113 protein-coding genes (2 of these 113 only partly in view) are annotated in these 111,982 nt (G+C 57.2%); 65 read left to right on the top strand and 48 right to left on the bottom strand.

What is annotated here, in order from left to right; translation table 11 throughout:
- Together lptE and leuS are read right to left on the bottom strand one after the other, a co-directional pair.
- Window positions 1–470, bottom strand: partial view of an LPS assembly lipoprotein LptE gene (lptE, locus tag F0155_RS04530; RefSeq protein ID WP_150523284.1) — the 5' portion only. Its footprint begins 91 nt before the window's first position; only the first 470 of its 561 coding nucleotides appear in the window; it begins with the start codon at window positions 468–470; its stop codon lies off the left edge, out of view.
- The gene (gene leuS, locus F0155_RS04525; protein ID WP_150523283.1) at window positions 457–3,063 is read right to left on the bottom strand and encodes a leucine--tRNA ligase; all 2,607 of its coding nucleotides are present in this window, start codon (window positions 3,061–3,063) and stop codon (window positions 457–459) included. Before leuS ends, lptE begins: the two co-directional genes overlap by 14 nt.
- A 221-nt stretch (window positions 3,064–3,284) precedes the next feature.
- Between leuS and F0155_RS04520 the strand changes: the two genes are divergently transcribed.
- Window positions 3,285–3,959 (top strand): YggS family pyridoxal phosphate-dependent enzyme, encoded by a 675-nt coding sequence (locus F0155_RS04520; protein WP_150523282.1) that lies wholly within the window; start codon window positions 3,285–3,287, stop codon window positions 3,957–3,959.
- 237 nt (window positions 3,960–4,196) lie between these two features.
- Window positions 4,197–4,427 carry an EF-hand domain-containing protein gene (locus F0155_RS04515; protein WP_150523281.1) on the top strand — a complete coding sequence of 77 codons (231 nt, stop codon included), beginning with the start codon at window positions 4,197–4,199 and terminating at the stop codon, window positions 4,425–4,427.
- A gap of 93 nt (window positions 4,428–4,520) precedes the next feature.
- Here F0155_RS04515 and F0155_RS04510 read toward each other — a convergent pair whose 3' ends face one another.
- A complete protein-coding gene (locus F0155_RS04510; RefSeq protein WP_208999125.1) occupies window positions 4,521–5,963 on the bottom strand; it encodes a TrkH family potassium uptake protein in 1,443 nt (480 codons plus the stop codon).
- A 377-nt stretch (window positions 5,964–6,340) separates the two neighbouring features.
- On the opposite strand from F0155_RS04510, the gene ffh reads away from it, so the two are divergent.
- The 4 genes from ffh to rimM are packed head-to-tail and all read left to right on the top strand — an operon-like array spanning window position 6,341 to window position 9,196.
- Entirely contained in the window at window positions 6,341–7,888 is a 1,548-nt protein-coding gene (gene ffh, locus F0155_RS04500) for a signal recognition particle protein (RefSeq protein ID WP_150523279.1), read from the top strand.
- Window positions 7,885–8,208 (top strand): chorismate mutase, encoded by a 324-nt coding sequence (locus F0155_RS04495; RefSeq protein ID WP_192913749.1) that lies wholly within the window; start codon window positions 7,885–7,887, stop codon window positions 8,206–8,208. The genes ffh and F0155_RS04495 overlap by 4 nt, the downstream gene beginning before the upstream one ends.
- A 17-nt stretch (window positions 8,209–8,225) precedes the next feature.
- Window positions 8,226–8,612 (top strand): 30S ribosomal protein S16, encoded by a 387-nt coding sequence (gene rpsP, locus F0155_RS04490; protein WP_150523278.1) that lies wholly within the window; start codon window positions 8,226–8,228, stop codon window positions 8,610–8,612.
- A 44-nt stretch (window positions 8,613–8,656) separates the two neighbouring features.
- Window positions 8,657–9,196, top strand: a complete 540-nt coding sequence (gene rimM / locus F0155_RS04485) for a ribosome maturation factor RimM (RefSeq protein ID WP_150523277.1) — start codon at window positions 8,657–8,659, stop codon at window positions 9,194–9,196.
- Here rimM and F0155_RS04480 read toward each other — a convergent pair.
- Window positions 9,160–9,642 (bottom strand): VanZ family protein, encoded by a 483-nt coding sequence (locus tag F0155_RS04480; protein WP_208999124.1) that lies wholly within the window; start codon window positions 9,640–9,642, stop codon window positions 9,160–9,162. The genes rimM and F0155_RS04480 overlap by 37 nt on opposite strands.
- Before the next feature lie 187 nt (window positions 9,643–9,829).
- Here F0155_RS04480 and trmD point away from each other — a divergent pair, with 187 nt between their 5' ends.
- From trmD to F0155_RS23580, 6 genes are all read left to right on the top strand, one after another.
- Window positions 9,830–10,522, top strand: a complete 693-nt coding sequence (gene trmD / locus F0155_RS04475) for a tRNA (guanosine(37)-N1)-methyltransferase TrmD (protein ID WP_150523275.1) — start codon at window positions 9,830–9,832, stop codon at window positions 10,520–10,522.
- A 709-nt stretch (window positions 10,523–11,231) separates the two neighbouring features.
- On the top strand, window positions 11,232–11,687 hold the full coding sequence (gene rplS / locus F0155_RS04470; RefSeq protein ID WP_150523274.1) for a 50S ribosomal protein L19: 456 nt from the start codon (window positions 11,232–11,234) through the stop codon (window positions 11,685–11,687).
- A 254-nt stretch (window positions 11,688–11,941) separates the two neighbouring features.
- Window positions 11,942–13,354, top strand: coding sequence for a 3-isopropylmalate dehydratase large subunit (gene leuC / locus F0155_RS04465; protein ID WP_150523273.1), 1,413 nt, complete (start codon window positions 11,942–11,944; stop codon window positions 13,352–13,354).
- 286 nt (window positions 13,355–13,640) lie between these two features.
- On the top strand, window positions 13,641–14,198 hold the full coding sequence (locus F0155_RS04460) for an HNH endonuclease (protein WP_150523272.1): 558 nt from the start codon (window positions 13,641–13,643) through the stop codon (window positions 14,196–14,198).
- A 266-nt stretch (window positions 14,199–14,464) separates the two neighbouring features.
- Entirely contained in the window at window positions 14,465–15,826 is a 1,362-nt protein-coding gene (locus tag F0155_RS04455; RefSeq protein WP_150523271.1) for a pilus assembly protein, read from the top strand.
- 200 nt (window positions 15,827–16,026) lie between these two features.
- Complete coding sequence (locus tag F0155_RS23580) at window positions 16,027–17,502, top strand: vWA domain-containing protein (protein ID WP_192913748.1); 1,476 nt, start codon at window positions 16,027–16,029, stop codon at window positions 17,500–17,502.
- 85 nt (window positions 17,503–17,587) lie between these two features.
- On the opposite strand, the gene acs is transcribed toward F0155_RS23580, so the two are convergent.
- The 6 genes from acs to F0155_RS04420 all read right to left on the bottom strand — a co-directional run bounded on the left by acs (window position 17,588) and on the right by F0155_RS04420 (window position 22,259).
- A complete protein-coding gene (acs, locus tag F0155_RS04445; protein WP_150523269.1) occupies window positions 17,588–19,525 on the bottom strand; it encodes an acetate--CoA ligase in 1,938 nt (645 codons plus the stop codon).
- A 184-nt stretch (window positions 19,526–19,709) separates the two neighbouring features.
- Window positions 19,710–20,123 (bottom strand): DUF1761 domain-containing protein, encoded by a 414-nt coding sequence (locus F0155_RS04440; protein ID WP_150523268.1) that lies wholly within the window; start codon window positions 20,121–20,123, stop codon window positions 19,710–19,712.
- 176 nt (window positions 20,124–20,299) lie between these two features.
- Window positions 20,300–20,620: a hypothetical protein gene (locus F0155_RS04435; RefSeq protein ID WP_150523267.1), complete on the bottom strand. Its 321-nt coding sequence runs from the start codon at window positions 20,618–20,620 to the stop codon at window positions 20,300–20,302.
- Between the two features lie 256 nt (window positions 20,621–20,876).
- Window positions 20,877–21,206: a hypothetical protein gene (locus F0155_RS04430; RefSeq protein ID WP_150523266.1), complete on the bottom strand. Its 330-nt coding sequence runs from the start codon at window positions 21,204–21,206 to the stop codon at window positions 20,877–20,879.
- A 177-nt stretch (window positions 21,207–21,383) separates the two neighbouring features.
- Window positions 21,384–21,983 (bottom strand): glutathione S-transferase family protein, encoded by a 600-nt coding sequence (locus F0155_RS04425; RefSeq protein ID WP_150523265.1) that lies wholly within the window; start codon window positions 21,981–21,983, stop codon window positions 21,384–21,386.
- A gap of 72 nt (window positions 21,984–22,055) precedes the next feature.
- Window positions 22,056–22,259, bottom strand: coding sequence for a hypothetical protein (locus F0155_RS04420; RefSeq protein ID WP_150523264.1), 204 nt, complete (start codon window positions 22,257–22,259; stop codon window positions 22,056–22,058).
- A 178-nt stretch (window positions 22,260–22,437) separates the two neighbouring features.
- On the opposite strand from F0155_RS04420, the gene F0155_RS04415 reads away from it, so the two are divergent.
- The 3 genes from F0155_RS04415 (at window position 22,438) to F0155_RS04405 (ending at window position 25,603) form a co-directional block, all read left to right on the top strand.
- Window positions 22,438–23,832 (top strand): D-alanyl-D-alanine carboxypeptidase family protein, encoded by a 1,395-nt coding sequence (locus F0155_RS04415; RefSeq protein ID WP_208999123.1) that lies wholly within the window; start codon window positions 22,438–22,440, stop codon window positions 23,830–23,832.
- A 212-nt stretch (window positions 23,833–24,044) separates the two neighbouring features.
- Complete coding sequence (locus F0155_RS04410) at window positions 24,045–24,326, top strand: hypothetical protein (RefSeq protein ID WP_150523262.1); 282 nt, start codon at window positions 24,045–24,047, stop codon at window positions 24,324–24,326.
- Window positions 24,327–24,406: 80 nt separating this feature from the next.
- The gene (locus tag F0155_RS04405; RefSeq protein ID WP_150523261.1) at window positions 24,407–25,603 is read left to right on the top strand and encodes a CobW family GTP-binding protein; all 1,197 of its coding nucleotides are present in this window, start codon (window positions 24,407–24,409) and stop codon (window positions 25,601–25,603) included.
- Window positions 25,604–25,631: 28 nt separating this feature from the next.
- Here the strand turns inward: F0155_RS04405 and tesB are convergent, their stop codons facing one another.
- Window positions 25,632–26,498 (bottom strand): acyl-CoA thioesterase II, encoded by an 867-nt coding sequence (tesB, locus tag F0155_RS04400; RefSeq protein ID WP_150523260.1) that lies wholly within the window; start codon window positions 26,496–26,498, stop codon window positions 25,632–25,634.
- A gap of 130 nt (window positions 26,499–26,628) precedes the next feature.
- Here tesB and F0155_RS04395 point away from each other — a divergent pair, with 130 nt between their 5' ends.
- The 10 genes from F0155_RS04395 to F0155_RS04350 all read left to right on the top strand — a co-directional run bounded on the left by F0155_RS04395 (window position 26,629) and on the right by F0155_RS04350 (window position 35,092).
- Window positions 26,629–27,867 carry a ubiquinone biosynthesis hydroxylase gene (locus tag F0155_RS04395; protein WP_150523259.1) on the top strand — a complete coding sequence of 413 codons (1,239 nt, stop codon included), beginning with the start codon at window positions 26,629–26,631 and terminating at the stop codon, window positions 27,865–27,867.
- A 43-nt stretch (window positions 27,868–27,910) separates the two neighbouring features.
- Window positions 27,911–28,783, top strand: coding sequence for an SDR family NAD(P)-dependent oxidoreductase (locus F0155_RS04390; protein ID WP_150523258.1), 873 nt, complete (start codon window positions 27,911–27,913; stop codon window positions 28,781–28,783).
- 64 nt (window positions 28,784–28,847) lie between these two features.
- A complete protein-coding gene (locus F0155_RS04385) occupies window positions 28,848–29,042 on the top strand; it encodes a twin transmembrane helix small protein (RefSeq protein ID WP_150523257.1) in 195 nt (64 codons plus the stop codon).
- 34 nt (window positions 29,043–29,076) lie between these two features.
- Window positions 29,077–29,652 carry a cob(I)yrinic acid a,c-diamide adenosyltransferase gene (locus tag F0155_RS04380; protein WP_150523256.1) on the top strand — a complete coding sequence of 192 codons (576 nt, stop codon included), beginning with the start codon at window positions 29,077–29,079 and terminating at the stop codon, window positions 29,650–29,652.
- 38 nt (window positions 29,653–29,690) lie between these two features.
- Complete coding sequence (locus F0155_RS04375) at window positions 29,691–30,371, top strand: rhomboid family intramembrane serine protease (RefSeq protein ID WP_150523255.1); 681 nt, start codon at window positions 29,691–29,693, stop codon at window positions 30,369–30,371.
- A gap of 230 nt (window positions 30,372–30,601) precedes the next feature.
- The gene (locus F0155_RS04370) at window positions 30,602–31,351 is read left to right on the top strand and encodes an electron transfer flavoprotein subunit beta/FixA family protein (RefSeq protein WP_150523254.1); all 750 of its coding nucleotides are present in this window, start codon (window positions 30,602–30,604) and stop codon (window positions 31,349–31,351) included.
- A gap of 24 nt (window positions 31,352–31,375) precedes the next feature.
- Complete coding sequence (locus F0155_RS04365) at window positions 31,376–32,308, top strand: electron transfer flavoprotein subunit alpha/FixB family protein (protein ID WP_150523253.1); 933 nt, start codon at window positions 31,376–31,378, stop codon at window positions 32,306–32,308.
- A 140-nt stretch (window positions 32,309–32,448) separates the two neighbouring features.
- A complete protein-coding gene (locus tag F0155_RS04360; protein ID WP_150523252.1) occupies window positions 32,449–33,330 on the top strand; it encodes a 3-hydroxybutyryl-CoA dehydrogenase in 882 nt (293 codons plus the stop codon).
- 11 nt (window positions 33,331–33,341) lie between these two features.
- Window positions 33,342–34,826, top strand: coding sequence for an acetate--CoA ligase (locus tag F0155_RS04355; RefSeq protein ID WP_150523251.1), 1,485 nt, complete (start codon window positions 33,342–33,344; stop codon window positions 34,824–34,826).
- 62 nt (window positions 34,827–34,888) lie between these two features.
- Complete coding sequence (locus F0155_RS04350) at window positions 34,889–35,092, top strand: hypothetical protein (RefSeq protein ID WP_150523250.1); 204 nt, start codon at window positions 34,889–34,891, stop codon at window positions 35,090–35,092.
- Window positions 35,093–35,095: 3 nt separating this feature from the next.
- Here the strand turns inward: F0155_RS04350 and F0155_RS04345 are convergent, their stop codons facing one another.
- Both F0155_RS04345 and F0155_RS04340 read right to left on the bottom strand, forming a co-directional pair.
- Window positions 35,096–35,695 carry a DUF3592 domain-containing protein gene (locus tag F0155_RS04345; RefSeq protein WP_150523249.1) on the bottom strand — a complete coding sequence of 200 codons (600 nt, stop codon included), beginning with the start codon at window positions 35,693–35,695 and terminating at the stop codon, window positions 35,096–35,098.
- Between the two features lie 15 nt (window positions 35,696–35,710).
- Window positions 35,711–36,166 (bottom strand): DUF3592 domain-containing protein, encoded by a 456-nt coding sequence (locus F0155_RS04340; protein WP_161599754.1) that lies wholly within the window; start codon window positions 36,164–36,166, stop codon window positions 35,711–35,713.
- 348 nt (window positions 36,167–36,514) lie between these two features.
- On the opposite strand from F0155_RS04340, the gene F0155_RS04335 reads away from it, so the two are divergent.
- Together F0155_RS04335 and F0155_RS04330 are read left to right on the top strand one after the other, a co-directional pair.
- The gene (locus F0155_RS04335) at window positions 36,515–36,775 is read left to right on the top strand and encodes a hypothetical protein (protein WP_150523247.1); all 261 of its coding nucleotides are present in this window, start codon (window positions 36,515–36,517) and stop codon (window positions 36,773–36,775) included.
- Between the two features lie 37 nt (window positions 36,776–36,812).
- On the top strand, window positions 36,813–37,019 hold the full coding sequence (locus tag F0155_RS04330; RefSeq protein ID WP_150523246.1) for a hypothetical protein: 207 nt from the start codon (window positions 36,813–36,815) through the stop codon (window positions 37,017–37,019).
- Window positions 37,020–37,119: 100 nt separating this feature from the next.
- Here F0155_RS04330 and tlpA read toward each other — a convergent pair whose 3' ends face one another.
- A complete protein-coding gene (gene tlpA, locus F0155_RS04325; protein WP_150523245.1) occupies window positions 37,120–37,785 on the bottom strand; it encodes a thiol:disulfide interchange protein TlpA in 666 nt (221 codons plus the stop codon).
- A gap of 42 nt (window positions 37,786–37,827) precedes the next feature.
- On the opposite strand from tlpA, the gene argH reads away from it, so the two are divergent.
- From argH to F0155_RS04305, 4 genes are all read left to right on the top strand, one after another.
- Window positions 37,828–39,222 (top strand): argininosuccinate lyase, encoded by a 1,395-nt coding sequence (gene argH, locus F0155_RS04320; protein ID WP_150523244.1) that lies wholly within the window; start codon window positions 37,828–37,830, stop codon window positions 39,220–39,222.
- An 88-nt stretch (window positions 39,223–39,310) separates the two neighbouring features.
- Window positions 39,311–39,532, top strand: coding sequence for an LPS translocon maturation chaperone LptM (lptM, locus tag F0155_RS04315; RefSeq protein WP_150523243.1), 222 nt, complete (start codon window positions 39,311–39,313; stop codon window positions 39,530–39,532).
- A gap of 54 nt (window positions 39,533–39,586) precedes the next feature.
- Window positions 39,587–40,861 carry a diaminopimelate decarboxylase gene (lysA, locus tag F0155_RS04310; protein ID WP_150523242.1) on the top strand — a complete coding sequence of 425 codons (1,275 nt, stop codon included), beginning with the start codon at window positions 39,587–39,589 and terminating at the stop codon, window positions 40,859–40,861.
- 137 nt (window positions 40,862–40,998) lie between these two features.
- Window positions 40,999–43,566, top strand: a complete 2,568-nt coding sequence (locus tag F0155_RS04305) for a TIGR02302 family protein (RefSeq protein WP_150523241.1) — start codon at window positions 40,999–41,001, stop codon at window positions 43,564–43,566.
- 73 nt (window positions 43,567–43,639) lie between these two features.
- Here F0155_RS04305 and F0155_RS04300 read toward each other — a convergent pair whose 3' ends face one another.
- The 3 genes from F0155_RS04300 to F0155_RS04290 are packed head-to-tail and all read right to left on the bottom strand — an operon-like array spanning window position 43,640 to window position 45,496.
- Complete coding sequence (locus tag F0155_RS04300) at window positions 43,640–44,035, bottom strand: response regulator (protein WP_150523240.1); 396 nt, start codon at window positions 44,033–44,035, stop codon at window positions 43,640–43,642.
- Between the two features lie 11 nt (window positions 44,036–44,046).
- Window positions 44,047–44,583: a hypoxanthine phosphoribosyltransferase gene (hpt, locus tag F0155_RS04295; RefSeq protein WP_150523239.1), complete on the bottom strand. Its 537-nt coding sequence runs from the start codon at window positions 44,581–44,583 to the stop codon at window positions 44,047–44,049.
- A gap of 1 nt (window position 44,584) precedes the next feature.
- Window positions 44,585–45,496: an MJ0042-type zinc finger domain-containing protein gene (locus F0155_RS04290; protein WP_150523238.1), complete on the bottom strand. Its 912-nt coding sequence runs from the start codon at window positions 45,494–45,496 to the stop codon at window positions 44,585–44,587.
- A gap of 189 nt (window positions 45,497–45,685) precedes the next feature.
- Here F0155_RS04290 and ftsE point away from each other — a divergent pair, with 189 nt between their 5' ends.
- The 4 genes from ftsE (at window position 45,686) to F0155_RS04270 (ending at window position 49,016) form a co-directional block, all read left to right on the top strand.
- Window positions 45,686–46,345 carry a cell division ATP-binding protein FtsE gene (ftsE, locus tag F0155_RS04285; protein WP_150523237.1) on the top strand — a complete coding sequence of 220 codons (660 nt, stop codon included), beginning with the start codon at window positions 45,686–45,688 and terminating at the stop codon, window positions 46,343–46,345.
- A 93-nt stretch (window positions 46,346–46,438) separates the two neighbouring features.
- Window positions 46,439–47,386, top strand: coding sequence for a cell division protein FtsX (locus F0155_RS04280; RefSeq protein ID WP_244303456.1), 948 nt, complete (start codon window positions 46,439–46,441; stop codon window positions 47,384–47,386).
- A 179-nt stretch (window positions 47,387–47,565) separates the two neighbouring features.
- Window positions 47,566–48,186, top strand: a complete 621-nt coding sequence (locus tag F0155_RS04275; protein ID WP_208999122.1) for a YdcF family protein — start codon at window positions 47,566–47,568, stop codon at window positions 48,184–48,186.
- Window positions 48,187–48,248: 62 nt separating this feature from the next.
- On the top strand, window positions 48,249–49,016 hold the full coding sequence (locus tag F0155_RS04270; protein ID WP_150523234.1) for a lysophospholipid acyltransferase family protein: 768 nt from the start codon (window positions 48,249–48,251) through the stop codon (window positions 49,014–49,016).
- On the opposite strand, the gene F0155_RS04265 is transcribed toward F0155_RS04270, so the two are convergent.
- Complete coding sequence (locus F0155_RS04265) at window positions 49,007–49,531, bottom strand: gamma-glutamylcyclotransferase (protein ID WP_150523233.1); 525 nt, start codon at window positions 49,529–49,531, stop codon at window positions 49,007–49,009. The two genes, F0155_RS04270 and F0155_RS04265, sit on opposite strands and share 10 nt — an antisense overlap.
- Before the next feature lie 85 nt (window positions 49,532–49,616).
- On the opposite strand from F0155_RS04265, the gene F0155_RS04260 reads away from it, so the two are divergent.
- Window positions 49,617–50,696 carry a DUF2125 domain-containing protein gene (locus tag F0155_RS04260; RefSeq protein ID WP_161599753.1) on the top strand — a complete coding sequence of 360 codons (1,080 nt, stop codon included), beginning with the start codon at window positions 49,617–49,619 and terminating at the stop codon, window positions 50,694–50,696.
- A 1-nt stretch (window position 50,697) separates the two neighbouring features.
- On the opposite strand, the gene F0155_RS04255 is transcribed toward F0155_RS04260, so the two are convergent.
- Entirely contained in the window at window positions 50,698–51,162 is a 465-nt protein-coding gene (locus F0155_RS04255; RefSeq protein WP_150523231.1) for a GNAT family N-acetyltransferase, read from the bottom strand.
- A 144-nt stretch (window positions 51,163–51,306) separates the two neighbouring features.
- Between F0155_RS04255 and yddG the strand changes: the two genes are divergently transcribed.
- The 3 genes from yddG to F0155_RS04240 all read left to right on the top strand — a co-directional run bounded on the left by yddG (window position 51,307) and on the right by F0155_RS04240 (window position 53,484).
- Window positions 51,307–52,197: an aromatic amino acid exporter YddG gene (gene yddG / locus F0155_RS04250; RefSeq protein WP_150523230.1), complete on the top strand. Its 891-nt coding sequence runs from the start codon at window positions 51,307–51,309 to the stop codon at window positions 52,195–52,197.
- 174 nt (window positions 52,198–52,371) lie between these two features.
- Window positions 52,372–53,262 (top strand): HpcH/HpaI aldolase/citrate lyase family protein, encoded by an 891-nt coding sequence (locus F0155_RS04245; protein ID WP_150523229.1) that lies wholly within the window; start codon window positions 52,372–52,374, stop codon window positions 53,260–53,262.
- A gap of 18 nt (window positions 53,263–53,280) precedes the next feature.
- Window positions 53,281–53,484, top strand: a complete 204-nt coding sequence (locus tag F0155_RS04240) for a DUF1737 domain-containing protein (protein ID WP_150523228.1) — start codon at window positions 53,281–53,283, stop codon at window positions 53,482–53,484.
- Here the strand turns inward: F0155_RS04240 and F0155_RS04235 are convergent.
- The 5 genes from F0155_RS04235 to F0155_RS04215 all read right to left on the bottom strand — a co-directional run bounded on the left by F0155_RS04235 (window position 53,478) and on the right by F0155_RS04215 (window position 59,599).
- Window positions 53,478–54,437 carry an ATP-grasp domain-containing protein gene (locus tag F0155_RS04235; protein WP_150523227.1) on the bottom strand — a complete coding sequence of 320 codons (960 nt, stop codon included), beginning with the start codon at window positions 54,435–54,437 and terminating at the stop codon, window positions 53,478–53,480. The two genes, F0155_RS04240 and F0155_RS04235, sit on opposite strands and share 7 nt — an antisense overlap.
- A gap of 11 nt (window positions 54,438–54,448) precedes the next feature.
- Window positions 54,449–55,090: an outer-membrane lipoprotein carrier protein LolA gene (locus tag F0155_RS04230; RefSeq protein ID WP_150523226.1), complete on the bottom strand. Its 642-nt coding sequence runs from the start codon at window positions 55,088–55,090 to the stop codon at window positions 54,449–54,451.
- A gap of 88 nt (window positions 55,091–55,178) precedes the next feature.
- A complete protein-coding gene (locus tag F0155_RS04225) occupies window positions 55,179–57,983 on the bottom strand; it encodes a DNA translocase FtsK (protein ID WP_150523225.1) in 2,805 nt (934 codons plus the stop codon).
- Window positions 57,980–59,203 carry an aminotransferase class I/II-fold pyridoxal phosphate-dependent enzyme gene (locus F0155_RS04220; RefSeq protein ID WP_150523224.1) on the bottom strand — a complete coding sequence of 408 codons (1,224 nt, stop codon included), beginning with the start codon at window positions 59,201–59,203 and terminating at the stop codon, window positions 57,980–57,982. Before F0155_RS04220 ends, F0155_RS04225 begins: the two co-directional genes overlap by 4 nt.
- 135 nt (window positions 59,204–59,338) lie before the next feature.
- Window positions 59,339–59,599, bottom strand: a complete 261-nt coding sequence (locus tag F0155_RS04215; RefSeq protein WP_150523223.1) for a DUF1674 domain-containing protein — start codon at window positions 59,597–59,599, stop codon at window positions 59,339–59,341.
- Window positions 59,600–59,726: 127 nt separating this feature from the next.
- Between F0155_RS04215 and htpX the strand changes: the two genes are divergently transcribed.
- The 4 genes from htpX (at window position 59,727) to purH (ending at window position 65,790) form a co-directional block, all read left to right on the top strand.
- Entirely contained in the window at window positions 59,727–60,689 is a 963-nt protein-coding gene (gene htpX, locus F0155_RS04210) for a zinc metalloprotease HtpX (protein WP_150523222.1), read from the top strand.
- Between the two features lie 117 nt (window positions 60,690–60,806).
- Window positions 60,807–62,189, top strand: coding sequence for a 16S rRNA (cytosine(967)-C(5))-methyltransferase RsmB (rsmB, locus tag F0155_RS04205; protein WP_150523372.1), 1,383 nt, complete (start codon window positions 60,807–60,809; stop codon window positions 62,187–62,189).
- Between the two features lie 132 nt (window positions 62,190–62,321).
- Entirely contained in the window at window positions 62,322–64,085 is a 1,764-nt protein-coding gene (locus F0155_RS04200) for a heparinase II/III family protein (protein WP_150523221.1), read from the top strand.
- An 88-nt stretch (window positions 64,086–64,173) separates the two neighbouring features.
- Window positions 64,174–65,790 (top strand): bifunctional phosphoribosylaminoimidazolecarboxamide formyltransferase/IMP cyclohydrolase, encoded by a 1,617-nt coding sequence (gene purH / locus F0155_RS04195; protein WP_150523220.1) that lies wholly within the window; start codon window positions 64,174–64,176, stop codon window positions 65,788–65,790.
- Window positions 65,791–65,868: 78 nt separating this feature from the next.
- Here purH and F0155_RS04190 read toward each other — a convergent pair whose 3' ends face one another.
- Window positions 65,869–70,674: an NAD-glutamate dehydrogenase gene (locus tag F0155_RS04190; protein WP_150523219.1), complete on the bottom strand. Its 4,806-nt coding sequence runs from the start codon at window positions 70,672–70,674 to the stop codon at window positions 65,869–65,871.
- A gap of 137 nt (window positions 70,675–70,811) precedes the next feature.
- Here F0155_RS04190 and F0155_RS04185 point away from each other — a divergent pair, with 137 nt between their 5' ends.
- The 3 genes from F0155_RS04185 to leuD all read left to right on the top strand — a co-directional run bounded on the left by F0155_RS04185 (window position 70,812) and on the right by leuD (window position 73,058).
- Complete coding sequence (locus F0155_RS04185) at window positions 70,812–71,378, top strand: peroxidase-related enzyme (RefSeq protein ID WP_150523371.1); 567 nt, start codon at window positions 70,812–70,814, stop codon at window positions 71,376–71,378.
- A gap of 96 nt (window positions 71,379–71,474) precedes the next feature.
- Window positions 71,475–72,425 (top strand): N-acetyl-gamma-glutamyl-phosphate reductase, encoded by a 951-nt coding sequence (argC, locus tag F0155_RS04180; protein ID WP_150523218.1) that lies wholly within the window; start codon window positions 71,475–71,477, stop codon window positions 72,423–72,425.
- A 27-nt stretch (window positions 72,426–72,452) separates the two neighbouring features.
- The gene (gene leuD, locus F0155_RS04175; RefSeq protein ID WP_150523217.1) at window positions 72,453–73,058 is read left to right on the top strand and encodes a 3-isopropylmalate dehydratase small subunit; all 606 of its coding nucleotides are present in this window, start codon (window positions 72,453–72,455) and stop codon (window positions 73,056–73,058) included.
- Window positions 73,059–73,109: 51 nt separating this feature from the next.
- On the opposite strand, the gene F0155_RS04170 is transcribed toward leuD, so the two are convergent.
- Both F0155_RS04170 and F0155_RS04165 read right to left on the bottom strand, forming a co-directional pair.
- On the bottom strand, window positions 73,110–73,616 hold the full coding sequence (locus F0155_RS04170; RefSeq protein ID WP_150523216.1) for a cyclic nucleotide-binding domain-containing protein: 507 nt from the start codon (window positions 73,614–73,616) through the stop codon (window positions 73,110–73,112).
- Between the two features lie 25 nt (window positions 73,617–73,641).
- Window positions 73,642–74,325 (bottom strand): response regulator transcription factor, encoded by a 684-nt coding sequence (locus F0155_RS04165; protein WP_150523215.1) that lies wholly within the window; start codon window positions 74,323–74,325, stop codon window positions 73,642–73,644.
- 190 nt (window positions 74,326–74,515) lie between these two features.
- Here F0155_RS04165 and F0155_RS04160 point away from each other — a divergent pair, with 190 nt between their 5' ends.
- From F0155_RS04160 to ftsY, 4 genes are all read left to right on the top strand, one after another.
- The gene (locus tag F0155_RS04160) at window positions 74,516–75,040 is read left to right on the top strand and encodes a L,D-transpeptidase family protein (protein WP_150523214.1); all 525 of its coding nucleotides are present in this window, start codon (window positions 74,516–74,518) and stop codon (window positions 75,038–75,040) included.
- A 141-nt stretch (window positions 75,041–75,181) separates the two neighbouring features.
- The gene (gene dapF, locus F0155_RS04155; protein ID WP_150523213.1) at window positions 75,182–76,102 is read left to right on the top strand and encodes a diaminopimelate epimerase; all 921 of its coding nucleotides are present in this window, start codon (window positions 75,182–75,184) and stop codon (window positions 76,100–76,102) included.
- A complete protein-coding gene (mtaB, locus tag F0155_RS04150) occupies window positions 76,099–77,367 on the top strand; it encodes a tRNA (N(6)-L-threonylcarbamoyladenosine(37)-C(2))-methylthiotransferase MtaB (RefSeq protein ID WP_150523212.1) in 1,269 nt (422 codons plus the stop codon). The genes dapF and mtaB overlap by 4 nt, the downstream gene beginning before the upstream one ends.
- A 33-nt stretch (window positions 77,368–77,400) precedes the next feature.
- Window positions 77,401–78,678 (top strand): signal recognition particle-docking protein FtsY, encoded by a 1,278-nt coding sequence (gene ftsY / locus F0155_RS04145; RefSeq protein WP_150523211.1) that lies wholly within the window; start codon window positions 77,401–77,403, stop codon window positions 78,676–78,678.
- A gap of 120 nt (window positions 78,679–78,798) precedes the next feature.
- Here ftsY and F0155_RS04140 read toward each other — a convergent pair whose 3' ends face one another.
- From F0155_RS04140 to gloB, 4 genes are all read right to left on the bottom strand, one after another.
- Window positions 78,799–79,332, bottom strand: a complete 534-nt coding sequence (locus F0155_RS04140) for a hypothetical protein (protein WP_150523210.1) — start codon at window positions 79,330–79,332, stop codon at window positions 78,799–78,801.
- Window positions 79,325–79,771, bottom strand: coding sequence for a cupin domain-containing protein (locus F0155_RS04135; protein ID WP_150523209.1), 447 nt, complete (start codon window positions 79,769–79,771; stop codon window positions 79,325–79,327). Before F0155_RS04135 ends, F0155_RS04140 begins: the two co-directional genes overlap by 8 nt.
- Before the next feature lie 67 nt (window positions 79,772–79,838).
- Window positions 79,839–80,051: a hypothetical protein gene (locus F0155_RS04130; RefSeq protein ID WP_208999121.1), complete on the bottom strand. Its 213-nt coding sequence runs from the start codon at window positions 80,049–80,051 to the stop codon at window positions 79,839–79,841.
- A gap of 104 nt (window positions 80,052–80,155) precedes the next feature.
- On the bottom strand, window positions 80,156–80,938 hold the full coding sequence (gene gloB, locus F0155_RS04125) for a hydroxyacylglutathione hydrolase (RefSeq protein ID WP_150523207.1): 783 nt from the start codon (window positions 80,936–80,938) through the stop codon (window positions 80,156–80,158).
- A gap of 133 nt (window positions 80,939–81,071) precedes the next feature.
- On the opposite strand from gloB, the gene F0155_RS04120 reads away from it, so the two are divergent.
- The 4 genes from F0155_RS04120 (at window position 81,072) to F0155_RS04105 (ending at window position 84,926) form a co-directional block, all read left to right on the top strand.
- A complete protein-coding gene (locus F0155_RS04120; protein ID WP_150523206.1) occupies window positions 81,072–81,860 on the top strand; it encodes a class I SAM-dependent methyltransferase in 789 nt (262 codons plus the stop codon).
- Between the two features lie 105 nt (window positions 81,861–81,965).
- A complete protein-coding gene (locus F0155_RS04115) occupies window positions 81,966–82,844 on the top strand; it encodes a chorismate mutase (RefSeq protein ID WP_192913746.1) in 879 nt (292 codons plus the stop codon).
- A complete protein-coding gene (hisC, locus tag F0155_RS04110; protein ID WP_204934387.1) occupies window positions 82,841–83,971 on the top strand; it encodes a histidinol-phosphate transaminase in 1,131 nt (376 codons plus the stop codon). The genes F0155_RS04115 and hisC overlap by 4 nt, the downstream gene beginning before the upstream one ends.
- Before the next feature lie 25 nt (window positions 83,972–83,996).
- Window positions 83,997–84,926 (top strand): prephenate/arogenate dehydrogenase family protein, encoded by a 930-nt coding sequence (locus F0155_RS04105; protein ID WP_150523205.1) that lies wholly within the window; start codon window positions 83,997–83,999, stop codon window positions 84,924–84,926.
- 2 nt (window positions 84,927–84,928) lie between these two features.
- On the opposite strand, the gene F0155_RS04100 is transcribed toward F0155_RS04105, so the two are convergent.
- Together F0155_RS04100 and F0155_RS04095 are read right to left on the bottom strand one after the other, a co-directional pair.
- Window positions 84,929–85,516 (bottom strand): hypothetical protein, encoded by a 588-nt coding sequence (locus F0155_RS04100; protein ID WP_150523204.1) that lies wholly within the window; start codon window positions 85,514–85,516, stop codon window positions 84,929–84,931.
- Window positions 85,517–85,665: 149 nt separating this feature from the next.
- The gene (locus F0155_RS04095) at window positions 85,666–86,871 is read right to left on the bottom strand and encodes a hypothetical protein (protein WP_150523203.1); all 1,206 of its coding nucleotides are present in this window, start codon (window positions 86,869–86,871) and stop codon (window positions 85,666–85,668) included.
- A 183-nt stretch (window positions 86,872–87,054) separates the two neighbouring features.
- Here F0155_RS04095 and F0155_RS04090 point away from each other — a divergent pair, with 183 nt between their 5' ends.
- Complete coding sequence (locus tag F0155_RS04090) at window positions 87,055–87,384, top strand: hypothetical protein (protein WP_150523202.1); 330 nt, start codon at window positions 87,055–87,057, stop codon at window positions 87,382–87,384.
- A gap of 974 nt (window positions 87,385–88,358) precedes the next feature.
- Here F0155_RS04090 and F0155_RS04085 read toward each other — a convergent pair.
- Complete coding sequence (locus F0155_RS04085) at window positions 88,359–89,264, bottom strand: polyprenyl synthetase family protein (protein WP_150523201.1); 906 nt, start codon at window positions 89,262–89,264, stop codon at window positions 88,359–88,361.
- 153 nt (window positions 89,265–89,417) lie between these two features.
- Here F0155_RS04085 and F0155_RS04080 point away from each other — a divergent pair, with 153 nt between their 5' ends.
- The 5 genes from F0155_RS04080 (at window position 89,418) to F0155_RS04060 (ending at window position 93,698) form a co-directional block, all read left to right on the top strand.
- Window positions 89,418–90,650 carry an SAM-dependent methyltransferase gene (locus F0155_RS04080; RefSeq protein WP_150523200.1) on the top strand — a complete coding sequence of 411 codons (1,233 nt, stop codon included), beginning with the start codon at window positions 89,418–89,420 and terminating at the stop codon, window positions 90,648–90,650.
- A complete protein-coding gene (gene mtgA, locus F0155_RS04075; protein ID WP_150523199.1) occupies window positions 90,637–91,377 on the top strand; it encodes a monofunctional biosynthetic peptidoglycan transglycosylase in 741 nt (246 codons plus the stop codon). The genes F0155_RS04080 and mtgA overlap by 14 nt, the downstream gene beginning before the upstream one ends.
- A gap of 4 nt (window positions 91,378–91,381) precedes the next feature.
- On the top strand, window positions 91,382–92,689 hold the full coding sequence (locus F0155_RS04070) for an FAD-dependent oxidoreductase (RefSeq protein WP_150523198.1): 1,308 nt from the start codon (window positions 91,382–91,384) through the stop codon (window positions 92,687–92,689).
- Window positions 92,690–92,896: 207 nt separating this feature from the next.
- A complete protein-coding gene (rpmF, locus tag F0155_RS04065; protein WP_150523197.1) occupies window positions 92,897–93,082 on the top strand; it encodes a 50S ribosomal protein L32 in 186 nt (61 codons plus the stop codon).
- 193 nt (window positions 93,083–93,275) lie between these two features.
- Window positions 93,276–93,698 (top strand): hypothetical protein, encoded by a 423-nt coding sequence (locus F0155_RS04060; RefSeq protein ID WP_150523196.1) that lies wholly within the window; start codon window positions 93,276–93,278, stop codon window positions 93,696–93,698.
- 99 nt (window positions 93,699–93,797) lie between these two features.
- On the opposite strand, the gene F0155_RS04055 is transcribed toward F0155_RS04060, so the two are convergent.
- The 3 genes from F0155_RS04055 to F0155_RS04045 form a co-directional block, all read right to left on the bottom strand.
- Window positions 93,798–94,442, bottom strand: coding sequence for a septation protein A (locus tag F0155_RS04055; protein ID WP_150523195.1), 645 nt, complete (start codon window positions 94,440–94,442; stop codon window positions 93,798–93,800).
- Between the two features lie 141 nt (window positions 94,443–94,583).
- Complete coding sequence (gene phbB, locus F0155_RS04050) at window positions 94,584–95,312, bottom strand: acetoacetyl-CoA reductase (RefSeq protein ID WP_150523194.1); 729 nt, start codon at window positions 95,310–95,312, stop codon at window positions 94,584–94,586.
- Between the two features lie 163 nt (window positions 95,313–95,475).
- Window positions 95,476–96,657: an acetyl-CoA C-acetyltransferase gene (locus tag F0155_RS04045; protein ID WP_150523193.1), complete on the bottom strand. Its 1,182-nt coding sequence runs from the start codon at window positions 96,655–96,657 to the stop codon at window positions 95,476–95,478.
- A 302-nt stretch (window positions 96,658–96,959) separates the two neighbouring features.
- On the opposite strand from F0155_RS04045, the gene phaR reads away from it, so the two are divergent.
- Both phaR and F0155_RS04035 read left to right on the top strand, forming a co-directional pair.
- Window positions 96,960–97,541, top strand: a complete 582-nt coding sequence (gene phaR, locus F0155_RS04040) for a polyhydroxyalkanoate synthesis repressor PhaR (RefSeq protein WP_150523192.1) — start codon at window positions 96,960–96,962, stop codon at window positions 97,539–97,541.
- A gap of 15 nt (window positions 97,542–97,556) precedes the next feature.
- Window positions 97,557–98,069: a GNAT family N-acetyltransferase gene (locus tag F0155_RS04035; protein WP_150523191.1), complete on the top strand. Its 513-nt coding sequence runs from the start codon at window positions 97,557–97,559 to the stop codon at window positions 98,067–98,069.
- A 12-nt stretch (window positions 98,070–98,081) separates the two neighbouring features.
- Here F0155_RS04035 and F0155_RS04030 read toward each other — a convergent pair whose 3' ends face one another.
- The gene (locus tag F0155_RS04030) at window positions 98,082–98,513 is read right to left on the bottom strand and encodes a GlcG/HbpS family heme-binding protein (RefSeq protein WP_150523190.1); all 432 of its coding nucleotides are present in this window, start codon (window positions 98,511–98,513) and stop codon (window positions 98,082–98,084) included.
- Window positions 98,514–98,668: 155 nt separating this feature from the next.
- Here F0155_RS04030 and ggt point away from each other — a divergent pair, with 155 nt between their 5' ends.
- Together ggt and F0155_RS04020 are read left to right on the top strand one after the other, a co-directional pair.
- The gene (gene ggt, locus F0155_RS04025; RefSeq protein WP_150523189.1) at window positions 98,669–100,264 is read left to right on the top strand and encodes a gamma-glutamyltransferase; all 1,596 of its coding nucleotides are present in this window, start codon (window positions 98,669–98,671) and stop codon (window positions 100,262–100,264) included.
- 116 nt (window positions 100,265–100,380) lie between these two features.
- A complete protein-coding gene (locus F0155_RS04020) occupies window positions 100,381–101,766 on the top strand; it encodes a multicopper oxidase family protein (RefSeq protein WP_150523188.1) in 1,386 nt (461 codons plus the stop codon).
- Between the two features lie 178 nt (window positions 101,767–101,944).
- On the opposite strand, the gene F0155_RS04015 is transcribed toward F0155_RS04020, so the two are convergent.
- The 9 genes from F0155_RS04015 to F0155_RS03975 form a co-directional block, all read right to left on the bottom strand.
- Window positions 101,945–102,289 carry a hypothetical protein gene (locus F0155_RS04015; protein ID WP_208999119.1) on the bottom strand — a complete coding sequence of 115 codons (345 nt, stop codon included), beginning with the start codon at window positions 102,287–102,289 and terminating at the stop codon, window positions 101,945–101,947.
- Between the two features lie 266 nt (window positions 102,290–102,555).
- Window positions 102,556–104,205, bottom strand: a complete 1,650-nt coding sequence (locus tag F0155_RS04010; RefSeq protein ID WP_150523187.1) for a bifunctional diguanylate cyclase/phosphodiesterase — start codon at window positions 104,203–104,205, stop codon at window positions 102,556–102,558.
- A 374-nt stretch (window positions 104,206–104,579) separates the two neighbouring features.
- The gene (gene rplT, locus F0155_RS04005) at window positions 104,580–104,936 is read right to left on the bottom strand and encodes a 50S ribosomal protein L20 (protein WP_150523186.1); all 357 of its coding nucleotides are present in this window, start codon (window positions 104,934–104,936) and stop codon (window positions 104,580–104,582) included.
- A 25-nt stretch (window positions 104,937–104,961) separates the two neighbouring features.
- Window positions 104,962–105,159: a 50S ribosomal protein L35 gene (rpmI, locus tag F0155_RS04000; RefSeq protein WP_150523185.1), complete on the bottom strand. Its 198-nt coding sequence runs from the start codon at window positions 105,157–105,159 to the stop codon at window positions 104,962–104,964.
- Between the two features lie 241 nt (window positions 105,160–105,400).
- Window positions 105,401–106,393: an MDR family oxidoreductase gene (locus F0155_RS03995; RefSeq protein WP_150523184.1), complete on the bottom strand. Its 993-nt coding sequence runs from the start codon at window positions 106,391–106,393 to the stop codon at window positions 105,401–105,403.
- Window positions 106,394–106,415: 22 nt separating this feature from the next.
- Window positions 106,416–108,047 (bottom strand): acyl-CoA synthetase, encoded by a 1,632-nt coding sequence (locus tag F0155_RS03990; protein ID WP_150523183.1) that lies wholly within the window; start codon window positions 108,045–108,047, stop codon window positions 106,416–106,418.
- Between the two features lies 1 nt (window position 108,048).
- Complete coding sequence (locus F0155_RS03985) at window positions 108,049–109,170, bottom strand: dimethylsulfoniopropionate demethylase (protein ID WP_150523182.1); 1,122 nt, start codon at window positions 109,168–109,170, stop codon at window positions 108,049–108,051.
- A 15-nt stretch (window positions 109,171–109,185) separates the two neighbouring features.
- Entirely contained in the window at window positions 109,186–109,806 is a 621-nt protein-coding gene (locus F0155_RS03980; RefSeq protein WP_150523181.1) for a DUF1326 domain-containing protein, read from the bottom strand.
- Between the two features lie 12 nt (window positions 109,807–109,818).
- Complete coding sequence (locus F0155_RS03975; RefSeq protein WP_150523180.1) at window positions 109,819–110,544, bottom strand: DUF2182 domain-containing protein; 726 nt, start codon at window positions 110,542–110,544, stop codon at window positions 109,819–109,821.
- Between the two features lie 234 nt (window positions 110,545–110,778).
- Here F0155_RS03975 and F0155_RS03970 point away from each other — a divergent pair, with 234 nt between their 5' ends.
- Window positions 110,779–111,531, top strand: a complete 753-nt coding sequence (locus tag F0155_RS03970) for a FadR/GntR family transcriptional regulator (protein WP_150523179.1) — start codon at window positions 110,779–110,781, stop codon at window positions 111,529–111,531.
- A gap of 85 nt (window positions 111,532–111,616) precedes the next feature.
- Here F0155_RS03970 and F0155_RS03965 read toward each other — a convergent pair whose 3' ends face one another.
- A protein-coding gene (locus tag F0155_RS03965; protein WP_150523178.1) for an AsmA family protein crosses the window boundary here: on the bottom strand, window positions 111,617–111,982 show its end. Its footprint extends 2,496 nt past the window's final position; 366 of the gene's 2,862 nt are visible here — the last part of the coding sequence; its start codon lies off the right edge, out of view — the gene reads right to left on this strand; the stop codon is at window positions 111,617–111,619.

Here is a 111,982-nt window from a genome sequence, read left to right as displayed (position 1 = left end):
CGTTCATTGGCAAAACGCTGATTTGAGAAGTCAAAGGCTGCCGTGGAGAAGGACTTGCCTGTCAGCAAGGCCTTGTCTGTTGCAATGTCGGTCAGGATGAAGTGGGCGTTCATGGTCATCGTGTAGGAGGCGGGAACGTCCGAGAACTGCTGGACGCTGACCGCAGCCGTCGAGATGTTTGCCTGCACCCTCAGACGGTATTTTTCACCTGCAGGAGACGTTCCGCGCTGTAACTTGAACGTCAGCTCGTTGTAAAGTTCGCGAGCGGCCGGTCGGCGGGAGATGCCGCCGATCGAATCCAGCGAAATGGCAGCAAGCTCGTTCGCCACGTCCGATCCAGGATCGGCCGAGGACCCGAGCGAGCCATACAGCGGCCGTATCTGACATCCGCCCAAAAGGACGGCCATTCCCAGTGCGGAAAGGGCTAGTCCGGTAAAGTGTCGGCGGGATGGGCTTTTAGACGACGACATTGACGATCCTTTGCGGCACGACGATCAGCTTCTTCGGCGCATTGCCTTCAAGTGATTTTTGAACGAAATCAAGTGCCAAGGTAGCCGCTTCGACCTCCTCTTTGGAAGCCTCTTTTGCAATTGTCAGTTCGCCGCGACGTTTTCCGTTGATCTGGATCGGATAGATGATCGTGTCATCCACCAGAAGGCTGTCATCAGCAACTGGCCATGCTGTTTCGCAGAGTAGGCCTTCGCCTCCTAGTTCCTTCCAGCACTCTTCGGCAAGATGTGGCATCACCGGTCCGATGATCTGAACCAGGATGCGTCCTGCTTCATGAAGCGCAAAGGCGCGTCCCGGAACATCCGTTGCGCCATTCAGCACCTTGCTGATCTGATTGACGAGGTCATAGGCGCGGGCAATGACGCGGTTGAAGCCAAGGTTGTCCAAATCGTTCGAGGTGACTGCAAGAGCCTTGTGAGCGGCCTTGCGAAGGTCCTGAGCTGCTCCCGAGGCTTGCGCTGCCGATCCACTGTTTGCGATCTCTGAAATCTCGCCAACAAGGCGCCAGACACGCTGTACGAAGCGCCAGGCTCCCTGAACACCTTCCTCGGTCCAGATCACGTCACGCTCTGGCGGAGAATCCGACAGCATGAACCAGCGAGCCGTGTCTGCACCGTAGGTGTCGATGATGTCCGTCGGATCTATGGTGTTCTTTTTCGACTTGGACATTTTCTCGATCGAACCGATCTCGACCGCCGATCCGTTTTGAGTATGAACAGCTGTGCGCTTGCCGTCCGAATCGGAAATGGTGATCTCCGCCGGGCTCAGCCATTTGCCGTCTGCGCCCTTGTAGGTCTCGTGAACCACCATGCCCTGCGTGAAGAGGCCCTTGAACGGCTCTTTCAGGTCCACAGCGCCAACCTTCTGCATGGCGCGGGTGAAGAAGCGCGAATAGAGGAGGTGCAGGATCGCGTGTTCGATGCCGCCGATATACTGGTCAACCGGCAGCCAATCTGTTGCTGTTTGCGGTTCGGTTGGTTCCTCGCAGCGCGGCGCGGTGAAGCGGGCGAAATACCAGGAGGAATCGACGAAGGTGTCCATGGTGTCGGTTTCGCGCCTTGCCGGCTTTCCGCAAGACGGGCAGGCGACATTGCGCCAGGTCGGATGACGATCCAGCGGGTTACCCGGCTTGTCAAAATCGATATCGGAAGGCAACTCGACCGGAAGGTTCTCGCTTTTCTCCGGAACAACCCCGCAATCGTCGCAGTGGACGACCGGTATGGGACATCCCCAATACCGCTGGCGCGAAATACCCCAGTCACGAAGACGGTAATTGATCTGGCGCTGCGCCTGGGCGGAATTTCCGATGGTGACGGATTCCAGCTTGGCGGCAACTGCTTCCTTGGCATCGGTAATGCTCATGCCGTCCAGAAAGCCGGAATTGAAGATCGTACCGTCATCTGTGTAGGCCTCTTCGGCAACATCGAATGTCGCTGGATCGGCATCCTTTGGCAAAACGACAGGGCGTACGGGCAGGCCATATTTGCGGGCAAAATCCAAGTCACGCTGATCGTGTGCCGGACAGGCAAAGATAGCGCCAGTTCCGTAATCCATCAGGATGAAGTTCGCGACATAGACCGGCAGTTCAATGGAGCTGTCCAGCGGATGTTTGACGCGAAGACCTGTATCGACACCAGTTTTCTCTGCCTTTTCAATAGCTTCTTCTGAGGTTCCGACGCGTCGGCATTCGTCGATGAAGGCCTTCAGAGTCGGATTCTCCTCGGCAAGCTTTGCAGATATCGGATGGTCCGGGGAAAGACCCATGAAGGATGCACCGAAAAGCGTGTCCGGGCGGGTCGTAAAAATTTCCAGATCATTGTCGCCAGTCGGAGCCGGGGCTGTGAATTCGAAGCGGACGCGCAGGCCTTCCGACTTGCCGATCCAGTTCTTTTGCATGAGACGTACTTTTTCCGGCCAGCGGTCGAGGGTCTCGATCGCTTCCAGCAGGTCTTCCGAATAATCGGAAATGCGGAAGAACCATTGGGTCAGTTCGCGCTGTTCGACAAGCGCACCTGAGCGCCAGCCGCGCCCGTCGATCACCTGCTCGTTGGCAAGAACGGTCATGTCGACCGGGTCCCAGTTGACCTTGGACTTCTTGCGATAGACCAGCCCGGCTTCCAGAAACTTCAGGAACAGGCGCTGCTGCTGCATGTAATATTCCACATCGCAGGTTGCGAACTCGCGGCTCCAGTCCAGCGACAAACCCATGGACTTGAGCTGGTCGCGCATGGTTGCGATGTTCTCATAGGTCCAGTCGCGCGGATGTACCTTGTTCTGCATGGCAGCGTTTTCTGCCGGCATACCGAACGCGTCCCAGCCCATCGGGTGAAGGACGTTGAATCCTCTTGCGCGCTTGTAACGGGCCACGACATCGCCCATGGCATAGTTTCGAACATGGCCCATGTGAATGCGGCCGGACGGGTAGGGGAACATCTCAAGGACGTAATACTTGTCCCGAGGATCGTCATTCTGCGTGACGAATACATTCTTCTCGTTCCAGACCTTCCGCCAGCGCGCTTCGACTTCGCGCGCGTTGTACCGTTCGGTTGCCATAAAAGTTGCCGTTTTTCTGTGCACCGGAATGGGAGGCGGTGCGTTTTGCCAGTTGAGTGGTTGCCGGACTGTCACCAGAAAATTGCGCTCCGGTCAACCAAGTTGAAGCGCCTTGGCCCAACAAATGCCGAGAAAAGCGGGATATTCCCTGGTGACTTGCTTTTTTTGCCGGTTCCATCCAATCAGGGGAGACACTCCATCTTGAGTAACCGGGGCAAGACATGACCGAGACTGCGATCGACCGTCTGAAAAGCGTGAATGCAGACCTTCAAAAGGCTGAAGCCGACGCTGGACGGGAAAATGGCTCCGTCAACTTGATTGCGGTCTCGAAAACCTTTGGCGCCAACGACATTCGCCCGGTTCTTGAGGCCGGACAGCGAGTTTTTGGTGAGAACCGGGTTCAGGAGGCCATGGGCAAGTGGCCCGCCTTGCGGGAGGAGTTTGACGGCATCGAACTCCACCTTATTGGCCCGCTGCAATCGAACAAGGCCAAAGAAGCTGTTCAGACTTTTGATGTGGTTCACACGGTCGATCGCGAGAAAATTGCCCGGGCACTGAAGACGGAGATGGAGAAGCAGGGCCGCAATCTGCCATGTTTCGTTCAGGTGAACACCGGTGAGGAACCCCAGAAGGCAGGCATCGCGCCGAAGGAAACAGACGCGTTCATTCGCCTCTGCCGGGATGAAATCGGCTTGAACATCATTGGACTGATGTGCATTCCCCCGGTGGAAGATGCCCCTGGTCCACACTTTGCCCTGCTTGAAAAGATTGCTCGACGAAACGGATTGTCGCAACTCTCCATGGGCATGTCATCCGACTATGAAACAGCTGTCGACTTTGGAGCCACGTATGTCCGGGTCGGCTCCGCGATTTTCGGCTCTCGAGACTATGGATAAGTCTTTGCCTCAAGCGGTTCGCCACAATTCCACCACACAGATCACAAAAAGGCAGAATTTGGACATATTTCAGATCACGTAAATTTTACCTGCCACAACAACACCTTAAGTGCTCCAAAAATCGGCCTTGGGCCCGCCTTCATGGCACATCAAATTCCGCGTCGTTCCGGACCGCCCGGCTAATGTGGCTGCGGCGGATGAGATGCGGAACTTCAGTCTCAAATTGGAGCTCATGAAATGTCCAAACGTCTATTTGCTGCGCTTGTTGCCGGTGCCGTATCGGTTTCCACCGCCGCGCTTGCACAGGGCGTCGCCTTCGAAGATGTCGACAGCAATGCTGATGGCGTTGTGTCCTTCGAAGAAATCTCCGCAGTGATCACCACTGTTACCGAAGATGCTTTCAAGGCAGCTGACGCTAATCAGGACGGTTCGCTCGACGCCGATGAGTTCGAATCCATCCAGCAGTAATGCTGAAAGGCATATGGGTCTGTCTTGCCTTTTTGATGCCTGACAGACCTGCCTGATCGAAACCACCGCTCGCTCGATGCCAGCGGTGGTTTTTTATTTGTCGAGCCAGAAGTCCGGGGTGAAAATCAACAGCCCGACCAGAATTTCCAAACGGCCAAGGATCATTTGAAAGGCCAGCATCCACTTCACCGGATCAGGCAATGTTTGAAATGTTCCCGACGGGCCGATTGTATTGCCGACCCCCGGACCGACATTTGCAAGAGCGGTAATAGACGCGCTGAGCGCCGTTTCCAGATCCAGTCCCGCTGCCGCGTAAATGCCGGCAAATAGCGAGAATGTAGCGGTGTATAGGACGGCAAAAACTAGGACGCCTTCAAGGATCGGACTTGAAACTGGTTCGCCGCGATATCGGGTGCTGATGATACGGTGGGGGCGAACGATCCGTCTCGACAGCCCGAGAATGTAATTGGACAGAATGGTAAGGCGGAACATCTTGAACCCGCCCGACGTGGATCCGCTGCACCCGCCAAAGAAGGTCAGGATGAAGAATATGCAGACCACTAGCGGTCCGAACTTCAGATAGTCATTTGCCGCGTATCCTGTTGTCGAGATAACCGAGACAACGTTGAAGGTCGCGAGCGTGAACATGTGAAACGGCGTGTCATGAACGATGAAACGTTCTGCGAGAAACACGGCAAAGGATCCAACGAAACAGACGATCAGCAGCGCCAGGATTTGCGGGTCGAATGCAAGATTGCGCTGCTCCATAGTGCGGATCAGGTAGAGAAACGGCACGCTTGAGGCCAGCATGAAGATAATAGCGACCCAGTAGGCACCGATCCCGCTGAATTGTCCGAAGGACATGTCTGACGTTGAAAAGCCACCGGTCGAGACGGTGGTGAAAGCGTGGTTGATGGCGTTGAAGGGCGACATGCCGACCGCCATGTAGCTGAAGGTGCAGGCGAGCGTCAGCCCGGCATACAGCGACAGGAGGCGGATGACGAACGGACTGACGCGGCCATATGGCTTTGTCGTGTTTTCCGATGACTCGATCGCAAAGAGCTGACTGCCCGCGACACGCAGACCGGGTAGGAGCCATATTCCGAGAGCGACGACCCCAATTCCTCCGATCCATTGCAACAGTGATCGCCACAGCAAAATCCCTGGCGGGAGATTATCAAGGCCGGTGAGGACCGTTGACCCGGTTGTCGTCAATCCGGACGCGGCCTCGAAAAATGCGTCCGTGAAACTGATGTTGAGCGAGCTCTCGTAAAGGGGCATGGCTCCGGCGAGGGAAAAGACCAGCCAGGCAGCGTTCACGAAAATGACTGCATCGCGGAAGCGATAAAGCGGGGCTTCTCCATAGAACGCAGTCGTCGTGAGCGCACCGATCCCGCCGACAATCACAAATGATTTCAGGAAAACGATCCAGTCCGGGTTGCCGAAGAACCCATCAACTCCTGCCGGAATCAGCATTAGAAATGCGATCAACAGGAGGAGGTGACCGATCGGGTGCGCGATTGCGCGATAATTCATGGCTTCGTACCGGATCTTGACCGATCCACTCCGTACATGACGCAGCGATGAAAGATCTTATCCTCCTGTGCACTGCAAAAAACAAGTCGGTTCTTGCATGTACGATTTTGCGAGTACGTGTTGTTTCCTTGGAAAACCTTGACTCCAAGTTCATCTTGCGGCATATCCCGGCCACTCCATATGAGCGAGTGTACAAGTCAGACCGCCGACCAGGACCCGAAAAGGTGTAAAGAGTTCCTGGAGGTTACCACCCGACAGCGCGATGCGCCCTCGGGTGCAAAACTGCTTTGCGCGGTGGTCTGCCAGTTTGCTCTCTCATGGATCGGGACTGCGCCTTCCTTTAGGCAAGTCCAGCCAGAACCGTTAGGGATCAATTGATGTTTGAAAGTCTGTCCGATCGACTAAGCGGAATTTTCGACAAGCTCACCGGCCGTGGTGCTTTGTCCGAAAATGACGTCAATGAAGCGCTGCGCGAAATCCGCCGCGCGCTGATCGAAGCGGACGTGGCACTTCCGGTTGTTCGCTCTTTCACGGACAAGGTTCGCCATCGCGCCGTTGGTGCTGAAGTCGTCAAGTCAATCACCCCGGGTCAGATGGTCGTCAAGATCGTCCATGATCAGCTGGTGGAGATGCTTGGCGCCGAAGGCCAGTTCATCGATCTGAACGCTCCCGCGCCGGTTGCCATCATGATGGTCGGTTTGCAGGGCTCCGGTAAGACCACAACAACTTCCAAGATCGCCCGTCGCCTGACCCAACGCGACAAGCGCAAGGTCCTGATGGCGTCTTTGGACACGCGCCGTCCGGCTGCGCAGGAACAGCTGAAGGTTCTCGGCGAGCAGAACCAGATCGATACGCTTCCGATCATCGAAGGTCAGGGGCCGGTCGAGATTGCAAAGCGCGCAATGTCTGCCGCAAAGCTCGGTGGCTATGATGTTGTCATGCTGGATACGGCGGGCCGTATCCACATCGATGAGCCTTTGATGATCGAGATGGCCGAGGTGAAAGCCGCGGCCAATCCGCATGAAATCCTTCTCGTTGCTGATGCGCTAACCGGTCAGGATGCGGTCAACCTTGCCCAGAGTTTCGACGAGCGCGTCGGGATCACAGGTATCGCGCTGACCCGTATGGACGGTGACGGACGCGGCGGTGCGGCCCTGTCCATGCAGGCGGTTACGGGCAAGCCGGTCAAGCTGATCGGTACGGGCGAAAAGTCCGACGCTTTGGAAGATTTTCATCCCAAGCGGATTGCAGATCGTATTCTCGGCATGGGCGATATCGTGTCGCTGGTCGAGAAGGCAGCTGAAGCCATTGACGCGGAAAAGGCCGCGCAGATGGCCAGAAAGATGCAGAAGGGTCATTTTGATCTGGAAGATCTGGCTGAGCAGCTTCGCCAAATGGAAAAACTCGGCGGTATGTCCGGCATGATGGGCATGTTGCCGGGCGTCGGAAAAATGAAGAAGCAGATCGATGCTGCCGGTCTCGATGACAAGATGTTCAAACGTCAGATTGCAATCATCCAGTCAATGACAGCGATCGAGCGCCGCAAGCCCGATCTTCTGAAGGCGAGCCGCAAGAAGCGTATTGCGACGGGTTCCGGCGTGGACGTTGCCGAAGTCAACAAGCTTCTCAAGATGCACCGCCAGATGGCGGACATGATGAAGAAGATGGGCAAGGGCAAAGGCATGCTCGGCAAGCTGATGGGTGGCCTTGGCGGCGGCATGCCGAACATGGATCCGAAAGCTCTCGAGGAAATGGCGAAGTCCGGTCAGCTCCCCGGGGGAGGGGAGCTGCCAAAGGGACTTCCCGGTGGTCTTGGCGGCGCCGGTCTTCCTCCGGGCATGTCCGGTTTTCCGGGTCTTGGCGGCCTGAAGATGCCAGGAGGGCTCGGCGGATTGCCGGGCATGGGTAAGGGCAAGAAAAAATGAGTGATGCTGAACAGCAGCTCGGAACCAGCAAGGCACTGGAAGAGCTGAAATGTCTGCGCGGATCCATCGACAATATTGATGCTGCGCTGGTGCACATGCTGGCAGAACGGTTCAAGTGCACTCAAAAGGTTGGCCACCTCAAGGCTGAACACAATTTGCCGCCGGCTGATCCGGCGCGCGAGAGGATCCAGATCGAACGGCTTCGCCAATTGGCAAGCGATGCCAATCTCGATCCTGATTTTGCCGAAAAATTCCTGAACTTCATCGTTCGGGAAGTCATCCGGCACCATGAAGCCATTGCCGCGGAAAGCGGCAACTAGACAACTGGAGAAGACTAATGGCTACGAAAATTCGCCTTGCACGTGGCGGTTCCAAGAAGCGTCCGTACTACCGCATCGTTGTTGCTGACATCCGCGCACCGCGCGATGGCCGCTTCATCGAAAAGGTTGGTTCCTACAACCCGATGCTGCCGAAGGATTCCGAGGATCGCGTCAAGCTGGACGTCGAGCGCATCCAGTATTGGCTCGGTACCGGCGCAAAGCCGACCGACCGCGTTCACCGCTTCCTTGATGCGGCTGGCGTTCTGAAGCGTGACGCACGCAACAACCCGAAGAAGGCACAGCTCGGCCGCAAGGCTCAGGAGCGTCTCGACGAGAAGAACGCTGCTGAAGCTGAAGCCGCAGCAGCCGCTGCTGCTGCCGCTGAAGAAGCTGCTGCAGAATAAGTCCGGGCAACGGCTGTGCCGAACGTAATCCTCAAGGAAGCGCCATGAGTGAAGCAGATGACAATCTGGTGCTCATGGCGCGTATTGGCGCAGCCCACGGCATTCGTGGGGAGGTGCGGGTCAAAGCCTTTGGTGATGACCCCCTCTCCTTCACGGACTATGGCACGTTGGTGACACGAAAAGCGGACAAGACGTTCGAGATCGAACGGGCCCGCGTCCAGAAAACGGTCGTTGTCACGAAATTTGTCGGAATTGACGACCGCAATGCGGCTGAAGAACTGAACGGCCTGGAGCTGTTCATCACCCGCGATCAGCTGCCCGATCTGGAAGACGACGAGTTTTATCACGAGGACCTCGTCGGCATGACCGTCACGGACATGTCCGGTGAGCCGCTCGGTAAGATCGTGACCGTTCAGGATTTCGGTGCAGGTGATCTTCTTGAAGTCCGCCCTCGCCGCGGTGCGACTTATTATCTGCCCTTTACCAAGGCCTTTGTTCCCGAGATCGATCTGGAGGCAGGTATCGTGAAGGCGGATTTGCCGGACGATTACTTATCGGAATCGCCTTCGGAATCGGACGACTGAACTCTTGACTTGACCGGCTGGAGGTCAAATTGGTCGAATTCCAGTTCGACTGGTTCGGAGACCATGGCTTGCCGCAGTTCAGAACGTTTCAGCGCAATGGCAGCAACAACGAGCGCTATGCCGATCGCATTTGCCAGGGCATCGTCCAGCGATGAATGATGGTGGGGTAGAAACCCTTGTATTGCCTCACCGCCCAGGCCTAGCGCGAAGGATACAAGAGCCGAAATGCGCAGGCGGCAGCAGAACAACGTATGAATGGATAGCGTCAGGAGCGCAAAGAATCCAACATGGACAAGCTTGTCATAGGGATGGTCCAATCCCGTGTTGAAGACCAGTCCGACAAGAACACCGAATGTCAGCAGCGAAACGAGCGGCAGGATACGCGTCAGGGAGATGTCGAGATAATGCTGATCGACACGCTTCTGGATAAAGCTTGGCAATTTCACACTGATTGCCTTATTTCGGAAAACGATCACCGGACTCTCCATGCTGGGATACGGTGTTCTTAGCCGATGAGTGATTAACAACCTGCTTGATCTCCACGCTTTTCCAACCCGATTGGGTGTGTTCCGAGTGCTTGGTTAATCAATTGCAGGCAGCGGATTTCAGAATGACCACGAGGCGCCGGTCCATATGACGTTCAAGAGCACCATATTGACCCTTTACCCTGATATGTTTCCTGGCCCTTTGGGGCACAGCCTGGCCGGTCGTGGCCTTGAAAGGGAGCTTTGGTCCATAGAGGCGTGCCAAATCCGGGACCACGCCACGGACAAGCATCGCTCGGTTGATGATACACCTGCCGGAGGTGGGGCTGGAATGGTGCTGCGGGCGGATGTCCTTGCAAGCGCGATAGATGCAGCCGCACCACCGGATGATCCGCGGCCTCGCCTTCTCATGAGCCCGCGTGGCACACCATTCACTCAGGCCCGGGCCCATGAGCTGGCAAAAGGGCCGGGTGCGATCATTGTATGCGGTCGTTTTGAAGGGATTGATCAGCGCGTGATCGACAGACGGAACCTCGAGGAGATTTCCGTCGGCGACTACATTCTTTCCGGGGGGGAAATGGCAGCGCTCACAATGCTTGATGCGATTGTGCGCCTGATACCTGGGGTGATGGGTAATCTCGAAAGCGCGGATACGGAGAGTTTCGAGAACGGACTGCTGGAGCACCCGCACTATACCCGTCCGGCGGAATTTGAAGGAATGACCATTCCCGACGTGCTGACTTCCGGCAACCACAAGAAGATTGCCGAATGGAGATTGCAGAAATCAGAAGAGCTCACGCGTGATCGACGACCGGACCTTTGGGGAAACTACGTAGAGTAAGGTTTTCAGAGTGAAAGGTAATTCAGCTACCAAATTGCCAGCTTGCTAGGGGTCTTAAAGCAAAAGTGGCAGCTGCCAAAGGCAGCTGCCACGAACCCCCTGAAAAGTGCTAAAACATGGCTTTAAATATCCAGACTCCCAAGCCATCGTGTCAACGAAAATCTTTCCCAAGACCTTTATTCGTGACCACTGTTATTATTATGCAGATTGTTTTCGGATTGTCGCGTGCAAAAAGCGTGAAAAATGTAGAGTGGTTTTCACGATCTCCGGTCTATTGTAATGAAATGTCGAATTTTGCATGCCAATGCATATAAAACTGCGCGGAATTACTATTTTTGGTCGCAAAAATATTTCCACTCTATTTATGAGTTAGTGGGTGTCGTTGACTGATCGGTGGCAATTTGAGGCCGAGGGGTCGCGATTTCTATCGCCGTCAATCGGCAAAAGGGGGTGGCGAGGTGACCAGACCCCCTCTGCGGCCAGCCGGAGACCTCATCTAGAGAGGGAAATTTGGCTGAAAGGCTGCAAGAAACAGCATGACAACCGCCTATTTTTCGCGTATTAGACGCCGCTGAATGGCTGGAAATGGACCTTACGTACGGTTCGTCCATGCTTTCGCGACATCTGTTCAACATGGCCCAAAGCCATCCGGACGTTTCGTCTAGCGATCCGGACGAGGTGGTTTTGTAATTCAAAAGGGAAAAATGCCATGAACATTATTGAAGAGCTGAATGCAGCCGAAATGGCCCGCATCGAAGAGCAGCGCAAGCTTCCGGAATTTTCTCCGGGCGACACGGTTCGTGTCAACGTGCGCGTCTCTGAAGGCAACCGTACACGTACACAGGCCTACGAAGGTGTCTGCATTGCCCGTTCCGGCGGCGGCATCAACGAGAGCTTCACCGTTCGCAAGATCTCCTATGGCGAAGGCGTAGAGCGCGTATTCCCGGTCTACTCTCCGATGCTGGAAGGTGTTGAAGTTGTTCGTCGTGGTAAGGTTCGCCGCGCGAAGCTCTACTACCTGCGTGACCGTCGCGGCAAGTCCGCACGTATCGTTGAAGCAACCAACGTTCGTGCAAAGCGCCTTAACGAGGAAACTCGTGCCGAGGCAGCTGCTGCAAAGGTTGCTAAGGCCGAAGCAAAGGCCGCAGAAGCAGCTGCTGAATAAGCAGGCGCTCCATTGGAATTCGAAAAGGCGGCCTCCGGGTCGCCTTTTTTTGCGCCTCCCCGGACTTCGTCAAACGACGTTGACAAAAGCTCAACTTGAAATGCTTGACCAAATGGCCGGGCTTGGGCATGTCATAACCTGACAAAAATTCATGCCGGAATTCGGCTTTCAGGGGTCATCCGCTAAGGGGCCGGACGCGCGGGGGAGCAGCGTTCGTTACCCGGGGATGTTGAGTACGGTTTCAGGAGAGAACCATGGCAACCGCAAGAACGCTTTACGACAAGATCTGGGACGATCACCTGGTAGACATGCAGGAAGACGGAACCGGTCTTCTCTATATCGACCGCCATCTCGTACATGAAGTGACAAGCCCTCAGGCGTTTGAAGGTCTGCGCATGAATGGCCGCAAGGTCCGCCAACCCTTCAAGACGCTTGCGGTGGTTGACCACAACGTGCCGACCACGGACCGTTCGAACGGTATTGATGACCCGGAATCCGCTCTTCAGGTCGATACGCTCGCCAGGAACGCTGCAGAATTCGGCATCGAATATTATTCCGAGCTCGACAATCGTCAGGGCGTGGTTCACATCGTCGGTCCGGAGCAAGGCTTTACCCTGCCTGGCATGACCATTGTGTGCGGTGATAGTCACACCTCCACCCATGGTGCTTTTGGCTCGCTCGCGCATGGTATCGGCACGTCGGAAGTCGAGCATGTTCTTGCCACTCAGACGCTGATCCAGAAGAAGGCCAAGAACATGCTTGTTCAGGTCGACGGCAAGCTTCCGGAAGGTGTCAGCGCAAAAGATATCGTACTGGCGATCATTGGTGAAATCGGTACCGCTGGTGGTACCGGTTATGTGATCGAATATGCCGGTGAAGCCATTCGTGCGCTTTCCATGGAAGGCCGGATGACGGTCTGCAACATGTCGATCGAAGGCGGGGCCCGCGCCGGCCTGATTGCCCCGGATGAAAAGACATTCGCCTATGTAAAGGGTCGCCCGAAAGCCCCGACCGGTGAAGCCTGGGACCGTGCTGTCGAATACTGGAAAACGCTTCACACGGATGAAGGGGCTCATTTCGACAAGGTTGTGCGTCTTGATGCAGCAAACCTGCCGCCAATCGTCAGCTGGGGTTCTTCGCCGGAAGACGTGATTTCGGTTCAGGGAGTTGTTCCGAACCCCTCCGAGATCGACGATGAAAACCGCCGCAGCTCCAAGATCCGTGCCCTTGAGTATATGGGTCTGGAGCCGGGTACGAAGATCACGGACATCTCTATTGATCGCGTGTTCATCGGGTCTTGCACCAATGGCCGGATCGAGGACCTGCGGGCCGCAGCGGCTGTTATCGGCAATGGCAAGGTCAAGGACGGCGTCAACGCCATGGTGGTGCCGGGCTCCGGTCTCGTGAAAGAACAGGCTGAGTCTGAAGGGCTCGACGTGATCTTCAAGAATGCCGGTTTTGAATGGCGCGAGCCGGGTTGCTCCATGTGCCTTGCCATGAACGCTGACAAGCTGCAGCCGGGCGAACGCTGTGCGTCGACCTCAAACCGCAACTTCGAGGGCCGCCAGGGCTACAAGGGGCGGACCCATCTGGTGTCTCCAGCGATGGCCGCAGCTGCCGCAATTGCCGGTCACTTCGTCGATATTCGCGAGTGGTCTTCAAACTGATTCGCCTTCTTGGGGCAATCAATCCAGCGGGCGCCTTAACCGGCGCCCGTTTTGACTTTCGGGGACCTTCCAGTGGCTGCGGCCATTGTCGGGTTTCAAATGCCTGCTCAGCTACTTAGTGTTATTGCCTAGCCTCCCCTTGCGGGAGTGCATCTGTTGTTACCTAACAAAATTCAAGGCTTCACAAGAGTGTCACGTCGGCACTACAATACTCCCGTCACAAGAGGGCAAACGGTGTCCCTGTGAAGACCGTTTGCCTCTCCGGAACTGACGTGAGGAGTGGACGGTGACGGTTGCAGTTACGTCGGGAGCTCATCCCGCTTTGGTCCTGAATGCAGACTATCGACCCCTGAGTTACTATCCCTTGTCACTCTGGTCCTGGCAGGACACGGTCAAGGCGGTGTTTCTGGACAGGGTCAACATAGTCTCTGAATATGACACCGCTGTTCGAAGTCCGAGCTTCGAATTTCGATTGCCGAGTGTTGTTTCTTTAAAAACTTACGTAAAACCAAGCCGTTATCCCGCATTTACCCGTTTCAACGTTTTCCTGCGTGACAAATTTCAGTGCCAGTACTGTGGTTCCAGAGACGAATTGACCTTTGATCATCTCGTGCCACGTTCAAAGGGCGGCCAAACAACTTGGCAGAACGTCATTACCGCCTGCTCCCCATGCAATTTGCGCAAGGCCAACAAATCCTGCTCTCAGATAAACATGTGGCCTATGCATATGCCTTTCCAGCCGACCATTCAGGACCTCCACAACAATGGACGGGCATTCCCACCGAACTACCTGCATGACAGTTGGCTCGACTTTCTCTACTGGGATACGGAACTGGAGCCGTAAACAGAGCTTTGCGAGAACGAGCATTTCGACTGCAAGTGGCAGCTGTGTTCGTGCCCCGGCAAACCTGCGATTTTAGTGAACAGTTTATGAAGATGCACTTGGTCTAACTGACGTTGCGGATTCAGCTTCTTGATTATCATGGCCGATTTGACCTGCGGGTCCTTGCATTTCTTCCGCAGCGGCAAATAAAAAGTGTAAGTGTTCAAATTAACAACTAGGAGAGGAATTGCGTGCTAGCTAGCCAGTGACTTCAGATGGAGCCTGGTATGTTCTGCGGTAATCCCTTTTCGGCGCACTTTCAAAAGCTTAAGGCGTGCGAGCGCGGCTCTATCCTGCCTTTGTTTGCCGGGGTCCTGCTGATCCTTATAGTCGTGGCAGGGGCCGGGGCCGACTACACAAAGGCACTTGGTTATCGGCAAAAGGTCGCCAATGCGGTGGATGCGGCTGCGTTGACAGTTGCAACGAAGCTGTCGAAATCTGTCATGACAGATGCCCAGATTGAGCAGGCGCTCCAGGAGACTTTTCTGGCAAATTTGAGTGCGCTTGGTCTTGAAGAACGATCCATTGCGAGTTTGGACCATACAATCGACCCTACAGCAGGTTTGCTCGACGTTTGGTCGAGCATTGACGTTCCAATGAATTTTTTGGGTCTTGGAGGCATCGGCCCTAAGGTTCTGAAGGTTCAGGCCGCCACTCAGGTCAGTTATTCGAGCTTCGATGTGGAACTTTCCCTTATCGTCGATGTGACGGGATCTATGCGATACGACATGGATACGTTGAAGACCGCATCCAGAGGTCTGGTCCGCATCCTGTTGCCTGAGGAGGCTGAAGGCGAAGAGGCAAAAGTCCGCATATCGCTTGTTCCCTACAGCGAAGGCGTCAATGCCGGCCAATTCGCGAATGCTGTCACCGATGGTGGCGCAGGCTCCCGCAATTGTGTGACAGAGCGTGACGGTGCCCAGAAATTTACAGACGTTCGGTATGACTACGACCCCGATCGTAACCACCACACTTTCTTTGGTGCCGGGTCTAACCAATGCTCTTCAGACTCCAAACTCATTCCCCTCACCTCTGACAGGGCCAAGCTGGAATCCGCCATTTCGCGCCTGTCGGCAACGGGCTACACCGCTGGCCAGACCGGCATCGCATGGGGCTGGTACACACTTTCGCCAAACTGGAGCAATTTGTGGCCGGCAGAGAGCGATCCTGAACCCTATTCGAACAAGAAAAACCTGAAATTTGCGATCATCATGACGGATGGTGATTTCAACCGCCACTACGACCGCGTCTGGCTGGATGAAGATGATTGTGAAGATCGCGCCGATGATGGTTATGTCACCGAACCTTGCCAGCGTGGAACGGCGCAATACTGGTATCCAAGAGGCAGCAGTGGCTATTGGGGAGCATCCTCATCCCGTGCACGAAGCACGTGCGATGCGATGAAGGCGAAAAATATTATAGTTTACACGGTCTATTTCGGAAACAGACCTTCTTCTGCCGGGGCAAGGGTTATGCAGGATTGTGCAACCACTGAAGCAACCTATTTCACTGCAAGTTCGGCTCAGGACCTCATTTCTACCTTTGAAAGAATTGCCAGATCAGTTCAGTCCATTTACCTTGCGAGATAGTGTTTCTTCTCATTGTTCTTAATATTATGAATTTACTTTCTCGAAATAATGTACTAATATTGGCAAAGTAGTAGATTTTTACTTACATTTTGATTTCATTGTTTGGATTATAGCTGAAACCCTAATGGGTGACAGCTATGATGAATTCAAAAATACTCCAAGCCAGCAGGATATTTCTGTCGGATGTCTCTGCTTCGGTTTTGCCGATTTTTTCTTTCGCCGTCCTCCTTGTTGTCGTTGTAGCAGGGTCCGGAGCTGATCTAGCCACTGCCCTCGGGCAAAAGGCGAAGGCGGGCAACGCGCTTGACGGCGCTGCTTTGAAGCTGGCCAACCGGCTTTCAGTTGCCAGAATGAGCGAAAAGGAAATCTCTACCGAACTGACCAAGGCCTTCTCTGCAAATCTAGAGAAACGCCAGATCGAATTCGAAGCAATCCGAAATCTCGATTATGTTGTCGATTGGGACCATGGCGTTCTCGATGTGACTACTGTTCTTGCCGTTCCAACGCAGTTCATCGGGATGGGAGGGATTGGGCCGAAGGAACTTGCGATCGGCGTTCAGACGCAGGTTTCCTTTTCGTCCTCCAATCTTGAACTGGCCTTGGTATTGGATGTCACGGGATCAATGGAGGCAGATATTGATGGCCTGCGTGAAGCAAGCAGTAAGCTCGTAGAAACGCTCTTGCCAGAAGGAGAACGGCGGTCACAGAACAGGACCCGGGTCTCGCTGGTTCCCTACTCACAAGGGGTCAATCTGGGGCCTTATGCGAAGCGGGTGACAAACGGGCATGCGGATGAAAACAACTGTGTTGCTACGCGCTTCGCCCGCACTGCTGCGGCGAAGGCAATTGGCAATATGGGGGGCGAGAGATCCAGCGTATTCGTGGCACCCGGTGCCATGGATTACTTTGTTGTCACCACCGGATCGGACACTTCCTGGTATCCCCATCGCAGCAATTGTCCGCAAACAGAACTGGTTCCCCTGACAAGCGACAGCGAACGCCTTCAGGCAGCGATTTCTTCGCTGGAACCGCAGGGTGGCACGGCAGGGCAAGCTGGTATCGCATGGGGCTGGAGCACCTTGTCCTGGAGCTGGCATTCATTGTGGCCGCGTGAAAGCGATCCTGACCGGGAGAGATCATCACGCACACGAAAGGCGGCGGTTATCATGACCGACGGCGATTTCAATGTTCACTACACAGAAAGGTTTCAGGCTGGATGCCCACCTGAACATGATACGGATGGAGAGGATTCCGATCATGGCAGCGCGTCTCTCAGGCCAGATGACGATGATGATGATCTGGACGAGGGCGACGACGACCGAGATGATGATGACTGGGATGACGACGATGATGGTCGCGGTGATCTGAAAGCAAAAAATGGTCGAGCTCGCACATGTCGAGGATCTTCATTCCAGATTGAGGAATATCTTCCGAACGCGAACCTGAACAGCGCGCCGGCACAGGAGGCGCTCGAACTTTGCACCGCCATGAAGAACAGCGGCGTGGTGGTCTATACGGTCTATTTCAGAACAACCGGTTCGGAGTTTGGTAAGGACCTCATGAAGTCCTGTGCCAGTGACTCCGCCAAATTCTATCTTGCCAAGGACAGCAATGATCTCAAGGCGGCGTTCGGCTCGATTGCGCGGAACAACCTCTCTGTTTATCTGGCAAGGTAGGCGGTGGGGATCTGCTGAAAATTGCTGAGAAACGAAAAAGGCGCGGCCAATGCCGCGCCTTTTCCAATTCATTTGACTGACTGTATCACGACCGGTTCTGACGGTTGTCGATCAGATCGTCAACAACGGCCGGATCAGCCAGGGTGGACGTGTCACCGAGATTGTCGAAGCTGTCTTCGGCGATCTTGCGCAGGATACGGCGCATGATCTTGCCGGAGCGCGTCTTTGGAAGACCAGGTGCAAACTGGATCAGGTCCGGAGAGGCGATCGGGCCAATTTCAGAGCGAACATGGGTCACCAGTTCCTTCTTCAGGGCATCTGTCGGCTCTTCGCCTTCCATCAGGGTGACATAGGCGTAAATGCCCTGCCCCTTGATGTCGTGCGGGTAGCCAACGACAGCGGCTTCGGAAACCTTGTTGTGGGCAACCAGAGCGCTTTCGATTTCCGCGGTGCCCATGCGGTGACCGGAGACGTTGATCACGTCGTCGACCCGGCCCGTGATCCAGTAGTAGCCGTCTGCATCGCGGCGACATCCGTCACCGGTGAAGTAGTAGCCTTTGTAGGTCGAGAAGTAGGTCTGGACGAAACGCTCATGGTCGCCATAAACCGTGCGCATCTGTCCCGGCCAGCTGTCCGTGATCACCAGATTGCCTTCGGTCGCTCCGTCAAGGATTTGGCCTTCGGCATCCACGATCGCAGGCTGAACACCGAAGAACGGCCGTGTGGCCGAACCCGGCTTGAGGGCAGTTGCGCCCGGCAGCGGCGTAATCAGGATGCCGCCGGTTTCTGTCTGCCACCAGGTGTCGACGATCGGGCAGCGGCCCTTGCCGACGATAGTGTGGTACCAGTTCCAGGCTTCCGGGTTGATCGGTTCGCCCACGGACCCAAGCAGGCGCAGGGAGTCCAGCGAGTTCTTGGTGACGTGATCATCGCCAGCACCCATCAGGGCGCGGATCGCGGTCGGAGCCGTGTAGAAGATGTTGACCTTGTGCTTGTCGCACACTTCCCAGAAACGAGCCGGGCTCGGATAGGTCGGCACACCCTCGAACATAAGCGTGGTCGCGCCATTCGCCAGCGGGCCATAGACGATGTAGCTGTGACCGGTCACCCAGCCCACATCAGCTGTACACCAGTAGACGTCGCCATCCTTGTAGTCGAAGACATACTGATGGGTCATGGAGGCGTAGACGAGGTAGCCGCCGGTTGTATGCAGCACGCCTTTCGGCTGGCCGGTGGAGCCGGACGTGTAGAGGATGAACAGCGGGTCTTCCGCGTTCATCTCAACCGGTGCGCAGTGGTCGGAAACCCGGTCTGCTTCTTCGTGGTACCAAACGTCACGGCCTTCGGTCATGGCGATATCGCCGCCGGTGCGCTTGACGACGATGACGGTATCGACCGGAGACTTTTGAACGGCCTTGTCGACATTTGCCTTCAGCGGAACCTTGCGCCCGCCACGCAAACCTTCATCGGCGGTGATCACGCACTTGCTGGTGCAGCCTTCGATGCGCTGGGCAAGGCTGTCCGGAGAAAAGCCCCCAAAAACGATGGAGTGAACCGCGCCGATGCGGGCGCAGGCGAGCATGGCATAGGCCGCTTCCGGGATCATCGGCAGGTAGATGGTGACGCGGTCACCCTTCTTCACACCCTGCGAATGCAGCACGTTGGCGAAGACGTTCACCTCGTGATGAAGCTGCTTGTAGGTGATGACCTTGTGCTCGGAAGGATCGTCACCTTCCCAGATGATTGCCGGCTGGTCGCCTCTTGTTTCCAGATGGCGGTCAACGCAGTTGGCGGAAACGTTGAGCGTGCCGTCCTCGAACCACTTGATGTCCACGTTGTGGTAGTCGTAGGAGGTATTCTTCACCTTTGTGAACGGCTTGATCCAGTCCACGCGCTTGCCGTGTTCGCCCCAGAAGGCTTCCGGGTTCTCGACGGACTGCTTGTACATTTCAAGATACTTGGCGTTGTCCACGTGCGCGCTGGCAGCGATGTCCGCCGGGACCGGGAAAATATTGTCTGACATTTATGAAAACCTCCCAGACTGAAAGAGACTTGGGCGAGATATCCCGCGTTCGCAAAGACAACCGAAAGCCCCCCAGATTGTCGGCGCCATTATGCTCAGGAGGTGTCTCACCGTCCACAAGGCGTTAATCGTACTTTCGTAGTCGTAGCCGTTGGTCGTAGAAAACCCGCTCCAAGTGTTTGATTTACGGTGTTGTTGGCCAGCTGCCGACCGCACCGATCACCAGGCCCTGAATGATCAGGACGCCAAGCCAGTGACCGCTGTCGATCAGGGTCAGGCTCCACGGTTTCCCCTGAAACCTGTGATTGACGATTTGTGTTGTCAGGACGATGCCTACCCAGATGAGGGCTGCGGATATGAGACCGGAGCGGATGGATGTGCCGCCGGTGTGATAGATGACGCCTGCAAAGACGAACGCCATGATGAATTGGCAGAAGAAGGTGAGAATCATGACCAGTGGCGACGGTTTCGGGTCACTCGTCAGGCCAGCAGCCCGTTTCCAAGCCTTGCCTAACACGGAGTACCAAAGGGCGCCGAATATGAATGCGACGATTGCTCCGGCTAGTGCTCCAAGAAGGTTTATTCCGTCGAACATCATGGCAGGTGGTCCTGATTTGCAATCAAGCTGGTCTCAAGGACTGCAACCTAGCAGGTGCCATGACCGATTGCATTGCCGAACCGGGTCTTCGAAATATTGTTCATGAAAAAAACAAACCCGCCAATTCTGGCGGGTTTGATTTGGCTATGGAAGCCGTGTTCAAAGTGTCAGAAGGCTTAGTTGGACTTCTGACGCACAACGCCACCGCGGTCGGTGCCCTTGTTTTCATAGTTGGAGTCACCAGCGGCTGTGGAGCCTGCCGGACGAACGCTGACTTCGCAGCCCGGCTTGATCGTGATGCGGCCACCGCGGTCGGTGCCTGCGTTCACGATGCAATCGTTGTCCATGATGATCTTCGGATTGGAAGCTACGTCGCCATGCTGGATGATAACGCCACCACGGTCTGTGCCGATGTTGGTGGAGGTCTGAGCTGCAGCGGAAGCAGCGAATGCAACAGTTGCCAAGCCTGCAACTACGATTTTTTTGATAGAAGACATTAGGATACCCTGTTCACTTACTTTATGTTCCGTACCTGGAACTTGCATTTCGAGCGATATACAGCCATCGTCCTAGGCACAAATGATAATTTATTGATTACTCATATCTATGAATTGATAAATGATATTCTTGCTTATGGTTTCTATAGGCATCGTTTATTGAAAATATTCTATTTGTACTTAAAAATAACGTAGGGTAGGAAATGAAAAGGGGCCCGAAGGCCCCTGTCATAACGATAATCCATTTCAGGCCCGCTTATCGAAGTCGAATGACACCACCGCGATCGGTGCCTGAGTTCCGATAGCTGTCCTGTGCCGTGTTGATGTGCACTTTGGACGGTGCCTTCTGCGTCAATCCGATCAGCGTATGCCACTGGCTGCCCTGATCTGCATAGATGCTTGAGCTGCGGGCATGCGGATCAAATTTGGCGGCTTTGGGCGCGGGAATACCCGTTCCGGTGAGATCGGCAACGACCCCGCCCCGGTCCGTACCGATGTTCTTGAGGCCTGCCGCCTGAGCCGTTGCTCCGAGAGTCGCAAGGGCAAAGCCAACACCAACAACCTTCAACACGCTCTTGATAGTCATGTTCCATTCCTTTCTCTGTTGCTCCAGGGAGGATGCCCCTCTGGTAAAACTGATCTGGGAATTGGCGCGAACACGATCAAATCAACTGACCGCGAGAGCAACAGCTCCCCTCTTCACCGCTGTGTGATCGATGCGTGAAAGAGGAAATCTAGACCCGCGAAAATTTTCGGCTGCCGTTTATCCGGCAACCTTTTCCATCATGGCCTTGTAGGCGGGTCTTTGACGAAGCCGTTTGAAATAGTCGTAGATCGGGCCTGAACGTGGAAGATCGAATTTGGCCGTCACCGCCCAGCCGCCGCAATGGCCGATGATGATGTCAGCCAGAGTGAAGGTCTCGCCCATCACGTAAGGTCCTTCACCCAGCCGTTGTTCCAGTATTGTCAGACCCTTTTGAAATTCATATCGGCAGACATCCTTGATCGCCGGAACACGGATATCTTCAGGATGGATGAAGGTGTTCTTGGCTGCTGTCCACAACGCCCCTTCGAGCACGTCTGCTGCAAAAAAGGTGAAGCTGTCCTGAATAGCCCGCTGGGGCGTCCCGGCCGGGAACGTAAGCTTTCCGTGCTTGTCCGCGAGGTAAGTGCACATGGCAATTGATTCACTGACGACGAGATCCCCGTCCACCAGCAGCGGCACCGTACCAGCCGGGTTCAAAGCCTTGACCGTATCGGAGTGTGGAAGGGCCGGATCAAGCTCATAGGCTTCCCCCAGTTCCTCCAGCATCCAGATCACCCGCATGGCCCGTGTCCTTGGAAAACCGACAATCTTGTACATTCCTGACCCCGTATCCTTGATGTAAACAGGTGCGCCTCGGCATTGGGGCCACTGCCCTGTCATGCCATTGCCTTATTCCTCTGTTTCCTTGCGCCTGCGCAGCAGGGCGACCAGGCCGCCGATACACAGCCCCAGCAGGAAGATCAAAAGCGTTTCGATCGTGAAGTAACTGGCAGCATCGGTGTGTGGGTGCGGATGATCACGCAAGGCTGGATGTGCCAGCGCAACACCAGAGAGCGTGCAGGCTGAAATCGTGAGCAGGGGCAAGCGGATCATCATTTTCGCCGATGTGAAATGCCGGTGGTTTTGGCGATCTTAGCGAACGGATCGGGTTTGACCAGACGGAATTCGCAAAAGTGATGTGGTAGGTTTTGCATAAAATCCGACAGGTCTGATAAACAGGAACTCAGAAAGTCTGATGTGTAATTGCATTTGTTCCGATGAGGAAAAAAGCGTGACCAGTTTTCGAGTATTTTCTCAGGCTCGTTTTGGCCTGCCCCTGATTATTGCCCTGTTTCTGTTTTTGCTGCCAATTTCCGCACGGGCCGATATTGGCGCATATATCCTGATTGACGCCGATTCCGGGGCTGTTCTGGATCAAAGTGATGCGACCCGCCAGTGGTATCCCGCGTCGCTGACCAAAATCATGACAGCCTATGTGACCTTCAAGGCCATTCGGCAGGAGCGAATTTCGCTCAGTTCCGCTGTTGTGCAATCCAAGAACTCCCTGTCCGAACCACCCAGTAAAATGGGCTTTAAGGTCGGAACGCAGCTGACCGTCGAAAACGCCCTCAAAATCATACTGGTCAAGTCTGCCAATGATATTGCGGTGGCCCTCGGCGAAGCGGTCGGCGGGTCCGAGGAGGCGTTCATCCAGATGATGAATGCGGAAGCACAACGACTGGGGATGACAGGGACGCGTTTTTCTAATCCTCATGGTCTGCCGGATAACAGCCAGGTGACGAGTGCCCGGGATCTCGCGATCCTAGCACAGGCATTCTGGCGGGATTTTCCCGAAGCCCGTTCTTTCTATCGCCATCCGGGTATCCAGTTCGGCAAGAAATCCATGCGCTCTGCCAACAGGGAATATCTCCTGCGTGTTCCCGGCGCCAACGGCATGAAAACGGGATATATCTGCAATTCCGGATACAATGTCGCGGCAACGGCGACCCGCGGCGGGCGCACGCTAATCGCCGTCATTCTGGGCGCGGGATCGGGGCTTGAGCGCATCGCCTTTACCCGCGAGCTTATGGACAAGGGGTTCAAGAAGGGCCGCAGCGGCACAAAGGTACAGTCATTGGCCGGTCGTGGCGGGCCTCCGCCGGCGGACGGATATTGCAAACGAAACAAGAAGCCTGATGTCGATACGATCATGGCCCGCTTTGACATGAAGTCGGAGAAGAAAAGCTTCTTCATGGCATTTGCTCCCACTAAGGATCCGGGAGGCGTTCTGCGACCGGGTGCCGGGACTTCCGGGGAGTCGGCAGCTGACGAAGATTCCATCACCCTGCCGAATGGCAAGACGGATTGGGAGGCCGTCCTGGACCGAACGATTGGTACACAGAAGCTGGCCTATCAGCCCGTTCAGGTCGTGACCGGTGTCTCTGCTGCCGCGGCTGCTGTTGCTGCTGCATCTTCATCCGTGGTTCCTGAGAGCGTTCCGGTTGCCAATGTTCCGCTTCCGACTGCCAAGCCGAGATTGGCGGGGGCAGCGCCGGTGCAAAATGTAGTTGCGACACCTTCGGAAACATCAGGAAATCAGCCAGAAACGGTTTCTCCCGCCTATGGATCGCTGTTCCGAAAGGACAAGGGATTCGCTATACCGATTCCCGCTCCAAGTCCAAAATGATGCATGTCAATACGTGCAATGGCGAATAGTACCCGTTTTGGGTGAATCTCAGGTTGTTTTGCACCGTTAAATCAATTTTAACTGTTAAAATTAAGAATGCATTTACGGAAAAACATTGTGTTCGGTTCGACAATCAGGGTGATATTCAAAGAATGTTGAATACCGCTCCTTACCGGAACCAATTCAATACCTGCTGCCAGAAGAGCTGCGATATGCGTGAACCGAAATCTACCGCTACAATTGTAGCCTTGGCTGACCTTGCAGAATTTTCTGCCGACCAGCTCGAAAGAGGCCATTCTGTCGAGAACGTAATTGCATTGCTCAGACGGGCTGCAATCGCGGTTCGCGAGACGGTCGATTTCGAACCGGAAGAAGCAGAAACGTCAAGCGGGTTTGAACCGATCGTCATCAGCAACAACGATGAAATCGTTGATGCGGACGAGGATGTTTCGGAAGAAGAAGAGGCCATCGAGGTCGCTCCCGTTTCGGCGTGAGGCCTTCCGGCGCTGGATTTTATATCCGACAGGTCTTAGGTGAATGCTGAAATGAACGGTTTCAGCATTGGAAGCACCAGATGACCTCCCCCAGCCCAGCGGTCGACAAGCCGAGCGGCCCAAAGCCGCCAATTCCGCTCTCCGTCATCACCGGGTTCCTGGGCTCGGGCAAGACCACATTGTTGAACCGGATCCTCAAGGACCCCCAGGTGGCCGATACTGCGGTCATCATCAACGAGTTCGGCGATGTCGGCCTTGATCATCTGCTCGTTGATCAGGCGAGCGATGGTGTTCTGGAACTCTCGTCCGGCTGCCTTTGCTGCACCATTCGCGGCGATCTTGTCACCACGCTCGAAGATCTCCTGCGTCGTCTGGACAATGGTCGTCTGGACAAGCTTGCCCGAGTTGTCATCGAGACAACGGGCCTTGCGGACCCCGCCCCGATCCTGCACACGGTCATGCTCCATCCTTATCTCATGCTGAGGTATCGGCTTGAGAGTGTTGTGACTCTGGTCGATGGGGTCAATGGTCTTGATACGCTCGACACGCACGAGGAAGCACGCCGTCAGGCAGCCGTTGCCGATCGCCTTGTGATGACAAAGACCGATCTTCTGGAAAACGAAGACGCCGATCTCGTCCCGCTTCTTGCCCGACTCGAAAAATTGAATCCAGCTGCCACGCGGCTCTTTTCGCAACGGGGCGATGCGACGGTGGATCGATTGTTCGATGCCGGTTTGTATGATCCGGCAACAAAGATCCCGGATGTTGCCAAGTGGCTGAATGCTGATGCTTATGATAGCCATGCCGGGCACCATCACAATCATGATAACGGTTCACACAACCATGGGCCCGGCCATAGCCACCATCACGATCATCATCATGACGTCAATCGCCATGATGACAAGATCAGGGCCTTCACCCTTTCAACGGACAGAGCGATCCCGGCCTCGGGCCTGGAGATGTTTCTCGACCTCCTGCGCTCGGCCCACGGACCCCGCCTGTTGCGCATGAAAGCGATTGTGCAGATTGCAGAAGATCCGTCTCGGCCAGTGGTCATTCACGGCGTGCAGCATGTCTTTCATCCGCCGGTGACCCTGGAGGGTTGGCCGGATGGGGATCGGCGGACACGGATGGTGTTCATCACCCACGATCTGCCCGAAGGCTTTGTGCGCCGGCTTTTCGACTCGTTTACAAACACCCTTCAGACCGACCTTCCTGACGCGCAGGCGATGACCGACAACCCCCTTGCCATTTCCGGGTTCACCGGACCGAAGTAAAGATCGTCCTGACGATAGCTGGTCAGTCTTACGGCTTTTTGCGAAGGCGGATGAGGCCTTCCTGGGCGGTTGAGGCGACGAGTTTGCCATCCTCGGTGAAGAGCATGCCCCGATTCAGGCCGCGCGATCCGCCGGAGAGCGTGCTGTCCGTGGCATAAAGCAGCCATTCGTCGGCGCGAAAGGGTCTGTGAAACCACATGGAATGATCGAGGCTGGCTGCCTGGATTTTCGGGCTGAAAACGGACGTTCCATGCGGGAACAGGGATGTATCGAGCAACGTCATGTCGGAGGCGTAGGCAAGCACGCACTGGTGGATGCGTTCGTCTTCCGGCAAGGCTCCTGTCGCCTTTACCCAGACATATTGCTGCGGCGGCAGCTTCTTGTTACTGAAATAGTGGGTGAGGTCGACGGGCCGCAATTCGATAGGCCGCTCGCGCTCCCAGTATTTGCGAACGTTTTCCGGGGCTATGGATATCAGCTTTTCCTTCAGATCGGCTTCTGAAGGCAGGTCATCAGGTTTGGGGACATCCGGCATCTCGATCTGGTGTTCGAGCCCTTCTTCGCGGACCTGAAAGGATGCGGACATGGAGAAGATCGCCTGTCCGTGCTGGATGGCAATGACCCGGCGCGTGGTGAAACTGCCGCCATCGCGAATGCGATCCACTTCATAGATGATGGGAACCGATGGATCGCCCGGACGCAGGAAATATCCGTGAAGCGAGTGAACATGGCGATCTTCGACCACCGTGCGCGAGGCTGCAACGAGCGCCTGCCCGATTACCTGCCCGCCAAACACCCTCTGCCAGCCGACTTGCGGGCTGCGGCCTCGAAACAGGTTTTCTTCCAGCCTTTCCAGATCCAGTATGTCCAGAAGTGTATCGATGGCTGTGGTCATCCGTGCAATCCCTGCTAAATAGGCACTGAGGCAGTCTGCATGACTGATTTGGTTTGTGCTGCAGTCTTGGACGGGAGTTGACGTTAAAGTCAAGTGTCGATCAAAAGGGCTTGGGCTCAGGAGTTGAGAGATGACAAAACCGATACAGACGAACGCTGCGTTCGATGTTGCCATAGCTGGCGGCGGCTATGTGGGGCTGTCGCTTGCTCTTGCGTTGAAGTCGGCAGATCCGGGAATGGAGGTCGCGGTTATTGACCCCAAACCCATGGCTGCCCTCGACAAGGACCCGCGTGCGTCGGCTATAGCTGCCGCTGCCAGCCGCATGTTGGATCAGCTCGGGATCTGGGAAGAAATCCTGCCGAGTGCCCAGCCGATCAACGAAATGATCGTGACGGACAGCAGTCTGCGGGATACCGTCCGACCCGTTTTCCTGACCTTTGACGGCCAGGTCACGGATGGGGAACCCTTCGCACATATGGTGCCCAACGGGGTCATGCTTCCCGCGCTTTACCGCAAGGCGTCGGCGCTGGGCGTTGAATTTCTCGCCCCTGACACGGCTGCGTCTTTCAGCAATTCTGCGGAAGAGGTGTCAATCACGCTGGCAAGCGGCAGGGATGTAACTGCCAGACTGCTGGTCGCGGCTGATGGCGTGCGTTCCCGTTTGCGCGATCTTTCCGGGATCAAGACCCTTCACTGGGATTACGGGCAGGCCGGAATCGTGACGACTGTTCGCCACGAGCGTCCCCATAATGGCAGGGCCGAAGAGCATTTTCTGCCCGCTGGTCCCTTCGCCATCCTGCCCTTGACCGGAAACCGCTCTTCGCTTGTATGGACGGAACGGACCGCCGATGCCCGCCGACTGGCAGAAGGCGACGAATTCACTTTTGAAATCGAGCTGGAGCGCAGGTTCGGTCATCACCTTGGCAAGGTGGAGCTGGATGGTGCGCGCAATGCCTATCCTCTGGGGCTCCGCCTTGCCCGGGATTTCGTGCGAAACCGGTTTGCACTGGTGGGTGATGCCGCTCACGGCATTCACCCTATCGCCGGACAGGGACTCAATCTTGGTTTCAAGGATGTCGCTGCTCTGGCGGAGGTTTTGGTGGAGGCTCGCCGCTTGGGTCAGGATATCGGAACACTTGATGTGCTGGAGCGGTACGAGAGATGGCGCCGGTTCGACACGTTCCAGATGGGTGTCGTGACCGATGTTCTGAATCGCTTGTTCTCCAACGACCTTTCGGTGGTCCGTGCGATCCGGGATTTCGGCCTCGGGCTTGTGGACCGGATGCCGTCCCTCAAGTCGCGGTTCATTTCTGAGGCTGCCGGCCTTGCGGGTCCAACTCCGAAGTTGCTTTTGGGTGAGGCCATCTGAATGCAAGTTCGTGCATCAACTGGGGTCAAGGATGGGGTGAGCGATGCCAGATGCTGAGCTTGCGGCCAATCGGCACCGCACGATCCTGATCACGGGTTGCTCCTCAGGAATAGGTCTGGAGGCGGCCCGGCTTTTGCGGGGACGCAACTGGAGGGTCTTTCCGACAGCTCGCCGTGAGGAAGATGTCGACATGCTTCGGGCTCTCGGTTTTGAGGCTTTTCGGCTGGATTATGAAGAGCCGGACAGCATTGCCAGTGCGTTCGATGCCGTGATGGACCTGTGTGAAGGGCGACTCGATGCGCTTTTCAACAATGGGGCCTATGCGGTGCCCGGAGCGCTCGAAGATCTGCCGGTGGCTGCCATGCGACAGCTGTTTGAGGCCAATTTTATTGGTTGGCACGATCTGACGGCCCGTGTCATTCCGGGTATGCGTGCAAATGGCGGCGGACGCATCGTCCAATGCTCGTCGGTTCTCGGATTTGTGGCCCTGAAATATCGAGGCGCTTACTCGGCTTCCAAATTTGCTCTGGAAGCCTATTCCGACACTCTGCGCCAGGAGCTCAAAGGGTCTGGCATCCATGTCAGCCTCATTGAACCCGGCCCCATCGAGACCCGCTTTACTGCAAATGCCCTTGCCCAATTCAACAAATGGATCGGACCGGAAGGTCTGATGCGCTCGGTGCATCGTATGACGTATGAGAAACGGCGCATAAGAATGGAAGGCGGAGAGCCGGGCCGTTTCAAGCTGCCTGCATCATCGGTGGTCAAGCAGTTGATCCATGCGGTAGAAGCCCGCAGACCGAGGGCGCGATATTTTGTCACTGTTCCGACCTGGATCATGGCCGTGGCAGTAACGGTGCTGCCGACTCCTTTGCTGGATCGGTTCTGCATCCGGGTGACGAATTCGGAAGAGTAGATTTGTTCAGGTGAGTGCCATCTGACGTCGACGGTTCGCCGTCTTGAAGAAATCAGGAAGTGTTATGGCTGAAATCATTGATGTCCTTATTCCCGTTGGCATGGCCGCAGTGGTTCTGGTGCTGTTGATGGGCATCTGGAACATGATGCGGGGAGGCTCGGCCAACCGGTCCCAGACCCTGATGCGCTGGCGCGTCGGTTTGCAGTTTCTGGTGGTTGTCCTGGTGATGACCGGGCTCTACTTCTTTGGCGGACGGTAAGAACCGATAGTTTCGAGACCAGGACGGGGGCAACATGGTCGTTTTGAATAAGATCTATACGAAGACCGGCGACGACGGGACAACAGCGCTCGGTTCGGGTGAGCGCAGACCCAAGCATGATCTGCGTATCGAGGCCTATGGCACCGTCGACGAGACAAACTCGGTTGTCGGGCTTGTGCGGCTTCATACGGCTGAAGAGTTTTTGGATGTCGATGCCGTCCTCAACCGTGTCCAGAATGACCTCTTCGATCTTGGCGCCGATCTGGCGACGCCGGAGACGGATGAAGATCTTGGTTACGAGCCGCTGCGGATCACCGACCAACAGGTAACCGCGCTTGAAGAGGCAATCGACACGTTCAACGCCGACATCAAGCCCTTGCGGTCTTTTGTTCTGCCGGGCGGCAGCGCGGCCTCGGCCCATCTGCATCTTGCCAGAACCGTGTCCCGCCGTGCCGAACGGTTGATGGTGGATCTGTCTTCGCGCGAAAGGATCAACCCGGCCGCGGTGCGTTACATGAACCGCCTCTCCGATCTGTTTTTCGTTCTTTCCCGATTTCTGAATGCGAAGGGCGAGAAGGACGTGCTATGGGTTCCTGGTAAGAACCGCTAGGGAAGGCGGTTTTCCCAACCGCAATTGTCCCGTAGTTCATGTTTGTCCCGATACACGATCACAATGGCCTGGAACATGTCAAAAGACCGTATGTAAACTACGGTCTCATCCTGACGAATGTCATCGTCTTTGTGTTGTTGCAGCATCTTGGATTTGGTGACGCGGCAACCGCGTCTGCCTATTCGCATGGACTGGTGCCAAGTGTCTTTCTGGAAATGAAGGAACTGCCTGCGGAGCTGCAGGTATTGCCGGACTACGCCTCGATCTTTACCTATGCTTTTCTGCATGGTGATATCTGGCATCTGGGCGGCAACATGCTGTTTCTGTGGGTGTTCGGCGACAATATCGAGGATGCTCTCGGGCATGTTCGCTATTTTCTCTTCTATATTCTGTGCGCCACCGCAGGCGGACTTGCCTACACTTTTTCGAACTTCGGCTCCGATGTGCCGCTGGTTGGCGCTTCCGGCGCTGTTGCCGGGGTGATCGCCGGATATCTCATGCTGCATCCCAAGGTGATGGTGTGGGTGCTGGCGCTGGGCAAATTCCCGGTTCCCCTGCCCGCAGTTGTGGTTCTTGGCTTCTGGGTCGGTTATCAGGTTTTCAGTGCCGCTTTCGGGCCAGAAAGCCAGATCGCCTGGTCGGCACATATTGGGGGAATTCTGGCCGGCTGTTTGCTGGTTGTCTTCATGCGCCGCCGGGGCGTTCCTCTGTTTGACTGATGCCGGACTACCGGGCTGATCCCTTGGACCAATGGCCCCCTTCGCGGCATCAAGAAAATGAAGACCTTCCCTTAGGCGATCATTGACACATGCGGAAAGGGTGATTACCGTCCTGCGGCAAGCGCCATATTTGGCTGAAAACCGCCATTTATAACAGGTTGTTCCTGTTGGGTTTTGGTCAAATGATGCGGTGCGGTAGGCCCGCCCGACCAGCGAAAGGTTGAGACGTAATGAAGATCCTCGTGCCCGTGAAGCGGGTAATTGACTATAACGTAAAGGTTCGTGTGAAGGCGGACGGGTCCGGCGTTGACCTCGCCAACGTGAAGATGTCCATGAACCCGTTCGACGAGATTTCCGTTGAAGAGGCCCTGCGACTGAAGGAAGCAGGCAAGGCCACCGAAGTGGTTGTTGTCTCGATCGGGCCGAAGAAGGCGACCGAGACCCTGCGGACGGGTCTGGCCATGGGCGCCGACCGTGGCATTCTGGTGGAAACCGACGAAACCGTTGAGCCGCTGGCCGTTGCCAAGATCCTGAAGAGCATTGTCGAAGCCGAAGAACCGGGCCTTGTCATTGTCGGCAAGCAGGCAATCGACGACGACTGCAATCAGACCGGCCAGATGCTGGCTGCGCTGCTGGGATGGGCACAGGGCACATTCGCTTCCAAGGTTGACCTCGGGGATGGCACTGTTGATGTGACCCGCGAAGTTGATGGCGGCCTGCAGACGATCAAGCTGAAGCTTCCGGCCATCGTGACGACGGACCTGCGCCTCAATGAGCCGCGCTTTGCGTCCCTGCCGAACATCATGAAGGCGAAGAAGAAGCCGATCGACGAAAAGACACCGGCAGACTTTGGTGTCGACATCGCTCCGCGCCTCACCGTTCTGAAGACCGAGGAGCCGCCGGCACGTCAGGCTGGCGTGAAGGTTGGTTCGGTTGCCGAGCTCGTCGACAAACTCAAGAACGAGGCCGGCGTCCTTTAAGGACCCGTCACAGGAGGACAGACCATGACAACACTTCTTGTGGCTGAACACGCTAACGGCGCTCTTAACGACGCCACGGCAAAGGCCCTTTCTGCTGCTTCCGCTCTTGGAGCCGAAGTCCATGTGCTCGTCGCCGGCAAAGGCGTGAAGGGTGTCGCCGAACAGGCTGCCAAGCTTCAGGGCGTTTCCAAGGTGCTTGTTGCTGAAAGCGATGCGCTTGAGCATCAACTTGCCGAACCGACGGCAGCTCTGATCGTCGAACTGGCTGCCAACTACGGCGCGGTTGTTGCCGCGGCAACTGCCAATGGCAAGAACACGCTGCCGCGCGTTGCCGCCCTGCTCGATGTGATGCAGGTTTCCGACGTGACCGCAGTCATTGACGGTGAAACTTTTGAGCGCCCGATCTATGCGGGCAATGCCATCCAGACCGTGAAGTCTTTGGATGCAAAAAAGGTGATCACCGTACGGACTGCAAGCTTTGCATCCGCTGGTGACGGCGGTGCTGCCGCTATTGAAGACATTTCTGCAGGCAGTGGCTCGGATCTCTCGTCGTTTGTCGGCGAGGAACTGTCCAAGTCGGATCGTCCGGAACTGGCGTCTGCCAAGATCATCGTGTCTGGTGGCCGTGCGCTTGGTTCGGAAGAGAAGTTCCAGGAAGTCATCATGCCGGTTGCCGATGCCCTCGGCGCAGCCGTTGGCGCGTCGCGCGCTGCCGTCGATGCGGGGTATGCCCCGAACGACTGGCAGGTCGGCCAGACCGGCAAGGTCGTGGCTCCGGATCTTTACATTGCCTGCGGCATTTCCGGTGCGATCCAGCACCTTGCAGGCATGAAGGACTCCAAGATCATCGTTGCGATCAACAAGGACGAGGAAGCGCCGATTTTCCAGGTGGCGGACTACGGTCTTGTGGCTGATCTGTTCGACGTTCTGCCGGAATTGAAGGCAGCTGTCGAATAAGAAGCTTGAAGTTATTCCAAAAATTCCTGTCGGCGGAGCATGTTTTCGCCGGCAGGTTCTTGTCGTGATGGCAAAGACTTGCCAAAAATAGCACGACGATGGTGGTCGTAGGGGCCGCCACTCCAGGATCGGATGAGAAAATGGTTGTCGAGATCAAGAAGGTCGGCGTTATCGGGTCAGGGCAGATGGGCAGCGGGATTGCTCATGTCTGCTCGCTGGCTGGCTATGAGGTGGGGCTGAGCGACTTGTCCCTTGACCGGATTGAATCCGGTTTGGCGTCGATCAATGGCAACATGGCGCGGCAGGTACAAAAGGGCCTGATCACGGAAGACGAGCGCACCGCTGCTCTTGATCGCATCAAGCCTGCCCAGGATCTTGATCTTCTGGTTGATATGGATCTGGTGATCGAATCTGCCGTTGAAAACGAGCAGGTGAAGCGCAAGATCTTTTCGCAGCTCTGCCCTATCCTGAAACCGGAAGCCATTCTGGCAACCAACACCTCCTCAATCTCCATCACGCGCCTTGCCGCGACGACGGATCGCCCGGAGCGGTTCATCGGCATTCACTTCATGAATCCGGTGCCGATCATGGAGCTTGTCGAGCTGGTCCGCGGCATTGCAACGGAAGACGAGACATTCGAGGCATCCCGCACCTTCGTGGATCGTTTGGGCAAGCAGATTGCTGTTGCCGAAGATTTCCCGGCCTTCATGGTCAACCGCATCCTTTTGCCGATGATCAACGAGGCGATCTACACCCTCTATGAGGGCGTCGGCTCGGTGGAATCCATCGACAAGGCCATGAAGCTGGGTGCAAATCACCCGATGGGACCGCTACAGCTGGCGGATTTCATTGGCCTCGATACCTGCCTGTCGATCATGCAGGTGCTCTATGAAGGGCTGGCCGACACCAAGTATCGTCCATGCCCACTTCTGGTGAAGTATGTCGAGGCTGGCTGGCTTGGCCGCAAGACACATCGCGGGTTCTATGATTACCGGGGTGAAATTCCCGTTCCGACCCGCTGATCGGCGCGCCTATGAATCTGGCCCGGTATTGCCTTGAGAACGCATCGCCCGCGCCCGAGCGGACGGCTCTTGAGGTCATCGGGCCCGATGGCATATTACTGGAGCGCTGGTCCTACGGGGATCTGCGCCGCACCATTCTCAGCATAGCTGCCGGGTTGACGGCCCAAGGTCTTGCGCGCGGCGACCGCGTGCTGTTGCGGCTTGGTCATTCCAGCGACTTTCCCCTGATGTTCTTCGGGGCCATTGCAGGCGGGTTCGTGCCGGTCCCCACATCCGACATGCTGACCTCCCCGGAGGCAGATCAGGTGCTGGCAGATTCAGGCGCAGTTCTTGTGCTGCATGATGGCAAGACGGCTCTGCCACAGGCGCAAGCAAGGCTTTTGGGGCCGGACGATCTTGCAGCGCTCAAGGCGACTGTTCCGGGTGATTTTGCCGAGACTGCGGCGGATGACCCTGCTTTCCTGATCTACACGTCTGGAACCAGCGGAACTCCAAAGGGCGTGCTGCATGCTCAGCGGGCTGCCGCCGCTCGCGCGCCCATGTATCAAGGCTGGTACGGTATTGGTCCGGAAGATCGCCTGCTTCATGCGGGTGCCTTCAACTGGACCTACACGATGGGCGTCGGGCTGATGGACCCCTGGGCCAACGGGGCGACAAGCCTCGTCTATTCGGGTCCACGGGACCCGGAAATATGGCCCGGTCTTCTGGAAAAGAGCGGCGCCACGCTGTTTGCCGCAGTGCCCAGCCTTTACCGGCGCATGCTGAAATACGGCAAGGTGGATCGCGACGCGTTTCCGGCCCTTCGCCATGGCCTCACAGCCGGTGAAGCGCTTCCCGGACTTCTCCACGTGCAATGGCAAGATCGCACGGGGCGTCCGCTCTATGAAGCCCTCGGCATGAGCGAGATCTCCACCTACATTTCCTCAGGACCTTTGACACCAACGCGCGCCGGTTCCCCCGGTCGTCCGCAGGAGGGGCGCAAGATTGCGGTCCTGCGCGAGGAGGCCGATGAGCCCGAGATCACGGAAGACGAGGAAATCGGGCTGCTTGCGGTTCATCGCAGTGAACCGGGACTGATGCTCGGCTATTGGAACAGGCCCGAGGAGACACAATCGGCCTTTTTCGGCGACTGGTTCCTGACCGGGGATCGCGCAACGCGCGATGGTGACGGGTACTATTGGTACGAAGGACGGACTGACGACGTCATGAATGCCTTCGGGTATCGGGTCGCGCCGGAAGAAGTGGAACGCGTGATTGTCTCTCACCCCGCAGTGGCGGAAGTGGCTGTCGTGGCACGCCCCGTGCGCGACGGCGTCTCACTGATCACCGCCTTTGTCGTGCCGCACAAGCCCGACTTTCGCGATGCCACGCTTCTGGCAGAGTTTGCAGGAAAGCACCTTGCCGAATACAAGCGGCCAAAGGAATATGTTTTCGTCGATGCCTTGCCGCGAACAGCGTCCGGAAAACTGAGGCGCAAGGCTCTGATCGCAAGCTGACCAAGTGTTAACAGGGCGTTAGAGCTTTTGCGGTAACTTTAGACATCTCCATGGAGCCAATGATGTCCGTTGAAAGCCTTGCCTATTCATATGTTGCCACTCAACAGGCGCAGACCGGTCAGGCACTGCAAACGGCCATGTTGAAACAGTCGGCCCAACAGGACGCCAATCTCGTCGCCATGCTGGAAGCTGGCGCCCAGAGCCTTGAAGCTGCGCAGACCTCCCCGCCTCCCGGATTGGGAACACAGGTCGATGTGACGGCATAGGTCCTAGGCACTTGGGGCTTGTGTTTTGACTGGTATCCTACCTGCAAATATCGCCAGCAGAGCGCCGACACTCGCGAACAGGCCACCCAGCCCAAAAAACAAATAGAGCAAAAAGCTGGCCAGCGTCGGATTGAGATAGGCCTCTTTCGGATCGTCTGGATTTACGTAGGCTAACGCCATTGACCCCTGTGGGTACTTATTGACGATATCTTGCGCCCAGGACAGGCTGCTAGAACTGCTTCTGAATCTGCCAACTGTATCCCGCAATATCTTCTGGCCATTCGCATTATAAGAAAAAGTGATATGCGGTCGATACATGATGTCGTTCTCTGAATCGCGAAATTGCACAACTTCCGCGCTTTCAATCAGGACTTCTTGTCTCGGCCATTTGGCCACCATTTGTGCTTCACTATCGAGATACCAGGCGACACATATAAAAATCGATCCCAAGATCGCGAAAATGGTACCAACGAAACGAAAAACAAACTTTGGGTCACCGCCATTTTGCGTTGAAACCGACCAGCTCTTTTGTAAACGCATGAAAACGATCACCGGAGATTTGACAAATAATATCGCTGCGTAAACTTGCCAGTGTGTTGCCAAGTCAATCTCGTTTGTTTACCGCCTGAACAACCCAACCGCGGCAGCAAGGCCGATCATGACCATGCCGATGGCAATGAAGATGTTGTAGGACAGTCGGCTGCCATAAACGGTCAGATAGGCCTGTGACGGGTCTTCAGGATTAAAGTAGGCCTGATGAACTGTGCCGGGGGCGTATTTTTCGAGCTCCTGTGTGGCCACCAGAAGAGAATTTGCCTGAAAACCGAACGGCGATAGCTGGTCGCTTTTGTATGTCTGGCTGTTGACCGTGTAGTCGAAACTGACTTTCAGCCGAAAGAGATCCGGCCGGTCTGCCTCCCGGATTTCCTCGAGCGTGGACTTGAGCACATTCGCCTCTGCCCTAGGCCAGCTCAGGACGTCGGATTCGGTATCCTGAATGCCGATCGTGAACAGGATAACAAACACCCCTCCGAAAAAGAGGATGAGGCGGGGGATGAAATGGGACCTGGGCAAGGGCACCCCCGCAGGTGCTCCCGGCGGGCGTTTGCCCCGGTCATCAACAGTTCGGCGCACGGCTTGTTCGGTTACTTTTTGTCGGCGGCGCCAAGGCATAAAACAATTCCTTTGGACAGATCTCGTTCAAGGTGTGCCGCTTACGCAGTTGGCAATTGAACACGTCAATTGTGTAAACGATAAGAGAAACAATGTTCAAGCGGAAACATTCTAAAATTTTATTCAATTGGTTTCCGTTTGAATAGTATGTAAATCACCATTCTTTCAAATATCCGTTGCGTCATCATAATTATTTACGATTACCCTGAGAAGCTTGGATCAAGTAGTATCCAAGAATTGGAGCTTCTCATGACCGAAGCAGTTAGTTCAAACAGAAGTTTGACGTTCGCCGATCTGGCTGCGCGAGAAAGAAATGCGCCACAGTCGGATCGCGCAGAGCAATTCCGAGCGAAACGCAAGGAAAGTGTTGCGGAAACGGTTGGCCGTCAGGCCGACTTCAGCACCAGCAGGGCGGAGAGCCTCTCGCGTCAGGCGGATCAGCTACAGGACCGCGCCCGACGAAACCTTCAAAGTGAAGGTCTGGGACGGCGGGTCGACATAACGGTCTGACCGATCAGCAGGTGCACGCGGCAAAGGAGAGTAAGCCATGTCAACGATCGATAGCAGCACGTCTGCAGCTTATAGCGCGGCAAGCACACGGACAGAACTGGCCACCAATGCCGTTCGCGACCAGAACGCGCAGGAGCGGCAAGTCGCCTCGCTGCTGGAACGTGCGCAGGATGCAGATGAAAGCCGGCGGCGGGAAGTCCGGGATATTCCCGGACTTGGACGCGCTGTCGATATTTCGGTCTGATTTTCGAATTTTCGGGTGCGTCTCCCGAAAGTGCCACTGAAACCTGACGGTTCAGTCCTCCCAAACTTAGGCCCTGCAAGCTTTGCTCGCAGGGCTTTTCTTATGTGCCGGAGGCGGCGTCCATCGCCGAGCGGATAAGCGCCTTGGCGTCATCCGAAGCCCATTCCGCCGGACCGTACATGGTGCCGATCTCGCAGCCGGATGGGCCGACCAGTATGGTGGTTGGCAACCCGGTTGCTCGTGCCTTTGCACGCAGGGTCTTGAGGATGTCGTTCGAGGAATCGTGATAATAGGTGAGATCCGTCGCGCCGACCTCTTGCAGGAAGGCCTTCGGCTTCGCCGGGCCGCCGCGGTCCAGGTTGATGGCCACCACCTCGAAATCCTCGCCGCCCATATCCACCTGAAGGTCGTTCAGCGCAGGCATTTCCTTTCGGCAAGGGGCGCACCATGTCGCCCAAAGGTTCACCAGAACCGTCCGACCGGCAAAGCTGCTCATCGCGATGTCCTGATCCTCGTTGCCCTTGAAAAGCAGATCATCGAGCTTAAGTGGAGCTTGTGCCGGTATGAATGCGGCGACCTCCCCCTTGGCATGTGGCTTTGCTGCCTTTGCAGCCGCCAGTTCAACCGTACAGCTTTGCGCATTGCTGATATTGCCACCGGGGGCAGCTATCACGTATACCGCCGCAGCGGCGACAATGGCACCGGCAAGGCCTGCAACGATCAGATTGCGCTTTGAGCCAGTTCCGGTTTCTGTTGGCTTCGTCATTCTATTTCGTCCTCGCAAGGGGCAGAGGTTAAGGGACAGGGCATGAGCAATCGTATGTGGGGCGGCCGGTTCGCCGAGGGACCAGATGCCATCATGGAGGAAATCAATGCCTCCATCGACTACGACCGCAAGCTTTATAAGCAAGACATTGAAGGCTCGAAAGCCCATGTCCGCATGCTGGCATCCCGACAAATTGTCACTGCCGACGATGCAGACAAGATTGCTCAAGGTCTAGACACGATCCTGTCAGAGATTGAGGGCGGTACCTTCACATTTTCAAGAGCGCTTGAAGACATTCACATGAATGTCGAGGCCCGCCTTGCCGAATTGATCGGTCCGGCTGCCGGTCGTCTGCATACGGCCCGGTCGCGGAATGATCAGGTTGCGACGGACTTCCGCCTTTGGGTGCGCGACACGCTGGATACGCTCGACGAGCAGTTGACCGATCTGATGCAGGCGCTTTCCGAGAAGGCCGAACTGCATGCTGGCGATGTCATGCCGGGCTTCACGCATCTTCAATCTGCCCAGCCGGTGACCTTTGGCCACCATCTGCTTGCCTATGTGGAGATGTTTGCGCGTGACCGTGGCCGGGTGCGTGATGCACGCAAGCGGATGAACGAATGTCCTCTCGGCTCGGCAGCCCTTGCCGGGACCTCCTTCCCGATTGACCGGAAGATGACCGCCGAAGCTCTCGGGTTTGATCGCCCGACTGCAAATTCGCTCGACGGGGTTTCGGACCGGGACTTCGTCATTGAGGCCCTCGCCGCCTCGTCGTTGATTGCGATGCACCTGTCGCGCCTTGCCGAGGAAATCGTGGTCTGGTGTTCGGCCCAATTCGGCTTCGTGAAACTGTCGGATAAGTTCTCGACAGGCTCCTCCATCATGCCGCAAAAGAAGAACCCGGACGCAGCCGAGCTTGTTCGGGCAAAGACCGGCCGGATTTACGGATCGCTTCAGGCCCTGCTCGTCATGATGAAGGGTCTGCCGCTTGCCTATTCCAAGGATATGCAGGAAGACAAGGAACAGGCCTTTGATGGCTTGGCGAGCACCTCACTTGCCCTTGCTGCCATGACGGGCATGGTCAAGGATCTGGAGCCGGTCACGAAGACCATGAAAAAGGCGGCAGGGTCCGGTTATTCGACCGCAACCGATCTGGCCGACTGGCTTGTGCGTGTTCTGGGGCTGCCGTTTCGCGACGCACACCATGTTACCGGGAAGATTGTTGGGCTTGCAGTTGAAAAAGGCGTTGAGCTTCATAAGGTGACCCTTGAAGAGATGCAGGCGGTCGAACCGAAGATCACGCCGGATATCTTCACCGTGCTGTCTGTCGACAAGTCCGTGCGCAGCCGGACCAGCTACGGCGGGACCTCTCCGGTCAATGTGCGCAAGCAGGCGCGCCGGTGGCTGAAGGAGCTGGAAAAGGCTTCAAAGGCTTGACGGATTTCACCTTGCGGGCTTGCCGATTTCGGCAAGCCATGCGAGGAGTTGTGCCGGTAAAACTGGATCGCGCGGTCGAGGAAGTTGCATGACGGGTAAAATTCTAGGCAAGGCTCTTTTGGCCGGAGTTGTTTCCGCAACCCTTCTCCTTGCTGGTTGCGGACGCAAGGGTCCGCTGGATATCCCGGCTGCACCTGCTGCTGAACAGACGAGCGTGACGGAGAGCGTCGATGGGGTTGCTGTAGAACCCGTTGCTGCACCGGCCCATGCCAAACCCAATAGCTTTCCCCTCGACTTCCTGATCCGCTGACAAACCCGAAATTGGCAAGAGTGATCGGCTTCTAGACCCGGCGAGACAAACTTCGTGCATCATTTTCAGTATAAAGACGGCGTCCTGCATGCCGAAGACGTGTCCGTTGAAGAGATTGCTGCGGAAGTCGGAACTCCGTTCTATTGTTATTCGACGGCTACGCTCACACGGCATTACGAGGTCTTTTCCTCCGCCTTCACAGGCATTCCCACCCTTGTCTGCTATGCGATGAAGGCGAATTCCAATCAGGCGGTCCTTCGCACGCTCGGAGATCTGGGCGCTGGCATGGATGTCGTCTCGGAAGGCGAGCTGCGCCGGGCACGGGCGGCCGGTGTTCCGGCAAACAAGATCCTCTTTTCCGGCGTGGGCAAAACTGAAGCTGAACAGGCTTACGCGCTGAACGAGGATATTCTCTGTTTCAACGTGGAATCCGAGCCGGAACTGGACCAACTTTCCCGTGTTGCCAGCCAGATGGGCAAGACGGCCCGCGTGTCGCTGCGCATCAATCCGGATGTCGATGCGAAAACCCACGCAAAGATTTCAACTGGCAAGGCCGAGAACAAGTTCGGCATTTCCTGGCGCCGGGCGCGGGAAGTGTATGCCCATGCAGCCAAGCTGCCGGGCATTCAGGTTTCCGGTATTGACATGCATATCGGTTCGCAGATTACAGAGCTGCAGCCGTTTGATGATGCCTTTGCCCGTCTGGGTGAGCTGATCGGGGATCTGAGGTCCGATGGCCACGCGATTGATCATATTGATCTCGGTGGTGGGCTGGGCATTCCCTATGTCACGGACAACGCGCCACCGCCGCATCCCGACGCCTATGCTCAGGTGGTGAAGAAGCATGTCGAAAAGCTTGACTGCAAGATCATCTTCGAACCGGGGCGTCTGATCGCTGGCAATGCGGGTATTCTCGTCTCCAAGGTGATTTACCTGAAGGACGGAGAAAACAAGCATTTCCTCATTGTCGATGCGGCCATGAACGATCTCATTCGCCCGACTTTGTATGAGGCCTATCACGAGGTGCGACCCGTGCGCGAGCCGGAGGCCGATACTCCGCGCATGACGGCAGACGTGGTTGGACCGGTCTGCGAAACCGGCGATTATCTTGCCCAGATGCGTGAGCTGCCGCGAATGGAGTCCGGTGATCTTCTGGCGGTTTACTCTGCCGGAGCCTATGGCGCCGTTCAGGCCGGAACCTACAATTCTCGGCTTTTGATTCCCGAGGTCCTTGTCAATAAAGACGAGTTTGCGGTCATCCGTCCCCGTACAAGCTACGAGGATTTGATCGCGCTGGACCGCATTCCGGACTGGCTCAACCGTTCTTGACTGAATATGCGGGCAGTTTTGCCCGTATTCGCCTTGCCCCCGCCCGTTTCATGCCTCACCTTATTGAGAGTGAACGGTGCTGTCGGGCCTTGCGTGTGATTTGGGCCCGGCCCTGACACATGCGATGGAGGCGGCTTTTGACCCGCAAGCCAGACACCTATCAGACCCAGACCGGCGCAGGTTCCCTGATCCGCAGGCTCAACCGCATCATAGGCCAGAGCAGACTGGCGCTGTTTGTCGAGAAACTTTGGCGAGCCCTGTTCCCCGGAACGGTCGTCCTTTGCTTCTTTGTGGGGCTTTCGTGGATCGGTTTTTGGGATCTTGTATCGCCATGGATCCGCATTCCCGTTCTTGCCGGGTTGGCACTCACGTTTTTGTGGTCACTTGGTGCTCTGCGACACCTGTCATGGCCAAGCCGTGAAGAGGCTCTTGCGCGCATCGAAACTGAAAGCGGCGTTGACCACCGTCCCCTGACTTCATTCGAGGATGACCTGTCCCTTGGCGGGCATGATCCCGCCAGCCGTGCGCTGTGGACCCTCCACAAGAAGCGCCTTGAGGATCAACTTGCGAAAATGCGGGCGCATGCGCCCAATCCGCAAGCCTATCGTCTTGACCCTTACGCGCTTAGAACCGTCGCCGTCATGCTGGCGGTTACGGGATATTTCGTTGCCGGGGATCAGCACTGGCAAAGACTTGGTGCAGCCTTCCAGAACCCGTTCGTTGCAGACGATGTCCCGACCCGGATGGATGCCTGGGTCACTCCGCCGCTTTATACCGGCGAACCCCCTCTTTATTTGACCGGGGAAAGCGCCGCCTTGCGCAAGCCCGGTGTGCCGCTCTCTGTGCCCGAAGGCTCCATCGTCACGGTTCGGGCGCAGGGCATGAAGGATTTGGGAGTGGAGTTCGCGGACCAATCGACCGGCAAACGGGAGCCTGTGAAGCCGGATGACGTTGACGGTGAGACCACGGGTGAACATTTGCCGTTTGAAGTGGAATACAAGCTTCAGGCATCGGGATCCATTGATCTGGTGCGCGATACGCGGGTCATCCAGCAATTTGCGTTTGTCGTCCGGCCCGATGATGCGCCGGAAATCCGTTTGACCGACGATCCTGAGGAGCAGCTGAGCGGCGCGCTCAAGTTCTCCTATCTCGTCAAGGACGACTACGGGGTCGTCTCTGCCGAAGCGCACATTGCACCGGCTCCAGAGACGCTGCGCAGCGGCAAGACACCCCGACCGCTTGTCGAGGCCCCACAGTTTCCGTTGTCCCTGCCCCCTGTTGCAGGGACCGCCAAAACCGGGGAAACCATCCGGGACCTTACCTCCCATCCATGGGCTGGGCTTGAGGTCGATCTTCTGCTGACGGCGCGTGACGAGGCGGCTCAGGAAGGAACCTCTCCGGCTTATCGCATCACGTTGCCGCAACGCCTTTTCCGCAAATCGCTCGCCCGGGCGATTGTGGAGCAGCGTCGTGATCTCGCGCTGGATGCCAACAACCATTTGCAGGTGATTACTGCATTTGATGCCCTGATGCTGGCGCCGGAGGCCTTTGGTCTTGAACTGCGGGTTTATCTCGGCATGGATTATGCCTACCGGCAGATCATTTCGGCCGATAATGACGATGAGCTCAAGGAGCTGCTGCCGGTCCTGTGGGACCTAGCACTGACCATTGAGGACGGTGACCTGTCGGTCGCGGAACGCGCGCTTCGCGATGCACAGGAAGCCCTGCGCAAGGCTCTTGAGAATGGCGCGAGCGACGAGGAAATCGCTCGCCTCACCCAGGAGCTTCGCGATGCGCTGAACAACTACATGCAGGCACTTGCGGAACAGATGCAGCGCAATCCGCAGGCGATGCAGCCGTTCAATTCCAGCCAGCAACAGACCATGTCCCAGCAGGATCTGTCGGACATGCTCGACAAGATCGAGGAACTGGCAAAAACGGGCTCTCGCGATGCGGCCCGCGAGCTGCTTGCCCAGATGCAACAGATGCTTGAGAACCTGCAGGCCGGTCGTCCTCAGATGATGCCGCCAGATGGCAAGACCGGCGAAATGATGGAAATGCTGAACGAACTCAGCGAAATGATCCAGAAGCAGCAGCAGCTAATGGATCAGACCCATCAGTTCAACCAGCGCCAATCTCCTGATGGACAACAGCAGGGCCAGAACCAGCCCGGTCAACAGAACCAGCAACAGCAGGGTCAGGGCCAGCAGATGACGGCCGAACAGCTGCAGAAGATGCTGGATCAGCTCAAGCAGGGTCAGGGAAACCTCGCCCAGCAGCTGCAGGAATTGATGGAGCAGCTTGGCCAGAACGGTATGGGCGAAAACCAGGCGCTGGGTGAAGCCGGGAAATCCATGGGCGAGGCCCAGCAGTCTCTTGGTGAAGGTCAGGGTGAACAGGCGCTTGGCCAGCAAGGCAATGCGCTGGAATCTCTACGCCAGGGTGCGCAAGGGCTGGCAGAACAGATGATGGGTCAGGGCAATGGGCCGGGTATGGCCGAGGGACCTGCCCCGCGCGACGAGGATCCGCTAGGGCGACCACGCCGGACCGAAGGCCCGGATTTTGGCAATCGGGTCAAAGTGCCGGACGAGATCGATGTTCAAAGGGCACGCCGGATTCTGGAGGAGTTGCGTCGCCGGTTCTCGGACCCGTCCCGCCCGCAGATAGAACTTGATTATCTGGAGCGCCTGTTAAAGCGCTATTGATGGTCCAAGACCTTTTCCCAACGAAAAAACCCGGCCTATGGCCGGGTTTTGAATTTCACAGTGACCGCTTGTTTCAAGCGTAACGGCGTGTCTGTTCCGGCATATGCCCACCAAGCGCCTCACGCACCGCCTTGCGGATATCGGCGAGTGAAAACGGTTTGGTGATGATGTCCTGTACCAGACTGTCGAGCCCGTTCGCCCGCTCGCGCTGATCGGCAAAGCCGGTCATCAGCAGGATCGGGATTTGCGGAAAGTCTCTTGCCGTATGAAGGGCAAGGGCAATTCCATCCATAACCGGCATCTTGATGTCCGACAGAAGGAGATCGAAGCTGCCTTTTGTGCGGACAAGCGTTTCCACAGCCTGTCCACCGTCTTCCACGGCTTCGACCTGATGGCCGTCAAGCTCAAGGGCCCGCTTTACAAAGCTGCGGACGGCTTCGTCATCTTCAGTCAGAAGAATGCGTGCCACATTCACTCTCCTTAGGTCTCATCCGGCACCACGTACCCGATGAATGGTAACTGCCTCCAGGCATGTCCCATGTCCATGCCATACCCGACCACAAACTTGTCCGGACAGGCAAAGCCCACGAAATCTGCTGATATCGCAGCTTTCCGCCGCTCCGGCTTATCCAGCAGGGCAGCAATCTGAACGGACCGGGCGCCCCGGCCCAGAAGGCGGTCGCGGGCAAATTTCAACGTACGCCCGGATTCGAGGATATCATCGACCAAAATGATATCTCTCCCGTTAACGTCGCTTTCCACGTCACGCAATACTCGGATTTCTTCGGAGCCTACCGTACCGGCCCCATAACTTGAAAGATGGATAAACTCCATCTCCGGCGCAAGCCCTGCCCGATGCATTTCTCGCACGAGATCGGCTGCAAAAATGAAGCTTCCCTTCAAGACAGCAACGACAAGCAGGTTCTGCGGTTGGGTTTCTGCCACTTCCTTCGCCAGATCGGATATGCGCGTGGCAATGGTCTGTTCATCAAAAAGAATATTTATCGTAGGTGTCATGTCACTCGAGTGCGAGTTGGCGCTTGTCTCTGTCGATAAAGCGAACTTGGATGTCGGTTGCGCCTGAGGGCGGGTCGGTCAGGATGGTCCGAAACCTGGTTTCGTCCCGTGGATTGAGAACTCTCGTACGCGGTTCTACCGTCCAGGCGTAAATCTCTCGCAAATCCGATCCGCGAATTGACAGGCGAATGGCCGGAAGCTGGTTGGTATCATCCAGTATATTCCGGATTGTGCCTTCGACAACCAAAACCTGCTTGCCACCGTCAACTTCGGAAAAGGTGCGCAGGTCACTGAATTCAAGGCCTCTTAGATTGACCTCAAGGCCGATCATCTGGAAGAAACTCGCCAGATCCGGAGCCTGCCGCACGATGGTGGAGCGGAAGCTCACCACCATGACGCAGAGCAGGATGGAGCCGACGAGAACGGAGAGGCTGCCCACGCGCTTCAGGTTCAGCGATTGCGTGAACTGGGCGACTTTCTGGAAGCGCTTTTTCTTGAACTTTTCCGGATTGACCTTCACCTTCGGGCGGTGTGCGCTGGCTTCAATGCCTTCAGGCTGCTCGTCCCCTTCCCCGGAAGGCTCAGGGTCAACGTCGGTCTCTTCGGCTACCGTGTCGGCCTCGAAAGCTGCCATGTCAGGCGTTGGAATTTCAACATTCGACGTATAGTCGTCTGCATCCTCATAGCCGTTATCGTCCTCTGCGGGCGTATCTTCGGCTATGCTGTCGCGAGCCCAGGCATCGGTATCGGCAACGACCTTTTCTTCCGGTTCGTCGACCTTGTCCGCCTCGTCGGAGGGTGACACGAACCAGCGATTGCCGCATTTCGCGCATTTGACGCTTCTTCCCTCGGAGCCGAGAGCCTCAGCCTTAATATCGTAGGACGTCCTGCATTCCGGACATTTGATCTTCATCTGGGGAAGACCCTTTGCATGTCATGTTGCATCGGCCGGTTGAACAGGCCGTGATGATCAATTTCCGGCATTGTAAACGGGCACGGTTTGTTGTGCCATCGGAGGCAGCCTATAGAAGGACATTTATATGATTAATGAAGCGTTAACGGGAGAGGCTTAGCTTGGCGGCACGCGCAATGGAGACGAATAGTGATCCGCTTTGAAAATGTCGGGTTGAGATATGGAATGGGGCCGGAGATTCTGCGCGATCTTTCCTTCGAGATCGAGCCGCAGTCGTTCCAGTTCCTGACCGGGCCGTCCGGGGCCGGCAAGACCAGTTTGATCCGACTGCTGTTCATGTCGTTGAAGCCCACCCGCGGTTTGATCAAGGTTTTCAACCGGGATCTCAGCCAGATCAGCAAGCAGGAAATCCAGCCGCTGCGCCGCAAAATTGGTGTGGTTTTTCAGGATTTCCGCCTTCTGGATCACCTGACCACCTATGAAAACGTGGCCTTGCCGTTACGAGTTCTGGGAAAGGATGAGTCCGAGTACAGGGCAGATGTGGTTGAGCTCCTGAAATGGGTGGGGCTGGGCGAGCGCATGCATGCCATGCCTCCGGTCCTGTCCGGCGGGGAGAAGCAGCGCGCGGCAATTGCGAGAGCGTTGATCACTCGCCCCGAAGTGCTTCTGGCGGACGAGCCGACCGGTAACGTCGACCCGCCACTTGCGCGCCGCCTGCTTCGGCTGTTTATCGAACTCAATAAACTGGGGACATCGGTCATCATCGCAACCCACGACATCGCCCTTCTGGAACAGGTGGATGCAAGGCGTATGGTTCTTGCCGATGGCCGTCTGTCCATGTTCGACTAGGTGGCCATGTCAGACCAAAACAAAAAAGCACCCGCCATCGACCCTCCGCAAGCATCCGGGCGGAAGCCAGGGGCCAAGAAACCGTCCGTCCGCATGCGAAAGGAACCGGTCGATATGGGGCATGCCCCGCAGAAGTCCAAGCTGCGACCGTCCGCGCCCATCGTTCCTCCGCAATCCGTGGCCGGACGGTCACTGACCCTTGTCGTGGCCATCATGAGTTTCCTCGCCTGCCTGACGGTCGGGGCGGTTTCGATTGTCTGGGAAGCTGCTGATGCCTGGCAGAACGATCTGGTGCGCGAGATCACCATCCAGATCCGCCCGATCGAGGGTGTCGACATGCTCAAGGAAATCGACAAGGCCGTCGCTCTGTCGCAGGAATTTTCCGGCGTCGGCAATGTACATGCCCTGTCCGACGAGGAAACACGGGCCTTGTTGCAGCCGTGGCTGGGGGAAGGCCTTGATCTGGACACGCTGCCCGTGCCGCGGTTGATCCAGATTCAGGTGGATGATCCACAGGCTCTGGATCTCTTGCAGTTGCGCGCTTCACTCTCCGAGAGCGTTCTGGGGGCATCGATCGATGATCACTCCGTATGGACTTCGCGCCTGTCTGCAATGGCCGGAACCGTGGTCCTCGGGGGCATAGGCATACTGGTTCTGGTTCTTGCCTCGATGGTGCTCAGCGTCGTCTTTGCAACACAGGCGGCCATGGCAGGCAACAAGGATGTGATCTCGGTCCTGCATTTTGTCGGGGCCGAGGACGGGTTCATCGCCCGCGAGTTCCAGCGCCACTTTCTGGTCCTTGGTCTCTTCGGCGGAGTATCTGGAGGTCTGTGTGCCATCGCCGGTTTTATCATTCTGGATGTCTTTACACGCGAGACTTCGGGCTATGCGGGGTCCGACCAGTTGTCGGCCCTCTTCGGATCGGTATCTGTTTCCGTACCGGGGTATCTCGGCGTGATCGGGATCATCTTTCTGGTGGCCGTGTTGACCGCGCTGACCTCCGGTCTTGCGGTTCGGGCGCACCTTGCAAAGGCGGATTGAACAATCAGTGGTATTTATACGACTTGACTTAAATTCCGCTCAGTCTGGTATCATAAGGCGTTATGATTCGAACGGAGCCTTCCGGGCCTGAAGACTTCAGACCCGATCTGGACCTAAAGCTGCGTCAGCCTTGCGAAGCGGAAAAACGGAAGCCTGGCAACCCTGACGAAGACGGTTTGATGGAAATTGCTGTCACGCGGCGCCGCATGGGCCGTGGACGCCTCCTTGTCACATCCGCACTCTGCATTGCCCTGCTTTATGTCGCTGTCGCATTTGTATCCTTTGCGCGAGATATAGCCGACATTCACGTGCCGACAGATCCGAAGGCCGATGCCATCGTGGTGTTGACGGGCGGCAAGGAGCGCATTGAACAGGCCATGCGCCTGCTTGAGGAAGGTCGGGCGGAGCGGCTGCTTATTTCGGGTGTTCATCCCGGATCGAGCGCGAGGCAGATTGCACGGGCGACTTCGACCGACCTGCCGTTGTTCGCATGTTGCGTGGACCTTGACCGTGCCGCGCTTAACACGTTCGGAAATGCCGCGGAAACGGCTGCCTGGGTTGCCCGGCATGACTTCAAGACATTGATGGTGGTGACCAGCGCCTACCATGTTCCGCGCGCAGAGCTGGAACTGGCTGACACCCTGCCGAATGTCAATCTGGTGCTTTATCCGGTGTTCTCGTCCGAACGTGACCTTTCGGAATGGTATGCGAACTTTGACACGATGAAGCTTCTCATGAGGGAATATGTGAAGTATACCCTCGCCCGGTTACGTATCGCGGTTGACCGCTGGTCAATCTGACTGTGTCTCGCAGTTCACCGCGTCGCCGTTGACAAATTCAGGTACCGGCCGGCCGAGGTCTCATGATTTTTCTGCGTTCAGCCCTGTTTCAGATCCTCTTTTACAGCGTCACGTTGGTCTACATGATCATTCTGTCGCCGGTCATGCTGCTGCCCCAACGCTGGGGCTGGTGGATTCTGCCGTTCTGGATGAACACGATGCTGTTCCTCATGCGGTGGGTTGTCGGTCTCAAGGTGGAATTTCGAGGCAAGGAGAACATCATCGAGGGGGGCTGCATTGTTGCGATGAAGCATCAGTCGGCATGGGAAACGGTCACGCTCGCGCAGTTCTTCCGCCGCCCGACATTCATCTTGAAACGCGAATTGCAGTGGATCCCGATCTTTGGATGGTATACCGCCAAATTCGGTCAGATTCCGATCAATCGCGGCAAGCGGTCCGAGGCTCTGGCCGCGATGATGGAAGCCGCTCGCAAGGCGGTTCAGTCCGGCCGCCAGATCATGATTTTCCCGGAAGGGACCCGTCGGCCTGTTGGGGCTGAACCGAAATACAAATATGGTATCGCCCATCTCTACAAGGATCTTGAATGCCCGGTCTTGCCGGTGGCGCTCAACGCCGGGGTTTACTGGCCCCGTGCGTCGTTCCTCGTCTATCCGGGAACCGTGATTGTCGAGTTCCTGCCCCTGATCCAGCCCGGCCTGCCGGTGGATGAGTTCCTTGCATTGATCGCAGAGAAAATTGAAACGGCGAGCAACCGCCTGATCGAGGAAGCGCGGCAGGCAACGCCGAAGCCGCCGATCTTCGCCAAGCTTGAATCAGCAGATCAGGCCTGACCTTTAAGCTGTGCTGCCAGCCAGGAGACACCGGCATCCCGAATGCCAAGCTCATCCAGGTGACAGGCCGTGCTGAGAACATATTCCGGGTTCTTGCCTGACTGGCCCACCGCGTGGGTGACAATGTTCAACTGCTTCTCAAGTGGCAAGGCGCCTGCATATTGGTCATGGGAGCGGTCAACCATATAGGTCAGCGCGTCGACGGTGCGCCCGTCCGCAAGCTTCACCTTCCGCCATTTCTCGATATAGACCATCGTGACCTGTTCGCGTGCCCGCAGATAATCAATGGTGGCGTCCCGTTTGTCGGCGGGAACTTCGAACGCCATGCCCCTGCACGCACCGCCTCGGTCCAGACCGAAGACGAGACCGGGTTTCTGCTGCGTTCCCCGATGGACCCATGAGTAGACACAAAGGGAGCGATGGGCACCGCGCAGCAGCGCCGGCTGGGCGCCAACATGGTCAAATCCGGGTTTCCACATCAATGACCCGTAGCCAAAAACCCAAAAATTGCTCATACCGACCCTGCAGTTCCCTCTGTCCAGCGGGACATAGCAACGCCACATTCAAGATGCAATGGCAGTCACCCTTCGGGGATATACCATGATTGCCGAGAGAAAGAAGTTCTGCGCCATGACCGCACAGCCCGAAGCTCCCAAACGAAACGTTGCCCGCAAAGTCATATTCCTCGGCGGGTTCGTCATTTTGTGTGGGGCGCTGTGGTCCGGTGCTTGGGCTTACGGTCGCTCCGTTGTTGAGCGGGAGATGGATGCCGAGCTCGGCCGTCTGGCTGCTGCCGGGACACAGGTGACCTGTCAGGATCGCAGAATTGGCGGCTATCCGTTCCGCTATGAAGTTTATTGCAGCTCTGCCGGGGCCCAAATGGAGAACGGGCAGGCTGTTCAGCTCGGCCCGGTACGTGGCGTTGCCCTCGTCTATAACCCCTGGCATGTCATTGCTGAAACAGATGGGCCGTTGGCACTCAAGGATCCGCTTTTGGGTGAGGTTTTGAGCGGAACATGGGAGCTGGTGCAGGCGAGCCTGAAACTCGGTGACCGGGGACCCAACCAGATCGATTTCGTTGTAACTGAGCCCGTGCTGGCGGGCAGTGAGACGACCCTCTTCCCACGTCTTGAAGCCAAGACGGCCTCGGTTCATGTGCGCCGGGCACCTGAGCAAGTCAGCGATCTGGATGTCTATCTGTCGACCGAGCAGATCATGTCAGCGGGTTCTCCGGCAGATTTTCCGGCCCTGGACGGTGTACTGCAGGTTCGGGTGCAAAATGGAGCGGGACTGCTGGAAGGTACGCAGATTCCAGATCTGCCACGTCTTGGTGACGGGAGCCTTCCATTCGAGCTGGTTACGGCATCGATTGCCACCGCCGACAGTCGGATCTCCCTCTCCGGGACGCTCAGCATCAATCCGGTCGGGCTGCTGAATGGTGAGCTTGAGCTCGAGCTTGCCGGGATCGAGAAGCTTGAGGCACTTGTTCTCAAGCATTTCCCGGAGGCGGCTTCCTTGCCTGCTCTCTTGAAAAGCGCTTCGCAAGCCCTTGGAACAGCCCAGACGGCTGAGGACGGATCGCAGACCGTGCGCTTGCCCGTTTCGGTGAGAGACGGCAACGCCCGGATCGGTTTTCTTCCAATCGGGCGTTTGCCTGCGATCAACGTATCCGGTCTTTGAGTTACTGGTCCGAGGCCACCCGGTCGATCGGGATAAGGTAGCTTTTGCAATGATCCGGCTGGGCGATCTTTTCATAAAGCGCCACGGCCGGAACGTTCTTGCCCGGAACAAGCCAGCGCAAATGTAGCCAACCGCGCTTGTGCCCTTCCTCGACGAGGCTCTCGATCATTTTCCGACCGGTGCCCTTCTGTCGATGGTCCGGATGAACATAAATGTCGTCCAGCTGGCCAAGGCGCAGGCCGGTGATGAGCTCCGGCAAATCGAAATAGACGGCAAAGCCGATGAGTTCGTCATTGGCAAAAGCGCCGATCACTTCCGCGTTCTTGTCGCTCAAAATCCGTTCTGCATAAAATTCGTCCGGCCTGCGCGGCGCGCCGCGCTTAAGGGCCTGCGCGTTTTCCGCAATGAGGGGGGCGAGCTGGTGCGCGTCGTCGATGCCCAGTGTGCGGATGTCCGTCATGCTCATTAAATCTCCGAAAGTGATCGGTTCAGATATCGACCCGCAAGATGTCCCAAAACAACCTCGACAATCAAGCGGCGTTCGAAAGAAGCCTTGCGCAAATTGTCGCCAGCGCCCTATGACACTGCGTAACCTTTGAATGGGGGGGCGATGTCAGAGGAAAATGGGCGCCTGCGGGCAACGCTGATTGGACTTACTGCGGTGTTGATGTGGGCGACGCTCGGACTTTTCGGCGCGGGATCTGGTCAAATTCCTCCGTTTTTGCTGAATGCCGTCTGTTTTGGCCTGTCGGGTGGTGCTGCTTTGGCATGGCTTGCGATGAAAGGTCGGCTCAGCCGCCTGAAACAACCCTTGAAGGTCTGGGCCTTTGGAACCATTGGCCTGTTCGGGTTTCATTTCTTCTATTTCACCGCAATCCGGAACGCGCCGCCGGTTGAAGCCAACTTGATCAACTACATGTGGCCCTTGCTGATTGTCGTGTTTTCGGCCTTTCTTCCTGGCGAAAGCCTGCGGTTTCATCATGTTGCAGGTGCTCTTCTGGGGCTTGGCGGCGCGGTGCTCCTGATATCGGGTGGTGAGGGGATCTCGTTTCAAAGCGGAGCGGCCGTTGGCTATGGCGCGGCAATTGCCTCTTGTCTCTTCTGGTCCACCTATTCCGTCCTGTCCCGGCGACTCGGTGCGGTTCCAACCGAAGCAGTGGCCGGTTTTTGCCTCATGACGGCGCTGTTGTCAGTGGTCTGCCATCTGGTGCTGGAAGAAACGATTTGGCCGGCCGGGATCACCGAATGGGGCTCGGTTCTGGCGCTCGCGGCCTTTCCCGTGGGACTTGCCTTCTTCACATGGGACATTGGCGTAAAGCGCGGCGACATTCAGGTTCTCGGCGCTGCGGCCTATTCTGCGCCGCTGTTGTCGACCCTGTTGCTCATTGCTTTCGGTTTTGGCGAGTTTACCTGGGTCGTTGCAGCCGCATGCCTTGCCATCACGCTTGGAGCAGTCATTGCGGCAAAGGACATGATCTTTTCCAAAAAGACATCGGGCTAATACGTCGCAGCGCTCCTTCAAGCGATGTCACGCGACCCAGCGTGAATGTGGCACTGCAAAATGAAAGCCCAGCCTAGCTCCGCCAAAAAATGCAATTCCGCCCTTCGAATGATTTCGCAATGCAAAAACTTCCTCTAGGGTTAGGCGGATTTGGAATATCGAACAGGGTTGTCCATGACTGATACGTTTCGCCCCCGCCGTTCTGCCCTTTACATGCCTGGCTCTAATGCCCGAGCGCTCGAAAAGGCACGTACCCTTGATGTGGACTGCCTGATCCTGGATCTGGAAGATGCCGTTGCGCCGGATGTGAAGGCGGAGGCGCGCCAGCAGATTCTGGATGCTGTTTCAGCGGGCGGGTATGGCGAGCGTGAGGTCGTCATCCGCATCAATGCGCTGGACACGCCCTGGGCAGAGGACGATCTGAAAATGGTCGTTCAGGCAAAGCCCGATGCGGTGCTGATCCCGAAGGTCAATTCTCCTGCCGATCTTCAGGAAGTTGCGCAAAAACTCAAGGTTCTGAATGCCCCCGAGGGCCTGAAACTCTGGGCCATGATGGAAACCCCGCTTGCCATGCTGAATGCGGCTGCAATTGCCGCCTGCGGGCGGGATGCGGGCGTTGGCCTTTCCTGCTTTGTCATGGGCACAAATGATCTTGCCAAGGAAACCCGTGCGCGGCTGGTTCCGGCGCGCGCGGTCATGATGCCGTGGCTGATGACCTGTGTTGCCGCAGCAAGAGCGGGTGGCATCGACATTCTCGATGGGGTCTACAACAATTTTCAGGATGCGGACGGTTTTGCCGCTGAATGCGCGCAAGGCGCGGAAATGGGAATGGACGGCAAGACCTTGATTCATCCCAAGCAGGTGGAAGCCTGCCATCTTGCCTTTTCGCCTTCGGATGACGAAGTCGCTTGGGCGCGGAAAATCAACGCCGAATTCGAAAAGCCTGAAAATGCCAGCAAGGGCGCGATTCAGGTGGACGGAAAGATGGTCGAGCGTCTACATGCGGAAATGGGACGGCGGGCGATTGCCATTGCCGACGCAATTGCCGCCCGCACGTCTGCATAACAAATCCAAGAGACACTCATGAAGCTCTATCGTTTCATTACCGGCGTTGATGACAGCGAGTTCTGTCACCGGGTCACACAGGCTCTCAACAAGGGCTGGCAGCTGCAGGGCTCCCCGTCCCTGACATATGATGCAACACAAGGCCGCACGATCTGTGGTCAGGCCGTGGTGAAGGAAGTCGACGGGGAGTATTCTCGCGACATCAAGCTCGGCGATTATTGATCCGGACCAAAGGTGAGCGCGTCGAAGACGCGCTCATAAACTTCAGCAACGACTGCCTTTTCCATGTCGCCCTGTGCGGCGAGGCGCGCAAGGCCCGGGGCGGCGTTCACCTCCAGTATCCGGTAGGTTCCATCCGGAGCTGCTATCAGATCAATCCCTGCATAGCGAAGATTGAGACAGGCTGCGGCTTTGATCGCGGCATCTGCAAGCGTGCTTGAGAGCACATCCGTAATGAGCGCTCCAATCCCTCCGGCTGAGAGGTTCGCGTTGGGTAGCAGCCGGACTTTTTGACCCTCTTCCAGAACCGTATCGAATGTGAGGCCCTGGCGGACAAGCTCGCGCTGGCAACGGGGATCTGAGAGCAGCTTTTTCAGCTTTTCTCCCATGAGGTCACGAATTGCCGTTCTGCCGTTTCCGCATAGACCCGGAGGAGTTCGCTGAACCGCGCACAGAACAACCCCGTCAAGCACGAGAAGTCTGAGATCATCTCCTTCTACCGCTTTCTGCAGCAAAAGAAGGCGGTGCCTGGCGAGGAGCTGATCAATTGAATCGGTCAGGTCGTCGCGGGTCTCAAGCCGTTCGACATCGAGACCTTCCTGCCCTTCGTTTGGTTTCAGAAAGAGTGGGTAGCCATGCTCATCGGCGAAGGTGAGTGCCGTTTCCTTTGCTCTGGCCACCGGGCCAGAAAGGCAAAGGCTTTCGGGGGTAAGCAAACCGCACTTATTCAAAGCAGCGAGGCTAGCCGCCTTGTCGTCCGCTATTTCCGACGCGCCGAGGGGATTGAGATCAAAGTGGGTTCCGCGAAAGAACCAGCGGCGGCCGGAAGTCGTCTCGACATGGCCGCCATGGCCATGCTCATCCAGAAGGGTCAGGGTCAGCCCGTGTTTTTCACAATAGGGTTCAAGAAGCCTTGAGACCAGCGAACGGTGTGCAGTGTTGGACGCGGCGCTCAATTCGCGCTGTCCTACTTGCCCTGATTTTGGCGGGTGTTTGCCAGATAGTCGATCTTGAACAGCTCGGGATTTGTCGGGCCGTTGGAGACGACGTTGTAGACCGCGACAGACGTATCGAAGCCCTGCGCATCGGTGACCGTCCACTGCTTCAGCTCATAGGTGGAGGCATCGAAGATCAGGGTCAGCATGCCGGAGTTGAAGGTGGTCTGGTCTTCCAGAACAACCGTGATCAGATCGGATTCGGCAACGACGTTGCGGATCTTGGATTCCGTCTGAAGATTGATGTTTTCCGCCAGAAGGAAGCGGAGCGGGGTCTGGCCAAGCGGCCAGATATCCTGTGTGTTCAGCTTCCGATCCTTCACCGAGACCGACTTGCCGTCGGCGATGATGTCCAGCTTTGCCGGCGGGTTGTAGTAGAATCGCACCTTTCCGGGTCGGGCAAGATAGAACTTGCCTTCCGTCTGCGAACCATCAGGTCCGAACTGCACGAAATCGCCATGCATCGTCTTCACGGAATTGAAGTAGCGATTGACGTCGCTGAGCGTCTTTTGCTGACTGTCATTCAGTGCGGCTGCCGGACCCAACAGGGCCACGGACATGCCTGCAATGGCAACGAGTTTCAGTGCGGTTCTAGCAAGCGTGCGAATCGGCATCGGTCACCTTGAAGGTTTGTCTCAAGTGTTGGCTGGTTCTCTAGCCGGTTCGTGTGGCAAAGCTTTGGCAATCCCGGTCTGCTTTCGTTCAGAAATCTTCCTCAACGCCGTTTTGCACCAGGATTTCCCGTTTGCCCGCGTGGTTGGCGGCACTGATCAGGCCTTCCTGCTCCATCCGCTCGATCAGGGACGCTGCCCTGTTGTAGCCGATGGACAGGCGGCGCTGGACATAGGAGGTCGATGCCTTCTTGTCCCTGAGAACAATTGCCACGGCCTTGTCATAGAGATCATTGCCGTCGCCGTCACCCCCGCCGGACATTCCGCCCCCATCATAGGGGCTGTCGCCGCCGTCTTCTTCCTCGGTAACAGCCTCAAGATATTGCGGTGTGCCCTGCACCTTGAGGTGCTTGACGATTTCCTCGACCTCGCTGTCGGAGACAAACGGACCGTGGACACGCTGGATACGGCCACCACCGGCCATGAACAGCATGTCACCCATGCCGAGAAGCTGTTCGGCACCCATTTCGCCGAGAATGGTGCGGCTGTCGATCTTCGAGGTTACCTGGAAGGAGATACGGGTCGGGAAGTTTGCCTTGATCGTACCGGTGATTACGTCCACGGACGGGCGCTGGGTTGCCATGATGATGTGGATACCGGCTGCACGGGCCATCTGTGCCAGACGCTGGATCGCGCCTTCGATGTCCTTGCCGGCCACCATCATCAGGTCCGCCATTTCGTCGACGATGACGACGATATATGGCATCTGCTCCAGCGGCAGTTCCTCTTCCTCGTAAATCGGTTCGCCAGTGTTGCGGTCGAAACCGGTCTGGACGGTGCGGGTGAAGTTCTCGCCCTTTTCCAGCGCCTGCTTGATACGTGTGTTGTAGCCGTCGATGTTTCGAACGCCCATCTTGGACATCTTCTTGTAGCGCTCTTCCATCTCGCGGACGGTCCATTTCAGAGCAACAACAGCCTTTTTCGGGTCGGTCACAACAGGGGTCAGGAGATGCGGTATGCCGTCATAGATGGAGAGTTCCAGCATCTTCGGGTCAATCATGATCAGCTTGCACTGGTCCGGGGTCAGCCGGTACAGGAGCGAGAGGATCATGGTGTTGATGGCAACTGACTTACCCGAACCGGTTGTCCCCGCAACAAGCAGGTGAGGCATGCGGGCAAGGTCGGCAACCACTCCCTCGCCGTTGATGGTCTTGCCCAGACCAAGAGCGAGTTTTGACTTGGATTTCTCGAAGTCTTGAGACGCCAGCATTTCGCGCAGGTAAACGGTTTCACGGCGTGCGTTCGGCAGTTCGATGCCGATGGCGTTCTTGCCGGGAATGACGGCGACGCGAGCAGAGATCGCGCTCATGGAGCGGGCAATATCGTCAGCAAGGCCGATCACGCGGGACGACTTGATGCCCGGGGCCGGTTCCAGCTCGTAGAGTGTCACGACAGGGCCGGGACGCACTTCGAGAATTTCACCGCGCACGCCGAAGTCTTCCAGAACACCTTCCAGAATACGGGCGTTCTGTTCCAGGGCTTCGGGTGAAAGTCCCGGCATTTTTCCGGCAGCCTTCGGTTCTTCGAGAAGACGCAGCGGCGGCAGTTCGTACTCTTCCGGCGCACCGAGAAGCGACGGCTGTGCCTCGGCGACGACGCGCTTGCCTTCCTTCGGGCGGGGAGCAGGCGGTACAACGCGCCCTTTCGGGGCTTCCGGTACCGGGCTTGCAATGCCTATCGGAACTGCTGGTTGGGCCGTAGGCTCCGGTGCCGCCGGAACCGGGCCTGCAACGCGTCCCTTGTTGATCATCAGATCATTCGGATCAAAGGTTTCACCCTCTTCACCGTAATAGGGTTCGTCCTCATAGCCGTAAGCATCGTCATCATCGGCATGGGCCTGTTGGCCGCTTCTGCGGGCAGGAGCCGGTTCCTCATAGAAATCTTCGAGGCCGTCATCGGCATCATCCGGCATCAGTTTACCGGCGATGGCCCGGCGCAGAGCCGTCAGACGACTTTCCTTGCGCTGCTGTGGCTCGTCATCGACGATGTCCTCAAAGTCTTCGTCGTCATGATAGTCTTCATCGCGAGCACGGGCGGTGCGTACTTGTCCTGTCATGCGGCGGACAAAGGCAACCAGCATCAGGCCCCAATGGCTGATCCAGCCGATAGAGGCACTGAGATAGTGGCCAACGCGCGATTCGCCATCATCCTCGTCGTCATCAAGTCCGAGATCCGCTTCAAGGTTCCGGCCATGGCCGACCGGTGTGGCGCGGGTAGGACTGGCAACAGCTTCGCGAGGTTCGCCCGCAAACCAGCCAGCGGATTTTACCAAAAGCACGACAGCTGGAACACCAAGACCAATGACGCCGACGATCGTGGCAGCGCCTTCGGTCAGGTTCTTTGTGAACGCACCGGGAATCATGTGGACAGCATCCCCGAGGAAACCACCGAGGCCGGTCGGCAGCGGCCAGCTTTCGGGGATCGGAAGGGCAGCCAATGCCCCGCCAGCAAACGAGGTGCCCAACAACCAGTAGAACAGCCGCTTGCCGCCGATCCGTGTTGCCTGTCCTGCCAGCAGGCGCCAGCCCCAGAAAACAACCGGGATCAGGAAAACTGCCGTCGCCAGACCAATGGTCTGCATCAGGATATCAGAGAGGATTGCACCGGGTGTTCCAAGCGCATTTTGGGCCGGATGCCCGGTGGCATGGTTCAGGCTCGGATCATTGACCGACCATGTGGCAAGCGAGGCCGCGAGGGCAGCCGTTGCCGCAATGATGGACAGTCCGGCAGCTCCCACCAGATTGCGGCGCATGAAGCGCTTCAGCGGGCTTTCGGTGTCCAGAAGGTCGATGTTGGAGCGCCGGTTTGTAGCGCGTACGGTACCTGCACGTTTCATGCGGCGCCTCCCAGCCAGTCGGCAAGTCGTTCCAGAGCCGTAACGGTTTCGTCATAAGGGGCGACAAGACCAACGCGAATGTAGGTCCTGCCAGGGTTGCTTCCGTCGCTCTGATCGGAGGCGAGGTAGCTTCCGGGCAATACCTTGACGCCCTTTTCTTCCCAGAGGGAGCGGGTAACGGACACGGCATCTCCCCATTTGGAGATATCGAGCCAGAGGAAAAATCCGGCGTCGGGTGTCACCTTGCCCAGAATGGGCCCAAGAATTTTCTCGGCGGCTTCAAATTTCTCGTTGTAAAGCCTGCGGTTCTCGATGACGTGGTCTTCGTCGCCATAGGCGCGGACGGCCACCGCCTGATGCGGCATGGGCACCTGCGGCGCAGCAAGACCGCGGAAACTTGCCCATTTGGGCAGGAAGTCCGGATCGCCAGCAGCAAAACCACAACGAAGCCCGGCCAGATTGGAGCGCTTGGACAGGGAATTCAACACCACGATATTTGAAAGCCCCTCACCCAAGGCCTTTGCGGCCTCCAGAATTCCGGGAGGCGGTGTGGTGCGGTAGAGCTCAGAATAGCACTCGTCGGCAAACAGGAAGAAGCGATGCTGGCGGGCAAGCTTGATCAGCCTTGTCCAATACTCGAGGCTCGCAACAGACCCTTCCGGATTTGTCGGCGAGGCAACGTAAAAGGCAACACAGCGATCCAGAAGATCGGGATCGAGACTGTCGAGATCGGGCAGGAAGTGGTGGCCGGGGACAGCATCCAGAAGAACAGCTTCTGCGTCCGCGACATGGGCGGCCGCTGCATATGTCTGATAGAATGGGTTCGGCAGAGTGACGACAGGGTGATCCAGACCCTTGTTCAGCTGATCGCGTGCAGCGATCGCGCCAAAGGTCAGGCCCTCGCGGGACCCGTTCAGCGGCAAGACCCCATTTTCTGGGTCGACGAGGCCCTCAAGATTGTAGCGCCGGTCCAGCCAGGACGCGACGGCCTGCCGGAACTCTGGAGTTCCGTTGATGGCCGGATAGCGGCTGAAGTCTGCAAGATTATCTGCAAGCACCTGCCCCAGGAAAGCGGGCATGGCGTGCCGGGGCTCGCCAATTGTCAGGGCAATTGGGGGCATTCCCGGTTCAACGCCGGCCAAAAGAGCAGCAAGGCGCTGGAAGGGGTTGGAACTCGGCAGGGCCGCACCACGCCGATATGCAAACGAAGTCTGGTTCATGAATCAGCTAACTCAACAACATGCGTACGCGCCGCCAACAATAGGGGGGCTTTGGTTAAATGCTCTTTAACCATGCGGGCCTGATGGCGGAATTATTGACGAGCCTGATTTTTGGTTTGAAGCGATTGTGGAATTTCAGAAATCCACCGTCAAACCCTTGATTTCCCAGTCATCGTACCGGGTTGGCTCCAGTCCGCCCCGGCCATCGACTTCTTTCGGAAGGGCGTCTCCCCTCGCATCGATTTCCTGTCTGCGCTTTTCTGCTTCCCTTAGGGCGCGTTGAGCGGCAGGGGGCAGGTCCTCGAATTTCCTTTTCGGAGCATCGGCAACATTTGTGGCCAGAGAGGGGGCAGCGCCTACCGGATTGGTCTCGGTCTGGTTGTCGCTCTCGCTCATCCGGTCGTTTCCTTTGCCTTTGCCACCAAATCTTGCGAAATATTCGCAGCGTCACCAAATTTAGGGCGACACTGCGCTATATAGTGCGCAAAACGGGCAAACGAAACAGGTCATACGGACGAGATCCATGAACTACCTCAAGACAGGCATGCTGCTTGCCGCCATGACGGCACTTTTCATGGGCATTGGTTTCATGCTCGGCGGATCGAGCGGGATGATGATCGCTCTGGTCGTGGCCGCCGCCATGAACATTTTCAGCTACTGGAATTCCGACAAGATGGTCCTGCGCATGCATCATGCCCAGGAAGTGGATGCCCGCACCGCGCCGGAACTCTACAACATGGTGGCGCAGCTTTCGCGCAATGCGGACCTGCCGATGCCAAAGGTCTACATTATCGACAATCCGCAACCGAACGCCTTTGCGACTGGCCGTAACCCTGAAAATGCTGCGGTGGCGGCGACAACCGGGCTTCTCAATCTCTTGAGCAAGGAAGAAGTTGCCGGTGTGATGGCGCATGAACTTGCCCATATCAAGAACCACGACACGTTGATCATGACGATCACGGCAACGATTGCCGGTGCGATCTCCATGCTTGCGAATTTCGCGATGTTCTTCGGGTCGAGCGACAATCGGAACAATCCGCTCGGGTTTGTAGGCGTCATCCTGATGATGATCGTGGCTCCGATGGCGGCTGCCATCGTGCAGATGGCGATTTCCCGTACACGCGAATATGCCGCCGACCGCATGGGCGCGGAAATATGCGGTGAACCGATCTGGCTGGCTTCTGCTCTTGCAAAAATCTCCGGCGGCGTTGCCCGCATTCACAATCCGGACGCCGAACACAATCCGGCAACGGCGCATATGTTCATCATCAATCCGCTCTCGGGGGAACGCATGGACAATCTGTTTTCCACGCACCCCAATACGCAGAACCGGATTGATGAATTGCAGAAGCTGGCACAGTCAGGCCTTGGCAGCACCGGTTTCCGGCCTGCACCCGACTATGCCACATCGCAGGCGCCATCCACTTCGGGCCGCGGCTCTGTTCCGCCGACCGGCGGGTCTCGCCCAAAAGGTCCGTGGGGCTGATGAAACCGACACGCTTGCCCTTTTCCGTGGTAAGCAGGTAAACAGCAAATCATGACACAGCGCCGTGGACGGGTCCGTCTGCGGCGCTTGTGCTTTTCAGCCAAATTCCGATTGGGGATGCTAGTGGCCCGTCCGTTCAGACCGAAGAAAAACACCAAGGCTCCGAAAGAGGTGCAAAGACCGGATGAAAAGCCGGGATTTGCCGCTAGGAAGGTCGCTGCGGACATTCTGGGCAATGTCGTTCACAAGCGTCGGCCGCTCGATGGAGAACTGGACCTGCAATCGGGTCACTCGGGATTTCGGGCGCTTGAGGGCAAGGACCGCGCTCTGGTGCGGGCCATCATCGGTGCTGCCCTTCGTCATCGCGGCGAGATTTCGGAAATCCTGACACGTCTGCTCGACCGGGATATCCCGGAGAAGACCGGCCGTGTGCTCGACATCCTTCACGTTGCGATTGCCCAGATGCTGTTTCTCGACATTCCGGATCGTGCGGCTGTCTCGCTTGCAGTCGATCATGCCTCCGTCGACCGAAGAGTCCAAGTTTACAAGGGGCTGGTCAATGGCGTCCTGCGCCGTCTTGGTCGTGAGCGCGAGGAAATGATCGAGGATCTTGATGCCGATGCGCTGAACACGCCGGAATGGCTTTTTGCCCGCTGGAGCGAAACCTATGGCGAGGAGACCGCTCGACGTATAGCGGCCGCTCACCGCAACGAGGCCGCTCTCGATCTTTCTGTTAAGTCCGGCCCGCAAGAGTGGGCCGAAAAACTTGAAGGTACCCTGCTGGCCGAGCGCACCGTACGCTTGTCACAAAAAGGCGCCGTTGATGGCCTCGCAGGCTTTGAGGACGGGGACTGGTGGGTTCAGGATCTTGCCGCGTCCCTTCCAGCGCGTCTGCTTGGAGATATAGAGGGAAAGCGCGTGGCTGATCTTTGCGCGGCCCCCGGCGGCAAAACGGCTCAGCTCGCTTCTGCCGGAGCCGATGTCACGGCGATCGACATTTCCAAAGGGCGGTTGAAGCGCCTTTCGGAAAACATGACGCGTCTTGGCCTATCCGTTGAAACAGTGACAGCGGGCTTGCGTGAGTATTCTCCGGACAGCCCCTTTGACGCTGTGCTTCTGGATGCGCCATGCAGTGCCACAGGCACCATTCGCCGACATCCCGATGTGGCGTTGCTGAAGCGGGAGCGGGACATCGAAACCCTGTCTGCTATCCAGAAGGAACTTCTTCTGCGCGTTGCTGACTGGGTCAAACCTGGCGGGCTTCTTGTCTATTGCACCTGTTCGCTTGAACGCGACGAAGGCGAGGCACAGATTGAAGCCTTTCTGGCGGAAAGATCCGATTACCGCCTCGTTCCTGCAACTTCTGCGGAAGTGGGCAATCTGCCTGAAAGTGTCTCGAGTGAAGGATATTTGAGAACACTGCCCTGCCATCCGGTTGGTTCAGATAATTGTGCGCCGGGAATGGACGGATTTTTTGCTGCGCGCTTGCAACGTGTTTAACGCCACATAAACTGTATTTGGCAATACTTGTCCAAGAGGTTGAACTGCCTCTTGAATTGGTTAGTGGCGTATTAACGAGGGCAAGCGCATTTTTTTCCTGGGAAAGTTCTTTTTCCGGCTGGTGTCTTGATCATGGGAACCGCGTCTGAAAGCAGCCACGTATGGCGGCTGCTTGCATCCCATCTATGGCAGCAGGCTTCGCGCTGGGTGCATGGCGGAATGCTGTTCCGTTTGCGGCCTTCCTCGAACGTGCCCAGTCGGGTGCTGATCGCCCCGCAGGATCTGCGCACCGCTGACGCCATGAACGCGGCCGACATCTACGGCGGGCGTTTCCTTTTTTCCGGACATCTGGTGGAAACACACGGCGAGTCTCCGTTCGAATTGTACGGTCAGGCAAGGGACTGGCAGCGCGAATTGCACGGATTTGGGTGGCTCCGCGATCTGAGGGCGGCAGACAGCAAGATTTCCCGGCAAAATGCTCGTGTCCTCATCGATGACTGGATCAAGCTCTGCGGCACCCGTCATCCTGTGGGGTGGGAAACACCCGTGGTCGCGCGGCGCATCATGTCCTGGCTCTCCCATTCCCCGTTCGTGCTGGATGAGGGAGATCATGACTTCTATCGGCGGTTCCTGAAATCGCTGGCCAAGCAGGTCGCCTATCTGCGACGAACCATCAATGAGACCCGCGACGGGGTCGAGAGGCTTCAGGCCGCACTTGCCATTGCTTCTGCCTGTGTTTCCATGGCGGGACAAAGCCGATATGCGCGTCAGGCCATGCGCCGCCTTGATACGGAACTTGCTCGCCAGATCCTCTCCGATGGTGGGCATATTTCGCGCAACCCCGGCGCCATGATTGAAATTCTCGCGGACCTGTTGCCGGTTCGTCAGGCGTTTGTGATGCAGGGCATGGAGCTGCCCAAGGGAATGTTGCAGTCTGTTGACCGGATGATGCCGATGATGCGGTTTTTCCGCCATGGCGATGGTGCCTTCGCCCATTTCAACGGTATGGGGTCAACGCCGAATGATCTGGTGGCCACCATTATGGCCTATGATGATGCCCGTGGGGCGCCGCCGACCAATGCTCCGCATGCCGGATACCAGCGCCTCGTTGGCGGTGATGCCACTGTGTTGATGGAAACGGGCAAGCCACCTCCTCCAGGACTGTCTGAAGATGCACATGCAGGGTGCCTGTCCTTCGAGTTTTCGAGCGGCATTCACCGGCTCGTTGTCAATTGCGGCGTGTCTGGTCTGTCAAACAGCAAGTGGCGGCAGGTCAGCCGGTCAACCGCAGCTCATTCGACGGTCTCCATTGGCGACACGTCTTCCTGCCGGTTCCTGACCTCCCCCCGGTTTGGCAAATGGTTGGGCAACCCGATCATTTCCGGTCCGTCCAATGTCCCTACAGATCGGACCGACAGCGCCACCAGTTCCAAGGTATCCGCGTCCCATGATGGATATCTGAAGGAGTTTCGGGTTGTCCACGAGCGGGATTTGCGTCTTTCTGCGGACGGAACGGAACTGAGCGGCATCGACAAGATCCTCGCCAAGGGGCCGATCAATCCGGAGCATTACTATACGATCCGCTTCCACCTCCATCCGCAGATCAAGGCCACGCTGCATAACAAGGGATCGCTTGTTCAGCTGGTGTGCCCGGATGGTGAGACATGGGAATTCGACGCACCGGGCGCGGAAATTCATCTGGAAGATTCCATCTATCTGTCCGATGTCTACGGCCATCGGAAAACCTCTCAGATCATTATCTATGGGGTCATTCAGGAAATGCCTTCCGTGGCTTGGCAGTTCCGCCGAACAGCGATTGCCCGTTTGAGCCGCCGTGGGATCAGCGACTTTGATGATGCCAAGGCGCTTCCCGATGATCCGGGCGATTTAGTTTGACGCTCAGGCGCATTGCCATCTTTTGATTTGCGCGTCTTCGTGATAGGGCGAGGCCAACTCCCAACCTCCCAGCTCGCGAGGCATGTTGATGGCTATCACCTCCAAGGCCGTTCCCGTTCCCGAATTTGTTCCCGTCAAACGCGCTCTGCTGTCCGTTTTCGACAAGGCCGGTCTGGTCGAATTCGCCAAGGCGCTTTCTGACCGGGGTGTTGAACTGGTCTCCACCGGCGGCTCATACAAGGCTCTCAAGGATGCCGGGTTGACCGTTTTGGACATTTCCGAAGTCACCAATTTTCCGGAAATCATGGATGGCCGGGTGAAGACCCTGCATCCGATGGTGCATGGCGGCCTTCTGTCGATCCGTGATGATGTTGACCACCAAAAGGCCATGGCTGATCACGGGATCACCGGCATTGATCTTTTCTGCGGCAACCTCTATCCGTTCGAAGATGTGGTTGCAAAGGGTGCCGACTATGCGACCGGCATCGAGAACATCGACATTGGCGGTCCGGCGATGACCCGCGCTGCGGCCAAGAACCATGCCTATGTGACCGTTGTCACTGATCCGGCCGATTATGACGAGGTGATCGGCGAGCTGGATGCCAATGGTGGCAAAGCCCCGATTGCATTGCGCAAGAAGCTGGCCTTGAAGGCTTTTGCACGCACGGCGGCCTATGATGCGGCGGTTTCCAACTGGTTGGCCGATCAGCTGAACGAAGAAGCTCCTGCTCACCGGGCTGTTGGGGGCGCTCTTGCCGAAGTTATGCGCTACGGCGAAAACCCGCACCAGTCTGCAGGTTTCTATGTCACCGGCGAAAAGCGCCCGGGCGTTGCAACGGCACGCCAGCTTCAGGGCAAGACGCTCTCTTATAACAACATCAACGATACGGACGCGGCCTTTGAGCTTGTTTCCGAGTTCGATCCCTCCCGCACCAGCGCTGTTGCCATCATCAAGCATGCCAATCCGTGCGGTGTTGCCGAGGCAGCGACGCTTCGCGAGGCCTATGAGCTGGCGCTGCGATGCGATCCGGTGTCGGCTTTCGGCGGCATTGTGGCCCTGAACCAGAAGCTGGACGCGCAGACTGCAGAGGAGATCGTCAAGGTCTTCACCGAAGTGATCATCGCCCCTGAGGCTGATGAAGCCGCTCAAGAGATCATTGCGGCCAAGAAAAACCTTCGTCTGCTTCTGACCGGCGGCCTTGCTGATCCGCGCGCGAAAGGCCTTGCGGTCAAGTCTGTGGCGGGCGGTCTTCTGGTCCAGTCACGCGACAACGGAGTTGTCGACGATCTGGATCTGAAGGTGGTGACAAAGCGCGCTCCCAGCGCGCAGGAACTCGCTGATCTCAAATTCGCCTTCCGTGTCGCCAAGCACGTGAAGTCCAACGCGATCGTCTATGCCAAGGATGGAGCGACGGTCGGTGTTGGTGCAGGCCAGATGAGCCGCGTGGATTCAGCCCGTATTGCTGCGCGCAAGGCGCTGGATGCGACAGAGGCTGCTGGCCTCTCCGTGCCGCTCACCAAGGGCTGTGTTGTGGCTTCCGATGCCTTCTTCCCGTTTGCAGACGGATTGCTGTCCGCTGCCGAGGCAGGTGCAACGGCGGTCATCCAACCGGGTGGATCCATGCGGGATGAGGACGTGATTGCGGCTGCCGATGAGGCTGGTCTCGCCATGGTTCTGACCGGAATGCGTCACTTCCGGCATTGAGTATTTCAGACCTTATAATGAGAAAGAGCCGGCTCGTAGGCCGGCTCTTTGCATTTTCACGTTTTCCTGAATGCAGGATCAGGTCTGGGCAGCTTCGGCCAGTAGGCTTGCAGCCACGGAGAACTTGGAGACGCTCAGCTCGCCGTCCAGAATTTCCGCCATGGTGCGTGTCGTGCGGTCGACGGCCTTTTCATTGGCGGTCAGCCAGGCATCGAAGGTCCCGACCTTGATCGCCTTGGCGCACAGGCTGCGGTGAGCTGCAGTCAGGGTTGCGCGGGCGCGGTCGAGGGCCAGACCATCGTAATAGTCGTGGATCTCGAAGGTTCCGGCCAGCTCCTGCATTGCGCCTACACGGAAGTGAGAAGCCACTTCGAAATAGGCCTTTGCAGCGCTGACGAGGTCCGCCCCGGTTTCTTCCGCGATCAGGACAATGTCCGGAATAGCGGCTTCTGCCGGCAACCAGGCGAGGCGATGGGCGAGATCCTTGGGCAGACCTGCCGCGACAAGCTCGTCTGCAGCCTTTGAAAGCTCCTTGACCTGTTCGTCTGTGACAATTGTGTTCAGCTTGCCCTTGAGCGTTGAAATGCCCTTGCTGAACCTGTCAACCACGGCGGCAATCCCCTTGTCGAAGGAGACGTTGCGCTTGAACCAGACCACACGTTCCAGAAGCAGGTCCTGAATGCGGCTGTAGAGCCCAAGCTGGACACCGCCATCGATCTTGGTGTCGAGTGCGTCGATTTCCTCATACAGCTCGGTGAGGCCAAAGCTGTTGCGGGATGCGACAAAACACTGGGCGATTTCGCTGGTGGTGGCCCCTGTCTGGTCGAGCAGACGGGTCATGAAGGTCGGTCCGCCGCGGTTGATCATGGAGTTTGCCAGCATCGTGGCAATGATCTCGCGGCGCAGGCGGTGGCCGGTGATTTCTTCCTCGTACTTCTTGGCCATGTGGTCAGGGAAGTAGCGGAAAAGTTCACGGGCCAGATAGCTGTCGTCAGGCACGGAGCTGCCAAGCAGGGCATCGTAAAGCGTCAGCTTGGCATAGGCCAGCAACACACCCAATTCCGCACGGGTCAGGGTCTGGTTGTTGGCCTGCATGTCGGCAAGGACCACATCGTTCGGCAGATACTCCACCTTGCGGTCCAGCAGACCTGCCTGTTCCAGTTGCCGCATCATGCGGATCTGGTAACCGAAGTCTTCTGAACCGCGCCGTTCGCACATGGAAATGGCGAGGGTCTGGAGATAGTTGTTGCGCAAGACCAGATCGGCAACTTCGTCGGTCATTTCTGCAAGAAGCGTGTTCCGGCTTTTCAGGGTTAGCTTCTGTGCCTTCATGGCCGCGCCAAGGGCAATCTTGATATTGACCTCCATGTCCGACGAGTTCACGCCGGCGGAGTTGTCGATCGCATCGGAGTTGCAACGTCCCCCGCTCTTGTGGAACTCGATACGAGCACGCTGTGTCAGACCAAGGTTCGCTCCTTCGCCGATCACCTTTGCTCCCACTTCCGGCGCGGTGATGCGGATCGGATCGTTGGCGCGGTCACCGGCATCAGCATCCGTTTCGGTTGTTGCCCGGATATAGGTCCCGATGCCGCCGAACCACAGAAGATCAACCTTCATCTTCAAGATGGCGGTCATAATTTCCTGCGGTGTCGCCTTGGCGCCGGTCAAGCCCAGCATCTGGCGCATTTCATCGGAAACCGGAATGGACTTTGCAGAGCGCGGGAAGATGCCGCCGCCTTTGGAAATCAGCTTGGCGTCATAGTCCTTCCACGACGAGCGACCCATGTCGAAGAGGCGCTTGCGTTCCACCCAGGTCTTTGCCGGATCCGGATCCGGGTCGATGAAGATGTCGCGGTGGTCGAAAGCAGCGACGAGTTTTGTTGCCTTGGAGAGCAACATGCCGTTGCCGAACACGTCGCCGGACATGTCGCCCACGCCAGCTGCGGTGAAGGGCTCGGTCTGGATGTCGCGGTTCATTTCGCGGAAGTGGCGCTTGACCGCTTCCCAGCCGCCGCGGGCAGTGATGCCCATCTTCTTGTGGTCGTACCCGGCGGAGCCGCCGGAGGCAAAGGCATCACCCAGCCAGAAGTCACGACCTTCGGAAATGCCATTGGCAGTGTCGGAGAAGGTCGCCGTTCCCTTGTCAGCGGCGACAACGAGATAAGGATCATCGCCGTCATAACGCAGCACATTCGGCGGCGGCAGGAGGATGTCTTCATCCAGGTTGTCGGTGACATCCAGCAGCGCGTTGATGAAGACCTTGTAGCTTTCCGTACCTTCCTTGAACCAGGCGTCACGGTCGCTCATGTCCGGCAGTTGCTTGGGCACAAAACCGCCTTTTGCGCCAACCGGAACGATTACGGCGTTCTTCACCTGCTGGGCCTTTACGAGACCGAGGACCTCGGTACGGAAGTCCTGCGGGCGATCTGACCAGCGCAGGCCGCCACGGGCGACCATGCCGAAGCGAAGGTGCACCCCTTCAACGCGGGGGCTGTAGACGAAGATTTCGCGGAAGGGTTTGGGATCGGGGAGTTCCTCGATCTTGCGGGACTCGATCTTGAAGGAGATGGTTTCCTTCGGCTGGCCGTCCGCGGTCACCTGATAGAAGTTGGTGCGCAGTGCGGATTCGATCGCATTCTGGAACCGGCGAATGATGCGGTCGTCGTCGAGACTTGCGACCTCCTCCAGATCTGCCATCAGCTCTGCGGTCAGTTTTTCCATCGCCTTGTCGCGACCCTTTTCCTTTTTCGGGTCAAAGCGAAGATGGAACATGCCGACGAGTTTGGCGGCAATCGCCGGATAGTTGTTGAGGGCGGTCCACATGTAGTCTTCGGAGAAGCGGATGCCCGCCTGACGAAGATACTTGGAGAGGGCGCGCAGGACGGCAATATCGCGCCATGCCAGCGCCGCGCCCATGACCAGCTGGTTGTAGCCGTCGTTTTCCGCCTGCCCGAGCCAGATGGCCATGAAAAGACCTTCCAGACGCTCTTTCAGATCGTCAGGGAAATCAAATGTTCCACCTGCCCTGCGCTCAAGCGTCATTTCATGCATGTAGCAAAGAGGACGGGAATCGGGAGTGATGCGGTAGGTCCGCTCGTTGATCACCCGGAAGCCCATGTTTTCCAGCAAGGGAACGCGGGCGGACAGCGGGATCGGAGCGCCGTGGTTATACACCTTGAGGGACAGGCGTTCCTGTTCGGTTTCACTGGCGCGGAAGAAGGTGATCGCCGTTTGGTGCTCGTCCGAAAGGGTTTCGACCTTTTCAAGATCAAACAGCGCTGTGGCTGCGTTGTAGACTTCCTTGTAGCCGCCATGGAAGGCGAGCGCATATCGGTCGGACAGTTCGCGGGCCCGGGCCGGTTCGAACTTTGTGCGCAAGGCATCACGCAGGCTGTCCGGCCAGGTGCGGACCATTTCGGCCACGGCTCTTTCCAGCTCGTCCTGATCCGGCTTGGGCGTCACGCCCTTGTCGCGGCCAACGATGTAATGGACACGGGCCAGCGGACCTTCCGGATAAGTGACATACCAGGCCGATAATCGCCCATCATAGATGTTGGCAAGATAGGTGCCGATGTTCAGTCGAACTTCGGTCGTGTAGCGATCACGCGGCACGAAGCACAGGATCGAGACATAGCGGTCAAAGCGGTCGACACGGGACAGGACCCGAATTCGAGGACGTTCGTCCAGCTGCAGAATGGAGATGGCAAAGTCGAAGAGCGTGTCCTTGTCGATCTGGAACAGCTCATCGCGCGGGAAGGCTTCCATCACGTTCGACAGTGCACGGCCGGAATAGCTTTCCGCACTGTATCCGGCCTTGGCCAGAACCCCGGCCACCTTGCGGCGCAGGAAAGGAATGGTGTTTGTCGGCTCGGTATAGGCGGTCGAGGCGTAAAGGCCCACGATCCTGAGTTCGCCGATCATCTTGCCGTCGTCGTCAAACAGCTTTGCGCCGACATAGTCCATGTGCACTCGGCGGTGGACGCGGGTTTTCACATTGGCCTTTGCAATGATCAGCGGTTCGGGTTTCAGGAGAAATTCGCGGATCTCGGGCGTGATCTGCACGAATTCGTTGCCCCTGCGCAGCACCCGCACTTCCGGATCCGATAGAAGACCAAGGCCCGTGCCGTCATTGGGGGACAGTTCCCCGTCGATCACGCCGCCATCGAACTTGTATTCGCGCATACCGAGGAAAATGAAATTGTCCTTGGCCATCCACTCGAGGAAGTGAATGGCTTCCCACAATTCGTCGCTGCTGCCGTCCAGCTGGGCCGTCTTGTAGCTGTCGATCGCTTCCTGAAGGCGTTCGCGCATGGGACGGAAGTCCTTCACGACCGCTCGCACATCATTGAGAACGGTGTTCAGGCGGTTTTCCAGATCCTGACGCGCATCCTTGCTGTCGATGCGCGTGACATGGATATGTATCAGGCTCTCCTGGCAATCATCATGCTTGGGCGTGCGCTTGCGTTCCTTGGCAGAGATAAGTTTGCCCTTGGCGTCGCGGTCGACGATGTAGATCGGATGCAGGACGAGGTGAACCTCGAGCTTGCTTTCCTGCAGCTCGTCCATGACCGAATCAACCAGAAATGGCATGTTGTCGTTCATGATCTCAATGACGGTCAGCTCAGAAGCGCGCCCGTCCTTGGCCTTGATGGACGGGTTCGAAACGCTGACCCGATGGGTTCCCAACGAATGCGTCTGGAAGTCCTTCCAGGCAATTTTTGCAAATTCTGCAAGTTCATCAACGCTGTAGACGACAAGGTCCTCTGCCGCTCCGCGCGTGTAGAAGGCGGATGCAAAATCGGCGAGCGCTTCACTTTCCTTCTTCAGCTTTGAAATTGTTGCGGAAATCAGTTTCGTTTTGGCTGGCTCGCGCTTATCCGGCATTTGGTTCCCCCTTGACCCGTCGGGTATTTTGGTGCGGAGATTTACTTTGCGTTATCATTAGCCGCATTTGTGACCATGATGTTTACGCGGGTGACATGGACTGCGGTTTTCGGTTTTTTTGTGAACGGAGAGATAATTTGCCCAAGAAAATCACGGCTTTGGATATTAACCGGTCGGAACCGTTGAGCTCTGAAACACAGGCCTATTTCGACCTTTGCCAGGAAAAGCTCGGGCTGGTTCCGCATGTTCTTCTTGCGTACTCCTTCGATGAAACGAAATTACGCACGTTTACGGACTTGTATAATGATCTGATGCTGGCCGAGAGCGGCCTAAGCAAACTTGACCGTGAGATGATTGCCGTAGCAGTCTCCGCAGTCAATCGTTGTTTTTATTGCCTAACAGCTCATGGTGCTGCAGTGCGGCAACTGTCCGGCGACCCAAAACTGGGCGAAATGCTGGTGATGAACTATCGCGCAGCCGACCTTGAACCGCGCCAACGCGCCATGCTGGACTTTTCCGTCAAGTTGACGGAGCGTCCCGCAGAGGTTGAGGAGCCGGATCGTCAAGCGCTTCGGGATGCCGGGTTCAGTGATCGGGATATCTGGGACATTTCGGCGGTCGCCGCCTTTTACAACATGACCAACCGCGTTGCGATCGCTACCGACATGCGTCCGAATGATGAGTATCATTCAATGGCTCGTTGAAGTTTTGACGCGCGGAAGGCGGTGACATGTAGTCAAAGACCGTGTAAATCCTGCCGTCGGAGTTTTCCATTTTGTCTTGTGAGAGGGAGCCGGGCAATGGTTGCGCGCGTGTTCATTGATGGTGAAGCAGGAACGACGGGTCTTCAGATCCGCGAGCGCCTCGCCGCACGTCGCGACATTGAACTCCTCTCAATCCCGGATGAACTGCGCAAGGATACGTCTGCCCGTGCCGATTATCTGAACAAGGCCGACGTTGCGATCTTGTGCCTGCCGGATGATGCGGCGAAGGAAAGCGTCGCGCTCATCGAGAATGATACAACCCGTGTGATTGACGCGTCATCCGCCTATCGTGTGGCTGATGGCTGGACATACGGCTTTGCCGAAATGGATTCCGGCCAGGAAGAGCGGATCCGCAACGCAAAGCGCGTCACAAATCCGGGGTGCTGGCCACAGGGCATGATTGCCGGTCTGAAGCCGCTCATTTTGGCGGGTCTTTTGCCCGCCGATTACCCTGTTACCGTCAATGGCATTTCCGGTTATTCGGGCGGCGGCAAGTCGATGATTGCCGATTATGAGGCTGCAGGTGCCTCGGCCAATGTGTTTGGCCCCTACGCGCTGGGCTTTGCCCACAAGCACCTGCCGGAAATGACACGTTATTCCGGTCTGTCTGATGCGCCATTGTTCACGCCGTCTGTCGGCAACTACTACAAGGGCATGTTGACGATGGTGCCGCTGCGCCTTGGGCAGCTCGCCAGGGTTCCAACCGGTGCGGAGATCCATGCGGCGCTCGCAGACCACTTCGCCGGGCAGAATAATGGCTTCGTGGAGGTTGCGCCGCTCAGCGACCTGCAGCGCAGCGACGATCTTGACCCGCAGGCGCTCAATGACACGAACCGGCTTCGCCTGCATGTCTTTGCAAATGACAAGAGGGCGCAGGCTGTCCTCATTGCTGTCTATGACAATCTGGGCAAGGGGGCGTCGGGCGCCGCTGTCCAGAACCTGAACCTGTTGCTCGGCGTGGATCAGTCCACCAGCCTTGCTGCCTGACAAAGAACAAGAACGGGACCAATCGCCATGGAAAAATTCACGACACTGACCGGGGTTGCCGCTCCGATGCCGATCGTCAACATCGACACGGACATGATCATCCCGAAGCAGTTTTTGAAGACGATCAAGCGCACCGGGCTCGGCACTGCCCTGTTCCACGAAATGCGCACCAATGACGATGGCTCGGAGAACGCCAACTTCGTTCTCAACAAGCCTGCCTACAAGGATGCGAAGATCCTTATCGCCGGTGACAATTTCGGCTGCGGCTCTTCACGTGAACATGCTCCGTGGGCGCTTCTGGATTTCGGCATTCGCTGCGTGATCTCCACCAGCTTTGCAGACATTTTCTACAACAACTGCTTCAAGAACGGCATTCTCCCGATTCAGGTCTCCGAAGAAGATCTGGAAGAGCTTATGGATGATGCCTCCCGCGGTTCAAACTCCACCCTGACGGTTGATCTGGAAGCTCAGGTCATCAAGGGGCCGGATGGCGGCGAAATTGCTTTCGAGATCGATGCGTTCCGCAAGCATTGTCTGCTCAATGGCCTTGATGACATCGGTCTGACCCTTGCCAAGAACGTCTCCATCGACACGTTCGAAGGCAAGTTGGCATCGGATCGCCCCTGGGCGTGATGTCAAGCTTCCCATGAAGTGACGAAAAAGCCGGCGAAGATGCCGGCTTTTTTATTTGTCGGATGTCTTGCCGCGAGTTTTGCTCGCTTTCGAAAGGTCGTCCAGTTCCTCCATTTTATGCGCAATCGGCTTCAATGAGTTCACTGTAGCCTGATAGCGGGAGGCATGAAGTTCGAAGAGCTGGCGGGCGAGTTCTGGATATTCCTGGATCATGCGTTTGAAGAGCGCGCGGCGGATACGGATGACGCGTACGCGGCCGACGGCAACAGCCCGGCACGGTCGGCGTGTTTCGATCAAGAGAGCGCTTTCGCCCAAGAGGCTGCCGGTCGGGACTTTGTCCGTCTCGGTAAAACCTGACTTCTGGCGTTGCTGAAGCGAGACTTCCCCTTCTGCAATGACGAGGCCGCCATCGGCGCGCTCGCCCTCGTCGAACAGGGTCTGTCCATCGAGATATTCAAGAGTCTCGGCACTGAACGCAAGAAGACGAAGCTGGTCGTCCTGGAAGTCGGCCAGCATCGGTATCTTTTTCAGAATCGCTATATCTTGGGCGAGGCTCATATCCCAAGATGTCGCCTATTTCAGCTTATGGCACAAGCTTGTATCCACCGGCTTCTGTGACCAAAAGCTCCGCATTGGACGGATCACGCTCGATTTTCTGCCTCAGGCGGTAAATGTGCGTTTCAAGCGTATGGGTTGTCACGCCAGAGTTGTAACCCCAAACTTCGTGAAGCAGAACGTCCCTCGTCACCGGCTTTTCGCCGGAACGATAGAGGAATTTCAGGATCGAGGTTTCCTTCTCGGTCAACCTCACCTTGCCGCCATTGTCGTCCTGCATGACCTTTGCTGCCGGGCGAAAGGAAAAGCGGCCGATCATGAACGTCGCGTCTTCGCTCTGCTCGTGCTGGCGCAGATGAGCCCTTACACGTGCCAGCAGGACGGCGAACTTGAACGGTTTCGTGACGTAGTCATTGGCGCCTGCTTCCAGCCCCAGAATGGTGTCGCTGTCACCATCCTGACCCGTCAGCATGATGATGGGGGCCTTGAAGCCGTTCTTGCGAAGCAGTTTCACCGCTTCCCGGCCATCAATATCCGGCAGGCCTACATCCATAAGCACCAGATCCACGTGCTCCTCGCGGGCCATGGCAATACCGTTGGTCGCGCTGTCAGCCTGAATGGTCAGGAACTCGTCATAGAGCGAGAGCTGCTCAACGAGTGCCTCGCGCAGCTCGGTATCATCGTCGACAATAAGGATCGTGCGGGCAGTCATGGGTTGCTCCTCGCTTCAAGCTGTGGTCACTACAGCCTGTTCACACTTGCTGTTCAACACTTTGTGCGAACGAAATTGTCCGCAAACAAGTCTCATCCCCGTCAAATCTACTTCACGCTGCTTTTAACAATGGTTTATCTGGAGCGTGCGCCCATACGGGCTAAACTTCCTTCACTCGCGGAGCGCTAAATTGAAAAGTGGCGGCTTTCTTGAGGTTTTTTCGTTGCCGACCAATCGGCAGCGCGGGATTTTGCGCCTTGGCAGCTTCACGTTTCCGTGTGCCCTGGGGCGTTCGGGAATTAAGCATACCAAGAAAGAGGGGGACGGCGTCACACCGACCGGATCTTTCGAACTGTTGAACGTGCTTTACCGTGCCGACAAGGGCCCGCGTCCACGAACAGCGTTACCCGTTGATGTCATCGACAGGGAGGACGGCTGGTGTGACGATCCGGCTCACTCCGCCTATAACAGACCGGTTCAGCTGCCCTTCCCGGCGAGCCACGAGAAGATGTGGCGGGATGACCGGCTCTATGACATCGTCGTCGTTCTGGACTGCAACATGTATCCGGCGGTTGCGGGCAAGGGCAGTGCCATCTTCTTTCACATTGCTCGCGAGGATTACCGCCCGACAGAGGGCTGTGTCGCAGTGGCCCCGCAGCATATGCGCATTCTTCTGGAACATGTTGGCCCCGGCGCGGTCATGCGAATCAGGTAGGTGTGCTCGAGGTCCGGTTGCCGCATCGCAGATATGCATGGCGGTGCTGGCAATTTCGCATGTTTTCCGCCATATAGAGCCTAAGCTGTCACGGGTGTGCGTGACGGGCCCTTCAACTCAACCTGAGAAAAGCCGGCAGAAATGACGTCCGCTCGCGTACCCTTTTTGAAAATGAATGGCCTTGGCAACGACTTTGTTGTCTGGGATGCGCGGGCGTCCGAGGTCAAGCTGACGACGGAGCAGATTGCTGCTCTGGGAAATCGGGAAACCGGGATCGGCTTTGACCAGATGATCACGGTCGAGCCGTCGCGCGTTGGTGCAACGGCCTTCATGCGCATTCACAATTGCGATGGAAGTGAAGTCAGCGCCTGCGGCAACGCCACCCGCTGCATTGGCCGTCTTTTGATGGAAGAAGCCGGACAAGACCGGGTGACCATTGAGACCAAGGCTGGACTTTTGCATGCGTTCGGGACATCAGTTCCGCGCACTGTCATGGTGGACATGGGCGAACCGCGTCTTTTGTGGCACGAGATTCCTCTGGCCGAGGAGTTTTACGATACCCGTGCAATTGAACTGCAGATCGGGCCGATCGACGCGCCCTTTCTTCACACGCCGGCTGCCGTATCCATGGGCAATCCGCACGCGATCTTCTGGGTGAAGGATGTGGATGCCCATGACCTTGGAACGATTGGTCCGCTGCTGGAACATCATCCGATCTTCCCGGAGGGGGCCAATATTTCTCTGGCTCATGTGTTTGCTCCCAACCAGATCCGCCTGAAAGTGTGGGAACGCGGTGCGGGCCTTACAAAGGCCTGCGGCACGGCAGCGTGTGCGGCTGCGGTCGCTGCAGCCCGTGACAACAAGGCTGGCCGCAAGTCCACCGTCCACCTTCCCGGCGGCCCGATCGAGATCGAGTGGCGCGAGAGCGACAACCACGTTCTCATGACGGGGCTGACCGAAGTGGAGTATGAGGGCGAGGTGGATCTGGCAACGCTCGACTGGAGCCGTACCGGCGCCGGAGACGATCAGATGGATGCCGAGGTCGCCGGAGCTGCCGAATGAGCATTGATGTCGTGACATTCGGCTGCCGCCTCAACGCCTATGAATCCGAGGTGATGAAGCGTGAGGCGGAAGCCGCGGGCCTCAAGGACGCCATCCTGATCAACACCTGCGCGGTAACCAGCGAAGCCGTACGTCAGGCCCGTCAGGCCGTGCGCAAGGCAAAGCGGGACAATCCGAATGCCAAGGTGATTGTCACCGGCTGCGCCGCCCAGACGGAAGCTGCAACCTTTTCTGAAATGGAAGAGGTGGACCTTGTACTCGGCAATACCGAAAAGCTGGAGCGCAAGGCCTACAAGGACGTGGCCGCGTTCGGTATAAGCGAGAGCGAAAAGGTTCGGGTCAACGACATCATGAGCGTGACGGAAACCGCAGGCCATCTGATCGATGGTCTGGAGGGCCGCGCGCGGGCATTCGTTCAGGTCCAGAACGGCTGCGACCATCGCTGTACCTTCTGTATCATTCCCTATGGCCGCGGAAATTCCCGTTCGGTTCCAATGGGTGTGGTCATCGACCAGATCAAGCGGCTTGTGGCCAACGGCTACAACGAGATCGTTATCACCGGGGTCGACATCACGTCCTACGGATCGGACCTTCCGGGAACACCCAAGCTGGGAACCCTGATCGCCAAGATCCTGAAGTTGGTGCCTGACCTGAAGCGTCTGCGTCTGTCCTCCATCGACTCCATCGAGGCCGACGAGGACCTGATGCGTGTGATCGCCGAAGATCATCGCCTGATGCCGCATTTCCACCTGTCGCTTCAGGCAGGCGATGACATGATCCTCAAGCGAATGAAACGGCGTCACCTGCGGGCGGATACGATCCGCTTTTGCGACGAAGTGCGTGCCATGCGTCCCGATGTGGTCTTCGGGGCGGATATCATTGCCGGGTTTCCGACGGAAACCGAGGACATGTTCCTCAATTCGCTGAACATCGTCGATGAATGCGGCTTGACCCATCTGCACGTCTTCCCCTTCTCGCCGCGCCCGGGCACACCAGCGGCCAGAATGCCCCAACTGGAGCGAGCCATCGTCAAGGAACGCGGCGCGCGGTTGCGGGCCAAGGGCGAGGAAGCGCTGTTGAAGCACCTTCAGGCCGAAGTGGGCGGGCAGCGGCTTGTCCTCATCGAGAAAGAGGGGCTCGGGCGCACCGAGCAATTCACCCAGGTTGAAGTTGATGGCGGCATTGCCGGGGATATTGTAGAGACACGCATCACTGGCCATACCGGTCGCCACCTGATGGGTGACATTCTCACGCGGGCCGCCTGACGGCGCCGGAAAACAAGGTTTCAGGACAGGTTCATGAGCGAGAAAAAGCGCGGATTTTTCGGTCGTCTCTTCGGGGGCAAGGACGAAGGGCCGACGGAAGAGATGCGCGAGGCTCTGCCGGAAGTTGCTGATATGTCTGTCGAAACGTCGCAGGAAGATGCCGTCGATATTCTCGTAGAGGCGGCTCCCGCCGAAAGCGGTGCAGAAGACATGATCGAGGCCGCTGAACCTACCCCTTCGGGGGAAGAACAGCAGCCTGATCAGGAACCGGAAACGCCAGCCGAGGCCGAAAACCCGGCCATTGAGCCGGAGCCCGTTGAACTTGCTGATGTTCCAGCATCTCCCGAACCTGCGCCCCTTGCGCCAGCCATGGCAGCGAAGACAGAAGAACCCAAACTTTCGTGGTTCCAGAAGCTCAAGAAGGGCCTGTCCCGTTCCTCTTCCGCATTGACCGAAGGCATTACGTCCATCTTCACCAAGCGCAAGCTGGACGCCACTATGCTGGAAGAGCTGGAGGACATTCTCATTCAGGCTGACCTTGGTGTCGATACGGCCATGGCGATTACAGAGCGCCTGTCGGAAGGGCGCTACAACAAGGAAATCTCGCCGGAAGAAGTTCGAGCCATCCTGTCCGAAGAGGTGGAAAAGGTTCTGGCTCCGGTCGCCCTGCCGCTGGATCTCGACAAGGGCAAGAAGCCGCATGTGGTTCTGATGGTCGGCGTCAATGGCACCGGCAAGACGACGACCATCGGCAAACTGTCCCAAAAGCTTGCAGCAGAGGGCAAGAAGGTCATGTTGGCGGCGGGAGATACTTTCCGTGCAGCGGCCGTGGAACAGCTCAAGATCTGGGGCGCACGCACCGGCGCGGAAGTCATCGCGCGCAATACCGGAGCAGATGCAGCAGGCCTTGCCTTTGACGCGATGAAAGAAGCGATGGCCAAGGATGTGGACGTCCTGCTGATTGACACGGCAGGCCGCCTTCAAAACAAGGCAGAATTGATGGATGAGCTGGAAAAGGTCATCCGCGTCATCAAGAAACACGACCCGGAAGCCCCGCACACGGTGCTTCTAACCCTGGACGCCACCACCGGCCAGAATGCGCTCAATCAGGCGGAGATTTTCGGCAAGGTGGCCGGGGTGACCGGTCTGGTGATGACCAAGCTGGACGGCACGGCCAGGGGCGGCATTCTCGTCGCCATTGCCGCCAAACACGGTCTTCCGGTGCATTTCATCGGTGTTGGCGAAGGCGTCGACGATCTGGAACCATTTTCCGCCAAGGAATTTGCGTCTGCGATTGCCGGCTTGGCTTGATATTCTCGGTTAGAAGCCGTCCCGGACAAGCAGCAGTGCGCTTCTAGCGACGTACCAAGTCCTTTTCGAGAATCGGTTTGTCGACCGCAATCGGCGGCTTGGGGGCAAGTGACGCTAGGTTCAGTACACTCTGCGAGCTCGTCGAGCAGTTTGGGTCGGGACATGTGGTTCAAGTCGCCCAAACCACAATGACCTTCTGGCAAATTGCCCGGCCATCCACCAGTAAAGCCCACCCAAGAAAACGCCACACACACAGATCAAAAGAGCGAGAATTGATGTCATATACTCGAGGGTATTCCAGAAGGTGACGGGGGTTCCCTTAATTCGCCCCACTGCAAAGACGAATAAAAACTGCGCGTTTAGGGTTCCAAAGAACAAGTAATATCCAATATTTCTAATTTCAAAAAACTCGGCGATCGCTGTTGCAGGCAAAAACAACAATGAACCCCACAGGCCGATAATCATGCTTACTAGCAAAATTGATTGTATGATTGAAAACAAATTGATGCTTTCACCATAACTAAAAAACAGAAAAACTATAAAAGCAGCCGAAATGACTACGCAAAATGTGTAGGCGGTCAAACACCTTAAAAAGAATGGCCAGTTGGCGATGGACCTATACAGTTTGTCAGACGGGCCTGAGATATCAGTCATTGCCTGGCTCCCAGCCTTCCGGGGCCATTTCAAATCCTTCGAATTGAAAACCCGGTGCAACGGTGCAGCCGACAAGGGTCCAGTTGCCGAGTGAGCGGGCCTGTTGCCACGCATCGCGCGGGACAATGCCTTGTGGGCGTTCACCGGACAGAAGGTCTGGCCCGAGGGTTAGCACATCCTTTGAGCGGCTATCTGAGCTGATGGACAGTTCCAGCGGACTCCCCGCATAATGATGCCATGTTTCTACCGCATCCACCTTGTGCCAGCGGGAGACCACGCCTTCGGGAAGCAGGAAATAGATCAGCGTCGACGCAGCCCGGCCCGATGCATCGGTCACCTCATCGCGAAAGGTTTCGGCATAGTAGCCCCCTTCCGGATGCGGCTGCATGTTCAGGAGGTCGATGATTGTTTCGGGCGTCAAGGAACTGAGGTCTGGCATGAGATGGTCCGAAAAAGCATTTGGCAGGGCCGACCAGACGGATCAGGGTCGGCCCAAGCCAATGTGTTTAACGACCTGATGTGGAATGTGCCAGATCGTCCATGGTTTCACGCAAGGCACCCAGAACTTCGCAGTGCAAGGTCTGGATGTCGAGCTTGTGGCCGCCGCCATGTTGCGCCGGGATTGCCTCAGCTTGCTGAAGGATCCGGTTCACCACGGCCTGGGCCCTTTGTTCCGCCGTCCGCGCCATGAAGGCGCCGGCTTCGGCCTGTGTCATCATTCTCTGCCCTGATTTGAGTTGAGACAGGGAACATATGGGATGCTTTCGCGGAAATTGAAACCCGATTGCATCAGAAAAACTGACAACCTGGAGAAGCTTTGCCGTCAGGCATTGTCCTTGCGGGTCCTGATTTCGGCAAAGACATCTGCATCGCTTCTGTCCGTCATGCCAAGATTGGCCTTGATGGCGGGCTGATCGGCGCGCAGGAAGGGGTTCGTTGCCTTTTCCAGCTTCATGGTGGTTGGCAGTGTCGGCATGTTGTCGGACCGAAGCGCCTCGATCACCACCGAACGGGCGCGCAGATCGGCGTTTTCCGGGTCGATGATCAGCGCAAATGCCGCGTTTGCGAGCGTGTATTCATGACCGCAATAGATCGTCGTGTCATCGGGCAGAATGCGCTTCAGCTTCTGCAGCGATGACCACATCATCTTCTTGTCGCCTTCAAAAACGCGCCCGCACCCCAGAGCAAACATCGTGTCGCCGGTATGGGCCATTTTCAGCTGCGGGAAGTACCAGGAAATCTGGTCAAGCGTGTGGCCCGGTGTGCCGATGGCGATGGCTTCGATCGGGCCGCAGAGAACCTTGTCGCCATCCTCGATGCCATGTGTCATGGCCTCGATCTTGTCGCGTGACATGTCCGGACCGATCACCACGGCGCCCGTGAGCATCTTCAGATTGTCGATGCCCTGGGTGTGGTCCCAATGATGATGGGTGACGAGAATGTGGGTAAGCTTCCAGCCATTTTCGTGCAGCGCCTTTTCGTAAAGGGCAGCATCGGGCACATCGATGGCGATGGTGGTTCGGCTCGCAGGGTCATGTATGAGGACGCCATAATTGTCCGACAGGCACGGGAATTGGCGGACGAGCACAGTTTCGGCGGACAGCATGGCAAGCTCCTTGGAAGGGATTTGTTTCCATTTTGAGCCGACTGTGGCAAAGCTTGACAGATTGGACAAGGGCACTTGTGCCCTCAAACCTTGAACGGGCTTAGCGGGTCTTTGCCCTTTAACCGGATTTTGCATGTATCTCGACGTTGCCGATCTCAGAACCTTCTATGATCTGCCCATGGGGCAGTTGCTCAGGGGGCTCATCGGTCAGCAGGTTCGCGAATTCTGGCCCGATCTGAAAGGCGAGCGGCTTTTGGGGATCGGCTACGCAGGACCGTTCATGCGGCCCTATCTGGGCAATGCGGAGCGCTGTATCGCGGCGATGCCGGCGCAGCAGGGAGCCGTGCCCTGGCCTTGGGAGGCGGATACGGCTTCCGGTCTGGTATTGGACGGCTGCCTGCCTTTTTCCGATGCGGCGTTCGACCGGGTGATGATGGTTCACGTGTTGGACCACTGCAAGGATGCATCTGATGTGGTGCGCGAGGCTTGGCGCGTGCTGGCTCCCGGCGGGCGCCTGATGGCCATTGTGCCGAACCGGCGCGGGCTTTGGGCGCGGTCCGAATTGTCCCCATTCGGCTATGGTCGACCCTATTCGCGGGGGCAGTTGAGGGAGCTGATGCAGAGCTGCCAGTTCGATGTCCTTGGCGACAAGGAGGCGCTGTTCATGCCGCCGACCCGGAACATCTCCGTGTTGCGATCTGCACGAACCTGGGAAGCCATCGGTCGCCGGGTATGGCCTGCCTTTGGCGGCTTGCTGTTGATGGAAGTCGAAAAGAAGGTGTTTCGAACCATTCCTGCGGGGGGCAAGAAAAGTGCACTCCGCGTGTTGAAGCCGGTTTTCGTTCCGGAAGGCGCGCCTGCGGGTCTCAAGCCTGTGCGCCACAGCGGGCTTGGCGTTGTCAGGGCTCTGCGGCGAGGCTGAGCCGATTGCCGGTGGGCTTCGTGCTGTTTTCTTTTGCCTTTGCGCTGCTGCATGCCTATGACTATGCGCCGCAGAGTTTTGCAATAAAAACAGGCCAGCAGTCCCATGACCCACGCACCGGACAAGGGTTCTTCCCTCGCGACGTTGCGCCAGAAAATCGATGCCATTGATGTTCAGCTGCACGAGCTGCTGATGGAGCGTACGCGTCTGGCCGGTGGCGTGGCCGCAGCTGCGCGCGCGTCCGGTCAGGATTTTCTTGCCTTTTCTCCCGAGCGGGAAGCGGAACTGGTTCGCCAGCGGGTGGAAGCCCATGAAGGTGATCTGCCGCTGACAACAATTGAACATGTGTGGCGTGAACTCATCACCGCTGCAAATGGCGCAGATCTGCCGTTTACGATCCATCTGGATGGCAGTGCGGATCTGGTGGGCCTGCTGGATGTGGTTCGGTTCAATTTCGGTTTTACCACAGGAGTTGAAGTTGCCGGTGATCCCTCGGATGTTGTCGGCATCGTTGCCGGCGCACAAAAGGATCTTGGCCTTATTGCTCTTGAAGAGCGCGCGGATGTGCCCTGGTGGCGCGGTCTGTCGCAAAGCGGCGCGCAGATCGTTGGCCGCCTGCCCTATCTGGTCCACGAAGAGCGCCCGGCAGACATGCCTGCGTTTGTCATCGCGCGGGCGATTTCCGATGACAGTATCCCGGAGATCCATGTCTTTGATGCCCGCTGGAGCGGTGTGCTTCCGGGCAGTTTGATGGATCTGGGAATTGAAGTTGTGAGTTTTCACCGTTCGGCCATGGGGGTAGACGCCTTGCTGGCAGTTGCTTCCGAGTTGAGCGAGGACGAGGTATTGGCAGCTTGCGCAAGCGCCGGGGCAGAACCGGATGTGCTGCGCCGCGTTGGCGGTTATGCCGCGCCGATCGATGTTGAGGGAGAGGCAGACGAGGAGTTTGATTTTGCTCCGGACGATCTGCGCGAAGAACAATGAGTGTAGCTGAAATGAGTGCATTGAACGAAAAGGCTTCCGGTCGCCCGGTTCCGCGTGCCGGTGTTCTGGATATCGCGCCCTATGTGCCGGGCAAGTCCAAGGTTGCCGGTGTTGCAACGCTTCACAAGCTGTCCTCCAACGAAACACCGCTTGGAGCGAGTCCAGCCGCCAAGGAGGCTTTTGCCTCCCTTGCAGACAAGCTGGAACTTTATCCCGACGGCAGCTCCGGCGAACTTCGTGCCGCTATCGGTGAAGTCTATGGCATCAATCCTGACCGGATCATTTGCGGGGCCGGATCGGACGAAATTCTCAGCCTGATCTCCAATGCCTATCTGGCGCCCGGCGACGAGGCGATCTATTCCCAACACGGCTTTCTCGTGTACGAGATCGCCATCCGCGCGGCGGGTGCCACGCCGGTAGTTGCGCCGGAAAGGGACCTGATGACGGATGTTGATGCGATCCTTGAGCGCGTAACCGACCGCACGAAAATGGTGTTTATCGCCAACCCGAACAATCCGACCGGCACCTATCTGCCCTTCTCCGAGGTGCGACGTTTGCATGCAGGCCTTCCGCCTCATGTGCTTTTGGTGCTGGATGCGGCCTACGCGGAATATGTTCGCCGCAATGATTATGAGAGCGGGCTGGAACTGGCCGCAACGGCTGAAAACGTGATCATGACGCGCACGTTTTCCAAGATTTACGGCCTTGCCAATCTGCGCCTTGGCTGGGGTTTTGGACCGGCAGCCGTGATTGATGCGCTGAACCGCATTCGCGGGCCGTTCAACGTATCGGGTGGCGCGATTGCTGCGGGGATTGCAGCAGTGAAGGATCGCGGTTTCATCGACGAAGCGATTGCCCACAATGAAGAGTGGCTGCCCTGGGTGGCGGAAGAGCTGGAAAAGATCGGCCTGAAGGTCACGCCAAGCGTTGGCAATTTCGTGCTGATCCATTTTCCCGATCAAGATGGCAAGCGCGCGAGCGATGCGGATGCCTATCTTTCTTCACGGGGCTGCATCCTGCGCATGGTTGGAAACTACGGCCTGCCCAACTCTATTCGCATGACGATCGGTTCGGCGGATGCCAACAAGACAGTTGTCGCCGCTCTCCGGGACTTCATGAGCAAATAACACCAATCAGACTTCGTACGGGAATATGACCGCACCACTTTTTGACCGGCTGGCCCTGATCGGGATCGGCCTCATCGGGTCTTCACTGGCCCAGATTGTTCGCCAGAAAGGACTGGCGAAGCACATTGCGATTTCTACCCGATCGGAGGAAACCTTTCGCCGGGCGGAAGAGCTTGGGCTTGGTGACAGCTATTCCCGTGACGCGGCGGACGCGGCAGATGGCGCTGATCTGGTTATCCTGTGCATTCCGGTCGGTGCCAATGAGGCGGTCGCAAAGTGGATTGCGCCGGTTCTGCGCGCTGGCACCATCCTGACGGATGTGGGGTCCACAAAGGCGTCTGTTGTCGAGGCGGTCGGGCCCTATGTGCCGAACGGGGTCCATTTCATTCCGGGCCATCCGATTGCCGGTACCGAGCAATCGGGGCCGGATGCGGGTTTTCCCACCCTCTTCCAGAACCGCTGGTGCATTTTGACGCCGCCTGCGGGCACGGATGCGGCGGCCATCGCGAAGCTGACGGAGTTCTGGCAGGCCTGTGGTTCACAGGTCGATACGATGGATCCTGACCACCACGACAAGGTGCTCGCCATCGTGTCTCACTTACCCCACATCATCGCCTACAACATCGTTGGTACGGCAGATGATCTGGAGGCGGTGACAAAGTCGGAAGTCATCAAATACTCGGCATCCGGTTTTCGCGATTTCACACGCCTTGCCGCCTCCGACCCGACCATGTGGCGGGATGTGTGCCTGAATAACAAAGAAGCCATTTTGGAGATGCTGTCGCGGTTTTCCGAGGACCTTTCAGCCCTGCAGCGAGCAATCCGCTGGGGCGATGGCGACAAGTTGTTTGACCTCTTCACTCGCACCCGGAGCGTTCGCCGCTCGATCATCGAGGCAGGGCAGGAAATCGACACGCCCGACTTCGGTCGCGTGAAGCCGGAAAAAACGAACTGAACCTACACCTTGATATCGATGTGTGGTTGAGCTGCAGTTGATTGCGCCGGGCTTTGGCCCGTCGCTTCCGTGCTTCCCGCTGCCGCGGTGTCAGATGAACCTTCCAAGGCCTCCCCCTGCTCTGGTTCTGCCGGTTTGGGCAGGACCGATTGCGGGAGCGCGCTCGGCTTGACGCTTGTCTGCTCACCAAGCGACTTCGCCGCTTCCTTGAAGTCGCGACCCAGCTTTTCGAGTTCCTGAGCCAACTGGTGCGCCTGTTCCGGCGAGGCAAACATCATGATCTGCTTCAGTTGCAGGATGTTGTCCTTGATGCGTTCGACCTGATCCCTGCGCAGGGACTTCGTGCGGTCCTGCGGTGATCGGGCAAGGTTGCCAAATTGTTCCTGCTCCTCGGTCAGCTTCTTCAGAACCGATCTGGAAAGCTCTGTAAGGGAGGTTGCCGGAGTGGGGCTGGACTCGACGCGCGTAAGCTCAGTGTTCGACCGAACCTGTCGCTGTTGTTCTGCCTGATTTGCTTTTTCGCGACCTTCCAATTTGTTGAGCTGGTCAAGTCGCTGCGGCGTATTTTGAACTGTACTCGTGACTGACATAGCGGTTGCTTTCAGAAATACACATACACAATTTAAAATTGTTTCTATTAACATTAAATTAACAGGTGGAAAGGGTGGTTTGAGCTTTCGATTTGATGTTCTGAAAACAAAACTGGCGCCGGATGGGCGCCAGTTGAATTGTCTAGTCTCTATTTGAATGCATCCGGAAGATTACGATACCAATTGTATCCGGCTTCGGACGACCTGGGGTTTCCCTTGTACGTATTTCTAGCGGACCCTCTTTGATGAGCCCTTTTTCCATATTTGTCATCAGAGGAGTAGTTGTCGAAGACGCCTGTGTTATTTCCCACTCTAACATCATTGGCTGTTATCGGATCAGAGTATCCCCAGTTCTTGACCTCAACGATCCGGGTCACAAAAGCCCCGCGATAGAGCCGCCCTCGCGAGTAACGTTCATCGACAACGAAGTATCTTGAGTTGCTTCCATTGGCCCGCGCTTCGTCGTTCCGGCGCATTGCCTCTTCGACATTTGCGTCAACTTTTGCAACATGCTCCGGCGGACGTGGCATGGTATAAAGATCCCAAGCACTGTCTTCGATTTCGCCATATGTTGTTTTCAGGCTGCCATCAATGAAATCGGTTCGGTTCCCGAGGCTGTCTTTCAAGATCCCTTCGCCCACTTTCTGATAGGACTTGTATCCTTCGGTGTTTGCGATCGGATCCGGGATCCGCGTGTCATCAAAGTAGGAAACGTCTGCCCCGTCGGCTGCGGGTTCGGCGTTGGTGATCCCGGGTTTGATAGGGGGTGAATTTGGGTTGGAATTGTAAACGCCGAAACGGTTCGGTGCGATAAAGCCGGTTCCCCAATCGATTCCCGCTCCAAAGGATTTTCTAAGATTTTTCTGGAAAGTGTTTTCAGCTGTATCGACGGTCGACTGCAATTCAGTCTTGAAAGCCTTTTCTTCTGCTGCCTTTTGAAGCAGCTCCCCGAATGCCTTTGAAGGCTTGTCGTCGTTGTATTGAACACGGGTCATTTGGCCAGGCGTGATACTGACCGTTGAGGTGTGTTTGAACTTGTCTTTGTCGGGCAGATTGTCAATCTGCTGATTGACTGTGCTGGGATTTGCCGAGTTGTTTATGTTTTGTTGAATTTTTTTGGCTTGCTGCTGGTTTTTATATGCTCGAAATGTCTTGGCAAATTGACCGCTCGGCCGGAGGTTTTTAACAAGCCCGCGCAGCGCTCCAGTCGAGTTGCTGGCGATATCCAAAATAAGCGTGGCAGTTTTGAAGGCGTCGTCAATTGCCTTGTTGTCTGCACTTTTGCCGACGGCTTTCCGACTTTCATCGAGGACATTTGCAACGCCCTTGTACCAGTCGGACACTGCCTTTGACATCTGGTTCTGGATGTCAGCAATCGCGTCATTGTTGCCGTTTCGGCCGGTCTTTCCCGGAAGGAGCCGTTCCAGCTGCTGGCCAAGATGTTCCGGGTTGACCCCGGCATCAATGGCCTCTGCAACGCGGTCATAATAGGTTCTCGAAAGTGAGTTGATCGTGTTGACGTCCCTCTGGATTGTCTTGTGAAGGTCCTCCAGATCAGACTGTGCCTTTGCGGGGTCAAGGCCCGCACTGCTAGGCCGCGGTACATTCTTCAGGATCGGCAAGCCTGTATTGATGAAGTCCGCCAATGCGTCTGCTGCAGCATCGATCTTGATGTTGCGTTGGGTTTCGACAGCTCCAAGGGTGCGATTGACATCGCTGTTGGACGCCGTGCCATCCACCAGCTGACCCGCTATCCGCTGGCTGTCTTCAGCGACGTTTCCCGAACCTACATGCCCGTTGAGATTGCCATTGGTTGCAGTACGGTAGGCGTCAACCTGTTGCTGACTCAGGTCCGCGTTAATTTGTAGAACGTTTCCGCTGTCTCCTTGTCCATGAACGGCAGAGAGTTGGGGCGCGTGATCAAGTGGTCCGGAATTTGGCCGAAGCGCGAAATTCTCACCATCCTTGAAGCTTGTTTGCTGTCGGTCTGCTGGAAGGGTGAATTGGAAATCCGGGGCTCTCGGATTGTCCACTTGCACAAGCACCGGCCCCTGATTGGAAATATCAAAGGAAATGCTGCCGTTTGCCCGCCCATCGAGATCGCGTTCCTCCTGTGGTAGGCGCTGCTGGTCAGCCGCGTTTCTATCCTGAATGAGCCTGGATTGTCCGCCTTGGGGGGTCACCCGGATTGTGGCTCCTTCTTCCACATTTGTGCCACGCAATTCGACCCTAGTGGTTTGAGGAGCTTGTTGTTGTGCGGAAGTGTCTCTTTTGGTGCGGGAATTTGGCTGAGAAGCTGGTGGGGGAGGATTGTTGTTGGCTGGCTGATTTGCCGCGCGATTTTGAGAAGTCTGGGTGTTTGCGGCTTTGGTATTGGTAGGTCCCGTTGGGCTTGATCTTGCCTTGTTCAGGGCGGTGTCGAATTTGCGTCTGCTTGTTTCTGTGTTGGTGGTGGAACGGGTGTTTGAGCCGGAATTTGCTCGGGCGTTTCCTTGAACTTGCGACATGTTTTTCCCCATCGCATTTTTGGAAGTATTTCAATGCGCGGGAAGTTTGCGAGAATAACGCTACGTTAATATAAAATATTCGACACAGATTTGTGAAAAAACGAACCGATTGTCGGTTGTATTTTAGTTGTAAAGAAGAAATCAAGATTTATATTCTAAGAATATTACTTCTAAAGCCAAATTTATCAAGCGAGTAGATAAGTAAAAGTCAATTCCTTCAGCGAATATATCATTTTGCGGTCGATAATAAAATTATATTGCGTACATTGGAAATATTCGCAATTTAATTTTCCAAACATGTCAATTTGTTTCTAAAAATTTCAAATGAAGACTTTTTAACGATCCCGCTTTGCAATGTATTCGGCCAGTGCAACGAGTGTTGCAGCATTCGATCCAAACGGGGCGAGGAGGGTTTGGGCCTCATCCAACAGGGCTTGAAGTTCGGTGCGAGTTGCAGAGGTGCCCAAAAGGCTGACCAGGGTCGCCTTTCCAGCTTCCGCGTCCTTGCCGGTCGCCTTGCCCATGGCTTCTGCGCTGGCTTCCACGTCCAGAAGATCATCCGCCAATTGAAAGGCGAGGCCGATGATTTCCCCGAACCTTGTGAGGCGAGCGAGCTCCTCATCTGACGCTCGTCCAAGGATTGCACCTGCCCGGCAGGCAAACCGAAGCAATGCGCCGGTTTTCATGGATTGAAGCTTGCGGATCTCCTGCTCGTTGCGGTCCCGATGTTCCGATTCCAGATCGAGCATTTGCCCACCGGCCATGCCGCCGATACCTGACGCGCGCGCAAGCTCCCGCGTCAACCTGAGCCGTATGGCCGGGTCTTCGTGGACGTGGTCGTCGCAGATGACGTCAAAGGCCAAGGTCAGGAGAGCATCCCCTGCAAGGATGGCGGTTGCCTCGTCAAAGGCGATGTGAACGGTCGGCTTGCCGCGACGAAGGTCGTCATCATCCATCGCTGGAAGGTCGTCGTGTACCAGCGAATAGCAATGCACCAGTTCTAGCGCACAACCGGCCAGAAGAGCGCCATCATCAGACCTGCCGAAGAGATGCGCCACTTCCATGAGCAGGACAGGACGAATGCGCTTGCCGCCGTTCAAGGCGCCATGTCGCATGGCAGCCAGCAGTCGATCGGGGCGAGCGATTTCACTCTCAAGAACACCTGAAGACAGGAGCGTATCCAGCTCCCTTTCAACGCGTGTGGCCTGAGTGCCCAGATGCAACATCAGTTCTTCGGTCATTGGCTGCTCGTCGATGCTCGAAACAATGTGAAATCGAATTCCGTGTTTGTGGTTTCCCTCACCTGAAATCTATGTAACGTCAAGGCATATTGGAAATCTGCCCTAAGGGACCTGTCAGGTTTGTCCCCGGAAAGGGCGAGGGAGACGTAATTAATGCGATTGTTGTCCAAATTGCTTCGTTCATTCGTCCAACGCGGAAAGATGCGCGTTATTGACGTTGACGGCGGTGTGCATGAGTTCGGCACGGGTCAGGATGGCCCCACGGTGACCATAGGCCTGCACGACAAGAAGCTCTATCGGGACCTTTTTCTGAACCCGGAACTGGCTGCCGGGGAAGCTTATATGGATGGCACGATGACCATGGAGGAGGGATCGACGATCTACGACTTCATGTTCCTTTTCTCCATCAACCGGGCCCCGCTTGGCGCAAATCCCGTGCAGGGACTTCTCAGGAAGTTCTGGAAGGCTTTCCGGCGGCGGCAGCAGCAGAACTCTGTTGAACGTGCCAAGGCGCAGGCTCGGCACCATTATGACCTCTCCACCGAGATGTATCGCCTCTTCATGGACGAGGGTCTGAACTACAGCTGCGCCTACTACCGCACGCCGGAAGACAGCCTTGAAGAGGCGCAGGATGCAAAGCTGACCCATCTGGTTGCCAAGCTGAACCTGCAGCCGGGCATGGAAGTGCTGGAAATTGGCGGCGGCTGGGGCTCGTTGGCCATTCGCATGGCGCAGGCCGGTGCGAAGGTGACATCGCTCAACGTGTCTCCGGAACAGGTGAAGATCGCCGAACAGCGGGTTGCAGCCGCCGGGCTTTCCGACCAGGTGACTTTCGTACTCAAGGACTACCGCGAATTTCAGGGGCAGTTCGACCGGGTGATCTCCGTCGGCATGATGGAGCATGTGGGCATCGGCCATCTGGATGAGTATTTCGGCAAGATAAGGGACGTCCTGACCGATACCGGCTTTGCGGTCATTCACTCCATCGGGCGCATGACCCCTCCGGGAACCACCGGGCCGTTCATCCGCAAATACATTTTCCCGGGCGGATATGTTCCTGCCCTGTCGGAGGTTTTTGCTTCTACAGAGCGGCTCGGTCTTTGGGTGTGCGACACGGAAATCCTGCGTCTGCACTACTACTACACGATCCGCGACTGGCGGATCCGGTTCGAGCAACGGCGAGACGAGGCCAAGGCGCTCTACGACGAGCGGTTCTGCCGCATGTGGGAGTTTTATCTCTGCGCCGTCGAGCTGGGCTTCCTCCACGGCTCAAACATGGTATTCCAGCTGCTCCTGTCGAAGGAGCGCGATGCGGTGCCGATCCTGCGCGACTTCATCCATGAAAACGAGAAGGCGCTGACGAAACGAGAGTATGCCAACGTCTAAGGCAAAAGCGGTCCGGGGCGAGACGTCCAAAGAAGCGCGAAGCGACACACGCGGTGTCCTCGCGCGCCTGAAAAAATGGTGTCTTCTCGCCCTGATCGCCCTTTTCGTTGCGCCAATCGTTCTGACGCTTTTCTATTCCGTTGTGCCGCCCGTCAGTACGCTCATGCTGGGCCGTTACGTGCAGGGACTTTGGGTTGATCGTCAGTGGGTGCCGCTGGACGATATCTCGCCCAATCTGGTCCGATCCGTCATCACGTCGGAAGATTCCAAGTTTTGCGAGATCGGTGGCGTCGACTGGGATGCGTTGGGCAAGCAGATCGAGGTCCTCCAGGAAGGCGAGCGCCCGCGCGGCGCATCGACGCTGACCATGCAGACGGCCAAGAACCTCTTTCTCTGGAATGACCGATCCTTTGTTCGAAAGGGCCTGGAAATCCCGCTCGCAACCCTTCTGGATGCAGTCCTGAGCAAGAAAAGAATACTGGAGATCTACCTCAACATCGCCGAATGGGGTGAAGGCGTATTCGGCGCGGAAGCTGCTGCGCAGGCATGGTTCGGCAAATCGGCGAAAGACCTGACGCAGGTCGAGGCAGCGCGTCTGGCGACAAGTTTGCCCAACCCCTTCCTTCGCAACCCCGCAAAACCCTCCAAGGGGCACCGGCGACTTGCGTCAACAAATCTTTCGCGTGTGAAGGTCGCTGGAGACATATTCGACTGCGTTCTGGAGTGATCAGATGATCGATGTGGACGTCCTTGTTGTCGGCGGAGGAACGGCTGGGTTTGGCGCTGCGGTTGCTGCCGGGCGCAAGGGGCGGAGCGTACTGCTTCTTGAGGCGAGCGCGAAGATTGGCGGAGCAATGGCTTTTTGCCCCGGTATGCCCTGGGGTGCGGCCTTTCCAGCTGGCGTGAGTATTGGTGGGATCATGGAGGAGCTGACAGAGCGGCTTTCTTCCATGTCGCCACCGGCCGCCGAAACCCGGCCCTGCACGCTGGAGAATTTCGGGCCGGAAATCCAGTATGACCACGAGCTTGCGACCCTGACGATGTTCCAGATGCTGGAAGAAGCAGGTGTGGACGTTCGGCTGAACGCAGCGGCGATATCCCCGGTCATGGATGGCAGGCGAATTGCGGCGGTGGATTGTTTTGACCGACGCGGCCCGTTTCAGGTGCGCGCGAAGATCGTGCTCGACTGCTCGGGGGATGGTGACATTTCGGCTAAGGCCGGCGTGCCCTACAGGCTGGGGGATGACCGCGGCAACATGATGGGGGTGTCGCTGACCTTCCACATGCTGGATGCGGACTGGGACAAGGTATTTGCCGAGGAAGACCCCTATTTCCAACGCTATGCGGCCAAGGGCATCGCGGATGGTCGCCTGCATCCGGATTTGGTGAAGATTTACCTGATGCGCGGATTTTACAAGGACACGGTGTTCTGCAATTCGGTCGTCATTCGCAATGTTGATGGAACAGACCCGGCGGATATTTCTCGCGGAACACAGGAAGGGCGGCGGCGTTGTTTGCAGCTGGCGGAGTTCCTGCGTTCGGATGTTCCCGGCTTTGAAAATGCCCGCATGGCTTATCTCGGGCCCACGGTGGGCGTGCGGGAGACTCGCAAGCTTGAAGGGCAATACCGGATCACCGGCGAGGATCTGCGCAAGGCAACCAGGTTTCCCGACGGGATCGTGTGCTGCGACAATCCGATTGACGATGTCATGCGGGCGGACAGCACCATGATCCATGACGCCATCGTGGAACCGGGGGCCTATTACACGATCCCCTTCAGGGCGCTGGTGCCGAAGGACATTCCGAACCTGATGTTCGCCGGACGCATTGTCAGCGCTGACCCGGTCGCCTTCGCGTCCGTGCGTGGCATGCCGCAATGCATGGCAATGGGGCAGGCGATCGGCACTGCAGCTGCCATGGCCCTCGACGGAAATTGCGTTGTACAGGCGCTCGATCCGGACCAACTTGTCAGCGCGCTTTCAGTTGATGGGGTGCGCGGACTTGGCGATGCTGCCTTGGTTTCGGCCGGAAAGAGTTGAAAACTCTGAAGTTTTGTGGTCTACGGTCAAGTCTTGCGCTACCGGTCGGGGTAAATCCGCGAAAGGGCTGCAAAAAGTTTTGTTGATGGGGTGGAAAAGGCTGGACTTTGCCTGTATAACCCCGCGCATTCCAACACGCTGCGTGATGCCACGCCCCGGGCTAACCCGGTCCGGGCCGCGCGACTATGGACCACGGAGAAGAATAAAATGGCCGTTCCAAAGAGAAAAACCTCGCGCTCCAAGCGCGGTTTTCGCCGTTCTGCGGACGCCCTGAAGCAGCCGACTTACGTCGAGGACAAGGATTCGGGCGAACTGCGCCGTCCGCATCACGTTGACCTGAAGACCGGCATGTACCGGGGCCGTCAGATCCTGCAGCCGAAAGACGACGTCTGAGCTGAGGATCGCCGACTGGCGAAATGAGATCAGGGCCGGCCTTTGGGTCGGCCTTTTTCTTTGCGCGTAATACCAAACACGGTCAGATGGGTTTTCTCTTTTAAGGTTGGTATAACAGCTTCCTGCCTTGCTTTGGCCTCTTGCTTCGTGTCACCTCGCGTCAGATTTGACACTGATTTGCCCGGAGCCGTCGATGCGCATCTTCACTGCAATCCCCTTCACCCTCTTCACGCTGCTCATCTACAACGGCTTTGCGTTCACCACTGCTGCAACGGTTCCCGATTTCTGGGGCCAGCCGGTCTTTACATGGGCAATGGTATCCGGCGCGACGTTTGAACTGCTGGCCAGCGATCTCCTGATCGCCGTCGGCCTGTTCTTTCTCTTCATTGAGATCATGAAGGCAACACGGATCGGAACGACGGCCCTTTTGGACCACATGTTCTCCGTCTTCGTGTTTGTCGCTTATCTGGTGGAATTCCTGACCATCCCGCAGGCGGCCACGTCAGTGTTCTTCATCCTGACGATGATTGCCCTCATCGACGTGATTGCAGGCTTTTCCATTTCCATCACCGGTGCACGCCGGGATGTTTCCTTTGGCCAGCCAGAGCTGCGGTAAGAGTAGGCTGTGTTCTCTTCCGTGCCGCAGGTATTCCAGGCGAGCACTGCGCAATTCAGCTTGCCCGGAGTGACGGAGAAGGAGAAAGGCTAAATACCCTCAGCCTTCCTTCTCGGTCTCGTCCATGATCGCGTGTTTCTGGATCAGGGGCAGCTGGCTCATGGTGAAGATCAAGGTGATGGGCATCACGCCGAAGACCTTGAAATTCACCCAGAAATCAGTCGGGAAATTGCGCCAGACGATTTCGTTGATGGCGGCCAGCACGAAAAAGAAGATGCCCCATCTGAAGGTGAGCTTGCGCCAGCCTTCGTCCGTCAGTTTGAAGGCGCTGTCGAAGACATAGCCCAGCAGGGATTTGCCAAAGAACAAGCCGCCGAGCAGGATTGCGCCGAACAGGCAGTTCACGATGGTGGGTTTCAGCTTGATGAACAGCTCGTCATGCAGCCAGAGCGTCAGCGCGCCAAAGACCAGAACCACGACACCTGAGACCAGCGGCATGATCGGCAACCGTCTGGTGAGCCACAGCGAAACAGTGAGCGAGATGGTGATTGCGACCATGAAGGCAGCTGTCGCCAGAAAGATCGGCTCACCGACCTTCTGCAGGATCGGAAAGCTCTCCGCGATCTGCTGACCTCGGGAGTTGAAGAGGAAAAACACACCCAGCGGCCCCAGCTCCAGCGCCAGTTTCAACAGCGGCGCCATCTCCTTGCGGGTCGGGTCGTTCGGGGCGTGTTCAAGTTCCATGAGGTCTCCAGAGACTGTGTGTTCTCAGGAGATAGGAGGTTTGAACCCATGGGGTCAAGTCCGGCAGGTCTGACAAAGGCGCGAAACCAAAAAGGCGCCCCGTTTGGAGCGCCTTTTCTTTGTCCAAAAAAGCCGGACGGTTTAGCCGTTGGCGGTGTACTGGCCGCCGTTGATGGTCATGACCGCGCCGGTCATGAAGGCAGCTGCATCGGACGCCAGGTAGACAACCGTCTGGGCGATTTCTTCCGGATGGCCAAGGCGACCGACCGGAATGCCGGAGACGATGGACTGCAGAACCTTTTCCGGCATCGCGGCAACCATGTCGGTGTTGATGTAGCCCGGGCACACGCAGTTGACGGTGATGCCCTTGAAGGCGTTCTCCTGTGCCAGTGCCTTTGTGAAGCCGATCACGCCCGCCTTGGCTGCGGAGTAGTTGGCTTGGCCCATCTGGCCCTTCTGGCCGTTGATGGAGGAAATGTTGATGATCCGGCCCGAGCTGCGGGCGCGCATGCCATTGATGACCGGGTGGGTCATGGTGAACATGGAATCGAGGTTGGTGGCCATGACTTCGCGCCACTGCTCGAAAGTCATCTTGTGGAACATGCCGTCGCGGGTGATGCCTGCGTTGTTTACGAGAACTTCAACCGGGCCAAGGTCAGCTTCGACCTGAGCGATGCCTGCGGCACAAGCTTCCGGGTTTGCAACGTCCCATTTGTAAACGTGGATGCCGGTTTCTGCCTTGAAGGCTTCCGCCTTTTCCGTATTTCCGGCGTAGGTGGCTGCCACGGTGTATCCGGCGTTCTTCAGACCCCGGGAGATAGCTTCCCCAATCCCGCGGGTGCCACCAGTGACCAATGCGACCTTACTCATGTATTCCCTCCACGTTATACAATTCTGCGGCAGACTTGCTGTTTAAAGTACCAATAAGAATGTCCTGAAAGTCATGGCGAAGCTGACAAGTGCTCGCCATGACCAAGATCAAACGGAGTGAGCGTCCGCCTTCTCCTTTAGGCGAAGGACGCTCGTACCGATCTTAGCGCTCCAGGCACATGGCAACGCCCATGCCGCCGCCGATGCACAGGGTGGCCAGGCCCTTCTTGGCGTCACGGCGCTGCATTTCATGCAGCAAGGTGCAGAGGATGCGGGCGCCGGAGGCTCCGATCGGGTGACCGATGGCAATGGCACCGCCATTGACGTTCACCTTGTCGAGGTCCCAACCCATGTCCTTGTTGACGGCACAGGCCTGAGCAGCAAAGGCTTCGTTGGCTTCAACCAGGTCCAGCTCTTCCGCCTTCCAGCCAGCCTTTTCCAGAGCCTTCTGGGAGGCCGGGATCGGGCCGGAGCCCATGATTGCCGGGTCAACGCCAGCCGTTGCCCAGGAGGCGATGCGCGCAAGCGGCTTCAGTCCACGCTTTTCGGCTTCCGCAGCGCTCATCACGACGAGGGCGGCTGCGCCGTCATTGATGCCGGATGCGTTTGCAGCGGTCACAGAACCGTCTTTCGTGAAAGCCGGGCGCAGCTTTGCGACGCTGTCGATGGTCGCGCCATGGCGAATGTACTCGTCGTCCGCCACAACGATGTCACCCTTGCGGGTCTTGATCGTAAACGGCGTGATCTCGTCCTTGAACTTGCCGGCCTTCTGGGCAGCTTCCGCCTTGTTCTGGGAAGCAACCGCAAACTCGTCCTGCTGTTCGCGGGTGATCTGCCACTTCTCGGCAACATTCTCGGCGGTCTGGCCCATGTGATAGCCGTTGAACGCATCCCAGAGACCATCCTTGATCATGGTGTCGATCATCTGGTAGTCGCCCATCTTGTAACCAGCGCGCATCGGGGCGCAGTGCGGCGACAGGGACATGTTTTCCTGACCGCCTGCGATCATGATGGTTGCATCGCCGGTCTGGATCTGTTGCGCTGCAATGGCAACGGTGCGAAGACCGGAGCCGCAAACTTGGTTGAGCGTCCAAGCTGAAGCGGCGCTGGGGATGCCGGCAGCGATGGCTGCCTGACGGGCCGGGTTCTGGCCCTGACCTGCGGTGAGAACCTGACCGAAGACCACTTCGTTCACGTCGGCCGGATCAACATTTGCCTGTGCAAGAGCGGCCTTGATGACGTGAGCGCCAAGCTCGTGAGCCGGAACATTGGCAAAAGACCCGTTGAAGGAGCCAACCGGCGTGCGGGTGGCACTGACAATTACAACATCGTTGGAAGCGCTCATACAATATCTCCGGCGTTTTTCCTCATGACCGGCCGCTTGCTAAAAATGCAGATGGAAGCTTATGTCCAAGGCCGGTCCCTGCCAGCGACTAGAAACTGACCCAGCCGGAGTGTCAACCGCTATAGCGACGTGAATTTGGCACTTTTCGCACTTGCAGCATTCCCCTTTGGTCTTAATGCATAAAAAGACTGGTCACGTCTCATGCTATTGGCTTAGTCTGAAAGATGGAGGGGGCGGCGCAGCATGGTTCTGGGTCGCCATTGGCGAATGGCCGCAAAGGCCTCATTGATGCGGAAACCAGAATGGCAAAGACCAACGAGCCAACAATCATCAAGAAATATGCGAACCGCCGACTCTACAACACGGGCACCAGCACCTATGTGACGCTGGAAGACTTGGCGGTGATGGTGAAGGGTGAGGAAGACTTCGTTGTCTTTGACGCGAAAAGCGGCGAGGAGATTACCCGGTCGGTTCTGACGCAAATCATTTTCGAGCAGGAGGGCAAGGGCCAGAACCTGCTGCCGGTCACATTCCTGCGACAGCTGATCCGCTTCTATGGCGACAGCATGCAAGGCGTGGTGCCCAGCTTCCTGGAATACTCGATGACCTCGCTGACCAAGGAGCAGGAAAAGCTGCGGTCCCAGATGAGCGAAGCCTTTGGTGCAACGGCTTTCGAGGCGATTGAGGATCAGGTCAAGCGTAATACGGAAATGTTTGAGCGGGCCATGAAGATGTTCATGCCGTTCCCGACCGGCGAAAGCGGCCTTGGCACATCCTCGTCGTCGGATACAGATGGCAAGTCTTCGTCATCCGACCTTGACGAGATGAAGCGCCAGCTCAGCGAAATGCAGGCAAAGATCGAGGCGCTTGGCAACAAGTCCTGACCTGGGCCTGTTGTGATGGCAGAACCTGGTGTGTTGGACGGTGACGGAAGACGCACGGGCGTTCCGGCAATTTCCTGTCTAGAAGATAATCCTCACCGATTGGCTGATCTTGTCGGCCTCTATCAGGAGCAGTGGCCGCACTGGTATGGACCAATGGGCCGCGGATCGGCCGCTCGCGATTTGTCGGCCTGTCTCGACACCACTTTCGCCTTGCCGCGATGCCTGTTTATGGAAACCCCGAATGGAGATCTGATCGGAACGGTCAGTCTCAGGGCTGTTTCGCCGGGCAGCGATCTGTTTCCCGGTGCCTGGCTGACAGCCCTTCTGGTGGCTCCTCCATGTCGTCGACGGGGTGTCGGCGGGCTGCTTGTTGAAGGAGCACGCCAGAAAGCCAGGGACTTGGGGTTTGATGCCCTTCATGCAGCCAACGCCCGCGATGACGGCTTGTTTGTGCGCCTTGTGTGGCAGCTGATCGGACAGACATCGTCCGGTGACCAGCTGCTCAACCTTTATCGCATCGCGACCTGATGCTTTGGGAGCTCAGCCGCAATCGGCAACGAGGTCAACAGCCTCGATACCTGCAACCGCCGCCGCTTCGTCATTGTCGGACGTGTCGCCCGTAATGCCCACTGCGCCCAGAACATCCCCGTCCGTCGACTTTACCAGCACGCCTCCGGGAACAGGAATGATAGCGCCACCAGAGGCTCCATTAAGCGCCTGGACGAAATGGGGGCGGGTTTCAGCGTTTGCCTGAAGCCAACGGGTTCCTGTTCCCACAGCCAGAGCGCCCATGGCCTTTCCAGTCGCGATTTGCGGGCGCAGAATGGAGGAGCCGTCCTGGCGAACAAGCGCAACCAGATGGCCACCATCATCCAGAACTGCAATTGTCAAAGGTTTGAGCTGTAGTTCTTCAGCCTTTTTCAGGGCGGCAGAAATGATGTTCTGGGCTGTTGAAAGAGTAAGTTTGCGCATCGACCGCATTCTCCGCTAGGGTCAGGTTTCAAATCACGTTATGGCTATCAGAACTGCCAGAAAACAACCACAGGACAAGAAGTCCCAAATTCTTCTACCTCCGGGAAAAAATAGACCGGGTGGCGAGCAGTATGGGAACAGGTGAGGGCTCTTTCTTGAAACGGAATTTTCAGACACCGGGCCGATCTCCGGTCCATGCGCGGCATGCGGCCGTGGCCACTTCGCATCCGCTTGCCACCAGTGCAGCGCTGGAAGTGCTGCAAGGTGGCGGCAATGCCGTTGACGCCGCGATTGCAGCGGCTGCAGTTCAGGCCGTGGTCGAACCGCATATGACCGGAATTGGGGGCGACTGCTTTGCAATCGTCATGGAACCGGATGGCCGAATGGCAGGGTTCAACGGGTCGGGCGCAGCTCCGAAGGCGGTGTCCCCAGAGGCGCTGCAAAATGCCGGAGTGACCGAGCTGGATCCCCTCTCTGCCCATTCGGTGACGGTACCGGGCGCGATTCGTGCCTGGGAAACGCTGCTCAAGGCGCACGGGACCCGCTCCTTCAAGGATCTGTTCAAGCGGGCGATCTCCTATGCGCGCGACGGGTTTCCCGTTGCATCGCGTGTCGAGTTTGACTGGCAGCGGAACGTGGACAAGCTGTCCCGCAATGCCGCTGCCAAGGCGGCTTATCTTCGGGATGGCAAGGCACCTGCTGTCGGCAGTGTTCTCAAGTATCCGCAATTGGCCGACACCCTAACTGCCATTGCCTCCAACGGCGCCGATGCTTTCTACTCCGGTCCCGTTGCTCAGGATATCGTGGACACGTTGCGTGATCTTGGCGGCTTCATGACCATGGAAGATCTGGCCGCCTGCCATACCACCACGGTTGCTCCCGTCATGCGGGACTACAAGGGACACACGATTGCCGAGCTTCCGCCCAACGGCCAGGGTATCATTGCGCTCGTGATTCTCGGCATTCTGGAGCGGTTTGAGATCGAGAAACTGGATCCGGCCGGGGCTGAACGTTTCCATCTGGAAATGGAAGCTGCGCGCATTGCCTATGCAGTGCGAGACCGTTTCGTCACAGATCCCGGCTTCATGGATATCTGCCATACCAAGCTGATCGACGAGGAGTATATCGGGCATCTTGCCGGGTTGATCTCCCGCGACAGCCGAATGGCGTCTATACCGGGAGACAGTCTGCCGCCGCAAACGGATACGGTCTATCTGTCTGTCGTCGACAAGGACGGGCTTGCCGTATCCTTCATCAACTCGATCTTCAACGAGTTTGGAAGTGGCATAGTGGCCCCGAAATCCGGTGTCCTTCTGCATAATCGCGGTGCGGTTTTCAGCGCAAAACCGGGACTTGCAAGTTCCATTGCAGGCGGCAAGCGCCCGATGCACACGATCATTCCCGCCATGGGGCTGAAGGGTGGGCAGCCCTGGTTGTCTTTCGGCGTGATGGGCGGGCATTATCAGGCGTGTGGGCATGCGCATCTGCTCACCAACATCATCGACTACGGTCTCAATGTTCAGGAGGCGATCGACTTCCCGCGGATGTTCTTCAACATGAGCGATCATGCGCTAGAAGCCGAAAGCACGGTCCCCACAAAAACGGTTAAGGGGCTGGAGGCCCGTGGGCATGTCGTCCGTCCGGTCGCCGCTGCAATTGGTGGCAGTCAGGCCATCATGATCGACCGTAAAAACGGTGTGCTGACCGCCGGGTCCGATCCGCGCAAGGATGGACACGCCGCCGGGTATTGAGGAACCTTCCAAAGGCGCCTGCGGCAAGGAGGCGCCTTTCGGAAAACTGCGTATTGCATGGTGCGGTAAATGGGTGTTGGGTCCACATGGGCGCGCATCCAGCATAGGGATATGCAATGATTGACTTGTCTCGCCGCGAGGTTCTGCTTGGCGGCCTTGGAACAGCTGCAGCCTTTGCCGGTGGCTTTGGGGCTGCGGCCCGCGCCAATTCCGCCGATCACGTTCTGACCGTCTCCCGACTTGACCACGAAATTATGCCCGGCAAGCCGACGGTCGGCATGATGAGTTTTTCTCCGGACGGCCCGCCTCCGGTGCTTCGTTTGAAGCAAGGCCGCGAGGCGACCATCGATGTCGTGAACATGCTGGATGAAGCCACGGTCGTTCACTGGCACGGGTTGCGCATCGCCAATGCGATGGATGGGGTGCCGTATCTGACGCAAAATCCGATCGAGCCGGGAGAGACATTCCGTTACCGGTTCACGCCTCCAGACGCGGGAACCTTCTGGTATCACCCCCACTGCAATACACTGGAACAGATTTCCCGCGGTCTCACCGGCGCCTTGATCGTCGAGGAGGAAACCGATCCGGGCTTTGATGCCGATCTGCCGCTCAATATTCGGGACTTCCGGTTGGGAGGCGACGGGCAGTTCATCGAGTTCTTCAAGCCTCGAAACGCGGCACGCGGGGGAACCATCGGAACGGTTTCAACGGTCAACTGGCAGGAAAATCCCGTCCATGACCTGCCATCGGGCGGGCTGGTGCGTCTGCGTCTCGTGGTGAGCGATGTGACAAGGGTTGGCAGTTTCGGGCTGGAGGGGGCTGATGGGCGTCTCATCGCCATCGATTCCAATCCGGTACCGGAATTGATGCCCCCTGGTGACGTCATCCTGTCACCGGGGCAGCGGGTGGATTATGCTGTCCTGATGCCGGAAGACGAGGGGCGTCAAGTGCAAGTGGTTCTCCGGCGTCCCAACGGCGACCGCGTTCTTGCGCGCCTGCGTTCGAGTGGGCACAGTCTGGGACGCCGGATCAAAGATCTGAAGCCGCTCGCCGCCAATCCCGTTGCACAGCCTGATCTTCAAAATGCGGAGGTTCTGGATTTTGTGTTTGGTTGGTCACCGGAAGGAAACGCGCCACAGGCCAGCATTTGCGGATCGCTTGGATATACATTCTGGTCCATCAACCGCATTGCCTGGCAGGGCGATGTTCCGGGTCCTCTCGAGCCACTCGCCATCATGAAGCAGGGCAAGACCTATGTGCTTCGCCTGCGCAACGAAACGCCGAATGATCATCCGATCCATCTTCACGGGGTCACGTTTCAGCTGCTTTCGTCCAACAAGCGGAGTGTGGCGCCGCTCTTCACTGATACAGCGCTTCTGCTTTCGGAAGAGACGATGGAAGTGGCGCTGGTTGCCGACAATCCGGGAGACTGGGCGGTTCATTGCCATGTGATCGAGCATCAGAAAACCGGACTGACCGGCTTTGTGCGCATTGAGGCGTGAAGTGCGGGCTGCCAGTGCGACGCGCACAATTTTGCAACACCGGTAGTGCAGCGGTCCTGTGTGGATGGCTAGAGCACGTCTCGCATTCACTGAATCACTCGACGTGCTCTAAATATTTGATTTGGCGCATTTCCTGACGGCGAACCGGTATCCACTTCGCCTGGAAATACTCTTAAGATCAGAGTTCGGTAGAGACCACGTGGCCAACTTCGCGCTGGCGCGGCCGGGCGGCTGTCGCCCGGTAAACGTCTGCCCCATGTTCCGGCTCCCGCTGACGGCGGTAGCGTGTTTGCGGAAACTGGTCGCGTGTCGCGATCAGGTGGGCAAGGAAAACAGAGTTGGGGCGGTATCTGGCGTTCAGGTCAACGCGTTCAATCGGCTCGGGAGCCTGCGTGGCAACCGGCAAGTGCTCCGGCTGTCTTGGCGCAAAGCGTTCCGTCTCAGTTTCTGCAACTGAACGGCGTTTCCGTCTGACTGTCGACCGCCCAAGGGCGGAAACCGGATCAACGCGCAAGAACTGCACCTTCGCCTGTTTCCGGGTTGATCCGTCTGCCGCGCACCTGTCCCGGAAGTTTCCTTCTATCCCTCTAACTTAATGTCTTGTTAACTTTTTTGCATTGGTTCTTTTGAAGAAATTGGAAAAATAGTTAACGCGATGACCGATTTGTGAACAGTTTTCGGGGAATTCGGGGAGAAATGGACGGCGGGAAACGCAAAACACCCTGCATCAATTGTCGATGATGCAGGGTGTGGCAGATCTGCCGGGAGAGCTGGAGGGCTCGAGGGCCGTCAGGCGTGCGGGGAATTCACCTTGATCACAGCTGCCGTCGGTTGGTGGCAGAAGGTTGCTTCAAGGTCATCGGCGCACATGGGCCTTGCAATGAAGAACCCCTGCACATCCCGGCATCCGGCCTGCGAAAGAATTTCGGCGTGTTCGCGGGTTTCGACCCCAACGGCTCCGACATTGGGGCAGAAGGAGTTGCCTATCTCGATCAAAGAGGCGACCCGCTGGCGGCTTTGAGCAGAATGGACGATCTGCCGCACGAGCTTCGGATCGAGCTTCACCCGGTCCGGCTTGATGTTCAAAAGGTTGGAAACCGAACAGGGGGCACCCCCGAAGCCATCCAGAACAATGTTTGCGCCAAGCTCCCGCAGCTTCTTGATTGCTGCAAGGGTTTCGCTGATACCGCGTTCGAAAAGGACTTCGTCAGAGAGTTCGATCGCAAACCGGGAGGGCAGCCGACCGACATCTTCGAGCCATTTCGGGTTCTCTGACTGAAGATTTCCCAGATTGAAGGAGAGCTCGGGGACGGTGTGTTGATGGTCCAGCCATCGCCGACAATCCCGCGTGGCCTGTTCGAAAATCGTTCTCTCGAGCCGTTCCATTAGCTGCAAGCCGCGGGCAAGCGTCAAAAACTGTCCCGGTTCCAGTAGGCCAAGCTTGGGATGTTCCCACCGTGCGAGCACCTCTATACCGGTCATCTTGCGCGTTAGGGCATCGTGGCGGGGCTGGTAGTAGGGACGAATTTCTCCATTCTCGAGCGCCTCGACCAGATCTTGCTGGTTTGGTTTGAGCGGCGCATGTACCGACTGGCCTGGAGGGGCATAGGCGAGCTTGAACGTATCGCCACTTTGACGCGCCTGATGACTGGCCAGATTGGCGCCCACAAGGGCTTTCCAGGCATTCCAGGCCGGTTGTCGGGCAATGCCGATCTTTGCCGATATCCGAAACTCCCGGCGTTCGACATACAGCGGACGATTGATTGCAGACGCGATGCGTCTCGCCAGTCCCTGCAACTCGAAGCTGGTCAGGAGTTTGCCGGGCCATACCACAATTGCATCCGGGCCAACCCTTGCAATGAAGTCCCGTTGGCGGCAGTGACCGGAAATTGTTTTGCTGATCTGCAGGAGAAGGCGGTTGGCGGTGCGCTGTCCGGCATCATCACTGACTGCCTGAAGGTTGCCAAGGTCGATATGCAAAAGGGCAATTTCGCTATTGGGCGTCAGGCAGGCCTTTTCCTCAAGCTTCTTGAGAAGATGCTTCTGGTTTGGCAGTCCGGTGAGCTTGTCCCGCAAGGGCGACGGCAATGTGTTGACGGGGGCTTTCTCCGGAGCTTCCGATCTGGCGGATGGCCCCGGTTTTTCCGACTTGTGCAGGCGCAGGTGCTGGATGGCCGCAGCCAGAAGAGCGGCGAGGGCCAGAAGGACGACGCATTTTTCGACGAGGGCGACAATCCAGAGCTGATCTGTGAACAGGAAGGCGGAGACGGGATCGGGATCTGTTGCGACGCTCGCCAGAACCGTTGCTTCCGCCGACGCTGCCGGGGCACTGCTGGCCAGCACGACTGCGAGGCAGACAAACGGGATGACGAACTGAGCGGCAAGTTGCTCAAAACCAAAAGGCAAGCGTGGTGGCAGACTTTCGAAAGCTGGCCGCATACAAGTCTCCCTTGAGGGTAGGGGGTCCGGGCTTGTTTCATGCGTCAAAGATTGGAACTGCCTTGACGGAAAAAATTTAGCTTTCGAAGTAAAGGTGGCCAATCATGTCGAATCTTCCAATCGAAGAAGGGTCATGACTTCGAGAATCGAAACACTGGCCGGAGTCCTGCCGTTAGGAATCCTTGGGTGAATCCTTGTCGTGTGCTGAATCTTATTGGCAGGAATCGCCAAAACATCACTGGACGACGGTAAATGTAGGCGCTTTCGTGACGCGTCGGGTGGCTCTCCTCTGCGACATGCGGGGTTTTTGGCAAGAAAAAAGGGCGCATCCCCTGTGGAATGCGCCCATTTAAATTTTCAAACGGCTGATCGGATCAGGCGAGAGCGCCCTGTGCCTTTTCAACCAGAGCCTGGAAAGCATCCGGCTGGTTGATGGCGAGATCAGACAGAACCTTGCGGTCAACTTCGATGCCAGCCTTGTTCAGGCCGTCGATGAAGCGGCCATAGGTCAGGCCGTGCTGACGGGTGGCAGCGTTGATACGCTGGATCCAGAGCGAACGGAAATTGCGCTTCTTGGCCTTCCGGTCGCGGTAAGCGTACTGGCCTGCCTTCTCGACAGCCTGCTTGGCAACGCGGATGGTGTTCTTGCGGCGACCGTAGTAGCCCTTGGCGGCCTTCAGAACTTTTTTGTGACGAGCATGGGCGGTAACGCCCCGTTTCACGCGAGACATGGTGAATTCTCCTTAGGGGCTTTGGTTATGCGTAGGGCAGGAACTGCTTGACGATCTTTGCATCCTGATCGCTGAGCGTGGTGGTACCACGAGCGTTGCGGATGAACTTGGTCGTCCGTTTGATCATGCCGTGACGCTTGCCAGCCTGTCCGGTTTTCACCTTGCCAGTGGCCGTCACCTTGAAGCGCTTCTTGGCGCCGGATTTGGTCTTCAGCTTGGGCATTTTGCATCCTTTCTTTGGCGTGCCTGCAAGCAGGCACTTCATTTGTTGGTGCATTCAGAGCCGACACGGCATGCCCTGGTTTTTCGGGGTCATCTGGTGTCTGCGACAAGCGCACACGCAACCGCCCCAAAAGAGCCGGACGACTCTGGACCGAGCGCTTATAAGGGTTCTCCCTCCAAAGCGCAACCGGATATCCGGGATTTATGGCCGCAAACAGCGAAGGAATGCGGCCGCCATGGAGTTATGCGTTGACGTCAACGACAACGCGGCCCTTGACCTGACCTTTCAGGATCGCCTTGCCGAGTTCGGGAAGGTCGGAAAGTGTCGCCGGATGGATCATCGCGTGCAACTTGTCGAGCGGTAGATCCGTTGCAAGGCGGTTCCATGCCCGGACGCGGTCATCATAGGGTTTCATGACGCTGTCGATGCCCAGAAGATTGACGCCGCGCAGCAGGAACGGGATGACCGTGGCCGGCAGGTCCGAACCTCCTGCCAGACCGACTGCAGCAACTGACGCGCCGTATTTCATCTGACCGAGAATGCGCGCAAGCATCTTGCCGCCAACCGCATCGACGCAGCCGGCCCAGGTTTCCGTTTCCAGAGGCCGCTTGACCGTTTCGTTGATCTCGTCGCGATAAATCACCCGGTCCGCGCCAAGGCTACGGATATAGTCGGTGGTCTCCGGACGGCCCGTGACACCGACAACCTCATAGCCAAGCTTGGCGAGGATGGCGGTGGCAACAGAACCGACACCGCCAGCTGCGCCGGTGACGAGAACCGGGCCGTTTCCGGGCTTCAAGCCATGATCTTCAAGGGCCATCACGGCCAGCATTGCGGTGAAGCCAGCCGTGCCGATGGCCATCGCGTCACGAGTTGTCAGGCCATCTGGAAGGGGAACGAGCCACTCGCCTTTGACGGACGCCTTTTGGGAGTGCCCGCCCCACCAGGCTTCGCCAACACGCCAGCCGGTCAGGACAACCTTGTCGCCGGGCTTGTACCAATCGTCATCGGATTCTTCGACGGTCCCGGCAAGATCGATGCCCGGAACGTGCGGATAGTTGCGCACAAGGCCGCCGCCCGGACCAACGCACAGACCGTCCTTGTAGTTTACGGTCGAATATTCGACGGCGACTTTTACATTGGCGTCCGGAAGTTGGCTGTCTTCCAGCTCCTGGACAGAGGCGCTTGTCTTGCCTTCTTCATCCTTTGTGACGAGCAACGCTTTAAAGGTCATCGGGAGGTTCCTTCGAGTTAGGTCAGGGTTGGCCATCGGCGCTTTTCGCGCGCTGGCGCAGGACAAATTTCTGGATCTTGCCGGTTGCGGTCTTCGGCAGATCACCAAAGATCACTTCCTTCGGGCGTTTGAAACCGGCCATATTTTGGCGGCAGAACTCGATCAGCTCTTCTGCCGAAGCCGATGCGCTGGGCTTCAACTCGACGAAGGCACAGGGTACTTCGCCCCATTTTTCGTCAGGTTTGGCAACAACGGCAGCAGCAGCGACAGCCGGATGGCGGTAAAGTACGCTTTCGACCTCGACCGAGGAAATGTTTTCACCGCCGGAGATGATGACGTCCTTCAGTCGATCCTTGATCTGGATATAGCCATTGGGGTGGCGCACGGCAGCATCCCCGGACTTGAAACGGCCATCAGCAAAGGCATCGGATGTCGCCTTTGCATCCTTGTAGTAGCCTTTCATGACGGTGTTGCCGCGCAGGACAATTTCGCCCTGTGTTTCGCCGTCCCAGGGAACGGGAATACCGGTTTCGCGGTCCACGACATCAGCCTCTTCCGTCATCGGGAAGGCAACCCCCTGCCAGCTTTGCACCTCTGCCTGTTCGGCCGGAGAAAGGTCGTCCCATTCCTCGCGCCACAGGCACTGGGTCACATGACCATAGGTTTCGGTGAGGCCGTAGACCTGCATTACCTCGAATCCAAGCGCCTTGGTCGCTTCCAGAACCGCTGCGGGGGGCGGTGCACCTGCGGTCATCACCTTGACGGGATGGGAGAGCAGTTTCTTGTCTTCTGACGGTGCATTCACCAGCATGGAGAGCACGATCGGTGCACCACCAAGATGGGTGACGCCGTGGGTTTCAATCGCGGAGAAGATGTCTTTCGCTGTGACGGCCCTGAGGCAGACAATGGTTCCGGCAAGCAGGGTCATCGTCCATGCGTGACCCCAGCCGTTGCAATGGAACATTGGCACTGAATAGAGATAGACCGGATGGCGGGGCAGCTCCCAGGCAATCGGAGTGCCGAGCGACATCAGATAGGAGCCGCGGTGGTGGTAGACAACGCCTTTTGGCCGCCCCGAGGTGCCGGATGTGTAATTGAGGGCCAGCGCCTGCCACTCGTCTTCCGGGCCGCGCCAGTCAAAGCCGGAATCACCGTTCCTGATCAGGTCTGCATAGGTTTGCGAACCAAGCCTTTCGCCGCCTGGACCATTTGGATCTTCGATGTCGATGATGGCGAGCGTGCGGCCAGACATTCCGAGTGCTGCTGCCATGACGGTGTGAAAGGCCGTATCGGTGATCACGGCAACCGCATCACCGTGGTCAAGGATGTAGCCGACCGTATCGGCCTCAAGGCGCGTGTTGATTGTGTTCAACACGGCACCGATCATCGGCACCGCAAAGTGGAGTTCGAACAGTTCCGGTGTGTTTGCGGCCATCACAGCCACCGTATCGCCCTGCTTGATGCCGAGTTTTTGCAAGGACGAGGCCACGCGGCAAATCCGGTCGTAGGTTTGCGACCAGGACGCACGGTAGTCGCCATAGATGACGGCAAGCCGGTCGGGGAATATCGAGACCGTTCGCTTCAGGAAAGAAAGCGGCGACAGGGGCACATGGTTGGCCCCGGTCTTTTCAAGGGCCTCGAAATTCGCGCGCATGTCAGTCCTCCCGGTCGGAAAACGGCTTTTCCCAGACAGTGGCCGGACGGATGCCATCAGGGGTTTCGACTTCCACTCGTGTGCCATTGTCCCAATGCGTCATGCGGACCATGCCAAGGGCCACGTTGGTGCGGAAATCGGGAGACCAGGCAGCGGAGCTGACATTGCCCACCCGCTTGCCACCTGCGAGGATCGGCCACAATTCGCGGCAGGGCGGAACCGGATCACCATCGATTGCAATGCTACGGATCTGTCGAACCGGGCCCTCAACGGCAACACGCAAAAGCGCATCGCGGCCCACGCATCCAATGGCTTTCTGTGTCTGACAGAACTTGCCGAGCCCGCATTCATGGGGCGTGTTGTTGCGCGTCATGTCGTTGCCATAGGACAAGAGACCGCTTTCCACCCGCTCAATCAGGTTGGGGCAACCGGCTCGGACATTCAGGTCTTCACCCGCCTTCATGAACGCGTCCCACAGCGGCTCGCCGTGCTCTGTTCCGTCGACATAGAGCTCGAACCCGCCCTGCTTGGAATAGCCGGAGCGGGCAAGAACCATGTGCTTGCCCTGAAACTGAACATATTCGTAGCGGAAGAAGCCGATGGAACGGGTCTGGTCGCCAAAGACACGGGCGACCAGGTCTTCCGCCTTGGGGCCCTGAATGGCCAGCGGAGATACATCCGGCTCGTCTACATCGACCTCGAGACGAAGCGCATAGGCCAGTCCCTTGATCCAGAACAGGAGATCGCTATCCGCGATGGAAATCCAGTAGCGATCATCGGCGAGTTTGAGAGTCACCGGGTCATTCAGCATGCCCCCTGTCTCGTCCACCATCGGCGTATAAAAGCAGCGACCGACCGTGAGCGCAGACAGATCGCGCGGGGTCAGCATCTGGGCGAGACGGCCCGCATCCGGTCCGACAAGCTCGACCTGACGCTCGCAGGCCACGTCCCAGATCTGAACGTGCTTTTTCAGATGGTGGTAGTCCGCTTCCACCGACTCGAACACGGTCGGAAGGAGCATATGGTTATAGACCGTATAGGCCTTTACCCCGGCTTCGGTCACACGCCGCGTGAAGGGCGTGGACCGGGTCCGGCGGGAGATGGACAGGGCTGCTTGCTGCATGACAGGTGTCTCGGGTTATGCGCCGGCTGCCGGGCCGGACCAGTCGATCTGACAGATTTCCGCGCTGCGACCGTCAAAGTCCCAGACGCGGCCATAGGCGCGGACGCGGCCTTGGGTGGCGGTTGCGACCGTGATGTCCGGTCCCATCCAGTATTCAGTGTTGGTGACGACGATTTCTTTTTCGGGATCCGCGCCGGTCACTGGAACGATCTCGCCCTTGATGGCCTTGCCGACGATCAGGCGGCGCTTGTTGCCTTCGTTCTCGTAGGAAACGGGCGCGCGCTCTGCGCCAAGGAATTCGCTGACCAGAATGCGGAACAATCCGGTTGTGCCCTTGGCCTGCCCGGAGAAGATCTTCAGCAGGGCGTCGTAGGCCGCTTCACTGGCCCGCTCGTCGATATAGGCGGCTGCCTTCCAGTTGCCACGAGCCATCAGGCCGGGAATTTCCAGGACCAGTCCGACATTGAGACCGGAGAGGTCCTCCCCTTCATAGTGCCCCGTGTCGATCCGAACCCCGGCCCATGCCTGACAGTAGCCTTCTGTGGGGGGATGTTTGCCGAGGGAAACCACGCACGGGCAGAAGACCGTACAATTGCAGTTCAAGATGAGTTCGCCTTTGATGGCCCAACCGGTCATGGCGTGATCTCCTTATGTGAGAAGTCCGTATTCGATGAAAAGCGTAAGGGCGGCAGCTGCCAGCAAGGCGATGCCGAGAGGGGTGCTGATCCGGTTGCCGATTTGCGGCAATTTTTCCAGAACCATGAGAAGTGTGGCCAGACCCATGAAGGCAAGGTTCATGGTGCCTGCCACGAAAGCGAGCAGCATCAGCGCCCAGCAGCAGCCAAGACAGATCGCCCCAAGCTTCAGTCCCATCAGCGCTGAACCGGAAAGGCCTTCGCGCCAGTTGGCCATGAAGAACATCAAAGGGCTGCGGCAGCTGTTGAGGCAGGCTTCTTTCAGGGCGCTGAACTGATAGGCCCCTGCAAGGGCCAGAAGAAAGGCGTTCATGACCGGCAAAAGGTTGCGACCTTCTGCGTCGAGGAGGTTCGCCTTGGCGAGCGCGATTTGCGCTGCAGCGGCAAGCGCGGAGAATGCAAACCAGACTGTAAGGTATCCGCCAAAGAGAGCCGCAAATCCTGAGCTTCCGAGCCGCGCTGCATCGGGCAGGTCGCTATAAGTCTTCAGCGCCGGGAGGGAGGTTGGAGCCATCATGGCAAGCGACATCAGCGCCCACATGGCGAAGACAGACGGAAAGCCGGAGTCTGCCACGCTGGTCTGACACAATTCGACCAGAGCCTGAAAAGGCGTGCCCCGCCACAGCGCGGCGGCCTCCTGCGCGGTGTCGGTGCTTCCGGCTTGCAGGATAAAGAGCATAGCCCAAGCGGCAAGTATGCTGCCGAAAAACAGCAACCACCCTGCTTGCCTGTTAGAAAAATTGCGCAAGTTGAAATTCACACGTTCCTCCCGTAACGCCTGAGAGGGCACGCTGGACCTCAATGGAATAAATGTCAAACATTTAATTGTCAGACAATTAGACTTTTAAATTGACCCGTGTCGCTTGTGCGCCTAAATTTGGCGGAAATCAGAGGATGGGCGAGGAGAGACCCTTTGGCGATTGAATTCAGCTCCATACGGAAAGAGGGTCTGTCGGTTCAGATTGCCAATGCCATTCGCAGCGCCATCATTGATGGGCGGCTGGTGGTGGAGGAACGCCTGCCAAGCGAGGCTGAACTTTCCGACCGGTTCGGCGTCAGTCGCTCGACAGTGCGCGAGGCGCTCAAGCGTCTGGCGGCCCAGAACCTCATTCGTAGCGAGCGTGGATCTTCCGGCGGGGCATTCGTTAACCGGATTACGCGCGATGAGGCGCAGGAAAGCCTTGTCACGACCCTGCGCCTGATGATCGGCATGAATGATATCGCCTTCGAAGAGGCGATTGAGGCCCGGTTTACTCTGGAATCAGCGTGTCTCGGTCTGGCTGCGGGGCGCTGCAAGGCCGAAGACCTTGCAGAACTGCGAGCCGAGATTGACCGCCAACGTTCGCCGGATCTTAGTGACGAAGATTTCTGCGCGTCCGATGTGACGTTTCACAGTATCGTTGGTCGGGCAACCGGAAACCCGCTGCTGGCATTCCAGATGGCGGGGGCTGTAGAAGCCATGCAACCACTCATGAACATGCTTGTTTATCGGCTGCGGGATCGCCACCGGATTGCGGACCTGCACGAGGGGATTGCCAATGCCCTGGAGCAACGCAACGCAGATGCGGCCTGGCAAAATCTGGAGGCGCTGGCCTCCTATACGCGCGAACTGGCTGACAAGAGGCGCGCGCCTCGCCAAGGGTCCGGCGATACAAGCAACAACTGAAGCTTTCGATCCGTCCAATGCAGGAAAATGAAAACACCGGCTTCCCTAGGAAGCCGGTGCACTTTCGAATCTGCAATGGATGGGGTCAGTTCTTCTTGATGCCGAATGACTGCAGGAGGCCGGAGGGCAGCCCGAAGCCTTGCTCGACGGCTTCGAGGATCTGCTTGTCGTCGACTTCCCCGTCGATGACCTTTTGCACGTCGATCTGCGCCTTGCCGCCTGTTGCCCGTTCGATGACCTTGTTGGCCGTGTCGACAAGGGCTTCTTCCGGCTTCTTGTTCAGGTCCTTGAACAACCCGCCGCCCAGAGCCTGAAGTTGCTGATAGGCGAGCTCCGGGTTTTCCAGGATGCCCTGAATATCGGGATAGAATTGCGGGTTGTTCCAGCTGCCCCGGATGATGACCGGAACGCCAAGACCTGCAAACTTCTTGTCTGCTCCCTTCTTGCGCGG

The organism is Roseibium sediminis (assembly GCF_008711325.1).
In the GTDB taxonomy this organism is placed as follows: domain Bacteria; phylum Pseudomonadota; class Alphaproteobacteria; order Rhizobiales; family Stappiaceae; genus Roseibium; species Roseibium sediminis.
This window is presented reverse-complemented; position numbering and strand designations above follow the sequence as displayed.

Excerpts from the sequence above, each read along its gene's own strand:
- leuS (WP_150523283.1), bottom strand. The coding sequence starts at position 3,063 with ATGGCAACCGAACGGTACAACGCGCGCGAAGTCGAAGCGCGCTGGCGG.
- F0155_RS04520 (WP_150523282.1), top strand. The coding sequence starts at position 3,285 with ATGACCGAGACTGCGATCGACCGTCTGAAAAGCGTGAATGCAGACCTT.
- F0155_RS04515 (WP_150523281.1), top strand. The coding sequence starts at position 4,197 with ATGTCCAAACGTCTATTTGCTGCGCTTGTTGCCGGTGCCGTATCGGTT.
- F0155_RS04510 (WP_208999125.1), bottom strand. The coding sequence starts at position 5,963 with ATGAATTATCGCGCAATCGCGCACCCGATCGGTCACCTCCTCCTGTTG.
- ffh (WP_150523279.1), top strand. The coding sequence starts at position 6,341 with ATGTTTGAAAGTCTGTCCGATCGACTAAGCGGAATTTTCGACAAGCTC.
- F0155_RS04495 (WP_192913749.1), top strand. The coding sequence starts at position 7,885 with ATGAGTGATGCTGAACAGCAGCTCGGAACCAGCAAGGCACTGGAAGAG.
- rpsP (WP_150523278.1), top strand. The coding sequence starts at position 8,226 with ATGGCTACGAAAATTCGCCTTGCACGTGGCGGTTCCAAGAAGCGTCCG.
- rimM (WP_150523277.1), top strand. The coding sequence starts at position 8,657 with ATGAGTGAAGCAGATGACAATCTGGTGCTCATGGCGCGTATTGGCGCA.
- trmD (WP_150523275.1), top strand. The coding sequence starts at position 9,830 with ATGACGTTCAAGAGCACCATATTGACCCTTTACCCTGATATGTTTCCT.
- rplS (WP_150523274.1), top strand. The coding sequence starts at position 11,232 with ATGAACATTATTGAAGAGCTGAATGCAGCCGAAATGGCCCGCATCGAA.
- leuC (WP_150523273.1), top strand. The coding sequence starts at position 11,942 with ATGGCAACCGCAAGAACGCTTTACGACAAGATCTGGGACGATCACCTG.
- F0155_RS04455 (WP_150523271.1), top strand. The coding sequence starts at position 14,465 with ATGTTCTGCGGTAATCCCTTTTCGGCGCACTTTCAAAAGCTTAAGGCG.
- acs (WP_150523269.1), bottom strand. The coding sequence starts at position 19,525 with ATGTCAGACAATATTTTCCCGGTCCCGGCGGACATCGCTGCCAGCGCG.
- F0155_RS04440 (WP_150523268.1), bottom strand. The coding sequence starts at position 20,123 with ATGATGTTCGACGGAATAAACCTTCTTGGAGCACTAGCCGGAGCAATC.
- F0155_RS04435 (WP_150523267.1), bottom strand. The coding sequence starts at position 20,620 with ATGTCTTCTATCAAAAAAATCGTAGTTGCAGGCTTGGCAACTGTTGCA.
- F0155_RS04430 (WP_150523266.1), bottom strand. The coding sequence starts at position 21,206 with ATGACTATCAAGAGCGTGTTGAAGGTTGTTGGTGTTGGCTTTGCCCTT.
- F0155_RS04425 (WP_150523265.1), bottom strand. The coding sequence starts at position 21,983 with ATGTACAAGATTGTCGGTTTTCCAAGGACACGGGCCATGCGGGTGATC.
- F0155_RS04420 (WP_150523264.1), bottom strand. The coding sequence starts at position 22,259 with ATGATCCGCTTGCCCCTGCTCACGATTTCAGCCTGCACGCTCTCTGGT.
- F0155_RS04410 (WP_150523262.1), top strand. The coding sequence starts at position 24,045 with ATGCGTGAACCGAAATCTACCGCTACAATTGTAGCCTTGGCTGACCTT.
- F0155_RS04405 (WP_150523261.1), top strand. The coding sequence starts at position 24,407 with ATGACCTCCCCCAGCCCAGCGGTCGACAAGCCGAGCGGCCCAAAGCCG.
- tesB (WP_150523260.1), bottom strand. The coding sequence starts at position 26,498 with ATGACCACAGCCATCGATACACTTCTGGACATACTGGATCTGGAAAGG.
- F0155_RS04395 (WP_150523259.1), top strand. The coding sequence starts at position 26,629 with ATGACAAAACCGATACAGACGAACGCTGCGTTCGATGTTGCCATAGCT.
- F0155_RS04390 (WP_150523258.1), top strand. The coding sequence starts at position 27,911 with ATGCCAGATGCTGAGCTTGCGGCCAATCGGCACCGCACGATCCTGATC.
- F0155_RS04385 (WP_150523257.1), top strand. The coding sequence starts at position 28,848 with ATGGCTGAAATCATTGATGTCCTTATTCCCGTTGGCATGGCCGCAGTG.
- F0155_RS04380 (WP_150523256.1), top strand. The coding sequence starts at position 29,077 with ATGGTCGTTTTGAATAAGATCTATACGAAGACCGGCGACGACGGGACA.
- F0155_RS04375 (WP_150523255.1), top strand. The coding sequence starts at position 29,691 with ATGTTTGTCCCGATACACGATCACAATGGCCTGGAACATGTCAAAAGA.
- F0155_RS04370 (WP_150523254.1), top strand. The coding sequence starts at position 30,602 with ATGAAGATCCTCGTGCCCGTGAAGCGGGTAATTGACTATAACGTAAAG.
- F0155_RS04365 (WP_150523253.1), top strand. The coding sequence starts at position 31,376 with ATGACAACACTTCTTGTGGCTGAACACGCTAACGGCGCTCTTAACGAC.
- F0155_RS04360 (WP_150523252.1), top strand. The coding sequence starts at position 32,449 with ATGGTTGTCGAGATCAAGAAGGTCGGCGTTATCGGGTCAGGGCAGATG.
- F0155_RS04355 (WP_150523251.1), top strand. The coding sequence starts at position 33,342 with ATGAATCTGGCCCGGTATTGCCTTGAGAACGCATCGCCCGCGCCCGAG.
- F0155_RS04350 (WP_150523250.1), top strand. The coding sequence starts at position 34,889 with ATGTCCGTTGAAAGCCTTGCCTATTCATATGTTGCCACTCAACAGGCG.
- F0155_RS04335 (WP_150523247.1), top strand. The coding sequence starts at position 36,515 with ATGACCGAAGCAGTTAGTTCAAACAGAAGTTTGACGTTCGCCGATCTG.
- F0155_RS04330 (WP_150523246.1), top strand. The coding sequence starts at position 36,813 with ATGTCAACGATCGATAGCAGCACGTCTGCAGCTTATAGCGCGGCAAGC.
- tlpA (WP_150523245.1), bottom strand. The coding sequence starts at position 37,785 with ATGACGAAGCCAACAGAAACCGGAACTGGCTCAAAGCGCAATCTGATC.
- argH (WP_150523244.1), top strand. The coding sequence starts at position 37,828 with ATGAGCAATCGTATGTGGGGCGGCCGGTTCGCCGAGGGACCAGATGCC.
- lptM (WP_150523243.1), top strand. The coding sequence starts at position 39,311 with ATGACGGGTAAAATTCTAGGCAAGGCTCTTTTGGCCGGAGTTGTTTCC.
- hpt (WP_150523239.1), bottom strand. The coding sequence starts at position 44,583 with ATGACACCTACGATAAATATTCTTTTTGATGAACAGACCATTGCCACG.
- F0155_RS04290 (WP_150523238.1), bottom strand. The coding sequence starts at position 45,496 with ATGAAGATCAAATGTCCGGAATGCAGGACGTCCTACGATATTAAGGCT.
- F0155_RS04280 (WP_244303456.1), top strand. The coding sequence starts at position 46,439 with ATGCGAAAGGAACCGGTCGATATGGGGCATGCCCCGCAGAAGTCCAAG.
- F0155_RS04275 (WP_208999122.1), top strand. The coding sequence starts at position 47,566 with ATGGAAATTGCTGTCACGCGGCGCCGCATGGGCCGTGGACGCCTCCTT.
- F0155_RS04270 (WP_150523234.1), top strand. The coding sequence starts at position 48,249 with ATGATTTTTCTGCGTTCAGCCCTGTTTCAGATCCTCTTTTACAGCGTC.
- F0155_RS04265 (WP_150523233.1), bottom strand. The coding sequence starts at position 49,531 with ATGAGCAATTTTTGGGTTTTTGGCTACGGGTCATTGATGTGGAAACCC.
- F0155_RS04260 (WP_161599753.1), top strand. The coding sequence starts at position 49,617 with ATGATTGCCGAGAGAAAGAAGTTCTGCGCCATGACCGCACAGCCCGAA.
- F0155_RS04255 (WP_150523231.1), bottom strand. The coding sequence starts at position 51,162 with ATGAGCATGACGGACATCCGCACACTGGGCATCGACGACGCGCACCAG.
- yddG (WP_150523230.1), top strand. The coding sequence starts at position 51,307 with ATGTCAGAGGAAAATGGGCGCCTGCGGGCAACGCTGATTGGACTTACT.
- F0155_RS04245 (WP_150523229.1), top strand. The coding sequence starts at position 52,372 with ATGACTGATACGTTTCGCCCCCGCCGTTCTGCCCTTTACATGCCTGGC.
- F0155_RS04240 (WP_150523228.1), top strand. The coding sequence starts at position 53,281 with ATGAAGCTCTATCGTTTCATTACCGGCGTTGATGACAGCGAGTTCTGT.
- F0155_RS04230 (WP_150523226.1), bottom strand. The coding sequence starts at position 55,090 with ATGCCGATTCGCACGCTTGCTAGAACCGCACTGAAACTCGTTGCCATT.
- F0155_RS04225 (WP_150523225.1), bottom strand. The coding sequence starts at position 57,983 with ATGAAACGTGCAGGTACCGTACGCGCTACAAACCGGCGCTCCAACATC.
- F0155_RS04220 (WP_150523224.1), bottom strand. The coding sequence starts at position 59,203 with ATGAACCAGACTTCGTTTGCATATCGGCGTGGTGCGGCCCTGCCGAGT.
- F0155_RS04215 (WP_150523223.1), bottom strand. The coding sequence starts at position 59,599 with ATGAGCGAGAGCGACAACCAGACCGAGACCAATCCGGTAGGCGCTGCC.
- htpX (WP_150523222.1), top strand. The coding sequence starts at position 59,727 with ATGAACTACCTCAAGACAGGCATGCTGCTTGCCGCCATGACGGCACTT.
- rsmB (WP_150523372.1), top strand. The coding sequence starts at position 60,807 with ATGCTAGTGGCCCGTCCGTTCAGACCGAAGAAAAACACCAAGGCTCCG.
- F0155_RS04200 (WP_150523221.1), top strand. The coding sequence starts at position 62,322 with ATGGGAACCGCGTCTGAAAGCAGCCACGTATGGCGGCTGCTTGCATCC.
- purH (WP_150523220.1), top strand. The coding sequence starts at position 64,174 with ATGGCTATCACCTCCAAGGCCGTTCCCGTTCCCGAATTTGTTCCCGTC.
- F0155_RS04190 (WP_150523219.1), bottom strand. The coding sequence starts at position 70,674 with ATGCCGGATAAGCGCGAGCCAGCCAAAACGAAACTGATTTCCGCAACA.
- argC (WP_150523218.1), top strand. The coding sequence starts at position 71,475 with ATGGTTGCGCGCGTGTTCATTGATGGTGAAGCAGGAACGACGGGTCTT.
- leuD (WP_150523217.1), top strand. The coding sequence starts at position 72,453 with ATGGAAAAATTCACGACACTGACCGGGGTTGCCGCTCCGATGCCGATC.
- F0155_RS04170 (WP_150523216.1), bottom strand. The coding sequence starts at position 73,616 with ATGAGCCTCGCCCAAGATATAGCGATTCTGAAAAAGATACCGATGCTG.
- F0155_RS04165 (WP_150523215.1), bottom strand. The coding sequence starts at position 74,325 with ATGACTGCCCGCACGATCCTTATTGTCGACGATGATACCGAGCTGCGC.
- dapF (WP_150523213.1), top strand. The coding sequence starts at position 75,182 with ATGACGTCCGCTCGCGTACCCTTTTTGAAAATGAATGGCCTTGGCAAC.
- mtaB (WP_150523212.1), top strand. The coding sequence starts at position 76,099 with ATGAGCATTGATGTCGTGACATTCGGCTGCCGCCTCAACGCCTATGAA.
- ftsY (WP_150523211.1), top strand. The coding sequence starts at position 77,401 with ATGAGCGAGAAAAAGCGCGGATTTTTCGGTCGTCTCTTCGGGGGCAAG.
- F0155_RS04140 (WP_150523210.1), bottom strand. The coding sequence starts at position 79,332 with ATGACTGATATCTCAGGCCCGTCTGACAAACTGTATAGGTCCATCGCC.
- F0155_RS04135 (WP_150523209.1), bottom strand. The coding sequence starts at position 79,771 with ATGCCAGACCTCAGTTCCTTGACGCCCGAAACAATCATCGACCTCCTG.
- F0155_RS04130 (WP_208999121.1), bottom strand. The coding sequence starts at position 80,051 with ATGATGACACAGGCCGAAGCCGGCGCCTTCATGGCGCGGACGGCGGAA.
- gloB (WP_150523207.1), bottom strand. The coding sequence starts at position 80,938 with ATGCTGTCCGCCGAAACTGTGCTCGTCCGCCAATTCCCGTGCCTGTCG.
- F0155_RS04120 (WP_150523206.1), top strand. The coding sequence starts at position 81,072 with ATGTATCTCGACGTTGCCGATCTCAGAACCTTCTATGATCTGCCCATG.
- F0155_RS04115 (WP_192913746.1), top strand. The coding sequence starts at position 81,966 with ATGACCCACGCACCGGACAAGGGTTCTTCCCTCGCGACGTTGCGCCAG.
- hisC (WP_204934387.1), top strand. The coding sequence starts at position 82,841 with ATGAGTGTAGCTGAAATGAGTGCATTGAACGAAAAGGCTTCCGGTCGC.
- F0155_RS04105 (WP_150523205.1), top strand. The coding sequence starts at position 83,997 with ATGACCGCACCACTTTTTGACCGGCTGGCCCTGATCGGGATCGGCCTC.
- F0155_RS04100 (WP_150523204.1), bottom strand. The coding sequence starts at position 85,516 with ATGTCAGTCACGAGTACAGTTCAAAATACGCCGCAGCGACTTGACCAG.
- F0155_RS04095 (WP_150523203.1), bottom strand. The coding sequence starts at position 86,871 with ATGTCAAAGGCAGTGTCCGACTGGTACAAGGGCGTTGCAAATGTCCTC.
- F0155_RS04085 (WP_150523201.1), bottom strand. The coding sequence starts at position 89,264 with ATGACCGAAGAACTGATGTTGCATCTGGGCACTCAGGCCACACGCGTT.
- F0155_RS04080 (WP_150523200.1), top strand. The coding sequence starts at position 89,418 with ATGCGATTGTTGTCCAAATTGCTTCGTTCATTCGTCCAACGCGGAAAG.
- mtgA (WP_150523199.1), top strand. The coding sequence starts at position 90,637 with ATGCCAACGTCTAAGGCAAAAGCGGTCCGGGGCGAGACGTCCAAAGAA.
- F0155_RS04070 (WP_150523198.1), top strand. The coding sequence starts at position 91,382 with ATGATCGATGTGGACGTCCTTGTTGTCGGCGGAGGAACGGCTGGGTTT.
- rpmF (WP_150523197.1), top strand. The coding sequence starts at position 92,897 with ATGGCCGTTCCAAAGAGAAAAACCTCGCGCTCCAAGCGCGGTTTTCGC.
- F0155_RS04060 (WP_150523196.1), top strand. The coding sequence starts at position 93,276 with ATGCGCATCTTCACTGCAATCCCCTTCACCCTCTTCACGCTGCTCATC.
- F0155_RS04055 (WP_150523195.1), bottom strand. The coding sequence starts at position 94,442 with ATGGAACTTGAACACGCCCCGAACGACCCGACCCGCAAGGAGATGGCG.
- phbB (WP_150523194.1), bottom strand. The coding sequence starts at position 95,312 with ATGAGTAAGGTCGCATTGGTCACTGGTGGCACCCGCGGGATTGGGGAA.
- F0155_RS04045 (WP_150523193.1), bottom strand. The coding sequence starts at position 96,657 with ATGAGCGCTTCCAACGATGTTGTAATTGTCAGTGCCACCCGCACGCCG.
- phaR (WP_150523192.1), top strand. The coding sequence starts at position 96,960 with ATGGCAAAGACCAACGAGCCAACAATCATCAAGAAATATGCGAACCGC.
- F0155_RS04035 (WP_150523191.1), top strand. The coding sequence starts at position 97,557 with ATGGCAGAACCTGGTGTGTTGGACGGTGACGGAAGACGCACGGGCGTT.
- F0155_RS04030 (WP_150523190.1), bottom strand. The coding sequence starts at position 98,513 with ATGCGCAAACTTACTCTTTCAACAGCCCAGAACATCATTTCTGCCGCC.
- F0155_RS04020 (WP_150523188.1), top strand. The coding sequence starts at position 100,381 with ATGATTGACTTGTCTCGCCGCGAGGTTCTGCTTGGCGGCCTTGGAACA.
- F0155_RS04010 (WP_150523187.1), bottom strand. The coding sequence starts at position 104,205 with ATGCGGCCAGCTTTCGAAAGTCTGCCACCACGCTTGCCTTTTGGTTTT.
- rplT (WP_150523186.1), bottom strand. The coding sequence starts at position 104,936 with ATGTCTCGCGTGAAACGGGGCGTTACCGCCCATGCTCGTCACAAAAAA.
- rpmI (WP_150523185.1), bottom strand. The coding sequence starts at position 105,159 with ATGCCCAAGCTGAAGACCAAATCCGGCGCCAAGAAGCGCTTCAAGGTG.
- F0155_RS03995 (WP_150523184.1), bottom strand. The coding sequence starts at position 106,393 with ATGACCTTTAAAGCGTTGCTCGTCACAAAGGATGAAGAAGGCAAGACA.
- F0155_RS03990 (WP_150523183.1), bottom strand. The coding sequence starts at position 108,047 with ATGCGCGCGAATTTCGAGGCCCTTGAAAAGACCGGGGCCAACCATGTG.
- F0155_RS03985 (WP_150523182.1), bottom strand. The coding sequence starts at position 109,170 with ATGCAGCAAGCAGCCCTGTCCATCTCCCGCCGGACCCGGTCCACGCCC.
- F0155_RS03980 (WP_150523181.1), bottom strand. The coding sequence starts at position 109,806 with ATGACCGGTTGGGCCATCAAAGGCGAACTCATCTTGAACTGCAATTGT.
- F0155_RS03975 (WP_150523180.1), bottom strand. The coding sequence starts at position 110,544 with ATGCTCTTTATCCTGCAAGCCGGAAGCACCGACACCGCGCAGGAGGCC.